114 protein-coding genes, 1 tRNA gene and 1 riboswitch (1 of these 116 cut by a window edge) are annotated in these 109,492 nt (G+C 65.0%); of the genes, 50 read left to right on the top strand and 65 right to left on the bottom strand.

Going from position 1 to position 109,492, the window contains the following annotated elements:
* From ung to tolQ, 5 genes are all read right to left on the bottom strand, one after another.
* Positions 1 to 19: the 5' end (the start) of a uracil-DNA glycosylase gene (gene ung, locus RVU70_RS00575; protein WP_363349164.1), read on the bottom strand. It extends 650 nt beyond the left edge of the window; only the first 19 of its 669 coding nucleotides appear in the window; it begins with the start codon at positions 17 to 19; its stop codon lies off the left edge, out of view.
* Between the two features lie 79 nt (positions 20 to 98).
* Complete coding sequence (gene tolB / locus RVU70_RS00570; protein ID WP_363349163.1) at positions 99 to 1,397, bottom strand: Tol-Pal system beta propeller repeat protein TolB; 1,299 nt, start codon at positions 1,395 to 1,397, stop codon at positions 99 to 101.
* A 42-nt stretch (positions 1,398 to 1,439) separates the two neighbouring features.
* Positions 1,440 to 2,624 (bottom strand): cell envelope biogenesis protein TolA, encoded by a 1,185-nt coding sequence (locus tag RVU70_RS00565; protein WP_363349162.1) that lies wholly within the window; start codon positions 2,622 to 2,624, stop codon positions 1,440 to 1,442.
* Positions 2,625 to 2,634: 10 nt separating this feature from the next.
* Positions 2,635 to 3,084: a biopolymer transporter ExbD gene (locus RVU70_RS00560; protein WP_363349161.1), complete on the bottom strand. Its 450-nt coding sequence runs from the start codon at positions 3,082 to 3,084 to the stop codon at positions 2,635 to 2,637.
* A 3-nt stretch (positions 3,085 to 3,087) separates the two neighbouring features.
* Entirely contained in the window at positions 3,088 to 3,831 is a 744-nt protein-coding gene (gene tolQ / locus RVU70_RS00555; protein ID WP_363349160.1) for a protein TolQ, read from the bottom strand.
* Positions 3,832 to 4,073: 242 nt separating this feature from the next.
* Here tolQ and RVU70_RS00550 point away from each other — a divergent pair, with 242 nt between their 5' ends.
* On the top strand, positions 4,074 to 5,048 hold the full coding sequence (locus RVU70_RS00550; protein WP_363349159.1) for a phosphate ABC transporter substrate-binding protein: 975 nt from the start codon (positions 4,074 to 4,076) through the stop codon (positions 5,046 to 5,048).
* 30 nt (positions 5,049 to 5,078) lie between these two features.
* Here the strand turns inward: RVU70_RS00550 and ybgC are convergent, their stop codons facing one another.
* The 3 genes from ybgC to ruvB form a co-directional block, all read right to left on the bottom strand.
* The gene (ybgC, locus tag RVU70_RS00545; RefSeq protein ID WP_363349158.1) at positions 5,079 to 5,498 is read right to left on the bottom strand and encodes a tol-pal system-associated acyl-CoA thioesterase; all 420 of its coding nucleotides are present in this window, start codon (positions 5,496 to 5,498) and stop codon (positions 5,079 to 5,081) included.
* 144 nt (positions 5,499 to 5,642) lie between these two features.
* Positions 5,643 to 5,930 (bottom strand): hypothetical protein, encoded by a 288-nt coding sequence (locus tag RVU70_RS00540; RefSeq protein WP_363349157.1) that lies wholly within the window; start codon positions 5,928 to 5,930, stop codon positions 5,643 to 5,645.
* A 33-nt stretch (positions 5,931 to 5,963) separates the two neighbouring features.
* Entirely contained in the window at positions 5,964 to 7,004 is a 1,041-nt protein-coding gene (gene ruvB, locus RVU70_RS00535) for a Holliday junction branch migration DNA helicase RuvB (protein ID WP_363349156.1), read from the bottom strand.
* 60 nt (positions 7,005 to 7,064) lie between these two features.
* Here ruvB and RVU70_RS00530 point away from each other — a divergent pair, with 60 nt between their 5' ends.
* Positions 7,065 to 7,649 carry a Uma2 family endonuclease gene (locus RVU70_RS00530; protein ID WP_363349155.1) on the top strand — a complete coding sequence of 195 codons (585 nt, stop codon included), beginning with the start codon at positions 7,065 to 7,067 and terminating at the stop codon, positions 7,647 to 7,649.
* On the opposite strand, the gene RVU70_RS00525 is transcribed toward RVU70_RS00530, so the two are convergent.
* The 4 genes from RVU70_RS00525 to RVU70_RS00510 all read right to left on the bottom strand — a co-directional run bounded on the left by RVU70_RS00525 (position 7,625) and on the right by RVU70_RS00510 (position 9,909).
* Entirely contained in the window at positions 7,625 to 8,218 is a 594-nt protein-coding gene (locus RVU70_RS00525; protein ID WP_363349154.1) for a hypothetical protein, read from the bottom strand. The two genes, RVU70_RS00530 and RVU70_RS00525, sit on opposite strands and share 25 nt — an antisense overlap.
* A gap of 66 nt (positions 8,219 to 8,284) precedes the next feature.
* Entirely contained in the window at positions 8,285 to 8,902 is a 618-nt protein-coding gene (gene ruvA, locus RVU70_RS00520; RefSeq protein WP_363349153.1) for a Holliday junction branch migration protein RuvA, read from the bottom strand.
* The gene (gene ruvC, locus RVU70_RS00515; RefSeq protein ID WP_363349152.1) at positions 8,899 to 9,408 is read right to left on the bottom strand and encodes a crossover junction endodeoxyribonuclease RuvC; all 510 of its coding nucleotides are present in this window, start codon (positions 9,406 to 9,408) and stop codon (positions 8,899 to 8,901) included. Before ruvC ends, ruvA begins: the two co-directional genes overlap by 4 nt.
* A gap of 60 nt (positions 9,409 to 9,468) precedes the next feature.
* A complete protein-coding gene (locus RVU70_RS00510; RefSeq protein WP_363349151.1) occupies positions 9,469 to 9,909 on the bottom strand; it encodes an iron-sulfur cluster assembly scaffold protein in 441 nt (146 codons plus the stop codon).
* Positions 9,910 to 10,164: 255 nt separating this feature from the next.
* Here RVU70_RS00510 and folE point away from each other — a divergent pair, with 255 nt between their 5' ends.
* The 3 genes from folE to RVU70_RS00495 all read left to right on the top strand — a co-directional run bounded on the left by folE (position 10,165) and on the right by RVU70_RS00495 (position 12,512).
* Complete coding sequence (gene folE, locus RVU70_RS00505) at positions 10,165 to 10,863, top strand: GTP cyclohydrolase I FolE (protein WP_363349150.1); 699 nt, start codon at positions 10,165 to 10,167, stop codon at positions 10,861 to 10,863.
* On the top strand, positions 10,863 to 11,246 hold the full coding sequence (gene hisI / locus RVU70_RS00500; protein WP_363349149.1) for a phosphoribosyl-AMP cyclohydrolase: 384 nt from the start codon (positions 10,863 to 10,865) through the stop codon (positions 11,244 to 11,246). Before folE ends, hisI begins: the two co-directional genes overlap by 1 nt.
* Before the next feature lie 207 nt (positions 11,247 to 11,453).
* Positions 11,454 to 12,512 carry a patatin family protein gene (locus tag RVU70_RS00495; RefSeq protein ID WP_363349148.1) on the top strand — a complete coding sequence of 353 codons (1,059 nt, stop codon included), beginning with the start codon at positions 11,454 to 11,456 and terminating at the stop codon, positions 12,510 to 12,512.
* A gap of 54 nt (positions 12,513 to 12,566) precedes the next feature.
* Here the strand turns inward: RVU70_RS00495 and RVU70_RS00490 are convergent, their stop codons facing one another.
* Positions 12,567 to 12,998: a CBS domain-containing protein gene (locus tag RVU70_RS00490; protein ID WP_363349147.1), complete on the bottom strand. Its 432-nt coding sequence runs from the start codon at positions 12,996 to 12,998 to the stop codon at positions 12,567 to 12,569.
* Positions 12,999 to 13,071: 73 nt separating this feature from the next.
* Positions 13,072 to 13,836, bottom strand: a complete 765-nt coding sequence (locus RVU70_RS00485) for a rhomboid family intramembrane serine protease (protein ID WP_363349146.1) — start codon at positions 13,834 to 13,836, stop codon at positions 13,072 to 13,074.
* Between the two features lie 396 nt (positions 13,837 to 14,232).
* Here RVU70_RS00485 and RVU70_RS00480 point away from each other — a divergent pair, with 396 nt between their 5' ends.
* Together RVU70_RS00480 and RVU70_RS00475 are read left to right on the top strand one after the other, a co-directional pair.
* A complete protein-coding gene (locus RVU70_RS00480; protein ID WP_363349145.1) occupies positions 14,233 to 14,805 on the top strand; it encodes a PAS domain-containing protein in 573 nt (190 codons plus the stop codon).
* 90 nt (positions 14,806 to 14,895) lie between these two features.
* Complete coding sequence (locus RVU70_RS00475; protein ID WP_363349144.1) at positions 14,896 to 15,510, top strand: PilZ domain-containing protein; 615 nt, start codon at positions 14,896 to 14,898, stop codon at positions 15,508 to 15,510.
* A gap of 7 nt (positions 15,511 to 15,517) precedes the next feature.
* Here the strand turns inward: RVU70_RS00475 and RVU70_RS00470 are convergent, their stop codons facing one another.
* The 5 genes from RVU70_RS00470 to RVU70_RS00450 form a co-directional block, all read right to left on the bottom strand.
* Entirely contained in the window at positions 15,518 to 15,718 is a 201-nt protein-coding gene (locus RVU70_RS00470) for a hypothetical protein (protein ID WP_363349143.1), read from the bottom strand.
* A gap of 89 nt (positions 15,719 to 15,807) precedes the next feature.
* Positions 15,808 to 16,035, bottom strand: a complete 228-nt coding sequence (locus RVU70_RS00465) for a hypothetical protein (RefSeq protein ID WP_363349142.1) — start codon at positions 16,033 to 16,035, stop codon at positions 15,808 to 15,810.
* A gap of 301 nt (positions 16,036 to 16,336) precedes the next feature.
* Positions 16,337 to 16,624 (bottom strand): PsiF family protein, encoded by a 288-nt coding sequence (locus RVU70_RS00460; protein WP_363349141.1) that lies wholly within the window; start codon positions 16,622 to 16,624, stop codon positions 16,337 to 16,339.
* 218 nt (positions 16,625 to 16,842) lie between these two features.
* Complete coding sequence (locus tag RVU70_RS00455) at positions 16,843 to 17,184, bottom strand: hypothetical protein (protein WP_363349140.1); 342 nt, start codon at positions 17,182 to 17,184, stop codon at positions 16,843 to 16,845.
* A gap of 109 nt (positions 17,185 to 17,293) precedes the next feature.
* On the bottom strand, positions 17,294 to 18,253 hold the full coding sequence (locus RVU70_RS00450) for a histidine kinase dimerization/phosphoacceptor domain -containing protein (RefSeq protein WP_363351154.1): 960 nt from the start codon (positions 18,251 to 18,253) through the stop codon (positions 17,294 to 17,296).
* A 275-nt stretch (positions 18,254 to 18,528) separates the two neighbouring features.
* Here RVU70_RS00450 and RVU70_RS00445 point away from each other — a divergent pair, with 275 nt between their 5' ends.
* The gene (locus RVU70_RS00445; protein ID WP_363349139.1) at positions 18,529 to 18,750 is read left to right on the top strand and encodes a hypothetical protein; all 222 of its coding nucleotides are present in this window, start codon (positions 18,529 to 18,531) and stop codon (positions 18,748 to 18,750) included.
* Here RVU70_RS00445 and RVU70_RS00440 read toward each other — a convergent pair.
* From RVU70_RS00440 to RVU70_RS00430, 3 genes are read right to left on the bottom strand one after another with little or no spacing between them, the layout of a single operon-like run.
* Complete coding sequence (locus RVU70_RS00440; RefSeq protein WP_363349138.1) at positions 18,747 to 19,046, bottom strand: chaperone modulator CbpM; 300 nt, start codon at positions 19,044 to 19,046, stop codon at positions 18,747 to 18,749. The genes RVU70_RS00445 and RVU70_RS00440 overlap by 4 nt on opposite strands.
* A gap of 6 nt (positions 19,047 to 19,052) precedes the next feature.
* Positions 19,053 to 19,946, bottom strand: a complete 894-nt coding sequence (locus RVU70_RS00435) for a J domain-containing protein (RefSeq protein ID WP_363349137.1) — start codon at positions 19,944 to 19,946, stop codon at positions 19,053 to 19,055.
* A gap of 51 nt (positions 19,947 to 19,997) precedes the next feature.
* A complete protein-coding gene (locus RVU70_RS00430) occupies positions 19,998 to 20,168 on the bottom strand; it encodes a hypothetical protein (RefSeq protein WP_363349136.1) in 171 nt (56 codons plus the stop codon).
* Between the two features lie 181 nt (positions 20,169 to 20,349).
* Between RVU70_RS00430 and RVU70_RS00425 the strand changes: the two genes are divergently transcribed.
* Positions 20,350 to 20,997 carry a heme-binding beta-barrel domain-containing protein gene (locus RVU70_RS00425; RefSeq protein ID WP_363349135.1) on the top strand — a complete coding sequence of 216 codons (648 nt, stop codon included), beginning with the start codon at positions 20,350 to 20,352 and terminating at the stop codon, positions 20,995 to 20,997.
* A 58-nt stretch (positions 20,998 to 21,055) separates the two neighbouring features.
* Here the strand turns inward: RVU70_RS00425 and RVU70_RS00420 are convergent, their stop codons facing one another.
* Positions 21,056 to 21,223 carry a hypothetical protein gene (locus RVU70_RS00420; RefSeq protein ID WP_363349134.1) on the bottom strand — a complete coding sequence of 56 codons (168 nt, stop codon included), beginning with the start codon at positions 21,221 to 21,223 and terminating at the stop codon, positions 21,056 to 21,058.
* Positions 21,224 to 21,536: 313 nt separating this feature from the next.
* On the opposite strand from RVU70_RS00420, the gene RVU70_RS00415 reads away from it, so the two are divergent.
* The gene (locus tag RVU70_RS00415; RefSeq protein ID WP_363349133.1) at positions 21,537 to 22,469 is read left to right on the top strand and encodes an outer membrane beta-barrel protein; all 933 of its coding nucleotides are present in this window, start codon (positions 21,537 to 21,539) and stop codon (positions 22,467 to 22,469) included.
* Between the two features lie 187 nt (positions 22,470 to 22,656).
* Here RVU70_RS00415 and RVU70_RS00410 read toward each other — a convergent pair whose 3' ends face one another.
* The 5 genes from RVU70_RS00410 to RVU70_RS00390 all read right to left on the bottom strand — a co-directional run bounded on the left by RVU70_RS00410 (position 22,657) and on the right by RVU70_RS00390 (position 27,983).
* Positions 22,657 to 23,187 carry a cob(I)yrinic acid a,c-diamide adenosyltransferase gene (locus tag RVU70_RS00410; protein WP_363349132.1) on the bottom strand — a complete coding sequence of 177 codons (531 nt, stop codon included), beginning with the start codon at positions 23,185 to 23,187 and terminating at the stop codon, positions 22,657 to 22,659.
* Between the two features lie 65 nt (positions 23,188 to 23,252).
* Complete coding sequence (locus RVU70_RS00405; RefSeq protein WP_363349131.1) at positions 23,253 to 23,807, bottom strand: hypothetical protein; 555 nt, start codon at positions 23,805 to 23,807, stop codon at positions 23,253 to 23,255.
* Positions 23,808 to 23,887: 80 nt separating this feature from the next.
* Complete coding sequence (locus RVU70_RS00400; RefSeq protein WP_363349130.1) at positions 23,888 to 24,469, bottom strand: hypothetical protein; 582 nt, start codon at positions 24,467 to 24,469, stop codon at positions 23,888 to 23,890.
* Positions 24,470 to 24,534: 65 nt separating this feature from the next.
* On the bottom strand, positions 24,535 to 27,108 hold the full coding sequence (locus RVU70_RS00395) for a TonB-dependent siderophore receptor (RefSeq protein WP_363349129.1): 2,574 nt from the start codon (positions 27,106 to 27,108) through the stop codon (positions 24,535 to 24,537).
* 120 nt (positions 27,109 to 27,228) lie between these two features.
* Positions 27,229 to 27,428, bottom strand: a riboswitch (cobalamin riboswitch).
* A gap of 417 nt (positions 27,429 to 27,845) precedes the next feature.
* On the bottom strand, positions 27,846 to 27,983 hold the full coding sequence (locus RVU70_RS00390) for a hypothetical protein (RefSeq protein ID WP_363349128.1): 138 nt from the start codon (positions 27,981 to 27,983) through the stop codon (positions 27,846 to 27,848).
* 299 nt (positions 27,984 to 28,282) lie between these two features.
* Between RVU70_RS00390 and RVU70_RS00385 the strand changes: the two genes are divergently transcribed.
* The 4 genes from RVU70_RS00385 to RVU70_RS00370 are packed head-to-tail and all read left to right on the top strand — an operon-like array spanning position 28,283 to position 34,501.
* A complete protein-coding gene (locus tag RVU70_RS00385) occupies positions 28,283 to 28,684 on the top strand; it encodes a FixH family protein (RefSeq protein ID WP_363349127.1) in 402 nt (133 codons plus the stop codon).
* Complete coding sequence (locus RVU70_RS00380; protein WP_363349126.1) at positions 28,681 to 29,919, top strand: TolC family protein; 1,239 nt, start codon at positions 28,681 to 28,683, stop codon at positions 29,917 to 29,919. Before RVU70_RS00385 ends, RVU70_RS00380 begins: the two co-directional genes overlap by 4 nt.
* Positions 29,916 to 31,310, top strand: coding sequence for an efflux RND transporter periplasmic adaptor subunit (locus tag RVU70_RS00375; protein WP_363349125.1), 1,395 nt, complete (start codon positions 29,916 to 29,918; stop codon positions 31,308 to 31,310). Before RVU70_RS00380 ends, RVU70_RS00375 begins: the two co-directional genes overlap by 4 nt.
* Entirely contained in the window at positions 31,307 to 34,501 is a 3,195-nt protein-coding gene (locus RVU70_RS00370; RefSeq protein WP_363349124.1) for a CusA/CzcA family heavy metal efflux RND transporter, read from the top strand. Before RVU70_RS00375 ends, RVU70_RS00370 begins: the two co-directional genes overlap by 4 nt.
* Here the strand turns inward: RVU70_RS00370 and RVU70_RS00365 are convergent.
* The 3 genes from RVU70_RS00365 to RVU70_RS00355 form a co-directional block, all read right to left on the bottom strand.
* Positions 34,483 to 36,744 (bottom strand): copper-translocating P-type ATPase, encoded by a 2,262-nt coding sequence (locus RVU70_RS00365; RefSeq protein WP_363349123.1) that lies wholly within the window; start codon positions 36,742 to 36,744, stop codon positions 34,483 to 34,485. The two genes, RVU70_RS00370 and RVU70_RS00365, sit on opposite strands and share 19 nt — an antisense overlap.
* A gap of 355 nt (positions 36,745 to 37,099) precedes the next feature.
* Positions 37,100 to 37,177: transfer RNA gene (locus RVU70_RS00360), tRNA-Pro, on the bottom strand.
* 43 nt (positions 37,178 to 37,220) lie between these two features.
* Positions 37,221 to 37,829: a MerR family transcriptional regulator gene (locus tag RVU70_RS00355; RefSeq protein ID WP_363349122.1), complete on the bottom strand. Its 609-nt coding sequence runs from the start codon at positions 37,827 to 37,829 to the stop codon at positions 37,221 to 37,223.
* A 159-nt stretch (positions 37,830 to 37,988) separates the two neighbouring features.
* On the opposite strand from RVU70_RS00355, the gene RVU70_RS00350 reads away from it, so the two are divergent.
* The 4 genes from RVU70_RS00350 to RVU70_RS00335 are packed head-to-tail and all read left to right on the top strand — an operon-like array spanning position 37,989 to position 41,395.
* Positions 37,989 to 39,101, top strand: a complete 1,113-nt coding sequence (locus RVU70_RS00350; RefSeq protein ID WP_363349121.1) for a COX15/CtaA family protein — start codon at positions 37,989 to 37,991, stop codon at positions 39,099 to 39,101.
* An 8-nt stretch (positions 39,102 to 39,109) separates the two neighbouring features.
* Entirely contained in the window at positions 39,110 to 40,027 is a 918-nt protein-coding gene (locus RVU70_RS00345) for a TIGR04222 domain-containing membrane protein (protein ID WP_363349120.1), read from the top strand.
* Positions 40,014 to 40,844, top strand: coding sequence for a DUF692 domain-containing protein (locus RVU70_RS00340; RefSeq protein WP_363349119.1), 831 nt, complete (start codon positions 40,014 to 40,016; stop codon positions 40,842 to 40,844). Before RVU70_RS00345 ends, RVU70_RS00340 begins: the two co-directional genes overlap by 14 nt.
* Entirely contained in the window at positions 40,835 to 41,395 is a 561-nt protein-coding gene (locus RVU70_RS00335; protein ID WP_363349118.1) for a hypothetical protein, read from the top strand. The genes RVU70_RS00340 and RVU70_RS00335 overlap by 10 nt, the downstream gene beginning before the upstream one ends.
* Positions 41,396 to 41,480: 85 nt before the next feature.
* Here the strand turns inward: RVU70_RS00335 and RVU70_RS00330 are convergent, their stop codons facing one another.
* Positions 41,481 to 41,885 carry a flagellar export protein FliJ gene (locus RVU70_RS00330; protein ID WP_363349117.1) on the bottom strand — a complete coding sequence of 135 codons (405 nt, stop codon included), beginning with the start codon at positions 41,883 to 41,885 and terminating at the stop codon, positions 41,481 to 41,483.
* 223 nt (positions 41,886 to 42,108) lie between these two features.
* Here RVU70_RS00330 and RVU70_RS00325 point away from each other — a divergent pair, with 223 nt between their 5' ends.
* Positions 42,109 to 42,957, top strand: a complete 849-nt coding sequence (locus RVU70_RS00325; RefSeq protein ID WP_363349116.1) for a hypothetical protein — start codon at positions 42,109 to 42,111, stop codon at positions 42,955 to 42,957.
* A 2-nt stretch (positions 42,958 to 42,959) separates the two neighbouring features.
* Here the strand turns inward: RVU70_RS00325 and RVU70_RS00320 are convergent, their stop codons facing one another.
* Both RVU70_RS00320 and RVU70_RS00315 read right to left on the bottom strand, forming a co-directional pair.
* Positions 42,960 to 43,301: a septal ring lytic transglycosylase RlpA family protein gene (locus RVU70_RS00320; protein WP_363349115.1), complete on the bottom strand. Its 342-nt coding sequence runs from the start codon at positions 43,299 to 43,301 to the stop codon at positions 42,960 to 42,962.
* Between the two features lie 211 nt (positions 43,302 to 43,512).
* On the bottom strand, positions 43,513 to 44,097 hold the full coding sequence (locus tag RVU70_RS00315; RefSeq protein ID WP_363349114.1) for a hypothetical protein: 585 nt from the start codon (positions 44,095 to 44,097) through the stop codon (positions 43,513 to 43,515).
* Positions 44,098 to 44,290: 193 nt separating this feature from the next.
* On the opposite strand from RVU70_RS00315, the gene RVU70_RS00310 reads away from it, so the two are divergent.
* From RVU70_RS00310 to RVU70_RS00300, 3 genes are all read left to right on the top strand, one after another.
* Positions 44,291 to 45,466: an AAA family ATPase gene (locus tag RVU70_RS00310; protein ID WP_363349113.1), complete on the top strand. Its 1,176-nt coding sequence runs from the start codon at positions 44,291 to 44,293 to the stop codon at positions 45,464 to 45,466.
* A 304-nt stretch (positions 45,467 to 45,770) separates the two neighbouring features.
* Positions 45,771 to 46,070: a GIY-YIG nuclease family protein gene (locus RVU70_RS00305; RefSeq protein ID WP_363349112.1), complete on the top strand. Its 300-nt coding sequence runs from the start codon at positions 45,771 to 45,773 to the stop codon at positions 46,068 to 46,070.
* 427 nt (positions 46,071 to 46,497) lie between these two features.
* Entirely contained in the window at positions 46,498 to 46,797 is a 300-nt protein-coding gene (locus tag RVU70_RS00300; protein WP_363349111.1) for a GIY-YIG nuclease family protein, read from the top strand.
* A 376-nt stretch (positions 46,798 to 47,173) separates the two neighbouring features.
* Here RVU70_RS00300 and RVU70_RS00295 read toward each other — a convergent pair whose 3' ends face one another.
* Together RVU70_RS00295 and RVU70_RS00290 are read right to left on the bottom strand one after the other, a co-directional pair.
* On the bottom strand, positions 47,174 to 50,803 hold the full coding sequence (locus RVU70_RS00295; protein WP_363349110.1) for a vitamin B12-dependent ribonucleotide reductase: 3,630 nt from the start codon (positions 50,801 to 50,803) through the stop codon (positions 47,174 to 47,176).
* A 412-nt stretch (positions 50,804 to 51,215) separates the two neighbouring features.
* Positions 51,216 to 51,773, bottom strand: a complete 558-nt coding sequence (locus RVU70_RS00290; protein WP_363349109.1) for a hypothetical protein — start codon at positions 51,771 to 51,773, stop codon at positions 51,216 to 51,218.
* Positions 51,774 to 51,937: 164 nt separating this feature from the next.
* Between RVU70_RS00290 and RVU70_RS00285 the strand changes: the two genes are divergently transcribed.
* From RVU70_RS00285 to RVU70_RS00265, 5 genes are all read left to right on the top strand, one after another.
* Positions 51,938 to 52,489, top strand: a complete 552-nt coding sequence (locus RVU70_RS00285) for an SRPBCC family protein (RefSeq protein WP_363349108.1) — start codon at positions 51,938 to 51,940, stop codon at positions 52,487 to 52,489.
* 21 nt (positions 52,490 to 52,510) lie between these two features.
* Entirely contained in the window at positions 52,511 to 53,062 is a 552-nt protein-coding gene (locus RVU70_RS00280; protein WP_363349107.1) for an SRPBCC family protein, read from the top strand.
* 248 nt (positions 53,063 to 53,310) lie between these two features.
* Entirely contained in the window at positions 53,311 to 54,228 is a 918-nt protein-coding gene (locus RVU70_RS00275; RefSeq protein ID WP_363349106.1) for a beta-propeller fold lactonase family protein, read from the top strand.
* A gap of 92 nt (positions 54,229 to 54,320) precedes the next feature.
* The gene (locus RVU70_RS00270) at positions 54,321 to 54,728 is read left to right on the top strand and encodes an NADH:ubiquinone oxidoreductase subunit NDUFA12 (RefSeq protein WP_363349105.1); all 408 of its coding nucleotides are present in this window, start codon (positions 54,321 to 54,323) and stop codon (positions 54,726 to 54,728) included.
* Positions 54,729 to 54,823: 95 nt separating this feature from the next.
* Positions 54,824 to 55,624, top strand: a complete 801-nt coding sequence (locus tag RVU70_RS00265) for a DUF2155 domain-containing protein (RefSeq protein ID WP_405044830.1) — start codon at positions 54,824 to 54,826, stop codon at positions 55,622 to 55,624.
* Positions 55,625 to 55,652: 28 nt separating this feature from the next.
* On the opposite strand, the gene aat is transcribed toward RVU70_RS00265, so the two are convergent.
* The 8 genes from aat to lptG all read right to left on the bottom strand — a co-directional run bounded on the left by aat (position 55,653) and on the right by lptG (position 63,831).
* Positions 55,653 to 56,321: a leucyl/phenylalanyl-tRNA--protein transferase gene (gene aat, locus RVU70_RS00260; RefSeq protein WP_363349104.1), complete on the bottom strand. Its 669-nt coding sequence runs from the start codon at positions 56,319 to 56,321 to the stop codon at positions 55,653 to 55,655.
* A gap of 65 nt (positions 56,322 to 56,386) precedes the next feature.
* Positions 56,387 to 56,710, bottom strand: a complete 324-nt coding sequence (locus RVU70_RS00255) for an MliC family protein (protein ID WP_363349103.1) — start codon at positions 56,708 to 56,710, stop codon at positions 56,387 to 56,389.
* A gap of 29 nt (positions 56,711 to 56,739) precedes the next feature.
* The gene (gene accC / locus RVU70_RS00250) at positions 56,740 to 58,098 is read right to left on the bottom strand and encodes an acetyl-CoA carboxylase biotin carboxylase subunit (protein WP_363349102.1); all 1,359 of its coding nucleotides are present in this window, start codon (positions 58,096 to 58,098) and stop codon (positions 56,740 to 56,742) included.
* An 8-nt stretch (positions 58,099 to 58,106) separates the two neighbouring features.
* Positions 58,107 to 58,697 (bottom strand): acetyl-CoA carboxylase biotin carboxyl carrier protein, encoded by a 591-nt coding sequence (accB, locus tag RVU70_RS00245; protein WP_363349101.1) that lies wholly within the window; start codon positions 58,695 to 58,697, stop codon positions 58,107 to 58,109.
* Positions 58,698 to 58,715: 18 nt separating this feature from the next.
* Positions 58,716 to 59,147: a type II 3-dehydroquinate dehydratase gene (aroQ, locus tag RVU70_RS00240; protein ID WP_363349100.1), complete on the bottom strand. Its 432-nt coding sequence runs from the start codon at positions 59,145 to 59,147 to the stop codon at positions 58,716 to 58,718.
* Between the two features lie 135 nt (positions 59,148 to 59,282).
* On the bottom strand, positions 59,283 to 60,074 hold the full coding sequence (locus tag RVU70_RS00235) for a DsbA family protein (protein ID WP_363349099.1): 792 nt from the start codon (positions 60,072 to 60,074) through the stop codon (positions 59,283 to 59,285).
* 95 nt (positions 60,075 to 60,169) lie between these two features.
* Positions 60,170 to 62,746, bottom strand: coding sequence for an LPS assembly protein LptD (locus RVU70_RS00230; protein WP_363349098.1), 2,577 nt, complete (start codon positions 62,744 to 62,746; stop codon positions 60,170 to 60,172).
* On the bottom strand, positions 62,746 to 63,831 hold the full coding sequence (gene lptG / locus RVU70_RS00225; RefSeq protein ID WP_363349097.1) for an LPS export ABC transporter permease LptG: 1,086 nt from the start codon (positions 63,829 to 63,831) through the stop codon (positions 62,746 to 62,748). The genes RVU70_RS00230 and lptG overlap by 1 nt, the downstream gene beginning before the upstream one ends.
* A 354-nt stretch (positions 63,832 to 64,185) precedes the next feature.
* Between lptG and RVU70_RS00220 the strand changes: the two genes are divergently transcribed.
* The 13 genes from RVU70_RS00220 (at position 64,186) to ppx (ending at position 77,349) form a co-directional block, all read left to right on the top strand.
* Positions 64,186 to 65,730 (top strand): leucyl aminopeptidase, encoded by a 1,545-nt coding sequence (locus RVU70_RS00220; RefSeq protein WP_363349096.1) that lies wholly within the window; start codon positions 64,186 to 64,188, stop codon positions 65,728 to 65,730.
* A gap of 205 nt (positions 65,731 to 65,935) precedes the next feature.
* Positions 65,936 to 66,346, top strand: coding sequence for a DUF4383 domain-containing protein (locus RVU70_RS00215; RefSeq protein ID WP_363349095.1), 411 nt, complete (start codon positions 65,936 to 65,938; stop codon positions 66,344 to 66,346).
* 69 nt (positions 66,347 to 66,415) lie between these two features.
* Positions 66,416 to 66,727 (top strand): BON domain-containing protein, encoded by a 312-nt coding sequence (locus tag RVU70_RS00210; protein ID WP_363349094.1) that lies wholly within the window; start codon positions 66,416 to 66,418, stop codon positions 66,725 to 66,727.
* Between the two features lie 71 nt (positions 66,728 to 66,798).
* Complete coding sequence (locus tag RVU70_RS00205; RefSeq protein ID WP_363349093.1) at positions 66,799 to 67,284, top strand: DNA polymerase III subunit chi; 486 nt, start codon at positions 66,799 to 66,801, stop codon at positions 67,282 to 67,284.
* On the top strand, positions 67,281 to 67,985 hold the full coding sequence (locus RVU70_RS00200) for a class I SAM-dependent methyltransferase (RefSeq protein WP_363349092.1): 705 nt from the start codon (positions 67,281 to 67,283) through the stop codon (positions 67,983 to 67,985). The genes RVU70_RS00205 and RVU70_RS00200 overlap by 4 nt, the downstream gene beginning before the upstream one ends.
* Positions 67,982 to 69,031: an ABC transporter ATP-binding protein gene (locus tag RVU70_RS00195; RefSeq protein WP_363349091.1), complete on the top strand. Its 1,050-nt coding sequence runs from the start codon at positions 67,982 to 67,984 to the stop codon at positions 69,029 to 69,031. The genes RVU70_RS00200 and RVU70_RS00195 overlap by 4 nt, the downstream gene beginning before the upstream one ends.
* Positions 69,032 to 69,290: 259 nt before the next feature.
* Positions 69,291 to 70,202: an ABC transporter permease subunit gene (locus RVU70_RS00190; RefSeq protein ID WP_363349089.1), complete on the top strand. Its 912-nt coding sequence runs from the start codon at positions 69,291 to 69,293 to the stop codon at positions 70,200 to 70,202.
* Positions 70,199 to 70,990 (top strand): ABC transporter permease subunit, encoded by a 792-nt coding sequence (locus tag RVU70_RS00185; RefSeq protein ID WP_363349087.1) that lies wholly within the window; start codon positions 70,199 to 70,201, stop codon positions 70,988 to 70,990. Before RVU70_RS00190 ends, RVU70_RS00185 begins: the two co-directional genes overlap by 4 nt.
* A gap of 28 nt (positions 70,991 to 71,018) precedes the next feature.
* Positions 71,019 to 71,567: a CDP-alcohol phosphatidyltransferase family protein gene (locus RVU70_RS00180; RefSeq protein ID WP_363349085.1), complete on the top strand. Its 549-nt coding sequence runs from the start codon at positions 71,019 to 71,021 to the stop codon at positions 71,565 to 71,567.
* Positions 71,568 to 71,570: 3 nt separating this feature from the next.
* Positions 71,571 to 72,812, top strand: a complete 1,242-nt coding sequence (locus RVU70_RS00175; protein ID WP_363349083.1) for an AI-2E family transporter — start codon at positions 71,571 to 71,573, stop codon at positions 72,810 to 72,812.
* A gap of 3 nt (positions 72,813 to 72,815) precedes the next feature.
* Positions 72,816 to 73,520, top strand: a complete 705-nt coding sequence (locus RVU70_RS00170) for a hypothetical protein (RefSeq protein ID WP_363349081.1) — start codon at positions 72,816 to 72,818, stop codon at positions 73,518 to 73,520.
* Positions 73,521 to 73,589: 69 nt separating this feature from the next.
* Positions 73,590 to 75,824, top strand: a complete 2,235-nt coding sequence (locus RVU70_RS00165; RefSeq protein WP_363349079.1) for an RNA degradosome polyphosphate kinase — start codon at positions 73,590 to 73,592, stop codon at positions 75,822 to 75,824.
* The gene (gene ppx, locus RVU70_RS00160; protein ID WP_363349077.1) at positions 75,817 to 77,349 is read left to right on the top strand and encodes an exopolyphosphatase; all 1,533 of its coding nucleotides are present in this window, start codon (positions 75,817 to 75,819) and stop codon (positions 77,347 to 77,349) included. The genes RVU70_RS00165 and ppx overlap by 8 nt, the downstream gene beginning before the upstream one ends.
* A gap of 37 nt (positions 77,350 to 77,386) precedes the next feature.
* On the opposite strand, the gene RVU70_RS00155 is transcribed toward ppx, so the two are convergent.
* The 5 genes from RVU70_RS00155 to RVU70_RS00135 all read right to left on the bottom strand — a co-directional run bounded on the left by RVU70_RS00155 (position 77,387) and on the right by RVU70_RS00135 (position 81,238).
* Complete coding sequence (locus tag RVU70_RS00155; RefSeq protein ID WP_363349075.1) at positions 77,387 to 78,334, bottom strand: 2Fe-2S iron-sulfur cluster binding domain-containing protein; 948 nt, start codon at positions 78,332 to 78,334, stop codon at positions 77,387 to 77,389.
* A complete protein-coding gene (locus RVU70_RS00150; protein ID WP_363349073.1) occupies positions 78,334 to 78,708 on the bottom strand; it encodes a group 1 truncated hemoglobin in 375 nt (124 codons plus the stop codon). The genes RVU70_RS00155 and RVU70_RS00150 overlap by 1 nt, the downstream gene beginning before the upstream one ends.
* A gap of 141 nt (positions 78,709 to 78,849) precedes the next feature.
* The gene (locus tag RVU70_RS00145) at positions 78,850 to 79,227 is read right to left on the bottom strand and encodes a hypothetical protein (RefSeq protein WP_363349071.1); all 378 of its coding nucleotides are present in this window, start codon (positions 79,225 to 79,227) and stop codon (positions 78,850 to 78,852) included.
* 417 nt (positions 79,228 to 79,644) lie between these two features.
* Positions 79,645 to 80,865 (bottom strand): ribonuclease D, encoded by a 1,221-nt coding sequence (gene rnd, locus RVU70_RS00140; RefSeq protein ID WP_363349069.1) that lies wholly within the window; start codon positions 80,863 to 80,865, stop codon positions 79,645 to 79,647.
* A gap of 49 nt (positions 80,866 to 80,914) precedes the next feature.
* On the bottom strand, positions 80,915 to 81,238 hold the full coding sequence (locus RVU70_RS00135) for a YbjQ family protein (RefSeq protein WP_363349067.1): 324 nt from the start codon (positions 81,236 to 81,238) through the stop codon (positions 80,915 to 80,917).
* A gap of 140 nt (positions 81,239 to 81,378) precedes the next feature.
* Between RVU70_RS00135 and RVU70_RS00130 the strand changes: the two genes are divergently transcribed.
* Positions 81,379 to 82,302 carry a tetratricopeptide repeat protein gene (locus RVU70_RS00130; RefSeq protein WP_363349065.1) on the top strand — a complete coding sequence of 308 codons (924 nt, stop codon included), beginning with the start codon at positions 81,379 to 81,381 and terminating at the stop codon, positions 82,300 to 82,302.
* 67 nt (positions 82,303 to 82,369) lie between these two features.
* On the opposite strand, the gene RVU70_RS00125 is transcribed toward RVU70_RS00130, so the two are convergent.
* Positions 82,370 to 82,855 (bottom strand): peroxiredoxin, encoded by a 486-nt coding sequence (locus RVU70_RS00125; RefSeq protein WP_405044889.1) that lies wholly within the window; start codon positions 82,853 to 82,855, stop codon positions 82,370 to 82,372.
* Between the two features lie 256 nt (positions 82,856 to 83,111).
* Here RVU70_RS00125 and RVU70_RS00120 point away from each other — a divergent pair, with 256 nt between their 5' ends.
* Both RVU70_RS00120 and RVU70_RS00115 read left to right on the top strand, forming a co-directional pair.
* Complete coding sequence (locus RVU70_RS00120; protein ID WP_363349063.1) at positions 83,112 to 86,609, top strand: AsmA-like C-terminal region-containing protein; 3,498 nt, start codon at positions 83,112 to 83,114, stop codon at positions 86,607 to 86,609.
* 157 nt (positions 86,610 to 86,766) lie between these two features.
* Positions 86,767 to 88,413 carry a hypothetical protein gene (locus RVU70_RS00115; protein WP_363349061.1) on the top strand — a complete coding sequence of 549 codons (1,647 nt, stop codon included), beginning with the start codon at positions 86,767 to 86,769 and terminating at the stop codon, positions 88,411 to 88,413.
* Positions 88,414 to 88,416: 3 nt separating this feature from the next.
* Here RVU70_RS00115 and tyrS read toward each other — a convergent pair whose 3' ends face one another.
* Positions 88,417 to 89,679, bottom strand: a complete 1,263-nt coding sequence (tyrS, locus tag RVU70_RS00110; RefSeq protein WP_363349059.1) for a tyrosine--tRNA ligase — start codon at positions 89,677 to 89,679, stop codon at positions 88,417 to 88,419.
* Between the two features lie 144 nt (positions 89,680 to 89,823).
* Between tyrS and RVU70_RS00105 the strand changes: the two genes are divergently transcribed.
* Complete coding sequence (locus tag RVU70_RS00105; RefSeq protein WP_363349057.1) at positions 89,824 to 91,347, top strand: MBOAT family O-acyltransferase; 1,524 nt, start codon at positions 89,824 to 89,826, stop codon at positions 91,345 to 91,347.
* Positions 91,348 to 91,349: 2 nt separating this feature from the next.
* Entirely contained in the window at positions 91,350 to 92,594 is a 1,245-nt protein-coding gene (locus RVU70_RS00100) for an alginate O-acetyltransferase AlgX-related protein (protein ID WP_363349055.1), read from the top strand.
* Here RVU70_RS00100 and RVU70_RS00095 read toward each other — a convergent pair.
* Complete coding sequence (locus RVU70_RS00095; protein ID WP_363349053.1) at positions 92,567 to 93,409, bottom strand: EcsC family protein; 843 nt, start codon at positions 93,407 to 93,409, stop codon at positions 92,567 to 92,569. The two genes, RVU70_RS00100 and RVU70_RS00095, sit on opposite strands and share 28 nt — an antisense overlap.
* 283 nt (positions 93,410 to 93,692) lie before the next feature.
* Here RVU70_RS00095 and RVU70_RS00090 point away from each other — a divergent pair, with 283 nt between their 5' ends.
* Positions 93,693 to 94,229, top strand: coding sequence for a DUF992 domain-containing protein (locus RVU70_RS00090; protein ID WP_363349051.1), 537 nt, complete (start codon positions 93,693 to 93,695; stop codon positions 94,227 to 94,229).
* Between the two features lie 33 nt (positions 94,230 to 94,262).
* Here the strand turns inward: RVU70_RS00090 and RVU70_RS00085 are convergent, their stop codons facing one another.
* The 9 genes from RVU70_RS00085 to RVU70_RS00045 form a co-directional block, all read right to left on the bottom strand.
* Entirely contained in the window at positions 94,263 to 94,997 is a 735-nt protein-coding gene (locus tag RVU70_RS00085) for an SDR family NAD(P)-dependent oxidoreductase (protein WP_363349049.1), read from the bottom strand.
* Positions 94,998 to 95,092: 95 nt separating this feature from the next.
* On the bottom strand, positions 95,093 to 95,752 hold the full coding sequence (locus tag RVU70_RS00080) for a DUF2278 family protein (protein ID WP_363349047.1): 660 nt from the start codon (positions 95,750 to 95,752) through the stop codon (positions 95,093 to 95,095).
* Between the two features lie 90 nt (positions 95,753 to 95,842).
* Positions 95,843 to 97,333, bottom strand: a complete 1,491-nt coding sequence (gene purF, locus RVU70_RS00075; RefSeq protein ID WP_363349045.1) for an amidophosphoribosyltransferase — start codon at positions 97,331 to 97,333, stop codon at positions 95,843 to 95,845.
* Between the two features lie 85 nt (positions 97,334 to 97,418).
* On the bottom strand, positions 97,419 to 98,027 hold the full coding sequence (locus RVU70_RS00070; protein ID WP_363349043.1) for a CvpA family protein: 609 nt from the start codon (positions 98,025 to 98,027) through the stop codon (positions 97,419 to 97,421).
* 211 nt (positions 98,028 to 98,238) lie between these two features.
* Complete coding sequence (radA, locus tag RVU70_RS00065; RefSeq protein ID WP_363349041.1) at positions 98,239 to 99,627, bottom strand: DNA repair protein RadA; 1,389 nt, start codon at positions 99,625 to 99,627, stop codon at positions 98,239 to 98,241.
* 58 nt (positions 99,628 to 99,685) lie between these two features.
* Entirely contained in the window at positions 99,686 to 100,150 is a 465-nt protein-coding gene (locus RVU70_RS00060) for an integration host factor subunit alpha (RefSeq protein WP_363349039.1), read from the bottom strand.
* Positions 100,151 to 100,348: 198 nt separating this feature from the next.
* Complete coding sequence (locus tag RVU70_RS00055) at positions 100,349 to 101,338, bottom strand: beta-ketoacyl-ACP synthase III (RefSeq protein ID WP_363349037.1); 990 nt, start codon at positions 101,336 to 101,338, stop codon at positions 100,349 to 100,351.
* The gene (gene plsX / locus RVU70_RS00050; protein WP_363349035.1) at positions 101,335 to 102,408 is read right to left on the bottom strand and encodes a phosphate acyltransferase PlsX; all 1,074 of its coding nucleotides are present in this window, start codon (positions 102,406 to 102,408) and stop codon (positions 101,335 to 101,337) included. The genes RVU70_RS00055 and plsX overlap by 4 nt, the downstream gene beginning before the upstream one ends.
* A 191-nt stretch (positions 102,409 to 102,599) precedes the next feature.
* Positions 102,600 to 103,196 (bottom strand): DUF177 domain-containing protein, encoded by a 597-nt coding sequence (locus tag RVU70_RS00045; RefSeq protein WP_363349033.1) that lies wholly within the window; start codon positions 103,194 to 103,196, stop codon positions 102,600 to 102,602.
* Between the two features lie 191 nt (positions 103,197 to 103,387).
* Between RVU70_RS00045 and RVU70_RS00040 the strand changes: the two genes are divergently transcribed.
* The gene (locus RVU70_RS00040) at positions 103,388 to 103,858 is read left to right on the top strand and encodes an outer membrane protein assembly factor BamE (protein ID WP_363349031.1); all 471 of its coding nucleotides are present in this window, start codon (positions 103,388 to 103,390) and stop codon (positions 103,856 to 103,858) included.
* A 216-nt stretch (positions 103,859 to 104,074) separates the two neighbouring features.
* On the top strand, positions 104,075 to 105,094 hold the full coding sequence (locus RVU70_RS00035) for a transglycosylase SLT domain-containing protein (protein ID WP_363349029.1): 1,020 nt from the start codon (positions 104,075 to 104,077) through the stop codon (positions 105,092 to 105,094).
* A 60-nt stretch (positions 105,095 to 105,154) separates the two neighbouring features.
* On the opposite strand, the gene argC is transcribed toward RVU70_RS00035, so the two are convergent.
* Positions 105,155 to 106,069, bottom strand: coding sequence for an N-acetyl-gamma-glutamyl-phosphate reductase (gene argC / locus RVU70_RS00030; protein ID WP_363349027.1), 915 nt, complete (start codon positions 106,067 to 106,069; stop codon positions 105,155 to 105,157).
* Positions 106,070 to 106,243: 174 nt separating this feature from the next.
* On the opposite strand from argC, the gene RVU70_RS00025 reads away from it, so the two are divergent.
* Positions 106,244 to 106,423, top strand: coding sequence for a hypothetical protein (locus tag RVU70_RS00025; RefSeq protein ID WP_363349025.1), 180 nt, complete (start codon positions 106,244 to 106,246; stop codon positions 106,421 to 106,423).
* A gap of 12 nt (positions 106,424 to 106,435) precedes the next feature.
* Positions 106,436 to 106,903: an NAD(P)H-dependent oxidoreductase gene (locus RVU70_RS00020; protein WP_363349023.1), complete on the top strand. Its 468-nt coding sequence runs from the start codon at positions 106,436 to 106,438 to the stop codon at positions 106,901 to 106,903.
* A gap of 149 nt (positions 106,904 to 107,052) precedes the next feature.
* On the opposite strand, the gene RVU70_RS00015 is transcribed toward RVU70_RS00020, so the two are convergent.
* The 3 genes from RVU70_RS00015 to RVU70_RS00005 are packed head-to-tail and all read right to left on the bottom strand — an operon-like array spanning position 107,053 to position 109,492.
* Complete coding sequence (locus RVU70_RS00015) at positions 107,053 to 108,888, bottom strand: carbamoyltransferase (protein ID WP_363349021.1); 1,836 nt, start codon at positions 108,886 to 108,888, stop codon at positions 107,053 to 107,055.
* A gap of 9 nt (positions 108,889 to 108,897) precedes the next feature.
* Entirely contained in the window at positions 108,898 to 109,050 is a 153-nt protein-coding gene (locus RVU70_RS00010; protein WP_341107192.1) for a DUF5989 family protein, read from the bottom strand.
* 19 nt (positions 109,051 to 109,069) lie between these two features.
* Complete coding sequence (locus RVU70_RS00005) at positions 109,070 to 109,492, bottom strand: SxtJ family membrane protein (RefSeq protein WP_363349018.1); 423 nt, start codon at positions 109,490 to 109,492, stop codon at positions 109,070 to 109,072.

The following is a 109,492-nucleotide window of genomic DNA, read 5'->3' as shown; positions in this document are numbered from 1 at the left end:
TGCGGACGGGCTTGGTCATGCGTGGGTCATTATCACGCGGCAGGAGTGCAGGACAAAGGGTCGCCGTCCGCCCCGGCGCACGCCGGCGCCACGGCCGCTCAATCCTGCAGCGGCCCCCACGCCGGGTCGCTGGCGTAGCCGGGCGTCGGCACCTGCGTCTCCGAGCGGCCGAAGACGTCGACCATGTAAATCTTCGGCCCGCCGCCGCCGCCGCTGTCGCGGAAGAACATCAGGAACAGGCCGTTCGGCGCCCAGGTCGGGCCTTCGTTGTGGAAGCCCTCGGTCAGGATGCGCTCGCCCGAGCCGTCGGTCTTCATCACGCCGATCGAGAAATTGCCGCCGTTCTGCTTGGTGAAGGCGATGTAATCGCCCTTGGGCGACCACACCGGCGTCGAATAGCGGCCGCCGCCGAAAGAAATGCGCTTGGCGTCGCCGCCGTGCGCCCCCATCACATAAATTTGCTGCGAGCCGCCGCGGTCGCTCTCGAAACAGATGCGGGAGCCGTCCGGCGAATAGGAGGGCGCCGTGTCGATGGCGCTGGTGTCGGTCAGGCGCGTCGTCGTGCGCGAGCGCAAGTCCATTGTATAAAGATTTGTCGACGAGCCCTCGGAAAGCGACATGATGATCTTCTGCCCATCCGGCGAAAAGCGCGGCGAGAAGGTCATGCCCGGGAAATTGCCGACGACCTCGCGCTGGCTGTTCTCGATATTCATGAGAAGGACCTTCGGCTCGCCGTCGTCGTTCAAGGCCATGTAGGTGACGTCGAGCGAGGAGGGCGAGAAGCGGGGGGTAACGACCAACTCGTCGCCACGGGTCAGATAGCGCACATTGGCGCCGTCCTGATCCATCATGGCGAGGCGCTTGCGCCGCTTGTCCTTGGAGCCCGTCTCGTCGACGAAGACGATGCGCGTGTCGAAAAAGCCCTTTTCGCCCGTGATGCGGCTGAAAACGGCGTCCGAGAGCAGATGCGCGACGCGGCGCATATTGGCGGACTCGGTGACATATTGCTGCCCCGCGACCTGCTCGCCCGTGGTGACGTCGAAGAGACGGAATTCCGTCTTCAAACGACCGTCGCCCGCCCGCACCGAGCGGCCGGTCAAGACGAATTGCGCATTCGCCGCTTTGTAGGCGGAAAGGTCGGGTTGATCGGGCGAGCCGGCCGCGACGCTCGAATCGACGGGCCGCAGGAAAACCGACCGCTTGAAGTTATTGACGGCGACCGACGTGATGGTGCGCGCGGCGTCGTCGCCGGCGAAAGGCGCCACAGCGATATTGGTCGGCTGAAAGCTTCCTCCCTTGAGATCGATGATGCGGCCGGCGCGGGCAGGCGTGAAAGGCGCCAGAGCGGCGGAGGCGATGAGTCCGGCCGCGGCGCGGCGCGTGATGGGGCGTGTCATTTCAGGCGTCTCGTTGGATGGTCATGTTCAAAACCGACGCCATCAGTTGGCGTCCTGGAAGCGGATCGTCACGTCATGCAGCGCTTCCTCGTAATAAGGCATGAACTCAGGGGGTATGCGCATGGGGCTGCAGCGGCGCACCGCCTGCACGGCCTGTTCGCCGCGCGCTTGCTCCACCGGATTGCTCGAGGGATTGAGCAGGCGCGGTCGCCCCTCAAGGGCGCCCTCGCGGCTCAAATGGAACTCCACGACGGGCGCGAAGGTTGCGCCGCCGAGCGTAAGCGCGGAGGCCCAGCACGGATGATAATGGTCGTGGATATAGGCCGCGATGCGCGCCTCCATCGAGGCGGACATTTTCGGCGCCATGCCCTCGGGGGCGCCGAGCGACGCCGTGCGAAGTTGATCACCGGTCGCCGCGCGCCGCTGCGGCGCCTCCTTGCTCAAAAGCTTGGAGATGCTCGCGGCGTCGAACTTCGACTTCGGCGCGCTCTCGTCGCCTGCCTTCGGCTTCGCGCCCTTGACGCTCTTCTCGGCCGTCTCGCCCTCGCTGTTTTCGGGCTTGGCGGGCTTTTCCTCGGCCTTCTTGCTGTCGAGGAGCTTCGCCACCTCGTCGATCTTGAGGCGCTCCTTCGGCTTTTCGGGCTTTGGCGGCTCCTTCGCCTCTTTCTCCTCGGGCTTTGGGCGCACGGGAGGCTTGGGCTTCACGACCTCGGCCTCTTTCGGCTCCTCCTGCTCCTTCTCCTGCGGCGCGGCGGCCTTCGGCTTGGCGGGCGGCGTCGGGGCGGGCTTCGCCTCGACGGGCTTCGGGGGCTCCGGCTTCTTCTCGGGCTGGGGCCGCGTCGGCGGCTCCGGCGCCGGGGGCAGGGCGGCGATGCGCTTCGGCGGCGTCGGCTCCGGCGTGTCGTCGGCGCCGGGGTCGGGCAGGCGCTTGAGCGGCGGCGGCGGGGTCGGCGTATCCTTCTTCGCCTCAGCGAGCGGCGGCAGCGGCTTGGCTTCGCTTTGCGGCGCGACCTTGTCGACGCGCTGCGAGGGTTTCAGGTCGCGCGCGGTCTTCTCGCCCTTGGCGACCTGATTGAGCCCGTCGTCGGTGACCACCTCGATCGGGATCATCTCCTGCGCATCGTCGAATTTCCGGGCGTCCGAGAACAGGACGAGCGCCGCCAGCAGCAGTCCGGCATGGGCTGCGGAGGAGATGACGACGCCAGGCTCGGAGCGCGAAACCCTCACCGTCGCAGACTCACTTCTTCTCCTGCTCCGTCACCAGAGCGACCTTCTTGTATCCCGCGCTGATGACGAGAGACATGACTTCGGCGATGCGGCCGTAATTGACCGCCTTGGAGCCGCGCACATAGATGCGCTCGTCGAAGCCCTGTTTGACCGTATCCTTCAGCCGGTCGAGAAGCTCGCCGACCTCGACGGGCTGATCCATGAGGAAGATCTGGCCCTTGTCGTCGATCGCGATGGAGACGGGCTTCTGATCGATATTGAGCGGGCCGGCTTTGGTCTGCGGCAGATCGACGGCGACGCCGGTCGCGAGCAAAGGCGCCGCGACCATGAAGATGATCAGCAGCACCAGCATGACGTCGATGAAGGGCGTCATGTTGATTTCCGCCATCGCGCCGTAACGCGGCACCCCGCGCCGGCGTCGGCCGCCCTTGCGTCCGGGCGTGGAGAGCGACGCGCCCATCGCTTAAGCCGCCCGGTCGCGGTTCGAGGCCGCGTGCTGGTCGATCTGGCGCGAGAGAATGGCGGAGAACTCGTCGGCGAAGCTCTCCATGCGCGCCTGCGCCTTGGCGACGTCGCCTTGCATCTTGTTATAGGCGATGAGCGCCGGAATGGCGGCGAAAAGGCCGATGGCGGTGGCGAGCAGCGCCTCGGCGATGCCGGGAGCCACGACCGCGAGCGAGGTGTTCTTGGAGGCGGCGATCGAGCGGAACGACGTCATGATGCCCCAGACCGTGCCGAAGAGGCCGACGAAAGGCCCCGCCGAGGCGACCGTCGCGAGCACGAGGAGATTGGATTCGAGTTTCTCGACCTCGCGGGCGATGGAGACGTCCAGGACCTTCTCGATGCGGGCCTGAAGGCCCATGAAGCTGGCGCTGGCGCCCGTCTGGAAGGAGCGCTTCCACTCCTTCATGGCCGCGACGAAGAGGGTCGCCATGCCCGAGGTCGGACGCTCGGACAGCTTGCTGTAAAGCTCCTCGAGCGAATTGCCGGACCAGAAATTCTCCTCGAACCGATCCATCGAGCGGCGGATGCGCGCGAACAGCAGCGTCTTGTCGATGATGATCGCCCAGCACCAGACGGAGGCCAGCAGCAGGCCGACCATCACGAATTTCACGACGATATGCGCGCCCCAGAACATGCTCCAGATGGTGATGTCGGCGGTGGGGGCGGCGGCGCCGGCGGTCGCGGCGATGTCGGCTGGATTCATGATTTGTCCTTGAAGCGGAATTTGGCGCGCTTTTCCTGAGCAAAAGCGCCGCCCTTATTGCCCGCAATTTCGCCCTTTCTGGGGCTTCGTTGCGCCGCACAAGGATAGCTACCGCCGAAATCTTAACAAGCCGTAAGGGTTAAAAGATCGTGACCCGGCGGCTTAAAGGGGGGCCATGTCATCGGACTGTCAGCTTGTTTCTAGATTATGACAGTCGCAATCCTTTGGCCAAAGAGCCCCTCATGAAACGTATCCTCGCGACAGTCCTCGCCTTTTGCGCGATGACTTTTCCCGCCGCCCTGTCCTTCGATCTGGAGCTTTCTCCCTACAAGCCCGTCCGGGTTCTGTCCGGGAAGCTGAAATCCGTCGGTTCGGACACGCTTTTGCGCGAGATGGAGCTTTGGGCGGAGGGCTTCAAAGCCATTTATCCCGGCGTGGAGATCGAGATCGAAGGCAAAGGGTCCAATACGGCGCCGCCCGCTCTGCTTTCGGGCGAGTCGCAGCTCGCCCCGATGTCGCGTCAGATGACCCCGGACGAGATTGCGGCGTTCGAGGCTAAACGCGGTTATCGGCCGACGGGCGTCCTGGTCGCTGTGGACGCTTTGGCGATCTATGTCCACAAGGACAATCCCGTGCATTGCCTCACGCTGGAGCAGCTCGACCGGATTTTCGCCGAAAACCCCAAGAGCGCGGGCGGCAAGAGCGCGCATGTCTGGGGCGATCTCGGCGCGACGGGCCCGTGGGCGGCGAAACCGATCACGCTTTTCGGCCGCAACACGCTTTCCGGCACCAACAAATTTTTCAAGCAGAACGTGCTCGGCGGCGGCGATTTCAAGGAGGCGGTTCAGCAGCAGGCGGGTTCGGAAGCGGTGGTGAAGGCCGTCGCCGCGGAACAGGGCGCGATCGGCTATTCGGGCATCGGCTACAAGACCGACGGAGTCCGCGCCGTGCCTGTCGCCGCCAGTGCCGGCAAGCCGTGCTACGACACCTCATTCGAGAGCGCCTATACGCGCAAATATCCGCTCGCCCGCGGACTCTACGTCTATTTGCTCAAGGACCCCAAATCGCCGCTCGACACGCTTTCGGGCGAATTCGTGAAATATATTCTGTCCCGCGACGGTCAGACGCAGGCGAAAAAGGGCGGCTATTACCCCATCACCCGAAACATCCGCGAGCATGAATTGACGCGTCTGGGCCTGCTCGCATTCGCGGAGTAGGCGACAGGCGGCCGGGCGCCGCTTCCAGCTTCAGCGATCCGCGCGCAGCGCCTCGAATTTCGCCCGCACCTCGGCCGGCAGGCGTTTGGCGCGTCCATTCTCGACGCAGACCACCTTCACGACCGCCGTCACCAGCGGCTCGTCGCCGCGCATCACGCGCTGATCGAGGCTGAGCGACGCGCCGCCAAGATCCAGCGGTTTCGTTTCGACCGAAAGAAGATCGTCCAGCACCGCCGGTTTGCGAAAATCGAGCTCCATCGCGCGCACGACGAAATAGATCGGGGCGCCGGCCGCGCCGTCGAGGAGCTGACTCTGTTCAAGCCCAAGCGAGCGCAGAAGCTCGGTGCGCCCGCGCTCCATGAAGCGAACATAGGAGGTATGATAGACGAGCCCCGAGGCGTCGGTGTCTTCCCAATAGACGCGGACGGAGAGGCGATGGGGCGACGTCATGTGAAGGGCTCGCGCGTTTTGACATGTCAGGGGCGTCGCCGACGAGCGCCGGCGGCCGGGCCTCCTATACCATGCGCGCGCGACGATCGAGCCGTCGGATTATAGGCCCGGCGCGTCGCCGCAGCCGGGCCAATGCGAGCGCGTCTAGTGGGCGGCTGCGCCCGTATTACCGAGCAGGACCCGGCGAACGCGATTGCCTTCGACCCAGGTGAAGCGGGCGGCGGGATCAGCGCAGGCGATCTCCTGTTCGGCAATGAGCTTGTCGCAGAGCATTTCGCAGATCGCTTCGATCGGCGCGCTCGTGTCATTCTCCTCGGTCATGCGGTCGATCGAGATTTCGCCCGTCTCTTCGCCGTCCTCCCTGCCTATTTTTTGATCATCGATGAATTTGCCCGCGTTCCAGGCAAGGGTGACCGTAGCCGCGCCTTGCATGGCGTTAAGCGCTCGTTTTGTCGCGGGGGAGGCTCAGTCGTTTTCTGCGTCGAAGAGCCCGAATTGTCCGGCCGGCCGCGGCGGCTCCGCAAGGCCCAGATGCCGGAAGGCGTGGGGCGTCAGCAGGCGCCCGCGCGGCGTGCGCTGGAGGAAGCCCTGCTGGAGCAGATAAGGCTCGATAATGTCCTCGATGGCGTCGCGGGGCTCGGAGAGGGCCGCTGCGATGGTCTCGATTCCGACCGGGCCGCCGCCGAAGTTCACGGCCACCATGTCGAGATAGCGCCGGTCCATGACGTCGAGACCGATGGAATCGACGTCGAGCAAGGTGAGCGAGCGGTCGGCCAGCGCCCGCGTGATCGTGGCGGCGCCTTCGACGACGGCGAAATCGCGAACGCGCCGCAGCAGGCGGCCGGCGATGCGGGGCGTGCCGCGCGAGCGCCGCGCGATCTCCCGTGCGCCCGCGTCGTCCATGCCGACGCCAATGACCCGCGCGCCGCGCTTGACGATGAGCTCCAGCTCCTCCGTCGTGTAGAAATTCAGCCGAACCGGGATGCCGAAACGGTCGCGCAGCGGCGTCGTCAGCAGCCCCGCGCGCGTCGTCGCGCCGACAAGGGTGAATTTCGCGAGGTCGATCTTGACCGAGCGCGCCGCCGGCCCCTCGCCGATGATGAGGTCGAGCTGGAAATCCTCCATCGCCGGATAGAGAATTTCCTCCACAGCCGGATTGAGGCGGTGGATTTCGTCGATGAAGAGCACGTCGCGCGGCTCGAGATTGGTGAGCTGGGCCGCGAGATCGCCAGCCTTGGCGATCACGGGCCCGGACGTCGATCGGAAATTGACGCCGAGTTCGCGGGCGACGATCTGCGCCAGCGTCGTCTTGCCGAGGCCCGGGGGCCCGACGAGCAGCACATGGTCGAGCGCGTCGCCGCGCCGCTTCGCAGCCTCGATGAAGACCTTGAGATTGGCGCGCGCCGCCTCCTGGCCTGTGAAGTCGCCGAGCGACAGCGGCCGGAGGCTCTGGTCCGCGTCGTCGTCGCGCTGCTCTGGGCCGACGAGCCGGGCAGGGGTGGTCAAGGATCGCTCCCATGCGCCGGCGCGCGCGCTATGCTAATCTTTGTCAAACGGAGCCGCGCCGTGAATCGCCCGTCCTCGCAATACGAGTATATGTCCCTCGACGATTTCGAGGAACTTCTCGCCGACAAGCCCGCCGACGAAAAGTGGGAGCTGATCGGCGGCCGCGTCGTGCGCATGATGGTCGGCGCGCGGTGGGAGCATAACCGGATCTGCCAAAACGTCGCCACGGCGATGATGACCGATTTCCGGCGCAAAGGCTCCAATTGCCGGCCTTTCGCCGAGACCTTCTGGCTCAAGGAGAGGCTTTTGGACCTCGCCTGTTTCCCGGACGTCATCGTCAAATGTGGGCCGCTGCCGCCTGACGCCACATCCCTCGACGATCCGGTCGTCCTTGTCGAAGTGGTTTCGAAAGGCTCGGCCCAGCGCGACCGCTGGGAGAAGTGGGCGCTGTATCAGCGGCTGCCGTCGCTGCGACATTACGTCCTTATCGAGCGCGATCAGTTGGCGGTCGACGTCTTCGACCGGGTCGAAGGCGGCTTTTTCGAGCGCCCCAGACTCGAGCGGGCAGAAGATTTGCTGCGCCTGCCGGCGATCGGCTTCGAGCTCTCGCTCGCGGAAATCTACCGCGACGTCATTTCCGCCTGAGCGCGCCATCCCAACCAGCGGTTCACGCGGGCGCAATAGGCGCCGAAGGCCTCCGGGTGGCGGGCGCGCAGCGCTTCCTCCTCATGGGGCACGATGAGCCTGTCCATGCCCCAAAAGTGCCCATAAAGTAGCGTCGCCGCGGCCAGCAAAGTCAGAGGACAGAGGCCGGCGCCTCCGAGTCCGAACCCGATCAGCCCGAGCGACCAGGCCAGGCTCTGGAGAAGCGAGACGACGTACACCGGATTGCGGGAGAACGCATAGACCCCGCTCGTCACCAGCGTCTCGGAGCCGATGAACTGCCGCGCGTCGCCGCCGCGCTTTTCGAGATAGACGACGAGGCCGATCTTGAGCACGAGCAGCGACACATAGGCCGCGCCGGCGACGCAAAGAGCGCGCGTGCTTTGCGAAGTCGCGTCGCCCCAGGCGAGCAGCAGCAGCGTTGTCGCGCCATAGGCCGCGGTCGCGGCCAGATCGACGAGAAAGATGCGGGAGAACTGCAGGTCCTGTCGAACGCGCCGGGCCGTCAGCGCCAGAAGGCCCGCGAGGGGCGCCGCGGATGTCACGCTCATGCCGGTCTCCAAACGCGCCGGGCGCCGGCGCGCCTCTTTTATTGTCGACCGAGCTTTAACGTTGCCTTACGCCTTGGCCAACTCCTTCAACCCCTGGCGGATGAGCGCGCCCGTCTCGGCGCTTTCGCCGAGCGCCTTGACGCTGGCGGCGATGGCCGCGGCCGCCTGGGGGCGGCCATAGCCGAGATTGACGAGGGCGGAGACGGCGTCCCGCACTGCGGAAGGGGCGCTTTCATCCGCGTCGCCGGAAAGTTTGGCGACGACTGGATCGACCGAGCCGAAGGCGGGCGCCTTGTCCTTCAGTTCCGCGACGATGCGCGCGGCGAGCTTCGGCCCGACCCCCGAGGCGCGCGCAATCATCCCCTTGTCCTGCGTGGCGATGGCCGAGCCCAGTTCGGAGACGGAAAGAATGGAGAGAATGCCAAGCGCCACTTTGGCGCCGACGCCCTGAACGGTTTGCAGCAGACGGAACCAGTCGCGCTCGGCCTCGCCCTGGAAACCGAAGAGCTTGATTGAATCCTCGCGGACTTGCGTCTCGATGGCGAGCGCCGCCGCTTCGCCAGCGCGGGGCAGTTTTTGCAGCGTTCGCGCCGAACAATGCACGATGTAGCCGACGCCGTTCACGTCCAGAATGACGAAATCCTCGCCGTAGCTGTCAATCAGGCCCTTTAGCTTGCCGATCATGCGAGCGCCGCCTTCAGCGCCCGCGCGCCGCGGTGCTGGGCATGGCAGATCGCGACGGCCAGCGCGTCGGCGGCGTCGGCGCTGGTTGCGGCGCTCGCGGGCAGCAGCACGCGCACCATCATCTGAATCTGCGCCTTTTCAGCGTGTCCCGCGCCAACGACGGTCTTCTTCACGAGATTGGCCGCATATTCGGCGATGACGAGGCCGGCGAGGGCGGGGGCCATCAAGGCGACGCCGCGCGCCTGACCGAGCTTGAGGGTGGATTGCGGATCGCGGTTGACGAAGGTCTCCTCCACCGCCGCCTCATGCGGCGCATAATCGGCGATGACCTGCATCAGCCCTTCGTGGAGTTGCCGCAGCCGGTTGCCCATGTCGAGCGATCCGTCCGACCGCACCCGCCCGCAGGCGATGAAGGAGAGGCGCGAGCCCTGACACTCGATGACCCCCCAGCCGGTGTTTCTCAAGCCGGGGTCGATGCCGAGGATGCGAATCGGGGGGGCGGTCATGGCGCAACATAGCCGGAACGGCGCGTGCGGGGGTAGGGCGGCCGCCACGCCGCGCAAGCGCTACTGCGCTTTCTCCGCCTCCTCCGCCTTCCCCACCGCGTCAACCACCGCGTCGAACGCCAGCATCGTCGACCCATGCCGCGCCTTGTAGTCGCGCACGGGCTCCAGCACGGCGAGGTCGGCCCATTTGCCTTCGGGGGGCGGGCCGTTCTCCTTCAGCATGCGGCGCAACGCCTCACGGGCTTCGCGCAACTCCTGCGGGGTCGAGCCCACCACATTGCGCGCCATGATCGACGCCGAAGCCTGGCCCAGGGCGCAGGCCTTCAACTCATGCGCGTAATCGGAGACTTTCCCGTCCCGAAGGTTGAGATCGACCGTGATCGTCGAGCCGCAAAGCTTGGAATAGGCCTTGGCGGTGGCGTCCGGCTGCGCCAAGCGGCCGATACGCGGGATATTTCCGGCGAGTTCGAGGATTCTGGCGTTGTAGACCTTATCGAGCATGTCACCGCGGTCTCGGCGCGGGGCTTACGTTCGGTCCCGCTCGCCTTTATATAGAGTTTCGAGGGCCGGCGCGAAAGCGGCGGCTCCGGCGCAACGCCGAGGCGCCGCAGCTTCTGCAAGACTCGGGCGAAGTCTCGAATTTCGCGTCGGTTTTATGGTTTCCGAGGGGCGTGATTTGAGGTGATGACCCATGCGTCTTGACCGCATGGAGGCCAGCGTCGCTCGTTGCGGCGCGACAGTTTGAGGAGGCGCCACATGGATGACGTGGTTAAGACCTTTCCCGCCCGCCCCGGTTTCGAAGAAGATCGCACGCCAATGATCGACGCCACGCCTGCGACCGCCGAGCGCCCTGCCGCGTCCGAAGGCGCCGGGAAGAGGCTCGAGCGCCCGTCCCGCGCCGAAGCCGAGGCGGCGGTGCGCACGCTGCTGCGCTGGGCCGGAGACAATCCCGACCGCGAGGGCCTGCGCGAGACGCCCCGCCGCGTGGTGAAGGCGTACGAGGAGTTTTTCAAAGGCTATCAGGAGACCGCGGACGAGGTGCTCTCTCGCGTCTTCGAGGAGGTCGAAGGCTATGACGACCTCGTCCTGGTGCGCGACATCCCCTTCACCTCGCATTGCGAGCACCATGTCGTGCCCTTCGTCGGCAAGGCGCATATCGCCTATTATCCCACAGGCGGCGTCGTCGGCCTCTCGAAGCTTGCGCGTCTCGTCGACGTCTTTGCGCGCCGCCTTCAGACCCAGGAGGCGATGACGGCGCAGATCGCAGGCGAGATCGAGACGCATCTCAATCCGCGCGGCGTCGCCGTGCTGGTCGAGGCGGAGCATATGTGCATGTCCATGCGCGGCGTGCTGAAACAGGGCTCGTCTACGGTAACGGTCCAGTTCTCGGGCGTCTTCCGCGACGATCCGGCCCAGCAGGCGCATTTCTACACGCTGCTGCGCGGCGCCCGTTGATGGACAAGGCGGCGCTGGAGGAGGGGACACAATTTGCGCCCCGTTTCGACGCGAGCGGCCTCATCGTCTGCGTGACGGTGGAGGCCGCGACGCGCGAGATTCTCATGGTCGCCTATATGAACCAGCTGGCGCTGGATAAGACCATCGAGACCGGCGTCGCCCATTACTGGTCCCGCTCGCGTAACGCGCTCTGGCGCAAGGGCGACACTTCCGGACAGGTGCAGCGAGTCGTGTCGCTTTCCGTGGACTGCGACCAGGACGCGCTCATGTTGACGGTCGAAGCCGGCGGCGACGGCAAGGCCTGCCATACCGGCCGCAAGTCGTGTTTCTATCGGCAGGTGACGACTGACGGCGGGCCGCGGCGATTGATTTTTACAGAGTAACGGCGCACGCCGGCTCTTCCTGCATCTGGTCCGCAGCGCCCAAAATAGGCGACGCTTGCTCGAGGCTTGACGGCTCTCGACGGAACCTGCGGCCTGCATAAGGTGTTTGGCCAAAGGTTAACCTCCTGGCCATTTTCGAGGCGCAGCCTCGCTCCCATATAAAATCAAAAAGATTGGCAGAGGGGACGACTGAGCAGGAATTATGTGATGTTATCGCTGCTACGACGCACGGACACTTCGATCACCAGCGAGTCGCGGGAAGTGACGAACGCCACGGAAACACCCGAAAGGGGCGGGCCCCCGGCTGTTTTGGGCGAGGATCGCGACACGCGCACACGGCCCCGCGGCCAGCCGCTGATCGGGCTGGCCCTCGGCGCGGGCGCAGCGCGAGGCTGGTCCCATATCGGCGTGCTGCGCGAACTGTCCGAGCAGGGAATTCATCCAGACATTGTCGCCGGCACGTCCATCGGCGCCGTGGTGGGCGGATGCTATGCCGCCGGCCGGCTGGATCAGATCGAGACCTTCGCGCGTTCGCTCACTCGGCGGCGCGTGTTCACCCTGATGGATCTTTCCTTTTCCGGCGCCAGCCTCATCACCGGCGAGCGGCTGAAGGCGGCGCTGGAGCAGGAGCTCGACTCCCTCAACATCGAGGATTTGCCAATCCCCTTCGCAGCTGTCGCGACGGAAGTCGGGACGGGTCACGAGGTCTGGCTGCAACGCGGCGGGCTGGCCCACGCCATCCGCGCCTCCTACGCGCTCCCCGGCATTTTCGAGCCGGTACGCGTGGGCGACCGCTGGCTTTTCGACGGCGCGCTGGTCAATCCTGTGCCGGTGACCGTCTGTCGCGCCCTCGGCGCGGAATTCGTCATTGCGGTCAACGTCACCGCCGACACGATGTATCGGGCGCGCGTCATTCGCGACGATCCGGCGGCGGCGAAGCGCGCGGCCGAGGCTGGGCCGTTTGGGGACAAGCCAGACATTTCTTTCGTGGATCGCATCCTGCCGCGCTATTTCGAGCGTCAGCCGGGCGATGCGCCGAACGTCGCGACGGCGATGATCGACGCTTTCAACATTATTCAGGACCGCATCCTGCGTTCGCGGCTAGCCGGCGATCCGCCGGACGCCACCATCACCGCGCGGATGGAGGATATTGGCATGTTCGATTTCCACAAGGCCGATCAGCTCATCAATGTCGGACGCTCCGCCGCGAAGCGCGCTTTGCCCAATATTTTCGCGCATATCCCCATTCCGGGCGCGACGGTCTGATTGCTCGACCGATCGCGTCTGCGACGCGATCGGGCCAGGCTTTCAAGTGGGCCTTCAAGCCTGGGCGATGTATTCGCGCATCGAGCGATGTTCTTCTTCGATGACGCGAATACGATATTTCACCACGTCGCCGATCGAGACAAGGCCCGTCAGACGGTCGTCCCGCATGACCGGAAGGTGGCGACGCCGTTCGAGCGTCATGGTCTGCATGGTGGTGTCGACCGTGTCGTTTTCGTGAGCCGTCACCGGCGCCTGCTGCATGTGGTTTGACACCGGCTCCTCGAGCGCCCGCGCCCCGCCGGTTGCAACGGCCGCCACGACGTCTCGTTCCGAGATCAGTCCAACGACCACGCCGCCGCCGTCGACGATAACCAGGGCGCCGATCCCGTGACGCATCAGCTCCTGGGTCACATGATGCAGGGTGACCGTCGGCGCCGCCGTCACGACATGCCGGCCTTTTTCAGAAAGAATCATTGCAACAGTCATCGCTTCCCTCCCTCGATCAGCCCGGCCCCTGCGCGCCGCGGCGGCGGCCCGGCGGCTGTTCAAGCGAAGGGCGCTAGACCTGCCGCCCCCAATGGTCGAAGGCGCCGAAGGTCAGGAGCCCGAAAACGAACCCTCCGAGATGCGCTTCCCAGGCGATCGGCTCGGACGAACCCATCGCCTCGGGGAAGGCGCCGAAGAGGAGGTTCGCGCCGAACCAGACGATCAGAAAAAGCATCGCCTGTCTGTTCTCGCGAAGCTGCGAAAGCGACGCGGTCCGCGCCCTTATCCCGCCAATAGAGTCGTAACCCAGCCGCGCGCCGGGGGTAAATGCAAAACGCACGATCGCCGCCATCGTTCCGGAGATCGCCGCCGAGGCGCCGACGACTGGAGTCGCGTCGAGGGCGTGCAGTAAAAAATGCAGCATCGCGCCAGCGACGGCGCAGGCGCCGAAAAACCAAAGAAAGCGGGCTCCGCCGAGACGGCGCGCGACGGGCGCGCCAAAAGCCGCGAGCGTGAGAGCGTTGATGAGAAGATGCGTCCACCCGCCGTGAAGAAAAGCATAGGTGATGGGCGTGACATAGACGAGCGGGCCGGCCCCGAGAAGGGTGGCGAACTCTTCGCGGCCCTGATCGAGGGGACTCGCGCCGAGCGCGGCAAGAACCCGTTGCGGGGCCAAAAGGAAACTCAGGCGCAAAGGGATGAAAGCGAAGGCGTCGTACAGGGAGTGGACGACGCTTGGCGGCGCGACCGCGACGAAAAGCTGAATGGCCGCCATGACGCCGAGGAGGGCGCTGATCACCCCCGGCAGATTGAGCATCTTCTCCCTGTCGTCGGCCACGTCTCTCTCCAGGCGGTCCCGCGCCAGCGCCCTGCCGCGCCTTGCCGCGACGCCGGCGCTGGAGCAACGCGCGTTGCAGACGCCAAGGAGAGGACAAGGGGAAGCGCCGGAGCAAACGCTCCCCCTCTTATCCGCGTCTTGTCGCTTAAGAAAGATGACTTCCCGAAAACAGTCAGCTTCGTCTTGGTTGAGACCTTCGAAGGAAGCGGAACTTCTCCCTGTCGCCGGCCCACGCGGCAAATCTCCCATAAGGCTAAGGTTTCGGCAAGAAAGAGATTGAGAAAAGGTTAACCCACGCCCATGGCACGCCGACTGCTGAACGTCGCGTAAGACGGGCGCTGTGGGGGCGCCCTGTTTCGATCTGGCGCAAGCCGCCGGTCACCGGGACGGGAAGAGATGAGACACCAGGTCAGCAAGGAGTTGTTCGCATATTGGAACAAGCTGAGAGGCGCGCGCGCCGCTCCCGATCGCGCGCATATCGATCCGGCCATGATACGCAACATCCTCGCTGACGCCTTCATCCTTGAGGTGGACGCGGAGGGCGCCTTTCCCTTCCGGTTTTCCGGGGCGCGCATCGATGCGCTCTGGCAGGCCGAGCAGAGAGGCGAGTCTTTTGTCGACTTGTGGCAGGAAAAGCATCGTCGCAGCGTATCCGCGACGCTGATGACCGCGATGGACGGCGTCACGCCCGTTATCGCCGGCGCGAGAACGAGCGTCGCCGCGGCAGAGCACCAGCTCGAACTCGAGCTGCTGCTACTGCCCTTGCGTCATTTCGGCAAGACCCATGCGCGCATGCTCGGCGCCCTGTCGCCAGCCCATCCGGCGGAGTGGCTCGGGGAAATGCGCGTGGACCCGCTGGAATTCCTTTCGATGCGCGTCCTGTTTCCGGGGTTCCTTCCTGGCGCCGTCCAGGCAGTTCAGCATGGGCAAACTCGGCCGCGTCTCGTTGTATATAATCAAAACAGATAGTATTATAGTCCGTCTTTTCTTCCGTCTGTAAGAATCCTTAAAGACGCTCGTGGTATCGTTCTGTAACTCGAGACGCAGATACGCGAAGACATGGCGGCCACCCAGCTTGAATACAATCAGTCCTGGAAGCTGCATGAAAGTCGACGGTTCCAGCGCGTGCCCGTCACTTTGTTCGGGCGCTGCATGCTGGAGTCACGGCGCGAATATCCCTGTCGGACGCTCGAGATGTCGCCGGGCGACATGACGCTGATGGCGCCGGTCCGGGCGGCCATCGGCGAAAAGGTCATTGTCTATCTCGACCAGATCGGCCGCTTCGCGGGCGTCGCCACCGACCATACGGAGGCGGGCTTTGCGCTGACGATGAATCTGTCGGCCGCGAAGCGCGACCGGCTCGCCGACCAGCTCACCTGGTTCGCCAACCGCCACGCCGTCAATCTTCCGGACGACCGCCGGCACGAGCGCATCGTTCCGATCATGCCGAGGACCCTTCTGCGGCTGCCCGACGGACAGGAGACCATTGTCAGGATCCGCGATCTGTCGCTCTCGGGCGTCGGCCTGGAGACTGAGGCGCGGCCTGATCCTGGCTTGCGCATCGTCGTCGGCGCGACTCCGGCCATTGTGGTGCGCCACTTCGCCGGCGGCATAGGGGCCGAGTTCGAGACGCCCTTCCGTCCCGGCGAGATTGACGAAGGCACGAGACTTTGAGGGCTGGTCAGCCGCCGCCAATGCCCTCGACGATGCGGCCGCTGCCGTCGCAGCGCGGGCATGGCGCGTCGAACCGGGCGCCTGTGTCCGGATCGGTCTTCTTGCCGGTTCCGTGGCATTCTGGGCAGACATCTTCTCCCGTCCCCGGCGCGCCGGGCGCCGGATCGTCCTCGGGAGTGCGTTGCCGGACGGGAGGTTTTGACGACATGGCTCTCGCGCCGTTCGACGGTAGAGCAGGGGAGATAGCGCGTTGTCGGCCCTCGGCGAGCGGCGCGACGTCCGCTCGCCTTCGGCGGGTCAGCGCTGATCGAGCGGCAGGCGCGCGAAGCGGGCGCGCCGCTCCAGGTCGATCAAGCGCGGCGGAAAGCGCCTGCAGACGGAGGGCCCGGGCCAGCCGTTCACTGGGCTGCGCCATGCCGGCGCATCGAAATCATGCCCGGCGTCGGGGCGTTGCGGAAGCGATCCTTCTGCTGTGACGCCGGCGGCCCGGATCGCATCACGGACGGACGACGGACGAAAATCCATGTTTCCCTCCAGACGGTCGTGGTGAAGAAAGCGGCGGCAAAAGCCTCCGACGCAGCGCCTATCTTTGCTCGAATTTTCTGATTATTCAAGGAGCTGATCGAAAACGGAACATCCCCGGGATCGGGGGGCGCAAATGAAAAGCGGCTTGTCCCCGGCTGGCGGAGACAAGCCGCATACCCCTGAAAACTGCCCCTGAAACCTTGCCGAGGCTAGCGCCTGACAAGGCCGTTCGCCAAGCTTGGCGTTTTACAGGAAGCGACATTCCTCTGCCACTGTCGCAGAAGTACAACTGTAGCTCGCACTACTGACTGGCTGGCGGCGAAACCGCGTCTTTGACGCATTTTCTCGTGAAGCTGGTCCGTGCGGCTCCGGCCAATTTCTTCTCGGCGGCGGCGGCCTCGCAGCCGCGGGTCGCGGCGTCACGCTCGCACTTCTTCATGAAGCTGTTGAGCGCGGCGCCAGCGAGCTTCTTCTCGGTCGCCCGGGCCGCACAATCGGGCGCGGCGGGCGCGGTCGTTTGAGCGGAAGCGCTCAAGTTGAAACTCAACGTTCCGACGGCGCATATCAGCGCAAGGGCAAATCTCGGCATTGGCGGTCTCCTTCCGAGCGAGGCCGGCCAACCCGCCAGCCCCAAGTTGTGGAGGCCTTACTTATCCTTGTCTGGCGCGGGAGCCGGACAATTGGACGCGAACGGCGACACGCCGGGCGTCGAGCAGGGTCCTCTGACATGAAAATTGGCGCCGCAGGCGCCGAGAGCGACCGCCAGAGCGACGATAAGCGCAGCTTTCAACATCGCGTTCGGGTGTCTCAGCAGGCCACCTTGACGCGCTGGTATCGGATGAATGTTCCCCAGTCGTCATAGATCGGCTGCCAGGCGGGACACAGACGCGCTCCGCGGCGGGAAGGGGGCGCGGCGTAATAAGGCTCCGCATATTGCTCTTGAGAAGCGACGGCTGCGCCAAGCATCGTCCCCAACGCCAGCCCGCCGATGGCGGCGCCGGCGACCGCGGCCCCGTTATTATACCCGTAGCCCCAGCCCCAGCCTGGACCCCAACCCCATTGGGCCGCGGCCGGCGTGGTTAGGGTGAGGCTCGACGCCAATCCCGCGGCGGCAAGCGAGAGCGAAACAATTTTACGAAGAGACGCCATGACATGACCCCGCTCAAAAAGAAAGCGGATACTATACGACGTTGGTCAAGGCTGAACAGCCCGCCTTACGCCTGGGCGCAAGGTCTGGCGTCTGTGACGCGTTGGTCGCTCACCGCGTCGCAAACTGCACGCTTAAGGACGTGCCGGCGCCGCGCGCCACCTCGAGCGAGCCGCCGAGCTGAGTGGCGAACGCCTCCATGATGCCCATCCCCAGCGAGCCCATCGGGTCGGCGCTCTCGAGCATGCCCGGGCCGTCGTCGCTGATTTGGAGAAGCAGACGCCCGGCGGCGTCCTTTGCGAGAGAGACATTGAAACGCGCGCCGAGCCCCTTTGAGAACACATGTTTCGCCGCGTTCAGGGCGGCCTCGTTCACCAGCAGGCTAATAGCCGTCATCTGATCGATGGAAAGCTCCGGCGCGCCTTTGATGTCGACCGTCGCCTTGACCGGCAGGTCTCGAAAGGCGTTCGCAAGCATTTCCCGCAACAGCGGCTCCAGGCCATTCCCATACGCCGTCCCGTCGTGAAGCCGCCGATGCAATTGCGACATCGCGATGATGCGCTCCTCGGCCTCGTTGAGAGTTTGAGCCGCGAGCACCGGATTGCGCAAATTGCGCTGGGCGTTTCGCAGTAACGCGACAACGAGCTGCAGATTATTGGCGACCCGATGCTGGAGCTCGCTGAACAAAGTTTCCTGCACGGCTTTCGCCAGCTCGACGCGCCGAACGGCCTCGCGCAGCCCCGCCACGAGAGCGACGATGAAGCCGCCAACCAGAAGAAAGCCGATAATCGCTCCAACGGTCGCCTTGTCTTTGAGTTCGAAAGAATCGAACGGTTCTAAGTAGAACCGCCATCCCGTGACGGCCGACAGGGCCAGGACGACCGCGCCCTGCCGCCAGCCGCAGATAAGCGTGGCCAGTGCAATCGCCGGATAGAAGGTGAGAAATTTCATCCCGCTCAGAACAGGGTCGAACAGGACGCGGACGCCGAGGCTCACGGCGAACAGCGCCAGCGCAATCGTCCAGCTAAGGGGCCCTTGCCGCTTGATCGACACCCGGCTGAGCTGATGCATCCAGGGCACTGCTTACCTCGGTTGGGACGAACGCGCGCCAGTCATTGCCTGGCTGCTTCATAACCGGAGAGCGCGCTCGCGAGTTCCAACGCTCAGAAGAAGCCATCCCGAATTGGGCGATTGCTGTGACGAAGCTCGCGGTTTCCCCGCGCATTTTCTCGCAGGAGTTTCAATTTCTTGCCGCGGCTTTCCGGAACGCCGCCGTAATGTAGCGGGTTATCGGCATAACTTAGGGGCGGTTGGCGGCGGCCGCGACCGGAAAAGGAAAAAGCAGCGTGCATACTGTTCGGCCCGACATATTCCATAAGGAAAAGGCGCGGGATCACCTGATCATTCAGCGTCAACTGGGCGCCGCGCTTCGGGAGTGTCTGAACACGATCGTCGCCGAGCCGGTCCCAGAGACCCTGACGCGCCTCATCCAGGCGCTGGATGTCGAAACCCGGCGCCCGGACGCCCAGAGCGGCGCCCTGTGCCGCGCGCCCCAGAAAGACCGCTAGATTGATCTGCGCCTGTCGTCGGGCTTTCCGTCCTCATGCACGGCGCCGAGCAGGTCTTTCATCGCCCGCCGCAGGCCGTGAAGCTGATCGATGAGGTGCAGGATGACGCCGACGCCGGGGTCGTTCACGCCCAAGTCTTTCTGCAGCTCCATAATCAGCCTGGCGCGCGCGAGGTCGATCTCGCTGTAATCGCGCTCGCCGGCGCTCTCCGCCGGGATGAGCCACGCTTCCGCGATCCACATCTTCAGCGTCACATGGTCGAGCGCGGCGTGTTGGAGAAACTCTTGCTCTTTCACGGCGCGTCACTCCATGTCCTGGCGCGGATTGTAGGGCGATGCTGGTTTCCAACTCGAAAGAAACGCCTCCAATTCGGGCTCCGGCTGCGTCGGCGCCATGACTTTGAGTCTGACGAGTTCATCGCCGCGCCGGTCCTTGCGGGCGACGCCCTTGCCCTTGAGACGAAGCACTGTGCCGGTATTCGATCCCTTGGGGATTTTCAACAGTACCTTGCCGCTGGGCGTCGCCGCCTTCACCTCCGCCCCCAACGCCGCCTCGGCGATGGTGATCGGCAAATCGAGCAGGATATCGTCGCCTTCTCTGGAAAAGAAATGGTGCGGACGAACGGCGATCTCGATCAGCGCGTCGCCGGCTTCTCCCTCTCCGGGCGACGGCGCGCCTTTGCCGCGCAGCCGCAGGATCTGTCCTTCTTCGATCCCTGCGGGGATCGTCACGTGCAGCGCGCCGCCCTGCGGCAGGGCGATTTCTTTTTGCGCGCCATTGACCGCGTCGAGAAAGTCGATCTCGAGCCGGTAGTGGAGATCGGGGCCGCGCGCACGTCGTGATTCCTGCGCCCGACGTCTCAACAGCTCGGCGAAGATATCGTCCTCGCTGAAGTCTGAATACGCCGCCTGCGATTCATACGGATGGCCGGAGGCCGCGGCGTAATCCCGATAGTATCTGTGCTGCGGCCGTTCCGCGCCCGTCGCGTCGATTTCGCCGGCGTCGTAACGACGGCGCTTCTCGGCGTCGGAAAGAAAGTCGTTCGCGCTCGAAACTTCTTTGAACCTTTCTTCGGCGTTCTTGTCGCCGGGGTTGAGATCCGGATGGAGCTTCTTTGCGAGCCGCAGATAGGCTTTCTTGATCTCGTCGGGCGAAGCGGTGCGGGCGACGCCCAGCGTCTCATAGGGGTCTTTCATAGTCGACGAGGATAAAGGCCGCCTGCGCGGGGTCAATGTTGGCGGTCGATCCTAAAGCCGCTTGAGCATGTTGTAGCCGAGGAGCCCGCCCAGCGCCGCGCCGGCGACGGCAGTGACGAGACCCGCCATTCCCGCGCCGGCAAGCCCGCCGAGGACCGCGCCGACGCCCGCAAAAATATAGTGGTTCGCTTTCTTCCGAGGGCTTTGGTTTGAATTGCTCATCACGCTCTCCGTCATCAAGCGGGCGCGGATGCGCCGCAACGCGCCCAGAAGAACGTTTTCGTCATGCGAAGGGTTGCAGGCCGCGGCGATTCCTCGCGCCCCGCTGCGCCGCGCGCCGTGACATACGACAGGTCCGAGGTTAGCATCGCGGCTGGACATGCGCCTTTCAAGGAAGTCGGCGATGACGGATATTTATGGCCGCTATCTCGCAGATATTTTTACAGAGCCATCCAACGTCGATCCTGACACGCTCGCCAACCTCGGCCCCTTGCGTCCAATGGCCGGCGCGTGGCGCGGCGAGAAAGGCGTGGACGTCAATCCGAAGGCTGAAGGGCCAGAGACGCAAATCTTCGTCGAGCGCTTGGAGCTGCAGCCGATCGACCCGCAAACCAACGGCCCACAGCTCTTCTACGGGCTGCGTTATCATCAGCATGTCGTAAAGCCCGGAGAGGTCGAGACCTACCACGACCAGATCGGCTACTGGCTGTGGGAGCCGGCGACCGGCGTGATCTTACAAACGCTGGCAATTCCACGCGGACAGATCGCCATGGCGGTCGGCAAGGCGACGCCGGACGCGAGGGAGTTCGAACTTGTCGCGTCGCGGGGTCTCACGACAAGTGGAATTTGCTCCAATCCATTTTTGGAATCGGCCTTTCGGACCGACGAATATCGCATCCGCGTCAAAATCAACGATGACGGGACGTGGAGCTACGATGAAACCACGCGGCTGATGCTCAAGGGCGAAAAGCTCTTCGAACACACGGACAAAAGTATGCTGTTCAAAATCGGCGAACCGACGCCGAACCCGCTGGCCGCGAGGAAATTCTAGGACACTGAAATCCGTGAGGTCGGCGCCGGGGGACCCACGAGCGCCGACCGAAACGATGTCAGAAGAAGAGCCCCAGGCAACCGCCCGCCAATCCCCCCACGACCGCGGCTGCGATGGTGTTCTGCAGGCCGCCAAGCGCCGCAGCCGCGAGGCCACCCATAATTACCGCGCCAACGCCCGCCATAATGTAGGTCGTCGAGGTGATTTCGAGTTCTTTGCTAGCCATTTCGTCATTCCTCTCATGATGCTGCGCCTTGTCCGGCGCTTTGCCCCAAAGGGAGACGCGCGCGTCATATTGACGCAGGCAAAGGCTAGCATGAATCGCGCTTCTGTCCAGCGGATTCCGACGAGCCTGCCTCAGGCTTGGAATAGCGGCCGCATCGTCGGGACGCCCCCCCGCCATTGCAACCTAGTGTGGCGCCCTGAGCACAGCCGTCGGCTATTTCAGAAACGATCGGAAATATCCTTCGATTGTGAAAAATGTCTCTGCCAACTTCTTCTAAGCTGCACTCCTGAAACAACAAAATGAGACTGATCTAATGAGACGAATGTTGATTTCGGCCGCAGTATCGGCGCTTGTCGCCGGCTCGGCTTTCGCCGCCGATCTTCCGTCCCGCAAGGGGCCGCCTGTTCTTCCGCCGCCGCCTCCGCCGCCCCCCATGTGGACCGGGTTCTACGTTGGCTTGAACGCCGGCGGCACTTGGGCCGCCTCAGGCAATATCACCAATACCGCTTTTGGCATCGTTCCCGGGCCAGGCGTCTTCCCCCAGCCTGTCTTGTCCGCGGAAGCGGCGGCGAGCGCTACGAGCTTCGTCAGCGGAAACAACAACGGCGGCTTCATCGGCGGCGGCCAGATCGGCTATAACTTCCAGTTCTACAATAACTTTATCGTAGGTCTCGAAGCCGATATCCAGGGCATCGCGGGGACTTCCGGCTCCAGAAGCTTCATTGCGACGACGCCATCGTCGTTCCCGGCCGGGACAGGCTCCACCTTCACCACGGTCGGACAGTTGCGCGGCAGTCTCGATTATCTCGGGACGGTTCGCGGCCGCCTTGGTTGGCTGTTCACTCCGACCCTGCTGGTCTACGGCACGGGGGGTTTCGCCTATGGCGGCGTGAGCGTGAATAACGCCTTCGTCACCAGCCACAGCTTCGGGGCGTTTTTGCCCTCGCCTCTGACGTCCTTTGGCGCGTCGTCCTTCGCGGACACGCGGACCGGCTGGACCGCCGGCGGCGGCCTCGAGTGGATGTTCTGGCCCAATTGGAGCGCCAAGGTCGAATATCTCTACTATGACCTCGGCAGAATCACCACCACCGCCTACGGCTTCGAGTCGGGCGCTAACACCGGCGGCGTGCAGTTGTGGGGCCTTGGCCTCCAGACCTCGGCGCGGGTCAACGGCAATATCGTCCGCGCCGGCGTGAACTATCACTTCAACTGGGGCGCTCCGGCCCCGGTCGTTGCAAAATACTGAAGCTATGCTGACTAAGCGAAGTTCAGCCTCGCTTCGTTTGGATCGGTAGAAGAAAGCACGGCCGCTGGCCGGCCAGATCAGTGACAAACCCCCGTCATTTTTGGCGGGGGTTTTTTTGGTTGGCGCGGTGGGCGGGGCTCGCGGCTTCTTGCTGCGGCGTCGTCCCGTTCGCGCGCGGCCAGACATCTCATGTCTTGAATGTCGCGTCCGAGCGTCCATGAGAATAATCGGCCTGTCGCGCCAGCACGAATAGCAGATCGCTCAAGCGATTCAGAAAGGTCAGAGATGTTGCTGGCGCAGCCGGCTCAACGAGACCAGCTATCGCGCGTTCGGCCCGGCGCGCAACTGCGCGCGCGAAATGGAGGCGGCAGCTCGCCTCGTCCGCGCCGGGATAAATGAATTCTCGAAGTTCAGGCAGCCTCTCGCTGATGCGGTCGATCTCGTCTTCGAGCGCGATGACCTCGGCGTCGGAGAAGGTCATCTCAATCGGCCGATCCTCTGCGCTGACGATAGCGCTGATCGTATAGAGCGCACGCTGCACTGAACGCAGCAGGTCATTCGCAGACGGATAGGCGAGACGCGCAAGCCCGACGCTCGCCGACAATTCGTCCAGGTCGCCGACGGCGCCAACGCGCGGGTCGAATTTCTCCGCACGACGGCCGGAAAACAGGCTCGTGGCGCCGCCGTCGCCTTTCCTGGTATAGAGCTTTGCAGTCATCGTGTTGCCTTCAATGGGAAAAAGGCTCGGAGCGCCAGCCTTCGCCAGGCGCTCCGCAATGTGCATCAGATGTGACGGGGCGCGAGCGTCGCCGCTCCCTCGGGCCTCGGCGTCAAGCCGGCGACGAGCGTCTTCACCGCGAGAAGACCGCCAAAGGCGCAGGCGTTGATGAGGAAAATCCGGGTCGCGACGGCCGGCGCAAAATCGTCGCCGCCCTCCAAGACGACGAGATCGATCAGGATCAGCGCGCCTTCATAGACGAGGAAAGCTGACAGGAACGCGGCGACGACGCCCAAGGGGCCAGACAACCGCCGATGCGCGAGACCGGCGGCTTCGCATGAGAGCGCAGCGATGACGCCGAGCGCGCCGCCCCAGGCGAAGGTCTCAGCGTCGAGAGGATAATGCATGAAGGCGAAGCCCCACGCCTGATTCGCAAGCCAGACCACGCCGGTCGCCACAAGCGCCTCGCGCCGCCCGAAGCACAGCGCGGCGATCGCCGCAAAGGCCGCGAGCGGAACCGCACAGGCGAAGCCGACGGTGAATAGGACGCTCGCGACCGCGAGCGCCGCGATCCCGATGGCGGGCCGCGAGAGGAAGCAAGGCAAATATCGTGCGCTCATGTCAGTCTCCTTGGTTTTGAGGATGACGATCAGTTGTCCTCGGCGAGGAGGAGCGATTCCGCCGGGTGAAGCGTTCGCGCCTATGCGCCGCGGCGCGCGGACCGGTCGATCGGGTCGGGTTCGGTGAGGCCGAACCATCGCGCCCGAAGCTTGTCCCACAGGGCGAGGCGCGACCAATCCGGCTCCTTGAGAAACCTGTCGGTCTCCGGATGGAGGAAGGGATTGGGCAACAGCACCGTGATCTGCTGCTCATTGGCTCCATTGAAGAGCTGTAAGCCCCAGGACATGGGCACGCAGGAGCGCCCGATCCGGCGATAGATTTCCGCCCGCGCCGTGCGTCTGTGTCGCGCCACCTCCGGCGGCGTCGGACGGCTTCGGGTTCCCTTGTGCTCTCCGATACACAGATGGAAATGCGGGACGCCGAAGGCGACCGTCAGATAGCCGTCAAGCATACCGATCCGCGTCGGCGGCCGATCGGTCTTCATCTCCCAGGCGGCGCCCTGAATGAGGATGCCGAATGTAATCTCTCGCCAATGGTTCTCGAAGAGGTCGCGCAGTAGTTCCTCGAGGCTTGCCGGATCCGTTGGCAGGGAGAACACGTCGAGCGGCGTTCCGTCCGGCTCGACCACTCGTGTTGGAGCATGTTCAGCAACCTCTGACATCACGTCCACCTTCTCTTCCTCTTCTTTGGCGCGCCGCTCACGAGAGGCGTAGCCGCATGTCACATTCAGAACGACGCTTTGATCGAACCGCGAAACGTCCGTGGGGCGCCGATGACGTTAAAATTGTAACCAGGCATGTTCCAACCCACCTGGATTGGATTCGTATAGGGCACGACGTAGCCGCCGGGATGGGCGTCGTCGAAGGCCTGCGGACCCAATCCGCCGGTAACGAAATAGGTCTTGTCGAGGAGATTGCTCACATTGAGCTGCGCGACGATCTTGAATTGGTCGAGGCTGAACTCATAGGCGCCGAACAGACCGACGAGGCCATAGCTTGGCGTCGACTGGCCATAGATATAGCTGGCGTCGTTTGCGGCATGAAAGAAGGGCAGATAGCCGGTGTAATCATAACGCGCCCCCACGCGCAGACCCTTCAGCTGACCTTCCTTGAACTCATAGGCCGAAGCCAGGGAGCCGACATTGCGAGGAACGAAGGGGATCGGCTGTCCGACGACGGGAACGCCGAGGTGCGTCGGATTTGATTTGGTGGTGATGGCGTCGGTGTTGGCGTAGGCGAGATTCAGGCTCCAGCCGGGTAGGATCTCGCCCTGAATGTCGAGTTCCGGTCCCTGCGAACGCCCCTGACCGACGAGCGTCACGTGGTTGAAGTCATAGGGGACGCCGATTGGAATATTGGTCTTGACCAGATGGTAATAGGCCGCCGTCGCCTGAAGCCTGTCGCCAAATAGCGATAACTTCAGTCCGGCTTCCTCTTGCGCGCCGGCGCTCGGCGGGGTCGGGTCGTTCGTGCCGTAGACCAGCTTGCCGTCGTAGTTCGGGCTGTATGATTCTGCATAATTTCCATAAAAACTGAGCCATTCCAGCGATCGCCACAAGACACCGACGCGCGGCGTAACCCTCTGGCTGACAAAGCGCGAGGTGCTGGCCATCGTGGCGACGTTGCACGGGATCGCAACGCCCGAACGCCAGTTCGACGAATACGGCCCGCAGAAATTCATATTGTCGGAGGCTCCGGTTCGGCTGTCGATATACTGCCAGCGGGCGCCGCCGAGCACGTGAAGGCCGAACGGCAGTTTGATCTGGTCCTGCAGATAGACGCCGTAATTGTCGGCGGATTGCCGTGTGGCGTTGTAGGGAACGAGCCCGCCGATGGGGGTCGGGAGATAGGGGGCGCCGAACATGGCGACCGTCCCGGGATACTGCGGGATCATGTTCTGACCGCTGAAGTTGTAACGATAGTAATCGGCTCCGGAAAGCAAAGTATGGCTGGCGTGTTCGCCGGTGTTGAAATGCCCGACGAGATTGATCGCCGTCGCATATTCCGCCTGTCTGTTGTCCGACGGATATGATCCGTAGTTCAGCAGGACATTGTTCGGCGAGTAGGTCTGATAGAAAGGAATGAAGTTGACCGAGGGCAGATAGCAGCTGGCGCTTCCCGGCGTTATGCAGTCTGAGATGGAGGTGGTTCCGCCATTGTTCTGCCAATTGGCATGCAAGAATTGCATGAACAGGGTCTGCTGGATCGACCAATCCTTGCTGAAGTCGTGATGCCAGGTCACCTCGCTGAAGTTTTGCTGCTGGGCGTATGGCGACTGCGGCCCCCAGTTGAAACTGCGCCCGAGCCACAGGGGCAAGAACATCCCGTAATAAGGAACGTAATACCAATCCTGATTCATATTGTTGTGCTGGAACTGCGTCGACGCTCTGATCCAGTTGCTGGCGTCGATGTTCCATCTGACGACCGGATTGACCATCATGTTTCTTGTGTAGTCGAAGCTGCGAAACGACCCGTCGTTCTCATAGGAGAGGATGAAGCGGTAGAGCAGATCCTTGTTGGAGGCGACCGGCCCGGTGGCGTCGACGACCGTGCGATAGGAGGCGTAGCTGCCGATCTGCTGCTGCACGGAGGCGGAAGGCTTCGCGAGCGGCCGCTTTGTGTTGATGTTGACGATGCCGCCGGGCTCCACCGCGCCGTAAAGGATGGCGGCAGGGCCTTTCAGCACCTCGACGCTCTCCACATTGGCCAGCTCGGCGCTGCTCGAGCCGGCGAAGTTGAGGCCGAAACTGTCGACCCGGAAACCGTCGCGGAAGTAGTTCTGCGTCTGAAAGCCGCGAATGATGATCTGTCGGAAGGAATTGCCCAGCGCCGCGTCGCCGCCGCCCGAGGTGGTCACGCCGCTGACGTTCTTCAACGCCTGGTCCAGCGTGATGGCCTGCTGGTCTTCGAGCATGCGCCGCGTGACCATCTTCGTCGTGACTGGCGTATTCATCACCGGCGTGTTGACCTTGGCGCCGAGCGACCCGATCGGCGCGGCATAGGACGCGGGATTGTTGCAGATGCCGTCGGCGCAAATTTCCCCGTTGTCGCCGGGACCGATTTCCGTGCCGCCGCCGTTGGCTTCCGCCTGTTGCCCGTCCGCGGTCGCCCCACTCGAAAAGGCGCTTCCCGCGCGCGTCCCGGTGGGCGTCGGCTTGCCGACTTCGATAACCGGAAGCGTCTCCCGGCCGAGCGCCGGCGAAACGAGGCCCGCGCAAAGGATGTAGGAAAGAAGGGACGGGCGACGGCGCGCGACGCCGTAAATGCCGCCATTGGCGGCGGTCGAGGAGAGAGTATGCATGAGCCGAGACTCGCAGCAACGTGGGCCGTCACTGCGAAAGGTCTTGTACTGCCGAATTAGCGCCTAAGGCGCGTGACGACAGTTTTGGACCGCCTCGGTGCACCCCGCCCGACGCTCTCGCGCGTGACCACGATCGATGGCAGGTCTCCTGGCTCGCGGGTCGCCGCCTTGAGCCGCCTTCCCAGGGTAAGTTCCCCAGTGGCTTTGTGGCTCTAAGGCTCGCCGCTTACAGTTGCGGGGGCAGCCTCGGCATAGCGCCGTCAGGCGCGCACCGAGTTCCCTTTTGATCCCCGAAGGGAACCATCGGCGGCAATAACGAAGCAGACCGAACACCATGTCAAGACATTTGTGGCCGGCCATAAAGGCGCCATCGCCGCGCGGCCATCTGATGCAGAGTCGTCGCCCTGCCGCGCAAACGGCGCCGATCGTCCCGTCCGCCGAGCTAGCAGACTTTCGCTGATTGACTCGAGAAATGTAGGACAGTTCGCGTTAAGTCCGATTTCCATCCCCGCTCGTGCAAGCGCCGGAGATCGGCGAAGCTCGCGCAGGGCATGCTCTGTCAAATATGCAAACGCCTCCTTTGCGCTGATGCGGCGAATTTCATCTCTGCAAAATCCCAGCGCACGCCAGCTTGGCTGGTCTGCACATCCTTTTCGAGACAATGACAAAGACTTTTGACGCAGGACTTGCCGTGCTAATCTGGAGTCCGTCCAGGGGTGTTTATGCAGCGAAGCTGGCTACGCCTTCTCGTCTGTGCCTTCGTCGTCGTCGCGGCTCTCGCGGCGGCGGGGACGAATGCGTTCGCCTCCCCGGACGCCCATCCCTGCGCAGAGATGGCTTTTGGCGACGGCGGGCATAATGGCCACGGCGACCATGGCGCGGTTCCAAGGCGCTGCGACTCGCTCGTCTGCGGCGCTGTTCAGTTAGCGCCTCTCGCCATCATCGGGAAAGCAATCGAGGTCCGCAGCTTCCGTGCGCCACCGCCGCGCGACGACGACGCGCGTCTTGGTTTCACCGGCCCACCCCATCTGCGACCTCCAATCTCCTGAACGCCGAGCAAATAGAGCCTCGGTTTTGAGGGCGCTGACCTGCGCTGCATCGTGCGTGCGCCCGCCTTTGGCGCCGAGATACCGTCCGTCACCGTGCTTCCGCTTGGAAGCAGGAGATCATTCTTATGAGCGCTTCTGTTTTGCGGCGAGTTGCAAGAGCTCTGCTTGGGTTGGGGCTTCTGTCGACTTCAACGCCCACGGTCGCAGACATCAGGGACTACGAGTTCAAGCTTGTCCGAGAGAAGGTCAAGAAGGGCCAAGCCGTCGTTGACGTTCGGCTGATTCATAAGCCCGACGATCGGGCGGTCTCGGATGCGGTTATCTTCGCCATGCGTCTGGATATGGCCCCCGATGACATGGAGCAGATGACGAGCGCGATTGAAGCGGTGAAAAGCCCCGAGCCTGGTCTCTACCGGTTCAAGGTCGATCTGACCGCTGAGGGACGCTGGCGAATCTCACTCGCGGCGAAAGTCCAGGGCGAGACGGAGACCCTGCAAGGCCGTCTGGTTTTACAGGCGACCCCATGACCATGCGCCGCCTCACTTTGCCAATGTTGATCGCCATTGCTACAGCGGCGTCGCCAGCCATCGGCGGCGAGCGCGAGGCGGCGCCCGGCTCTAGCGCAGAGAGCGTCGTGGGTTACGCGAGGCGTCTGAGCCCGGAATTAGCGGCGTCGATACTCGACGCAGACGCCGCGGCTCACCGGGTCGGCGCCGCCGGCGTGCAGCCGGACCCGACCGTCACTCTCCAGGCCTGGGACGTAAACAACAAGGGCGTCGGGCAGGTCTGGGTCGGCGCCGAGCAAACCTTCCGCTTGTGGGGCAAGACCGATCTCGAGAAAGGCATCGCGTCGGCCGACGCGGACGCGGCCCGGCGCCGGAGCGAAGCCATCGAACTCGATCTCGTCGCGCGCGTAAAGGCCGCTTACGCGCAATACAATGCGGCGCATCGCGCCGTCGAGCTTTCGAGGTCTCTCCAGCAAAGGGTCGATCAGCTCGCCGAGATTTTGCGCCTGCGTTACGGCGCAAGCTCGGTCAACCAGCAGGAGCTGATCGAGGCGGAGCTCCAAGCCGCCAACGCCGCAACGGACGTGGTCCGCCGGGAGGGAGAGGAAAAGTCTGCGGCTGCCCGGCTGAACGCTCTCATCGGGCGCAAGGCGCAGGCGCTGCTCGCCTCGCCCAAGGGGTTTGCGACATTGAAGACCAAGATGAGCCTCGCCGGCGTGCAAGAACTCGCGAGATCGCGCAACCCTCAGCTTGCGGCGACGCATGCGCAGGTGCGCTCGGCAACCGGGACGAAGGAACTCACCGACCTCAACTACTATCCGGACATTACCGCCGGCGCAAATTTGGTGCAGCGCCGGGATGGCGACACGAGCGGGATGTTCCTGCTGGGGTTTAAGGTGCCGCTCCAATATGAGGCGAAGGACGCCGAGCAGCGCGCCGCGAGCGCCAGTCTCGGCGCTGCGCAGGCTCGAAACGACGCTTTGGGAATCCGTATCGACGGCGAGGTGGCCGAAGCCTGGTTCCGTCTGGAGGCGATCCGCAAGGCCCTCAAGATCTTCGAGCAGCGCCAGCTGCCGCCGGCCAAGCTTTCTGTCGAGACGGCGCAGAAGGGGTTCGACGCCGGAACAACTGATCTTTCGACGCTGCTCGACTCTGAGCGACGGCTTCGCGCCGTTGAACTGGAGCTTCTCGCGCTCCGGGTCGAGGAGCAAAGCAAATACGCCGACCTCGAACGCCTCGCCGGAGGCCCCCTATGAAACGCGGTCCGCTCGTCTTCACTCTTGTCACGACGCTGCTGGCGCTCGGCGCGGCCGGCTATCTCGTCGCGCGCAGTCCGTGGTTGTGGCGTGGATCAAGCAACACGGCGACGCAGAGAACCGCGGGCGCGGGTCCGATAATCTATTACCGTGACCCAGATCGTCCGTTCTTCTCCGCCACCCCGAAGAAGAACGCCGCGGGCAAGGACTATGTCGGGGTCCGGGCGAGCGAAGACATCAATTTCGACGAAAAGCTCTCGGCCGCTGCGGAGCCTGCGCAGGAGCGATCGTCCGGCCGCCGAGTCCTGTATTACCGCAACCCTATGGGGCTGGCGGATACGTCGCCGGTCCCGAAGAAAGACCCCATGGGCATGGATTACGTGCCCGTCTACGAGGACGAGGCGCAGGATGCGCCGACGGTCGCGATAAGTCCCGGAAAGCTGCAAAGAACGGGTGTTCGCTCCGAGCAGGTCGAACGGCGGCCCATCGCCATCCCTGTGCGTGCGGCGGGGCGCGTCGATTTCGATCCGCGCCGGTCAGCGGTCGTCGCTCTCCGCTTCGAGGGCTTCATCGACTCCGTCCGGAAGGTCGCGGAGGGCGATTATGTTCGCAAGGGCCAATCGCTCATGCGCGTCTACGGGCCGGACCTGTCGAGCGCGGCCGCGGAATATGTTGCGGTGCTCAATTCAGGCCCGGCGGCGCGCGTCGAGGGCGCGCGTCGCCGCCTCGTCAATCTCGGACTAGACGATGCGACGATCGCCTCGATCGCGCGCAGCCGCCGCGTGCCGCGCGTCATCGACTGGCCCGCGCCGCAAGATGGACACGTCATCGAACGTGACGCCTTGAGCGGCATGCGGGCGGCCCCGGGCGAGACTCTGTTCCGGATTGTCGACCATAGTCTCGTCTGGGTTCTGGCGGATGTTCCTGAGCGGGACGTCTCTTCGATCAGGCCGGGGCAGACGGCGAGCATCCGCGTCCGCTCCTACCCGGACCGGCCCTTCAAAGGGCAGGTCGCCCTTGTCTATCCACATCTCAACATGGAAACACGTACGGCGCGCGTGCGTATCGAACTGCCCAATCCGGACGGGCTGCTGCTCGGCGACATGTTTGCCGATGTCGAGATCGAGGCCGCCGGCAAGCAGAAGGTTCTCGCCGTGCCCGAGAGCGCCGTCATCGACGCCGGCAAGAGGCAGGTCGTGATCCTCGACAAGGGTGAGGGGCGCTTCCAGCCGCGAGAGATCAAGATCGGTCGACGCGGGGAGGGCTTCGCCGAGATTACGAGCGGGATAGCGGAAGGCGACCGCGTGGTGACCGCCGCGAACTTCCTCATCGACGCGGAGAGCAATTTGAAGGCCGCCTTGCAGTCGCTCGAGCAAGGAGCCGCCAAATGATCGGGCGCCTCATTGCGTGGTCGGCGCGCAACTTGGTTCTGGTCTTTGTGGGGACGGTCTTCGCCATCGCCGCAGGCGTCTATTCGCTTCGAACTCTGCCGCTCGACGCCATTCCCGACCTCTCCGACGTGCAGGCGATCGTCTATACGGAATATCCGGGCCAGGCGCCGCAGGTGGTCGAGGACCAGGTCACCTATCCGCTCGCGAGCGCCATGCTCACCGTGCCGAGATCGAAGGTGGTGCGTGGCTTCTCCTTCTTCGGCGTCTCCTTCGTCTATGTGATTTTCGAGGACGGCGCCGACGTCTATTGGGCGCGCTCACGCGTCCTCGAATATTTGAGCTCGGCGACGAAGCGCCTGCCCGCCGGCGCGACGCCCGTGCTCGGCCCGGACGCGACGGGCGTGGGCTGGGTCTATCAATATGCGCTCATCGCGAAGGACATGACCCTCGCGGAGCTGCGCTCCTTGCAGGACTGGACCCTGCGCTATGGCCTCGCCAAGGCGGAAGGCGTGGCGGAGGTTGCGAGCGTTGGCGGCTTCGTGCGGCAGTACAACGTCGTCGTCGATCCTAATCGGTTGCGCGCCCTAAATATCCCGCTCTCGCGGATCAGGGAGGTCATCCGCGCCAATAATGCGGACGTCGGCGGGCGCACGGTGGAGCTCTCCGAGTTCGAGTTCATCATCCGCGGGCGGGGCTATCTGAAGGGAATTCCCGATCTCGAAAACATCGTTTTGAAAGCCGGCGGCGGGACGCCGCTCCTGCTGAAGGATGTGGCGCGGGTTGAGCTTGGTCCCGACGAGCGGCGCGGCGTCACCGAGCTGAATGGCGAGGGCGAGGTCGCCAGCGGCGTCGTGCTACAACGCTACGGGGCCAACGCGCTCACGGTCATCGATAACGTCAAGGCCGCTCTGGCGCAGATCGGGCCGAGCCTGCCGAAGGGCGTGGAGATCGTTCCGGTCTATGACCGCTCGGAGCTGATCCATGCGGCGATCGAAACTCTTCGCGAAACCCTCGCCGAAGAGAGCGTCATCGTCGCGCTGGTCTGCGTCGTCTTCCTCCTGCATTTCCGCAGCGCATTGGTCGCGATCATCATGCTGCCGGTCGGCGTGCTCATGGCCTTTGCGGCGATGAAGGCGCTGGGGCTGGGCTCGAACATCATGAGCCTCGGCGGCATCGCCATAGCGATCGGCGCCATGGTCGACGCCGCGATCGTCATGATCGAAAATGCGCACAAGCGGCTCGAGCGGGCGTCGCCATCCGAGTCGCGGATCAACATCCTGATCGACGCCGCGACCGAAGTGGGGCCCGCCCTCTTTTTCAGCCTGCTCATCATTACAGTTTCCTTCCTGCCGATCTTCACGCTCGAGTCTCAGGAGGGACGATTGTTCAGCCCGCTCGCCTTCACCAAGACCTTCGCCATGGCGGCGGCGGCGCTTCTGTCGGTGACGCTGGTTCCGGCGCTGATGGTCATCTTCGTGCGCGGCAAGATCGTCTCCGAAGAGCGCAACCCGATCAACCGGGCGTTGATCTACGTCTATCGCCCGATCATCCGTCTGGTCATGCGCGCCAAGATCCCGACGGTCCTTTTGGCGCTCGCCGTCCTCGGCGTCACCATCCTTCCGGCGCGCCAACTCGGCTCGGAGTTTATGCCGGCCCTGAACGAAGGGGCGCTGCTTTACATGCCAACGACCCTTCCCGGCCTCTCCGTGACGAAGGCCGCTCAACTCCTGCAAACGCAGGATCGGATCATCAAGTCGTTCCCCGAGGTGAAGTCGGCCTACGGCAAGGCGGGGCGCGCCTCGACCGCGACCGACCCTGCGCCGCTCGAAATGTTCGAGACGATCATCGACCTGAAGCCCAAGGATCAATGGCGGCCGGGGATGACGGTCGAGGGTCTTGTCGCAGAAATGGACAAGGCGCTGCAGTTCCCTGGCGTCTCCAACGCCTGGACGATGCCGATCCGAAATCGAATCGACATGCTGGCGACCGGCATCCGAACGCCGGTCGGCGTCAAAGTCATGGGGCGCGATCTGGGGCAGCTCGAAGCGCTCGCGCGTCAAATCGAGAAGGTCGTGAAAGGGGTTCGAGGCGCGTCCTCGGCCTACGCCGAGCGGGTGATGGGCGGTTATTATCTCGACGTCACGCCGGACCGGCCCGCGCTGGCGCGCTATGGCTTGATGATCGACGACGTGCAGGCGACCATTGCGACCGCGCTTGGCGGCGAAGTCGTCACGACGACCGTCGAAGGCCGCGAAAGATATGGCGTCAATGTGCGCTATCCCCGCGATTTCAGGTCGAGCCCGAGAGCGATCGCGAGCGACGTCCTGATCGCGCTACCCGGTGGAGGGACTGTGCCGCTGGGCGAAATCGCAAAGGTTGATCTTGTTCGAGGGCCGACCGCGATCCGGACGGAGAACGGGCAGCTTGCCGTTTACATTTACGTCGACGTCCGCGACCGCGACATCGGCGGTTTCGTGAAGGAGGCCCGCCAGGCTGTCTCAGAGGCGATCGAGTTTCCGCCGGGGGCCTACGCCGTCTGGAGCGGCCAGTTCGAGTATCTCGAACGCGCGGAAGGCCGGATGCGGGTCGTGGTTCCGGTGACGCTCTTCATCATCTTCCTGCTGCTCTACCTCAACTTCCGCACCATCACCGAGACGTTGATCGTCATGCTGTCGCTGCCTTTCGCCCTTGTCGGCGGCGTCTGGCTGATGTGGATGATGAACTTCAACATGTCTGTCGCCGTGGGGGTCGGTTTCATCGCGCTCGCCGGCGTGGCGGCCGAGACCGGCGTGGTCATGCTGATCTATCTCGACGCCGCCATGCGCGACGTTGCCGAAGACTGCGTGAGAGAAGGGAAGCCATTCACGAAGTCGGACCTTCACAAGGCCATCATGCTCGGCGCGGTCGAGCGCGTGAGACCCAAGATGATGACCGTCGTCGCGATCATGGCCGGACTCGTCCCTATTCTATGGAGCACGGGAGCGGGGTCCGAAGTCATGCAACGCATCGCCGTGCCGATGATCGGCGGCATGGCGTCGTCCACGCTCCTGACGCTCGTTGTTATTCCGGCGATTTACGCGCTGGTGAAGGCCGTGGGCTTACCGAGCGCGGCCACTGGCGCCTCGGGCAGTCTCGCAGGCGAAACACATCCTCGACAAGAGCAGGAGCGCACTCAGACGATCCCCGGGTAGGGCGGCATTTCTCGGGGTTTGCGAGGATCGATCTCCGTTCGTCGCAGGCGCAATGAATTTGCAACGACGCTGACCGAGGAGAGCGCCATGGCCGCCGCGGCGATCGTCGGCGAGAGCAGCAGGCCAAAAGCGGGATAAAGCGCCCCCGCGGCGAGCGGCACGCCCGCAGCGTTGTAGATGAATGCGAAGAAGAGGTTCTGGCGGATATTCCTCATCGTGGCGCGCGACAGGCGCCGCCCGCGCACAATGCCGCGAAGGTCGCCCTTGAGCAGCGTGACGCCGGCGCTCTCGATTGCGACATCCGTTCCTGTTCCCATGGCGATTCCGACGTCGGCGGCGGCGAGGGCGGGGGCGTCGTTAACGCCGTCGCCCGCCATGGCGACTATTCGCCCGGCTTGGCGGAGGCGGGTGACGACAGCGCTTTTGTCCTCGGGAAGGATTTCCGCTTCGACCTCTTGGATGCCCAATCGCCTCGCTACGGCGCGCGCCGACGTCCAATTGTCGCCGGTCAGCATGACAACCGATACGCCGTCGGCGAGAAGAGCTTCCAGCGCTTCTGGCGTGGTCCGCTTTATCGGATCTGCAATCGCGATCACGCCCGCCGCGCGCCCGTCGATCGCCACGAAAATCACTGTGGCGCCGTCCTCACGTAAGCGCTCGGCTTCATTGTCGAGCGCGCTTGTCTCGATACCGGTTTCATCCAGAAAGCGGCGATTGCCGATGACAACCGCTTGCGCGCCAACGCGGCCCTTAACGCCCTTGCCGACTGGCGAATCGAAATCCGACGCTTCGACAAGCGCCAGGCCGCGCTCTTTGGCGGTCTCGACGATCGCGTGCGCCAGCGGATGTTCGCTCCCTCGTTCGAGACTCGCGGCGGTCGTCAGAAGCTCGTTCTCGCCCAGCCCTGTAACCGTGTGAATGGCGGTGACGCTGGGCTTGCCCTCGGTCAGCGTGCCGGTCTTGTCGACGACAAGCGTATCGATCTTCTCGAACCGCTCCAGAGCCTCGGCGTTCTTGATCAGCACGCCGCATTGAGCGCCACGGCCGACGCCGACCATGACCGACATCGGCGTCGCAAGGCCGAGCGCGCAGGGACAGGCGATGATGAGAACGGAGACGGCCGCCACGAGTCCATAGCTCATCCTGGGCTCGGGACCCCAAACCGACCAGGCGGCGAAGGCGAGAACGGCGACAAGTATCACAAGCGGCACGAACCATCCGGACACCTGGTCCGCGAGGCGTTGAATTGGGGCGCGGCTACGCTGGGCGGCGGCGACCATGGCCACGATCCTCGACAACATCGTGTCGCTGCCGACTTTCTCCGCAAGCATAACGAAGCTGCCCGTCTGATTGAGCGTGCCGCCAATGACTTTGTCGCCGATATTTTTGGTCACCGGCATCGACTCGCCCGTAACCATTGATTCATCGACTGTGCTCCAGCCTTCGAGGATTGCGCCATCGACAGGCGTCTTCTCGCCGGGGCGGACCCTCAGCCGATCTCCGACATGCACCTGATCCAGCGCGACCTCTTCGTCTGATCCGTCCTCCTTGACCCGCTTCGCCTTGACGGGCGCAAGGTCGAGGAGTGCGCGGATCGCGCCGCCAGTCTGCTCCCTGGCCCTCAACTCCAGGACCTGCCCGAGCAGCACCAGCACGGTAATGACAGCCGCCGCCTCGAAATAGATCGGCGCGGCGCCATTGGCGTTGCGGAAGGCGGGCGGGAAAAGCGAGGGCGCGAAAGTCGCGACAACGCTATAGGCCCAGGCGACGCCGGTTCCCATGGCGATCAGCGTGAACATGTTCAGGTTGCGGGTCAGGAGGGACTGCGCCCCACGCACGAAGAAGGGCCATCCTCCCCACAGCACCACAGGGCTCGCCAGGGCGAATTGCGCCCAGTTGGAGAGCTGCGGCGCGACATAGCGATGGAGACCGAGGAAATGCCCGCCCATCTCCAGGATGAAAACGGGAACAGTCAGGGCCAGACCGATCCAGAAGCGCCTCGACATATCCCTGAGCTCGGCGTTTGGCGGCTCATCCGTCGTTGCGATCAGCGGCTCCAGGCTCATTCCGCAAATCGGGCAATTGCCCGGTCCAAGCTGCTGGATTTGCGGGTGCATGGGGCAGGTGTAGATGACGCCTTCGGCCGATTGTTGAGCCGGCGGCGCGGGGCTTGGCGCAGGGCGATGCCGCCGATGAGTTTCATGCTCGGGATGGTTCGGGTGATGGTCCTGTCTCATCGTCATTTTTCCCGATTAGCGACGAAGGCTCGATGAAAAGTATATTGGCGCTCAGGCGGAGGCGAGGCGGAACGCCATCACGTCGGCAATCACATGCTCGGCGCGTTCAAGAAGCGCTGTCAACGAAAGAGGCGGAGACGGGTTTCGCCGCTTCTGGACGAATAACGGCAGTCGCGGTCGGGCGAGCTGGGTTGAGCCGCGGGCGCCCGACACTCTCTCAATGCACGGGTTTCTGAAGACGCCGAGCCACGTCTCGCCAAATCAGGATCACGACGCAGGATCCCGTCGCCGAGCACAAGGCGCTCGCGGTGATCGAGCGCTAAAAGCAAGCGAATGATTTTTAATGTGTTTCTGAAGCGCATGGTCGGAGTGGCGGGATTCGAACCCACGACCCCTTGTCCCCCAGACAAGTGCGCTAACCGGGCTGCGCTACACTCCGACTGCGCGCCCTTATAGAGACGCGATCGCCCGCTGGCAACGGTCTAACGGCGCGTGACGTTGAGAAGGCGCCTGCATTCCTCGATTTCGGCAAGCGCGCGGCGCAAGAGCTCGGCCTGCTCGGTGTCCTCGAGGCGCGCCACCACGACGGGCGCGTTGAAGACGGGCGCGGGGACGGGCGGCGGATAGGCGGGCGCTTCTTCAGCGGGGAGAAAAAGCTCCGCTGCAGATGGGTCTGGCGGCTGCTCTGGCTGGGGCGGGTCGAGCGTCGACAGGTCGAAAAGCGTGGCCTCGCGAGGCTCGACGCGCGGCGCCTCGGTCGGGGACGGTGGGGCAGGGGCGGGCGCCCCGCCCGTCTGGCGCAGGCGCACGTCGGCGATGACCGCGTCGACTCCCTGTTCTTTGAGGATGCGCTGCACCCCCTTGATCGTATAGCCCTCGCGATAGAGCAGATGGCGAATCGCCTCGACCAGTTCGATGTCGCGCGGCCGGTAGAAGCGGCGGCCGCCGGCGCGCTTGACCGGATCGATTTCCTTGAAGCGGGTCTCCCAAAAGCGCAGCACATGCTGGGGCAGGTCGAGATGCTCCGCCACCTCGCCGATCGTGCGCAGCGCGGCGAAATCTTCCCTTGCTGTCGCGCCCTTGCCGGCCACCTGGCCCTCCGACTCACTCCGCAACGCGAACATTACCCGCAGCGTCAAATCCGTTCAGCCTCAAAAAACGTAAACGACCCGCCGGCTTCCCGCGAGGTGTGGACAAGACTTGCCCGCATCCCTTAAGTGCCGGGGGCAAAAAACACCGGGCGATCAGCTATGGAAGACTGGCTTCTCTTTCCCCATCCCGTGGCGGAGGTGCGGCATCACGCAACGGAGGAAAACGCCGTTGCCGTGCGCAACTGGCTGTGGATCGTCGCGGCTCTGGTCTTTCTCATGGTCCTCGTCGGGGGGGCGACGCGCCTCACCGAATCCGGCCTCTCCATCGTCGAATGGAAGCCCGTCACGGGCGTCATTCCGCCGCTCTCGGAGAAAGAATGGCTGGAGGCCTTCGAGGATTACAAAAAGATCCCGCAATACAAAGAGCTGTTCCCGGACATGGACCTCGCGGGGTTCCAGTACATCTACGCCTGGGAATGGGCGCACCGGCTGCTCGGCCGCCTGATCGGCGTGGTTTTCGCTGTCCCGCTCGTCTGGTTCTGGGCGACGCAGCGGCTTCCCGCTTCGGTGAAGCCCAAGCTCATCGGCATTCTCGCGCTGGGCGCGCTCCAGGGCGGGATCGGCTGGTGGATGGTTTCCTCGGGTCTGGTTCATCGCACCGAGGTCGCGCAGGAGCGGCTGGCGATCCATCTCGTCATCGCGGCGCTCATTTTCGCGTCATGCCTTTGGGTCGCGGGCGGCCTCGGGCCGCGCCGGGCGTCGAGCGCCCATGACGGGGCGGGGCGGCTCAAGGCGACCGGCCTCGCCATTCTGGCGCTGGTCTTCGTGCAGCTCTTCATGGGCGGCATTGTCGCGGGCCTGCGCGCCGGGCTCGTCGAAAACACCTGGCCGCTGATCGCCGGGACGTTCATTCCTTCGGCCGACGTCCTCTGGCCGAAGGACCCCTGGTGGTCCAACATTGTCGATACGCCCCTCACCGCGCAGTTCTTCCACCGGATGATCGCCTATGTGATCTTCGCGGCCGCGGCCTTCCACCTCGTCGATGCGGCGATGAATGCGGCCGGCGCGGCGCGCAAGGGCGCCGTCGTCCTGTTCGGCCATGTCGTGGCGCAGATTGCGCTCGGCGTCGCGACCCTGCTGCTGGTCGAGCCGCCCTTCACGGGAACGCCGCATCTCCTGTTGGCGCTGGCGCATCAGGCGATCGGCATGGCCGTCCTGGCCGTCGCGACGCTGCAGGCGCGCCGCCTCGTCGGCGATCTCGAAACCATTTGAGGCAAAGCGTGGAAAACCTTCCGTTTCTCAATCTGTCCGGCCCGGATTTTCTCAACGTCTTCGGGGTGCTGGTCATCATCGTCCTCGCCGCGGCCTGGCTCGTGATCCATTTTGCGGACCGCACCGACCGCCTCCCGCCGCCGCCTGTTCCCGAGAAGCCCGACGCCATCGAAATCGCCTTTCTTCAGGGTGGGGTGAACCAGGTTGTGCGCACCGTCATCTATGATTTGGTGCAGCGCGGCTACGCCGCCCTTGGCAAGGACGACAGGGTCATTCCGACCAGCAAGACGCCGGAGCCGGGCGAACTCGACCCGATTGAAACGCGCGTGCTGGGCCTGATCCAGGCCAAGCCGAAAGCGCATCAATTATTCGAGAATCGCTCCCAGCGCGACGCGCTGCTGAAGCTTTTGCAGCCCGTGCGGGCGCGGCTCGCCGCGCAGGACCTCCTCAAGCCGGAACCGGTCAAAATCTGGCGGCGGCGCGCGCAGATCGTCGGCACGCTGGCGCTTCTCGGCTTCGCCGGAGCGAAAATCTATGTGGCGGCGACGGCGGGACAGACGAATGTCTCCTACCTCGTCTTCCTGTGCATTGCCGCGATCCTGGCGCTTTTCGCGCTCGCTTATGTGCTCACGCGCAGCCACGCGAGCCGTCGCGGCCGCGCCTATCTCGAAGCGATGGAGCTCGCCTATCGGACGCGTCTCGACCACGCTCTCGTCGAGCTCGGCGCGTCGCGCGGCATGAGAGGCTTCGACGGCGCAGCGCTGTTTCTCATCGGCCTCTACGGATTCTCGGTGCTGAAAGGCACGCCGGACGCGGCCTTCGCCGAGCACTTCAAGCGTGCATCGGGCGACGGCGGCGGAAGCTGCGGGTCGAGCTGCGCCGGGTCTTGCGGCGACGGCAGCGGAGGGAGCTGTGGCGGAAATTGAAGCGCTCGGCTCGGGGCTCGGCTATCGGCCGCAGTTCCGCGCCGACCTTTTCGCCCATCGCTCGCAGGTCGACTTCCTCGAAATCATCGCCGACCATTATTTCGACGCCGCGCCGGAGAAGCTTGCTGAACTCGACCTTCTCCGCGCGCATTTTCCCATTGTCCCGCATGGTCTCGATCTGTCGATCGGGAGCGCGGATGGGATCGATCCGACCTATCTCGACAAATTCGCCGAGCTGATCGCGCGCATCGATCCGCCCTGGTGGAGCGAGCATCTGTGCTTCACGCGCGCGGGCGGCGTCGACATCGGCCATCTCGCCGCCTTGCCCTATACGCAGGAGGCGATCGACGTCGTCGCGCGCAATGTCGAAGCGGTTCGAAGACGCATCGCGGCGCCGCTGCTTCTCGAAAACATCACCACCGTCGTGCGCGCGCCCGGCGGCGAGATGGACGAGCCGGAATTTCTCGCACGCGTCCTCGACCGCACCGGCTGCGGCTGGCTTTGCGACGTCGCCAATCTCTATACGAACGCCGTCAATCAAGGCGTCGACCTCGACGCGACATTCGAACGATGGCCGTGGGATCGGCTGGTGCAACTTCATTACGCGGGCGGACGCTGGCGCAACGGCGTCTTGATCGACAGCCACGACTCGGCGACGAGCGCGGCCGTCTGGGACCTCTACGACCGCATCGTGGCGCGTGCGCCGGTCAAGGGCGTCATTCTCGAACGCGACGAGCGCTTGCCCCCATTCGCGGAGTTGCTCGCAGAAGTTGCGCGGGCGCGCGGCGCGCTCCAAGAGCATGGCCGATGGGGCTGAGCCAGACGCAGGCTTTGCTCGCGCGCCTCTTTACTGACGCGGGGCTACGGCGCGCTTTCTTCGATGCGCCGCAGGAGACCGCGCGCCGCTTCGGGTTGAGCGATCGCGAGGCGGCGTCGATGGCGGCGCTCGATCGGCGCGAGGTCGAGGATTTTGCGCAGAGCCTTCTCGGCAAGCGCGCGCTCGACGCCCGCAAGGCGCTGCCGCTGACGGCGAAGGCGTTGGGCGATGATTTCAACAGGCTGCTCTTCGAGGCTATCGAGGGGCCGCCGGCGCCGCAACGTCACCGCGCCGACGCCGCCGCGCTCACAAAGATCCTCCACGAGCGCCGGGCGGCGTTCGGATGGATCGCGGATCTTGCGCGCTATGAAATGGCCTTTGTCGCCGCCGCGCGGCCGGGCGCTTTCTTCCTGCTTCGCCGCTTCGCTTTTCCGGTCGACGACATTGCGCGTCAACTTGTGGCGGGAGCGCCAGTGGCGGCGACGCCGCGTCCGCGCCTCGGCTTCTGGCTGCGCGCGCCTGGCGGAAGGCTCTTTTGGCGATTGCTGTAGCCTTCGGCCGCGATCGCGCGTCGTAACGGAGCAGCGGCTTTCAGGACCGCCGCTCCCGGCTCGCACTGTCGGCGGACAAGGCGCTTCAGGCGCCCCGGCGATAGGCGTGCGGCATCTCGTGGCGGCGGTCGGCGACGACCTCGATGAGCCGTTCGGCGCCGCGGTCGCGCGCTTCCTGGCTCTGCGCCTTGGCAAGATCCTCGCTGGCGTCCTTGAACTGCGCTTCGGCTTCCTCGAGCTGCGCGCGCAGATCATTGAGGGAGGCGACGATATTGTCCCTTCGCGTGCGCGCGGCGCGGGCATAGGTCGGATAAGCGAAATGAGTGGGGTCGGCGATGTTGGCCCGCTGCTCTTCCGTGGCGATCTCGCGTTCGAGCTCATTGGCCATGCGGGTGAATTCGGCGATCATCGCATTGAGCTGAGCGACGCGCCGACGTTTTTCCTCGGCCTGGAAACGCTTCAGGCGGACCAACGTATCCCGCGATTTCATGTTTTCGACTCCGTTACGCCACACTCATAAAAAACAAACCGTTAATTCCGCGAGACGCGATTAATATGCCCGGAGCTGGTTGCTCTTTGGTTACCGCGCGCAAAATTTGCGCGCAGTGTGGCGCCAGTGCAAGAAAGAGTGCGAATTTCCTCTAAAAACAATTTGAAATACTTGAGCGTGGCCGTTAAAAATAACGCGTTTGCGGCGTTCTCGGCGTGGCGTCATGCGTGTTGCCGGACTGTGTCTCGTTTGTTGTGCGCTCCTCTTCGTCGTGCGACAGGCGCAGGGGGGCGCTTGGCTTTACCCTGCAGGGAAAGGCCAACTCATCACCACGATGGGGTTCGCACGCGCCCATAACGCGTATGACGCGTCGGGGCGGATCGTTTCGACGCAGCCCTATCGTAAGCTTGAGGCGCGCGCCTCTCTCGAACATGGGCTGACGGATTGGCTCACCCTCGTCAGCGAAGGGGACGCCATGAGTTTTCGCGGCGCGCCTGTTCCCTACGACGTGATCGAACTGCTGATCGCCGAGGCGAAGGCCGGACTGCCGCTCTATGCGCCGCCGCTTCAGGCGGTGACATATGAGGGGCTCGGCCTTGGCGCGGCGGGGGCGCGGCTGCGCCTCCTCGAGGCCGGCGATTATGTCCTTTCCGTCGAAGGGCGGTTGCGCGCCGCCTCGCCGCAGGCGCGTCGTTTCCTCGACATGCGCGGCCCCGTCCAGGTCGACGCGCGGCTATTGATGGGGCGGTCGTTCAGCCTCTTCGGCTTTTCGGGCTTTCTCGACGGACAGCTGGGCTTTCGCAGCCAGGGCCAGAACGGAAATGAGATCCGCGTGGATCTTACGGCGGGCCTTCGCCCCTTCGAGAGCCTCTTGCTGCTGGCGCAAAGCTTTACCGCCGTCGCCCCGGGCGCCGGCGCGACGACCGCCCTGTCGCAGCAGAAATTCCAGCTTTCCGCCGTGTATGACGTGTCCTCGTCTTTCTCGGTCCAGCTCGGCGGCGTTGCCGCGCCCGCCGGCGCCAATGCGCCGGTCGAGCGCGGCCTGATCACCGCCGTCTGGTGGCGCTATTGAGGTTAGCGCTCGGCGACCGAGATCGGCTCGATCATGACCTGGGCGAGGCCGGCGGACCGAAAGCCGAGGGCCTCCGCCGCGCTGGTCGAGACGTCGATGACCCGCCCGCCGCGGAAGGGCCCGCGATCATTGATGGTGACGACGACCGAACGGTTGTTGGTCAGATTGGTGACGCGCACCTGAGAGCCGAAGGGCAGGGTGCGATGGGCGGCGGTAAAGGCGCCGACATGAGCGCCGTTCGCGGTGCGCCGGCCAGAGTAATAGGAAGCCTTGCCAACCCAGGCCGCCTCGGCGTTGCAACTCAGCGCAACGAGCGCGGCGGCTCCAAACACAAAACGCTTCAACAGCACGCTCCTTTTGCGCGCACGCGGACTGCGCGCGCTTCCGGCGCTGGAGAGAGCCAGCGCGGCCGGAGCGGTAAGGGGAGGTTTTGGCGAAAGAGTGGCTGAGCGCGAGGATGCCCGCGACAAGCGCGGGCATGACGCTGCGAGCTCTTGAAATCATGGCCGGGCCTGTCCCGGCCATCCACGCTTCGTGCGCATCGGAAGCGCGGGGCTACGCTGCGGCGGCGCTCGCGGTCTGGGCGTGGACGTCGCGGCCGCCGTTCTTTTCCATAATGCTGACGGCGGTTTTTTCCTTGGCTTCGTCCCAGACGCGCGCCCAGAGCAGCAGGCCGCCATGGGACATTTGCGCCTTGACCCAGGTCGCCTCGGCCGAGCCGATCAGCTGGGCGAGGGTCGCGCCGATGACGCCGCCGCCGCCGCCGAGCGCCAGCGCCGCCGCGACCGCCGCGCCGAGCGTGCCGCCCGCCGCCAGGACCATGCCGGCGCCGCCGATGGCGCCGATATAAAAGAGCGCGCCGATCAGCCCCGCCTTGGCTTCGTTGCGCGCTTCTGGGTCGATATAGGCGCCGTGCGGCGCTTTCGGATCGCCATGCAGCTTCTCGGTCGTCACGCTTTCGTCGCCGACCGCCTCGCGAACCACTGTCTGGGGGGCGAGCACGCTGATCGTCGTCTGGTCGAAGCCGTCGGTGAGGAGATCGTCGATCGCCGACTGTAGCCGCTCGAGGTTGTCGAACACGCCGACAACCTCGCGCACCTCGCCGCGCTGCTCGGGGGTGAGAGCTTTTTGCGTTTCCATGTCCGGTGCTCCGCGAGCGCGGCGCGAGCGTAACGCTCCCGACCAACCGCGCTCCCGCTTTGTTAAAGGGAGCGGAGACGGCAGGGTTTCAAGGGGCCGCGGGGCGCACTTGCGGCGACGGCGCGCCGTCCTCATCTGAGGGGCCTGCGCAAAAAAAGCTTAGCCAGGGTCGCCCCAGCGACGGCGCGCAGAAATGAAAGGCGCGCTTATGAATTTGCTCGAGACCGTCTCCTCCGCGCTGGCCGCGAACCAGCTTCTCGCCGGCGGCGTCGGCACGCTGGCCTTTGGCGCGATCATGTATTTGTTGCGCGCGGTCCCGGAGCAGGCGCTCGACGTCATGGGGCGGACGCTCTGGACCAAGGTTTTCGTCGAGAGCCTGTCCAACGAATATCGCGACGTCGACGCCTTCATCGAAGGAAAAAGGCTCAACTTCTTCAGCCGATCGCTCGAGATCAAGGACGGAAGCCTGAAAACCGGCTTCGGCGGCGGCTGGGGGCTCTACGACGGCGTTCTGTTCAAATATTCGAAGACCAAAATCACGCAGGCGGTCGCGCCTTTCGAGACCATCACCGTCTCCTTCTTCACCCGCGACCGCGCCGTGGTCGAGCGCTTCATGCGCGACTGCAAGCCGGAGGAGCACCGCAACTCGATCAGCATTTCCGCCTTTTCCGCGACGGGGAGCGAAGGCGGCCTGCGCCGGCGCAAGCGCGGACTCGACACGGTGTTCGTGGATCAGGCGATAAAAGATCGTCTCGTCGCGCGCCTCAACTGGTTTCAGGGCGCCGAGGCGTGGCATTCGGCGCGCGGCATTCCCTGGAAGCTCGGCGTCGTGCTGCACGGCCCGCCGGGCACCGGCAAGACGAGCCTCATTCACGCGCTCGCCTCGGAATTCGGCTTCGACATAAAATACGTCAAATCCCTGCACGGCCTCGGCGCGGCCTTCAAGACCGGCTCGAAGAGCGACCTCTTCGTCATCGAGGACATCGACACGATGGCCGGCGGCTTGAGCCGCGACGCAGACAAGCCCGCCGAGGGCGCGCGCGGCGCGCCGCTGCATGAGATTTTGAATTCCATGGACGGCATGCAGACGCCGGACGGGCTGAAATTCATCGTGACGACGAACCATCTCGACAGGCTCGACCCGGCGATCGTGCGGCCGGGGCGCATCGACGAGGTGATTGAGGTCGGGCCGCTGTCGATCGAGAGCGCGCGGGCGATGTTCAAGGCGTTTTACGGGCGCGAGGGGATTGCAGACTATGCGCCGCGCACCGGCGCCGAGTTGCAGCAGATGTTTGCGACGATGCGCGCGGAGGAGGCGGAGGCGGAGTTGGCGCGCGCTGTGCGGGGCAGGGCGCGGGAGGCGGCGTGACGAGGCCGGCCCTTCGTCCTTTGAGACGCGTGCTTCGCACGCGCCTCAGGATGAGGGACCTTGTATTGTCAAAGCTTCTTGAATGCAACTTTGACAAGCAATCCTCATCCTGAGGAGCCCGCGGAGCGGGCGTCTCGAAGGGCGAGGGGTCATTGCCAATGCTGCTCGAAACCAGCCATGACAAGCCGTCCTCATCCTGAGGAGCCGCCGCAGGCGGCGCCTCGAAGGACGAGGACTGCGCGCCAGGCGTGATGACTTGCAATAATGCCAAGCTGTCGCCATCCTTGCGGGGGTGAGGAACGACATGCAGATCGACGGCGCGAGCGTTTATATCGTCCTGTGCGCAGATAACGCCTACTATACGGGATTGACGCGCAAGGCCGTTGAGACGCGCGTCAGCGAGCATAATCTCGGGATCAATGCCGAGTACACGACGCGGCGACGGCCCGTACGGCTCGTCTGGTCCGCGCATTTCGAGCGTTTAACCGACGCCATTGCGATGGAGCGGCAAATCAAGGGCTGGAGCCGCGCCAAGAAGGAAGCGCTCATCAAAGGCGATTACGACGCTTTGCCTGTGTTGGCGGCGCGGCGGAAGAAAGGTTGAGGGGGTCACGCTGGACGCCGGCCCCTCGTCCTTCGAGACGCCCGCTCCGCGGGCTCCTCAGGATGAGGGGCCTTGCATTGTCGAAGAGTACTGAAAGCAGTTCTGACAAGCAGTCCTCATCCTGAGGAACCGCCGCAGGCGGGGTCTCGAAGGAGGAAGACTGCCTGCGGTGCCGGAAGTTTGCAGGCGTCATCGAGAGTTCGTGGCCAATCGGGTCGGCCCCTCGTCCTTCGAGACGCCCGCTCCGCGGGCTCCTCAGGATGAGGGGCCTTTCGTTGCAAATGCTGCTCGAAACCAGCCATGACAAGCAGTCCTCATCCTGAGGAGCCGCCGCAGGCGGCGTCTCGAAGGACGAGGACTGCGCGCCAGGCGTAATGACTTGCAATAATGCCAAGCTGTCGCCATCCTTGCAGGGTTGAGGAACGACATGCAGATCGACGGCGCGAGCGTCTATATCGTCCTGTGCGCAGATAACGCCTACTACACGGGATTGACGCGCAAGGCCGTCGAGACGCGCGTCAGCGAGCATAATCTCGGGATCAATGCCGATTACACGACGCGGCGCCGGCCCGTACGGCTCGTCTGGTCCGCGCATTTCGAGCGTTTAACCGACGCCATTGCGATGGAGCGGCAAATCAAGGGCTGGAGCCGCGCCAAGAAGGGAGCGCTCATCAAAGGCGATTACGACGCTTTGCCTGTGTTGGCGGCGCGGCGGAAGAAAGGTTGAGGGGCCACGCTGGACGCCGGCCCCTCGTCCTTCGAGACGCCCGCTCCGCGGGCTCCTCAGGATGAGGGGCCTATCATTGTCGAGAGTACTGAAAGCAGTTCTGACAAGCAGTCCTCATGCTGAGGAGCCGCCGCAGGCGGCGTCTCGAAGGACGAGGACTGCGGCGCCAGCAGGTCGAAGATGTCGCCGAGGGCCTGCGCCAATCGGATCGGCCCCTCGCCCTTCGAGACGCCCGCTATGCGGGCTCCTCAGGATGAGGGGCCTTGCATTGTCGAAGAGCACTGAAAAGCAGTTCTGATAAGCAGTCCTCATCCTGAGGAGCCGCCGCAGGCGGCGTCTCGAAGGACGAGGACTGCGGCGCAAACCGGTCAGCCCCTCACGAACACCCCGTCGTGCTCCCGCACGTCTCACACTTCAAGCACGTCCCATTCCGCACGAGCGTAAAATTCGCGCACTCGGGACAGGCCTCGCCGACATAGCCCTTCATCCGCGCCTCCGCGCGTTTCTCCGCGACGCCCTGCACCGTCTTGGTCGGTTCGGTCCAGCCGAGCGAGGAGAGCGGCTCTTCCTCCACCATGCCCGGCGTTTCGCGCAGCGCGACGGCGCCGCCTTGCACCACCATCAGCCGGTCGGTCTTGGAGCGCAGCAGGCCGCGCGAGACGACTGAATTCGCCTCCGGCGCCTTGCCCTCGTGCTCGCCCTTGCCGAGCACGTCGTGGCCGATGTCGTCGGGCGAGACATGGGCGAGGTCGTTGCGGCCGAGATAGGAGACCGCGAGTTCGCGGAACACATAGTCGAGGATCGACGTCGCGTTCTTGATCGCGTCATTGCCCTGCACGGGACCCGCGGGCTCGAAGCGGGTGAAGGTGAAGGCGTCGACATATTCCTCGAGCGGCACGCCATATTGCAGGCCGAGCGAAATGGCGATGGCGAAATTGTTCATCAAGGAGCGGAACGCCGCGCCTTCCTTGTGCATGTCGATGAAGATTTCGCCCAGACGCCCGTCGGCGTATTCGCCGGTGCGCAGATAGACCTTGTGGCCGCCCACCGCCGCCTTCTGCGTATAGCCCTTGCGGCGATCGGGGAGTTTTTCGCGCTCGCGCACGAGCTGATGAATGACGCGCTCGACGATGCGCTCGGCGACATGGGCGGCGCGCGCCGGCATCGTCGCGGCGACGACTTCCTCCACAGCGTCCATGGCGTCGATGTCGTCGTCGCCCTGGATGAGCTGCGCCGACAGCGGCTGCGACAGTTTGGAGCCGTCGCGATAGAGCGCATTGGCCTTGAGGCCGAGGCGCCAGGACAGGAGATAGGCCTGTTCGCAATCCTCGACGCTCGCCTCATTCGGCATGTTGATGGTCTTGGAGATCGCGCCCGAAATGAAGGGCTGCGCCGCCGCCATCATGCGAATGTGGGAGTCGACGGAGAGATAGCGCTTGCCGGTGCGGCCGCAGGGATTGGCGCAGTCGAAGACGGCGTAATGTTCGCGCTTGAGGAAAGGCGCGCCTTCGAGCGTCATGGCGCCGCAGACATGCACATTCGCGGCCTCGATCTCCTGCCTCGAGAAGCCGAGATGCGCGAGCAGATCGAAGTTCCTGTCGTCCAATTGCTCGGGCGAGACCTTCAACACGCCCGTGAGGAAGTCCGGTCCCAGCGTCCATTTGTTGAAGACGAATTTGATGTCGAAGGCCGAGGGCAGCGCCGCTTCGATCGCCGCGAGCTTTTCGTCCGTGAAGCCCTTGCTGCGCAGCGACGCCGTGTTGACCGCGGGCGCATTGGCGAGCGAAGCGTGGCCGACGGCGTAAGCCTCGATCTCGGCGATCTCGCTTTCGCGATAGCCGAGCGCGCGCAGGCCCTCCGGCACGGCGCGGTTGACGATCTTCAGATAGCCCCCGCCGGCCAGTTTCTTGAATTTGACGAGCGCGAAGTCGGGCTCGATGCCGGTGGTGTCGCAATCCATCACGAGGCCGATCGTGCCCGTCGGCGCGATCACGGTGACCTGCGCGTTGCGATAGCCGTAGAGTTCGCCCTGCGCCAGCGCTTTGTCCCAGGCGGCGCCCGCGCGCTGCATGAGCACGGGATCGGGGCAGGCGGCGTAATCGAGCGGCACGGGCGAGGTGCTCAAGCACTCATAGCCGGCGCGCTCGCCATGGGCGGCGCGGCGGTGATTGCGGATGACGCGCAGCATCGCCTCGCGGTTCTCCAGGAAGCGCGCGAAGGGCCCGCGCTCCTTCGCCATTTCGGCGGAGGTCGCGTAGCAGACGCCCGTCATGATCGCCGACAGCGCGCCGGCGATGGCGCGGCCGGCCTCACTGTCATAGGCGACGCCGGACGACATCAAGAGCCCGCCGACATTGGCGAAGCCGAGGCCCAGCGTGCGGTAATCATAAGAGAGTTGCGCGATTTCCTTTGACGGGAACTGCGCCATCAGCACCGAGATTTCCAGCACGATCGTCCACAGCCGCACGGCGTGCTCGTAGGAATCGACGTCGATGCGCTTCGTCGCCGCGTCGCGGAACTGCAGCAGATTGAGCGACGCGAGGTTACAGGCCGTGTCGTCGAGGAACATATATTCCGAGCACGGATTGGAGGCGCGGATTTCGCCGCCCGCCGGGCAGGTGTGCCAGTCGTTGATCGTCGTGTGGAACTGAATGCCCGGATCGGCCGAAGCCCAGGCCGCATAGCCGATCTTGTCCCACAGCGCGCGGGCCTTCACGGTCTTCGCGACCTTGCCGTCGAGACGCTTAATCAAGCGCCAGTCGCCGTCATTCTCGACGGCGCGCAGGAATTCGTCCGTCACGCGAACGGAATTATTGGAGTTCTGTCCCGAAACGGTGAGATAGGCCTCGCTGTCCCAATCCGTATCATAGGTGTCGAAGGCGATGTCCTTGTAGCCCTGCTTGGCGAATTGGATCACGCGCTTGATGTAATTATCCGGAACCTCGCTTTTGCGCGCGAGCTTGATCTCGCGCTTCAAGGCCGGGTTCTTTTCCGGATTGAAGCAATCATCGCCCGGACCTTCGCAATTCACGCAGGCGCGCAGGATCGCCTTCAAATGCTTCTTGACGATCTTTGAGCCCGTGACGAGCGAGGCGACCTTCTCTTCTTCCTTCACCTTCCAGTCGATGAACTGCTCGATATCCGGATGGTCGATATCGACGACGACCATCTTCGCGGCGCGGCGCGTCGTGCCGCCCGACTTGATCGCGCCCGCGGCGCGGTCGCCGATCTTCAGGAAGGACATCAGGCCGGAGGAGGAGCCGCCGCCCGAAAGCTTTTCCTTCTCGCCACGCAGTTTGGAGAAATTGGTGCCGGTGCCGGAGCCGTATTTGAAGAGCCGCGCCTCGCGCACCCACAAATCCATGATGCCGCCGTCGTTGACGAGATCGTCCTCGATCGACTGGATGAAGCAGGCGTGCGGCTGCGGATGCTCATAAGACGACTTCGACTTCACCATTTTCCCGTTGGCGTAGTCGACATAGAAATGTCCCTGGCTCGGCCCGTCGACGCCATAGGCCCAATGCAGGCCGGTGTTGAACCATTGCGGCGAATTGGGCGCGGCCATTTGAGCGGCGAGCATGTAGCGCAATTCGTCGCTGAAGGCCTGGGCGTCTTCTTCCGTATCGAAATAGCCGCCCTTCCAGCCCCAATAGGTCCAGGCGCCGGCAAGGCGGTCGAAAACCTGCTTGGCGGAAGTTTCGGAACCGTAGCGCTGATCCTTCGGCAGTTGCGCCAGCGCCTCCGTATCTGCAATCGAGCGCCACAGGAAGGCGGGCAGGCTGTTCTCCTCGACGCGCTTCACGCGCGCCGGCACGCCGGCCTTGCGGAAATATTTCTGCGCCAGAACGTCGGCGGCGACCTGGCTCCACTGGGCCGGAACCTCGATATTGTCGAGCGAAAACACCACGGACCCGTCGGGATTGCGGATCTCGCTCTTCGTCGTCTTGAACTCAATAGACGCGTAAGGAGACTCGCCCGACTTGGTGTAGCGCCGCTCGATTTTCATTGTCTTCAATCTCCAAAAGGCGCGGGTCTATCGCCCGCGCGCAGCCGTTCGTCGGCCAAGCGACGGTGAATTTGCCACTCGCAACTCGAAAGAGGCGCGCCCTTCTGCGTGGCTGGAAGGGCCGCGCGGGGGGAAACGCCGAAACGGGATTACGCACAGGTCGACAGGCGCAAAGGCCCAGCTCTCGCTGGGCTCGACGATACGCCGCGTTACACGCCCGCCGCGCCATCTCCTGTGTCTCCAAACTGCGCGAGTCTCAGACAGTCGTCAAGATATTGTGTCGTTTATTAACAGGGAGACAATATGTGGAGAAGATGGTGAATATTGGGGACAAATCCAATAGCGAGCTCCGCCGAGGCTCGGCCAAGCGGCGAGATTCTGCAAGCCGACTTTTCTGCCGCGAGGGTCCTTTTCAGCGGCAGGTCGCCTCGGGCGCGGGTTTGAGCAGAAAGGCCCGATTCTCTGTGTTTTCAGGACTCAGATAGAGAAATGACGCCCCCTCCAGCGGCCCGGTCAGCTCGAGCCGCTCTCGGATGGTCAGAAGCAGGCCGGCGCCTTTCTGGGCGATCTCGAACACGCCGGAATCGTCTGTGGACAGCCGGCAGTTGCGCACGCCGTCCTCCTTTGTTTTGCACCGGCGCGTCTCGGCCGCCGAGAGCGCGGCGTTGCAGACGAGGCCGAGCTTCTCCCAATAGCAGGCGCCGATGGTGCTGAAGGCCATGTCGGCGGTGCGCATCACGAGCTGCGCGTCGGCGAGGATTTTGATCTTCTCGCCCGGCGTCTCTGGAACCGAGGTCTTGGTCACGGCGAGGGTGACCCGGCGGATGATCTGCCCCGGATGCGCCTCGAGCCAGGCGGCCTCGTAGCGACGCTCGTAGCAGCCCGAAAGCGGGATGACCTCCTCGGCCGCGGCGGGCCCCAAAACCATAAGAAACGTCGCCGCCAATAAGCCGCGCGGGCTGACAACCATTCATCGCCTCCTTCGACAATTGGCGCGAAACTAGAGAGCGGAGCCGTCGATGTCATCAGAAAGGCTTGGGAAAGGAGCTCCGCCCTTGACGCCGCCATCTTGGGCGCCCTTATGTGCGGGGCCGCCGCGCTGGCGGTCGTGAGAGAGGTTCAGGAGATTTTCCCATGTCCTTTGTGATTGCGCGCCGCGCTGTCGTCGTAGCGGCCCTGTCGCTTGTTTCCGCTGGGCTCGCCTCGGCGCCGGCCTTCGCGCATGGCCCCTCGCGCCAGAAGGTCGTCGAGAAGATCGAGATCGACGCGCCGGCCGACAAAGTCTGGGCCATCGTCGGCAATTTCCAGGACATGGGCTGGCATCCGGCGATCGCCAAGACCGAAGGGACGGGCGGCAGCGACGTCGGCGCCAAGCGCACGCTGACCCTCAAGGACGGCGGCAAGATCGAGGAATCGGTCACGAAATACGACGCTGCCGGCAAGTCGATCAGCTACAAGATCGACAATGTCGACGTGAAGGTCCTGCCGGTGAATAATTACGCCGCGACCATCACCGTCAAGGACGCAGGCGGCAAGAGCGAAGTCGAGTGGAAGGGCGCCTTCTACCGCGGCTTCATGAACAACGACCCACCGCCGGAGCTCACCGACGAGGCCGCCGTCAAGGCCGTCACCGCCGTCTACACGAGCGGGCTTCAGGCGCTCAAGGCCAAGGCCGAGGGCAAGTAAGAAGGAAACGGGAGAGGGGTCATGGCCGTGCTGGCGCGCCGCGCCTTTCTCCTCTCCGCCTGTGCGGCCCTTGTCGGCCTCCCCAGCGCCGCCAGGGCGGCGCATGCGGCCTCGGTGCTCAAGGTTGTCGAGGAAGGCGCGGTCGACGCGCCGCCTCAAAAAGTCTGGGCGATCCTGGGCGATTTCGCCCATGCCGATTGGCTTCCCGGCGTTTCGCGCGTCGAGGCCGAAGGCGGCAATACGCCCGACAAGGCGGTGCGGCGGCTCTTCATGTCCGACGGCGGCGTCGTCGCGGAACGGCTCACCCGCTGGGAGGCCGAAAAAATGATGATCGGCGTCCATCGCGAGGGCGATGACGTCAAGCGTCTGCCGGCCGTGAATTTCACCCATATTGCGACGCTGCGTCCGGGCGAAGGCGGCAAGACCATCGTCGAGTGGAAGGCGCGCTTCTATCGCGGCTATCCCAATCCCAACCCGCCGCCGGAGCTCAACGACGACGTCGCCATCGCCGCGGTGACGGCGTTGCTCCAAGCCAATCTTGCCGCGCTAAAAGCGAAGGTCGAGGCGCGGTAAGCCGCTTGTTCCGCGGGGGGAGAGGGTCAGGGTGAGGGGCATCAAGAATGCTGGGCCATGATTGCATCCGGACGCCCGCGCGCGCGAGGCTTTCTGGGGAAAATTCAGAGAGACCATGGGGTATTGATCCCTCCCCCTTGCGGGGAGGGTGGCGCGCGCAGCGCGCCGGGTGGGGGTCGTCCGATGGTTTTTCGTCTCGCAATGCAGCGAAGAAGGCCAGGCGGGCGCGTGCCGGATTACGGGCCCTTTTGTTTCTCTTCGCGCTTTCCACGCCAGCCCTGGCGGATGAAGCCTTCATCACCGCCCAGAGCGCGGACGCGGTCAATGTGGTCGATCTCGCCGCGATGAAGACCGTTGCGACGCTGCCGATCGGCGGCAAGCCGGCGGGCGTCGCCGTGACTCGCGATGGATCCCGCGTTTATGTCACGAGCCCCGACGGCCAGTTCATCACGTCGATAGACGCCCGCTCGCGCGCGGTCCTCAACAAGATCCCGCTCAAAGGCGCGCCGCTCGGCGTCGCCGTCTCGCCAGACGGCAAGCGCCTTTATACGACGCTGGCCTATGATCGCCTGCTCCTCGAAATCGATCCCGAGCGCGGCGTTGCCCGCGAGCTGAGCGTCGGGGCCATGGCGTCGGGAGTCGCAGTGACGCCCGACGGCACGACCGTCCTCGTGGCGGATCGCGACGACAACGGCCTGTCCGTCATCGACGCCGCCAGCCTGACGCGGGTTGCGACCATTCCGGTCGGCAGGCATCCGTTCGGCGTAACGATCGACGGGGCTGGCGCCCGCGCCTATACGGCCAATGTCGAATCGGACGACGTCAGCGTGATCGACATCGCCGCCCGCAAGGTCGTCGGCGTCCTCAAGACTGGCAGCCGGCCTTATACGGTGGCGCTGGCGGCGGGGCGGGTTTTCGTCGCGGACCAACATGCCGACGAAGTCAGCGTCTTCGACGCGGCGAGCCTCGCGCCGGCGGGCGCGGTCAAGGTGGGCGAATATCCCGAGGGAATCGCCGCGAGCGCCGACGAGAGCCGAGTTTATGTCGCGAGCTGGTTCTCGAACGAGCTTTGGGCGATCGACGCGCGGACCCTCAAGGTCGCCGGCAAGGCCGAGACGGGGGACGGGCCTCGGGCGTTCGGGGCGTTTGTTGCGACGACGAGATGACTGGACTTCGCGGCGCAGCGACGCCATAAGGGGCGCAAATACGCCGACGGAGCGGCGCGGCGGCGCGCCGCAAGCAAGAGGCCAAATCCGAAATGTCCTACATCGTCCGTTTCTTCACGTGGTGGAACAAAGCGACCCTCTCCACGGGCCTGTGGACGCTGCTCTATGGCGAGAAGGTCGGAACGGACGAGTTCGGCAATGTCTATTACCGCCGGCGCGGCGGCAAGAAGGACAAGGCGCTGGGGATCGAGCGCCGCTGGGTGATCTTCAACGGCTATTGTGAAGGCTCAGCCATTCCGCAGGGCTGGTACGGCTGGCTGCATCACACGGTAGATACGCCGCCCACGCAGGAAAACTATGCGCGCAAGGAGTGGGAGCTGCCGCATCAGCCCAATCTGACCGGCACGCCCTTGGCCTATCGCCCGCCGGGATCGCAGCTCTCGACCGGCGAGCGCACCCCCACGGGCGGCGATTACGTCGCCTGGAAGCCGGAGGGCTGAAAAGAGGCCTTTTGAGCTCCTTGGAAAGGCCTTTCTTCCCTGATTTACATGCGCCAGCCTTTTCCTTTGGCCGCAAAGCGCGGCGCGGTGATCTGATGGTCTCATCCTTGCGTAACGGCCTGGCGCTCGGCGCCTTCGCGGCAGCGATGCTCGGCGTCGCCCAGGCCGATCCGATTCGTCATCCGACGGCGGTCTTCGCCGGTCTCGACAAGACGACGGGCCGCATCATCAATTTCGACGTGGCGATCGACGAGACCGTGCAGTTCGGCTCGCTGAATGTGACGCCGCGCGTCTGCAACACTCGCCCGCAGACCGAAGCGCCGCAGACGACGAGCTTCGTCGAGGTGGACGAGCTTGTTGTGAAACAGGAGCGTCAGGCCAGGGCCGAGCTCAGGGAACAGGGCAAATCCGACGCCAAGCCGCCGGAAACCAAGCAGGAAGCCAAGCGCATTTTCTCCGGCTGGATGTTCGCATCCAGCCCTGGCCTGCACGGCGTCGAGCATCCGGTCTATGACGTGTGGCTGCTGGACTGCAAGGGCGGCAAGGAGATTGTCCCGCCGCCGGCCACGGCCGGCGCCGAGACTCCCGCACAGCCGGGGGCGGACGCCGCCGCGGCTGCGCAGCCCGACGCAGGGGCGCCGCCGCCGGAAGCAGGCAAGAAGAGGAAATCCCGCAAGGTCGAACCAAAGGCGCCGACCCCCGTTGAGAACGCCCCGATCGGCCCGGCCGATTCGGCGCCGCCGCAACCCGCCGTCGACGCCCAGCCGGCCCCTGACGCAGGGGCCGCCGACGCGCCCGCCCAGCCCGGGCCGCGGAAGAAAAAGCGCAAGCCCGCGGCCGTTCCGGCGGCACAGCCGGCCGCGCCGCAGGGCGGGGGCGGGTTTTTCCCGTTCTGACCGACGGTCCTAAAATCGGGATGAGAGGCTAATCCTCGAGCGCCGCCAGCGCCTGACGTCCGCTGACAGGGGCGTCCCGCCCCCATACGTCGTAATTCGCGTGCACGACGAGCGCTTCTTCGAGCGCGCGGTGGTAGGCGTCGCGCGAAATCTCGATCGCGCCGAGCGACGCCAGATGGCTGGTGATGAATTGGGTGTCGAGCAGCTGAAAGCCGCCCGCGCGCAGACGCGCGACCAGATGGGTCAGCGCGACCTTGGACGCGTCGCGCTCGCGGTGGAACATGCTCTCGCCAAAAAAGGCGCCGCGCAGCGCGACGCCGTAAAGCCCGCCAACGAGCTTCCCCTCCCGCCGGCATTCAACCGTATGGGCGAAGCCCATGTCGAACAATTCGCGATACAGGCGACGGATTTCGCCGTTGATCCAGGTCTTTTCGCGGTCGGGCGCCGGGGCGGCGCAAGCGTCGATAACAGCATCGAAATCGCGGTCGACCGTCACCTCGAATTTGTCGGAGCGAACCGTCTTGGCCAGAGAATGAGAGACGATAAAGGTATCGAGCGGAAAGATCGCGCGCTTTTCCGGATCGACCCAGAACAGTTGATCGTCCTCGGCGCTCTCCGCCATGGGGAAGAGGCCGATCGAATAGGCCCGCAGCAAAAGCTGCGGCGTGATGGCGAAAGGCGCGCCGGGTCGTGACATGAGGTCAAGTGTAGCGGCGATTGTGGCAGGCGCCACCCCCCTTTGGCGCAGAGCGCCGTCGCGACCTATTTATCGAGCGCGCATTTCGCCTTTTCGCCGCGCCATTCCAGAACGCCGTCGTCGCCCTTGTTCCAGAACTCGACGCGCTTCGCCGTATAGAGCGCGCCATCGGCTGAAAGGGCGTGTCTCGCGACGACCGTCTCGCCTTTGTAGGTCAGGCGCGCGCGGTCGGCCTGCGCGCCGAGGAAGACGACCGTCAGCTCTGCCGGCTCCTCCGAGACGCAGTCGAAGACAAAGGGGCCGCGAATGGCGCCTTTCGCCGCCGCGGGGCAGGCGGCGCCTGCGACGAGCGTTCCGATAAGCAGAGCAAGGATCGTGCGGCTTTCCACCTGTTCGATCTCCGTAGTCTACAGCGGCGTCAGAATCCCGGCTCGATTCCGCCCGTCGCCAGGAAATGCTCCAGCCAATGGATGTCATAAACGCCGTTTTGCACATCGGAGTTGCGCACGAGCGTGCGGAACAACGGCAGAGTCGTATCGATGCCGTCCACAATGAATTCGTCGAGCGTGCGGCGCAGGCGCATCAGCGCCTCGGTGCGGTTGCGGCCGTGCACGATCAGCTTGCCGATCAGCGAATCGTAATTCGGCGGGATCGAATAGCCCTGGTAGACCGCTGAATCGACCCGCACCCCGACGCCGCCCGGCGGATGGTAATAGGCGATGCGGCCGGGCGAGGGGCGGAAGGTCGTGGGGTGCTCGGCGTTCACCCGGCATTCGATCGCGTGGCCGTAGAAGACGACGTCTTCCTGCTTCATCGAAAGCGGCGAGCCGGCCGCAACTCTGATCTGCTCGCAGACGAGGTCGACGCCGGTGATCGATTCCGTCACCGGATGCTCGACCTGAATGCGCGTGTTCATCTCGATGAAGTAGAACTCGCCGTTCTCGTAGAGGAACTCGATCGTGCCGGCGCCGGCGTATTGCAGCTCGCGCATGGCCTTGGCGCAGACCTCGCCGATCTGGCGGCGCTGCGTATCGTTGAGCGCGGGGGAGGGGCTTTCCTCGAACACTTTCTGGTGGCGACGCTGCAAGGAGCAGTCGCGCTCGCCGAGATGGATCGCCTCGCCCCTGCCGTCGCCGAAAACTTGAATTTCGATATGCCGCGGCTTCTCGAGATATTTCTCGATATAGACCGTGTCGTCGCCGAAGGCGGCCTTCGCCTCGGTGCGCGCAGTGGCCATGGCGACGCCGAGATCATGCGCGTCGCGCGCGACTTTCATGCCGCGCCCGCCGCCGCCAGAGGCGGCCTTCACCAGAACCGGGAAGCCGATTTTCTGCCCAACTTTCAGCGCCTCCTTCTCGCCGAGCACCGGCCCGTCGGAGCCCGGCACGCAGGGAATGCCGAGGCGCCTGGCGGTGGCCTTGGCCTCGATCTTGTCGCCCATCAGTCGAATATGCTCCGACTTGGGGCCGATGAAAGTAATGTTGTGCTCTTCGAGAATCTCCGCGAAGCGCGCGTTTTCCGAAAGGAACCCATAGCCCGGATGCACGGCGTCCGCGCCCGTGATCTCACAGGCCGAGAGCAGGGCGGGGATGTTGAGATAAGACTCGCGCGCCGCCGGCGGTCCGATGCAGACGGACTCGTCGGCGAGCTTCACATGCATCGCGTCGGAGTCCGCAGTGGAATGGACGGCGACGGTCGAAATGCCGAGCTCTTTCGCGGCGCGCAGAATGCGGAGCGCGATTTCGCCGCGGTTGGCGATGAGAATTTTGTCGAACATTCCGACCCTTATTCGATCACGAGGAGCGGTTCGCCATATTCGACCGGCTGTCCGTCCTCGACCATGATGGCGGTCACGACGCCCGCTTTCGGCGCGACGATGTCGTTGAAGGTCTTCATCGCCTCGATCAGCAGCAGCTTGTCGCCAGCCGACACGCGCGCGCCGATCTCGACGAAGGGCTTGGCGTCCGGATTGGGCCGCAGATAGGCGGTGCCGACCATCGGCGACTTCACGGTCCCCGGATGATCGGCGAGCGACTCTTCCGCGGCCGGCGCGGGCGCAGAGGGCTTTGACGCCGGGGCGGGCGCAGGCCCCGGGGCGGCGAGAGGCGCTGGCGCATAGGCCTGGGCGACGGGAGGCGCGGCGATGGTGACGGTCGCGGGGATCGGCGGGGCCGGCGTGCGCGCGGCGCGGATGCGCAGATCGCCCTTTTCCACCTCGAATTCGGTCAGGTCGCTCGACGCCACCAGCTCGGCGATGGTTTGCAGCAGGGCCGGGTCGATCAGCGGCGCGGCGGCGGGGGCCGGACGGTCGGCGGAGCGGGGGGCCGGGGTGCGGCCGCGCGTGGCTTTGGAAGGCGTTTGTGCTTTGCGCGCCATGGGGGTCTCAGGTCTTTCTCAGATGCTTTCGAGAATGGCCTCGAGGGCCAGATCATAAGAGAGCGGGCCGAAGCCCGCGATGACTCCCCGCGCCGCCGGGGAAATGTAGGAATGATGTCGGAAGCTCTCCCGCGCGTGGACGTTGGAGAGATGCACCTCGATCACCGACGCCTGTGCGCCTTTGATCGCGTCATAAAGCGCAATGGACGTATGCGTCAGCGCCCCGGCGTTGAGGATGACGGGCGCGCCCGCCGCGCCCGCCTCCTGAATCCAGGTGACGAGGTCGCCTTCGCTGTTCGACTGTTTGAAGACGAGCGTCACGCCGCGCGCTTTGCAGCGCGCGTCGAGTCTCTCGCGAATATCGTCGAGGGTCGCCGTGCCATAGATGCCGGGTTCGCGCTTGCCGAGGAGGTTGAGATTCGGACCGTTGAGGACGTGTACGGCTGACATTTCGTTCCTGAAACGATCGACAAAAGCTCGAAAGCGCGGGGCGCTGTCTCTCTTAGCCTCATTATTGGCGCAAAGGAAGCCCGCCGCGTGCGGCGCAGCGGGTTCAGCACGAGGTCGAAATTCAGGCGCGCCCGCTCAGCAGGCGGTCTTGCCGCATTTGCGAATATTGTCCACCTTGACCTTGAGCTGCGCATAAGGAACGCCGCCGACGAAGGCCTCGTTGCCAATCACCCAGGAGGGCGTGCCGTCGAATTTGAGCTGTTCTGCGAGCGTCGCCACTTCCTTGAGCGCCGCCTGCGTCTCGGGGCTGTTGGCGTCCTTTTCGAGACGATCCATGTCGGCGCCGACTTCCTTCGCGGCGGCGAGCGCCTGCGCCTTGCCGATATGGCCGCGCGTCGCCAGCAGCTTCTTGTGAAACTCCCAGAACTTGTCGCTCGGGAGCTGCATGCGCGCGGCGGTCGCCACATGCGCGGCCTCGACCGAGTCGGGGCCGAGAATGGCGAAATCCTTGAGGACGACGCGCAGCTTGGGATCGCCCTCGATCAGCTTGGCGACCGACGCCAAGGCCTGTTTGCAGTAGCCGCAGTTGTAGTCGAAGAATTCGACGAGCGTGACGTCGCCGCTGGGATTCCCGACGACCGCCTGGTTCGCGGAGCGGGTGATCTTATCGCTCTGCTCGCCGATGACTTTCTCGCGCATGGCGACTTCCGCGGCGTCCTCTTTCTTCTTCAGCGCGTCGATCGCTTCGCGGATCACCTCTGGATTGGAGATGAGATAGTCATGAATGATCTTCTCGATTCCGGTCTTTTGCGACGCCGTGAAAGCGTCGGCGGCGCGCGACGTCGCGACGCCGGCCAGAGTGACGCCCGCAATGGCGGCGAGCGCAAGAGCGCGCCGGGCTGAAGCCAGGGAGAGGGGAAGGCGCATCTCTTTCTCCTTCGTGCGCAAAACGATTGTCCGGCGCTTCTATCAGACGCCCCCGCGCCTGTCATGGAGGGACGCGCGGCGGGCTCGCTTTGCGATCAGGGCAGGCCGGCGGGGGTCGGGTTGCGGACGCCGTCATTCACGAGCACGGAGCCGAGGCCGTAGTTGAAGCGCGCCTCGCCGAGCGTACGGAATTGCAGAGACACCATCACCGACTGATTGCGCGCGGGCAGGCCCGTATAGGCCTGCGGTTGATAGATCTGCGAATAATTGACCATCAGCGTCGCGCATTCGTCGTGATAGCCGACGCCCGCGCCGAGCGCGGCGACCGAGAAGACCGGCGCCGCGCCGATGAGATTGGTGCCGGTGTAGGTCGTAAAGACCGACGGGAGCGCGGTCAGCCCGTTGTAGAGATAACGGCTCATGTCGAAGGTGACGGTGCCGTTCAGGAAATAGTTCTTGGTCAGGTCGTAGCGGCCGGTCGCCGACATGCCCTGGCGCCGCACGTCGAAACCGATCGCCGGCTGCGACGCGTAATTGGCGTATTGGAGCTGGAAAGTAATCGGATCGAAATTGATCGTCGAGAACAGGTCGATGCGTTTGGCGACGAGGTTGTCCTTGTCGAAGCGCCCTTTGGCGATAAAGGTGACGAAGGAGGCCGGCGCGAAGGCGAAGCGTCCGACAATATCGGAAACGCGCGAGTTGAGCCCCGAGTCCAGGCCGACATTGGCGGCGTCCGCGGTGGCGTAGGAATTGGCCCCGGCGATCTGGCTCGACTGGCCGACCATGGCGTTGACGAAGCCGCCGTTGGCCAGCGACATCGTCGCCTGTCCGCCGTAATTCAGGCGCACGCCGGTCTCGAAGCGGTCGTAGCCGGAGAATTTGCTCCATTCGAACAGGGTCGAGTCGTCGAAGACGAGGCTCTGCGCGTCCATGTTGACGAGCGAGGGGATGGACGTCTGGTTCGGACGCGCCACGAGCTGAACGATCGGCTCGACGACGACGCCGCCGAGCGGGCTGCGCGCGAGCAACGGGTAGCGCCACTCGGCGCCCACGCCCGGCAGGGCCTGGCCACGGAAACGCTGGTCCTGGCCGTCGAAGAAGAAGCCCTGCGCATAATTCGGGATCGGCTGCCAGGAGTTGTTGTAGATCGGGAACAGGCCCTGGCGGTCGTAATCCAGATAGCTGCCGACGAAACGCGCGAAGGCGAAGCTCGTCCAGACGCCGCCGACAGGATCGATGACCTTCCGCTTCCAGGCGCCGCTCAGAGTCGCATGCTCATAATTGCCGCCGACGCCGCGCAGCAGGCACTGGCTGTTCGCGGGGATCGTGCTGCGCTGATAGAGCTGGCAGACGTTGTAGAGGCCGTAGACGGAGTCCAGCGTGCGCGGATTGATCGATTCGTAATTGGCGACATTGGCCGACGTGCTGGTCACATTGGCGTCGATCTCGACCTGACCGCCAATGCCGGCGGTGCGGGCGGGGTCGATGTCGAAGACGCGATTGTAATCGGTGACCGGATGGACCACCGGCTGCTGGGCCTGCACGTCGTTGGGCGACAGCACCTGGAAGTAATAGCCGCGCATGTCGACGAAGCTGCGCGGCCCCTGGCCGGTCAGGAAGATCGTCGACGAGGCTTCGCGGAAGAAATAGTTCTGCAGCAGATAATTGTACTGCTTGTAGTCCTGCAGGAAAAAGCGGTCCGACAGGGCGGTGATGTCCCAGCCGGCGCGCCAGCGGTCGTTGGGGGCGAATTCGCCCCTCGTCTGCAGCGCGCCGCGCCACTGGCGGTCGCCGGCGCCGTAGGGGGCGATCGCGAAGGCGCTCTGATCGCCGACATGCGTGCCTTCGGCGCGGAAGGTGAAGGCGCCGTTCTCGAACCGCTTGCGGAACTCGCCCGTGAGGAACGGCCCCTGCCGCGAGAAAACGGTCGGCGTGATGGTCAGATCGGCGTCCGGCGAAATCGCCCAGAAATAGGGCACCCCGAATCCGGCGCCGAGCTGGGAGCGGTAAGTGATAACCGGCGTGAGGAAGCCCGATTTGCGCTTCACCGTCGGATCGGCGGAGGACCAGAACGGGACATAGGCGACCGGCACGCCGAAGAGCTCGAAGGAGGCGTCCTCGTAGTAGATCGTCTTTTCCGCGTTGTCGTGGATGATCCGCTTTGCTTTGAGCTGCCAGGTGCGCGGCTTCGACGGGTCGTCCTTACACGCCTCGCAGGCCGTGTAAGCCCCCATCTCGAAGGTCGTAACGTCGTCGGCGCGCTCGGCGCGGGGCGAGCTGAAATGGGTGTTGTTGGCCGCGTCGACCTGCAGACTCTCGATGAAGCCGGTCTTGAAGTCGTCCGTCAGGTCGAATCGGTCGGCGCGCGCAATCGTGCCGTCCCGCTCCGTGAGCTGGGCGTGGCCCTCCGCATAGACGCGCGAGGTATTGCGGTCATAGACGACCCGGTCGGCCTCCAGCAGCCGTCCCTTATAAAGGATCTGGACCTTGCCCTCGGCGGTGACGACATTCCGTTTCTCGTCGTAGACCATCTCCTTGGCTTCGACGACCATGCGCGCGCCCGCGTCCTGCGGGGCGGCGGCCGCCGGCGTGGCAAGAACGCCCGCGCCCGTCGCGAGGGCGGCGGCGCTGGACATGAGAGCGGAGAGAGAGCGGAGGCGACGAGCGCGCATCAGCCGTCCTCCGAATAGAGTAAGGTAAGCGTGCCCAACATGCTCCCGACAAGCACCGGCGACCAGGCTGCCACGAGGGGACTGATCATTCCCGCGCCGCCGAGATCCGAAAGAACCTTCGTGACGATGTAGAGCACGAAGCCAGCGGCAACGCCACCGGAAAGGGTTTTTGCAACGCCGCCAAATCGAAAGAACCTTAACGAAAAGCTAGCCGAGACCAGAACCATGGCCACGAGCAGCAGAGGTCGCGCGAGAAGCGTCTGGAATTGCAGCCGGTAGCCGCTGGCGTCAAGCCCCGCTTCAGCCGTCCGGTCGGCGACGCCGGGCAGATCCCAGAACGGGGTGCCCTGTGGCGGCGTCGTGGCGGCGGCCGCCTGTTCGGGGGTGAGGTCGGTCGCGAGCAGATAGGAGCCGGCGAAGCGTTCAGGCTCGCCCGGCGCGCTGACCCTCGCCGATTCGAGCACCCAGACGCCGGGCTCGAGATGTCCCTTCACCGCCTGCACCCGCTCCACGAAACCGCCCGTCGGCGAATAGATGTTGACGCTGACAGCCGTCAGCTCCCGGCCGCCATTCGCGGTCTCCTGGGCGTAAAGCACCGCCGTGCCGTCGACCCCGTGCTGGCGCAGCCAGAGGCCGTGGTCGACTCGCACGCTGCCGGGCCGGCCGAACAGCTCGAACTCCATCTGGTCGGAGTGCTGCTTCATAATAGCGGAGAGCGGGTTGTAGATCGTCACCGAGACGACGCCGATCGTGAGCGCCGTGAGCGCCGGCGGCGTGACGAACTGCCAGACGGACATGCCGGCGGCGCGCGCGACGATCAGTTCGAGCTTGCGGGTTAAGTCGACGAAGGTCGCCATGGAGCCGAAGAGCACCGCGAAAGGAAGAATCATCTCCGCCGCGGCAGGGACCTTCATGGCTGTCATGAGCGCCACCGTGCCCGCCCCGGCGGCGGGATTGTCGCTCGCGCGCCGCAGCATCTCGACGAAGACCACGACGAAGGTCAGGCAAAAAATCGTGAAGAAGATAGCCAGAATCGTGCGCATGAAGCGCAGGGCGAAATAGCGCGTGATCGTCATGCCGATCATGGCCGCGTCCCCGCGACAGGGCCGGCCGGACCGAGCGGCGCGCAGCTTCGCGTCAACGTCCCCATCGGCCCTGGGCTACCCCTTTCCAAAAAAAGTACGGGCGCCGCCCGTTTAGAGATCGTTAAGAACTGGCTAGTCGTTTGCGCGGTCGCAGGCAAGCGCCGACGGCTCCCGGAGCGCGGCTCCAACACATTCATTTTCCAAGCGTTGCTTTTGGGCAACGGCGCATTTAGTCGTCGGATCGCGGCAATTTGGGGGCGCGAATTGACCCGCGCCCTTGGCCGCGATATTGCGCGCCCAATGTTCCTGTAGCGCGGCCACTCCCGACCGACCGCGTCCCCTGCGAGGCTGCTCATGTCGCTCAACGCCAAATTCGAGGTCCTCTCTTTCGACGACGCGGAAGCCGCGCTGCAGGCGCCGGAGGACGCCGGCCGGGCGCGCACCCTCGTCGTCTTCGTGGGAGCGGACCTCGCGCTCGGCGCCCGCGCCAAGGCGCTCGTCAAGGACGCCCAGGGCCAGATCGAGCGCGCCGCCGCCGCCGCCAAGTTCAAGGGCAAGGCTGGCTCCGCGCTGGAGATCTTTGCGCCTGTCGGCGTCTCGGCGAGCCGGCTGCTTTTATTGGGCGTCGGCCCCGGCAATTCCGACGAGTCCGACAAGCCGGCAAAGTTCGAGGGTTTTCTGGCGCTTGGCGGCCAGACGGCGGCCAAGCTCGGGCAGGGGGCCGCGGCGATCGTCCTGCTCGATCTGCCGGAGGCGCCGGCGGAGCCGGCGGAGGCCGCATCGCAATTCGCGCTCGGCGGTTGGCTGCGCGCCTATAAGTTCGACCAGTACAAGACAAAGAAGAAGGACGAGGACAAGGACGGCCCCGTCGAGATCAAGCTCGCCGTCGCCGACGCCGACAGCGCCCGCACGCTCATCGCGGCCGCCGGACAGGCCGCCGAGGCCGTGGTCCTGGCGCGCACGCTGGTCAACGAGCCAGCCAATGTGCTTTCGCCCGCTGAATTCGCCCGCCGCGCTTCTGAACTGATGAAGCTTGGCGTCGAGGTGGAGATCCTCGACGAAAAGGCCATGGCCGAGCTTGGCATGCGCGCGCTGCTCGGGGTCGGGCAGGGCTCGGAGAACGAGAGCCGGCTCGTCGTGCTGCGCTGGAACGGCGGCGCCGCCGACGCCGCCCCGGTCGCTTTCGTCGGCAAAGGCGTGGTCTTCGACACCGGCGGCATCTCCATCAAGCCGGCCGCCTCCATGGAGGATATGAAGGGCGACATGGCCGGGGCCGCCGCCGTCACGGGCGCGCTTTACGCCATCGCCGCGCGCAAGGCCAAGGCCAATGTCGTCGGCGTGCTCGGCCTCGTCGAGAACATGCCGGACGGCAAGGCCCAGCGTCCGGGCGACATCGTGAAGTCGATGTCCGGCCAGACGATCGAGGTCATCAACACGGACGCGGAAGGCCGTCTCGTGCTCGCCGACGCGCTCACCTATGTGATCGAGAAGCACAAGCCGGCGGCGATTGTCGATCTCGCCACGCTGACTGGGGCGATTCTCGTCGCGCTTGGGCAGGAATATGGCGGTCTTTTCTGCAACAACGACGAACTCGCCGAACGTCTGACCAAGGCCGGAACCGCGACCGGCGAGAAGCTCTGGCGCTTCCCGATGGGGCCGGCCTACGACAAGCTCATCGACTCGAAGTTCGCCGACATGAAGAACACCGGCGGGCGCCATGCGGGCTCGATCACCGCCGCGCAATTCCTTCAGCGCTTCGTCGGCAAGACGCCCTGGGCGCATCTCGACATCGCCGGCACGGGGATGGGCTCCCCCTCGAGCGACATCAACCAGAGCTGGGGCTCCGGCTGGGGCGTGCGTCTCCTCGACCGGCTCGTAAAGGATTATTACGAAGGCTGAGGGCGCCCGCGTAAGGCGCGACCCTGGCGACGGTGCGCATGCGGCTCTAGCGGGATGCTTTTCCGCTGGAGCGCGCGCCGCCGATTTTTATTTGAAAACCCTTCGCTCCGTCCCACCTAGGCGTTGTGTGACGCATAGGGAATTCGCGCATTCCCAGGATCGACCCGTGAATCGGGTTCGTGCGAAAGAGCGAAAGGAAACTCCCATGGAACGCAGCTTTGCAGCAAGGAGCTGGACGGCCGACACGGTGGCGAAAACCCTCGGCGTGATCTTCATCATCGTCGGCATCCTGGGCTTCTTCCCCAACCCGCTCGTGTCTTATCGTGGCTTCTTCGAAGTCAACACCTTCCACAACATCGTGCACATTGTGTCGGGCGGCATTCTGCTCGCCAGCCCCTACTACAATATGCCGGTAATGACGCTCCGGGTCTTCGGCGTCATTTATGCGATCGTTACGTTCCTCGGCTTCATTTCGCTCGGCTCGCTCGAGGCGATGGGCATGGCGGCGAACCAGCCGGACAATTGGCTGCATCTCGTTATCGCCCTCGTGCTGCTTTGGACAGGCTTCGCAATGACCGCCGAAGACACGGACCGCGTGACGACGGCGCATCTGTAGCGCGGGCGACAGCAAGCGCGCGCCGCAGTCTTTCGAGGCTGCGGCGCTTTCGTACCCGGGGAGGACGCCATGAGCGCGCTGCCGCGCGACGTCAAGACGGCGATTCAGGAATCCCTTCAGGAGAGCGGCGTCGGCCTGTCGCGGATCGTTATTGAGCTGCATGGCCAGGAAATCGCCGTCAAGGGCGCCGTCAATTCGGAGGAAGAGAAAGCGAAAGCCGAACAGGCGGTGGCGCGGCTCGCACGTCGCGCTCAGATCCGCTGCGATCTCGAAGTCGCGCTGATCTACGAGGCGGAGGAGGATATCGTCTACGAGGCGGGCATTGAATCCTTCCCGGCGAGCGATCCGCCCAGCTGGGCGTCGGGCTTCGGCAAGGCCTAGCGAGAGGGTCTTGCGCGCCGACGGGAGATTGGCCATCAAAGGTCTCGACGCCACCCCGGAGGGGCGCGACCATGGTCGAAATCTCTTTCTTCCATCTCAAGACCCGCCGCGTCGAAGACGCGCTGCCGACGCTACTCGAGCGCTCCCTGTCGCGCGGCTGGCGCGTCGCCGTGCAGGCCGCGAGCGAAGCGCGCATGCGCGCGCTCGACGACCATCTATGGGCTTATAGGCCAGAGAGCTTTCTGCCGCATGGGACGCGCGCCGACGCCTCTCCCGAAACCCAGCCTATTTATCTGACGACGACAGCCGAAAATCCCAACGCCGCCGACGTCCGGATCTTTCTCGAAGGCGTGCGAATCGCGCCCTGCCTGGAGAGCGCGGCGGCGCCTCGCCTGCGGGCGGTTCTGCTGTTCGACGGCGATGCGCCCGACGAATTGGAGAACGCCCGCGATCAGTGGCGCGAGCTGCGCGACGCCGGACAGACGCTCGTCTATCAGCAACAGGACGAGAGCGGCCGTTGGGTCGAGAAGGCGCGCGAACCGAAGGCCGCCTCATGAGCGGCGCCGATTTCGCCGACCGGCGCGCGAAAGCGCGCGCGCGTCTCGACGCCATCGATCCGCACAAGCGCGCCGGCGGCGCCGATGCTGATCCTTATCGACGCGAGTGGTTCGAGGCGGTTTATGAGCTTGCGGGCGATGATCCGGCCGGCGTGCCCTGGGCCGGGCTCGCGCCGCATCCCGCCCTGGCGCAGTGGCTGTCGGGGCGCACGCTTGCAGGTTTCCGCGCGCTCGACGTCGGCTGCGGGCTCGGCGACAACGCGGAAGCGCTCGCCGCAGCGGGCGCGCGGGTCACGGCGTTCGATCTCGCGCCGCGCGCCATCGACTGGGCGAAGCGGCGCTTTCCCGAGAGCAGCGTTGATTATTGCGTCGCCGATCTGTTCGACGCCCCGCCGGCCTGGCGCGGCGCCTTCGACCTCGTCCACGAACTCTACACCTTGCAGGCCTTGCCCTCGGCGCTTCTGCCCGCGGCCGCGCGCGCGCTTGCTTCTTTCGTTGCGCCCGGCGGCGCGTTGCTGGTCATCTCGCGGGCGCGGGACGACGACCAGACGATCGACGGGCCGCCCTGGCCCCTGATCCGCGCCAATATCGAAGCGCTCGCTGTCGACGGCCTGCGGGTGGCGACGCTCGAAGACGTTCCGGCGAGCGAGACCAGCGTCCGCCACTGGCGCGCCTTGTTTCGGCGTGAGGGCGACGGGTGAGCGCCCCGCTTCTCTCTATTGTCGACGTGAAGAAGAACTACGGCGCCGTCGCCGCGCTCGACGGCGTGTCTCTCGACGTCGGCGCCGGCGAGTTTTTCGCGCTGCTGGGGCCGTCCGGATGCGGCAAGACCACGCTCATGCGCTGCATCGCCGGTTTCGAGACGCCCGACAGCGGGCGCCTGACGCTGAAAGGCGAAGATCTCTCCGGCGTGCCGCCCTATCGGCGGCCCGTGAATATGATGTTCCAATCCTATGCGCTCTTTCCGCATCTCGACGTCTTCGAGAACGTCGCCTTCGGCCTGCGTCGCAAGGGCGAGTCGAAAGACGTGCTTCAGGCGCGCGTGAGCGAGCTTCTGGAAATGACGCAGCTCGCCTCTTTCGGCGCGCGGCGCATCAACGAGCTTTCGGGCGGCCAACGGCAGCGCGTTGCGCTGGCGCGGGCGCTCGCGCCGCGCCCGGCGCTGCTGCTGCTGGACGAGCCGCTCGGCGCGCTCGATCGCAAGCTCAGGGAAGAGACGCAATTCCAGCTCAAGGAAATCCAGCGCAAGACGCAAACGAGCTTTGTGATCGTCACCCACGATCAGGACGAGGCGCTCGCGCTCGCCGACCGCATCGCCGTGATGCGCGCCGGCAAAGTGGAGCAGATCGCCGCTCCGGAGGAGATTTACGAGAGACCCGCGACGCGTTTCGTCGCGGGCTTCGTCGGCGAGACGAATTTTATCGAGGGCGTAATTACGCGCGACGGCGCCGCCTTTTTCGAGACGGCGTTCGGCCGCCTCCCGCGCGAGGGATGCGCATTGCCGGACGGCGCGCGCGCCACGCTGAGCGTGCGGCCCGAGCGCATCGGCGTCTCGCGCAATGGCGCGGGCGTCGCCGGCCGAGTCGAGGACTTCGTCTTTCGCGGCGAATATACGCTGTTGCGCGTGCGCGTCGCGCCGGATGTGGCGCTGCGCGTCGGCGCCTATGAGGGCCGCTTCGCCATCGGCGACGAGGTGACGCTCGCCATTGCGCCCGACGCCGGCGTGCTCTTCGCGGAGGCGCGCTGAGCATGTCGCGCGGCAAAACTCCCCTCATCCTGAGGAGGCTGCGCAGCAGCCGTCTCGCCCTCATCCTGAGCAGGCTGCGCAGCAGCCGTCTCGCCCTCATCCTGAGGAGGCTGCGCAGCAGCCGTCTCGCCCTCATCCTGAGGAGGCTGCGCAGCAGCCGTCTCGCCCTCATCCTGAGGAGGCTGCGCAGCAGCCGTCTCGAAGGATCGCTGCGAGCCTCATCGCCGTCGCTTGAGCGTGCGGCTGCGAGGCAGGTGTCATGAAGCGCGGCCGCCTTTCGCTCTACCAGCGGCTGACGCTCGCGATCCCCTACCTCTGGATCGCCGCTTTCTTTCTCGCGCCGATGGCGCTCATCGCGAAAATTTCGCTGTCGCATTCGGCGCTGGCGCGACCGCCCTATGAGCCGCGCTTCCATCTCTCCGATACGGCTGCCGAGTTCTGGGCCAAGGCGCAGACGCTCACGCTCGAAAATTATCGCGCGCTGGTTTCCGACAGCCTCTATTTCGACGCCTATGTAACGTCGCTCTGGATCGCCGCCGTCTCGACCTTTGCGACGCTCCTCGTCGCCTATCCTTTTGCGCTGGCCATGACGCGCAGCCCGCGGGCGTGGCGGCCCTTTCTCATCGGCCTCGCCGCCGCGCCTTTCTGGACGAGCTTTCTCATCCGCGTCTACGCCTGGATCGCCTTGCTGAAGGACGAGGGGCTGATCAACACGGCGCTGATGGCGCTCGGCGTCATCGACGCGCCGCTCGTCATCTTCGCCACCAAAAGCGCCGTGATCATCGGTATTGTCTATTCTTATCTGCCTTTCATGCTGCTGCCGATCTACGCGGCGCTCGAGGGACAGGACCCGAGCCTGCGCGAAGCGGCGGCCGATCTCGGCGCCACGCCGGCGCAGGTCTTTCTGCGCGTGACGCTGCCGCTCTCGCGCGACGGCGTCATCGCCGGGGCGCTGCTCGTCTTCATCCCGGCGGTCGGCGAGTTCGTCATTCCCGATCTGCTCGGCGGCTCGGACACGCTGATGATCGGCCGCACGCTGTGGAACGATTTCTTCGCCAATCATGATTGGCCGGCGGCGTCGGCGGCGGCCGTGGCGCTCGTCGCCATTCTGCTCGTTCCGCTTCTCTTGTGGGAGCGGGCGCGACTGTCGGAAGAGGAGGGGAGAAGGTGACCCGCTCCGCCAATGTCGCGCGCCTCGCGACGCTCGCCCTCGGCTTTGTGTTCCTTTACGCGCCGATCGTCATTCTGGCGGCCATGAGCTTCAACGCCTCGCGGCTCGTCTCGGTCTGGGGCGGCTTCTCGACCAAATGGTACGCGGCGCTTCTCGACAACGACCTGCTGATCGAATCGGCCAAGATCAGCTTCTCGGCGGCTCTCTTGTCGGGCGCGATCGCAACCTTTCTCGGCCTTCTGGCGGCGGTCGCGCTGGCGCGGTTCGGCGGCTTTCGCTCGCGCATGCTGTTTTTCGGGGCCGTGCACGCCCCGCTCGTGCTGCCCGAAGTGGTGCTGGGCCTCGCGCTGCTCTCCTGCTTCGTCGCGCTCGGCGTCGGACGCGGCTTCATGACGCTGGTCATCGGGCATGTGACGCTCACCATGTGCTTCACCACGGTGGCGCTGCTCGCGGCGTTGCGCGGCTGCGATCCGACGCTCGAAGAGGCGGCGATGGATCTCGGCGCCACACCGGCGCAGGCCTTCGTTCTGGTTGCGCTGCCCCAGATCCTCCCGGCGCTGGCGAGCGCCTTTCTGCTGGCGTTTACTCTCTCGCTCGACGACCTCGTCATCGCGAGCTTCGCCACGGGACCCGGGGCGACCACCCTGCCGATGCGCATTTATTCGCAGGTCAGGCTCGGCGTTTCGCCGCAAATCAACGCCATTTCGACCCTATTGCTCGGCGCCGTGGCGCTGGCGTTGGGCGTCTCGGCGCTTGTCATGCAGGCAGGCAGGCGCCGGGGATTGTGATTGGCGCACCGCGCGCCACATAGGGGGCATGGTTTCCCGCTGGTTCGCCTTTCTGCCGAATCTCATCACAATCGCGCGGCTGGTGCTGACGCCGGCGATCATCGCCATGATTACCGAGGCGCGATGGCAGGCCGCCTTTCTGATTTTCCTCGTCGCCGGCGCGTCGGACGCGCTCGACGGCTGGCTCGCCAAGACCTTTAACCTTCAGTCTGAGCTCGGGGCGGTGCTCGATCCGCTTGCGGACAAGGCGCTGCTCATCTCGATGTATGTCACGCTGGCGATCATGGGCCAGGCGCCGGTCTGGCTCGCCATTCTCATCGTCTCGCGCGACGCGCTGATTGTCGGCGGCGTGAGCGTGTCCTGGTTCGTTTCCCGGCCGATCAGGGTGCGGCCGCATATCGCGTCGAAAATCACCACCGCCGTCCAGCTTCTGCTCGCCGCCCTCATCTTGGGCGGCGCGGCCTATGGCTTCCGGCTGGAAGCGTTGGAAACGCTCCTCATCGGCAGCGTCGCCGCATTGACGCTCGCTTCCGCGACCGTCTATCTGTGGGTCTGGGTCCAGCATATGAGGCCTTGAGCCATGGCGAAGCAGGAGCAGGGGGGCGCCGTCCGTCGCCGGGCGGCGCGCAAGCCCATGGATTTGTCGTCGGCGGCGGCGCCCGTTGCGGCGGCTCCAGAAGCCCGGGTCGTGACGGTCAAATGGGCGGGCCTGAGCCTGGAGCGTCAGTTGATGCTCTGGGGCGTGTCGCTCCTGATCCTCGCCGTCATCCTCTACCTGCTCAGCCCGGTCCTGGCGCCTTTCGTGGCCGGCACCGCGCTCGGCTATCTGCTCGATCCGGTCGCCGACAGGCTGCAACGCTGGGGCGCGTCCCGACTCGGCGCGGCGCTGCTGCTGCTCTCGGGTTTCGTCGCCTTCGTCGTCACGGCGGTCGTCGTTCTGTTGCCGATCCTCACCCATCAGCTCGCGGGCTTCCTCACCGCGCTGCCAGGCTATCTGCAGACGCTCCACGGGCTCGTCCTCGACTGGAGCACGCGCTTTTCCAGCCAGTATTTCAAGGACTTTCTCGAAAAATACGGCCTCGGCGGCGCCGGCGCCAATCTCGACGTCGAGAAATATTTCAACGATCTCGTCTCCCAGAGCGCGGTCCTCGTCGGGGATTTCGTCAAGTCGCTGCTTCTGCGCGGCTATGCGCTCATCAATGTGATCTCGCTCATCGTCATCACGCCGGTCGTGGCCTTTTACATGCTGCTCGACTGGGATCACATGGTTCACATCATCGACGATCTCGTGCCGCCCCGCCATCGCGCCGATGTGCGGATGCTGGCGCGCGACATCAACCGCGCGCTCGCCGGCTTCGTGCGCGGCCAGTCGCTGGTGTGCCTTTTTCTCGGCGTCTGGTACGCCGTCGGTCTTTCCGCCATCGGGCTGAACTTCGGCTTTCTCATCGGCGTGATCTCCGGCGTGCTGAGCTTCGTTCCCTATGTCGGCTCGCTCACGGCCTTCGTGCTGTCCATCATCATCGCCATCGTGCAGGCCTGGCCGCAAATCAATTTGCCGATCGAAGCGGTGGCGATCGTCACCACCGGCCTGATCATGGACGGCTATGTGCTCTCGCCGCGCCTCGTCGGGGCCTCGGTCGGCCTGCATCCTGTCTGGATCATGTTCGCTTTGCTCGCGTTCGGCGCGCTGTTCGGCTTCACCGGGCTGATCGTCGCCGTGCCGGCCGCCGCCGCGCTGGGCGCCGTCATGCGCTTCCTTGCCGGACGCTATCGGGCGAGCGCACTCTATCGCGATCCGTCCTACGCCCGCGATCGGGCCTAAGTCATGGGCGAGGGCGGGCGCGGGCCCGCGCAGCTGCCGCTGGAGCTGCCGCTCGCCCCGCGCTTCGGACGATCCGATTTTCTCGCCGCGCCCTCGAATGCGGCGGCGCTCGCCATGGTCGAGCGCTGGCCGGACTGGCCCGATCGCATCTTGACGCTCATCGGGCCGCCAGGAAGCGGCAAGAGCCACCTGCTGGCGATCTTTGGCGACCGGGCGCAGGCGCTTGCGGCCGATCCCGCCAATCTGCCGTCCCTCGCGGCGCTTGCCGACGCCGCTCCCACGGCCATCGTCATCGACAGCCTCGAGAAGGTGCGGGAGGAGACGGCCTTGTTCCATCTGCTCAACTTCGCCGTCGAGCATCGCCTTTTCGTGCTGATGAGCGCGCGGCGGCCGCCGACCGCAGCGGAGATTGGACTGCCGGACCTTCTGTCACGCCTGCGTCGCGCGCCTGTGGTGGAGATCGGCGCGCCGGACGACGACCTGATGCGCGCGGTGCTCGACAAGCTGTTTCGCGACCGCCAACTCATCGTAGAGGCGCCGGCGCTTGCTTATGCGGCGTTGCGTCTGGAGCGGTCCCTGGACGCTGCGCGCGCTTTTGTCGCGGCCCTGGACCGCGAGGCGCTCGCCCGGCGACGACCGGTGACGCGGGCGTTGGCGGCTGAAGTCTTGGCGCGTTTCGCCGTTTCGGAGGGCGGGACCGAGGTTTGAACGAAGGCGCTTTTCCTCCTGCCGGCTTCGACGCCATTGTGGCAATATGGGCAAAACGGGACAGCGGGCATGACAGCCAACGTGAGAGACAATACGGCGCGCAGCGCGACCGAGATCGAGGCTGCCGCCATCGAGGTGATGGACCCTGCCGGCGAAATTCTGGAGCATCCGGAAGAGCTCGCGGTTTCGCCGCGCCGCTTCATCAACCGCGAGCTTTCCTGGCTCGAGTTCAACCGCCGCGTTCTGGAGGAGGCGTCCAACCGACGCCATCCGCTTCTCGAACAGCTCCGCTTCCTGTCGATTTCCGCCAACAACCTCGACGAGTTCTTCATGGTGCGCGTCGCGGGTCTGCGCGGGCAGATTCGCTCGGCGCTGACCGCGGTGTCTCAGGACGGACTGACGCCCACCGAACAACTGGCCAAGATCAATGAGCGCGTCGTGCTGCTCACCAATGAGCAGTTACGGCGCTGGCGCGAACTGCGCCGCGAGATCGAGGAGGTGGGCATCGGCATTGTCGAACCCGCCGACGTCTCCAAGGCGGATCGCGAGTGGCTGGAGGACCACTTCCTCAACCGCATCTTCCCGGTCCTGACGCCGCTCGCCGTCGATCCGGCGCATCCTTTCCCGTTTATCCCCAATCTCGGCTTCACGCTGGCGCTGGAGCTGGTGCGGCCCGGAGACCGCAAGACGCTTCAGGCGCTGGTGCGATTGCCCCCTAAGATCGAACGCTTCGTGCATCTCCCCAATTCCGGCGGCGGGCGCGAGCGCTTCATGCTGCTCGAAACCCTGATCGCGATGAACGCGCAGCGGCTGTTTCCCGGCTATCTCTTACGCGGGCAGGGGCTCTTTCGCGTCATTCGCGACAGCGATCTCGAAGTCGAGGAAGAGGCCGAAGATCTCGTGCTCTTCTTCGAGACCGCCTTGAAGCGGCGCCGCCGCGGCTCGGTCATCCGGCTCGAAGTCGCCGCCGACATGCCGGAATCGCTGCGCGCCCTCGTTGCGGACGAACTGGAAGTCGAGCCGAACGAGACTTTCGAAATCGACGGCATGCTGGCCTTGAACGATCTTTCCGAACTCGTCGCGCTCGATCGGCCGGACCTCAAGTTCAAGCCCTATAATCCGCGCTTCCCCGAGCGCGTGCGCGACAATGGCGGCGACTGTTTCCTCGCCATCAAGCAGAAGGACCTCGCGGTCCATCACCCGTACGAATCCTTCGACGTCGTGATTCAATTTCTGCAGCAGGCGGCGCGCGATCCCAATGTCGTCGCGATCAAGCAGACGCTCTATCGCACCTCCAACAACAGCCCCATCGTGCGCGCGCTGGTCGAGGCCGCCGAGGCCGGCAAATCCGTCACCGCGCTCGTCGAGCTGAAGGCGCGCTTCGACGAGGAGGCCAATATCCGCTGGGCGCGCGATCTCGAGCGCGCCGGCGCGCAGGTCGTGTTCGGCTTCATCGAACTCAAGACGCACGCCAAGCTTTCCATGGTCGTGCGTCGCGAAGGCTCGGGGCTCGCCACCTACTGTCATATCGGCACGGGCAATTATCATCCGGTGACGGCGCGGGTTTATACGGATATCTCGCTCTTTACCGCCGATCCGGCGATCGGCCGCGACGTGTCGCGCATCTTCAACTACATCACCGGCTATGCGGAACCCGCCGGCCTCGAGCGCATGTCGGTGTCGCCGATTTCGCTGAAGAAAAAGCTCCTCGAGCATATCGAGCAGGAGAAAGAATCCGTCAAAGCGGGCAAGCCCGGCGCGATCTGGCTGAAATGCAATGCGCTGGTCGATCCCGAGATCATCGACGCGCTTTATGGCGCGTCGCAGGCCGGCGTCTCCATCGATTGCGTCGTGCGCGGCATTTGCTGTCTGCGGCCGGGCGTGAAGGGACTGTCTGAAAACATCCGCGTCAAGTCGATCGTCGGACGCTTTCTCGAACATGCGCGCGTCTACGCCTTCGGCGGCGGCCATTCGCTGCCGCATCCGCGCGCGCATGTTTATATTTCTTCCGCCGATCTGATGCCGCGCAATCTCGACCGTCGCGTCGAGGTGCTGCTGCCGATCGTCAATCCGACCGTGCATCAGCAATTGCTCGATCAGATCATGCTCGCCAATCTCATGGACAATGAGCAGAGCTATCGCGTCCTGCCCGATGGCTCCTCGCAGCGCATCACGCCGGACGAGGGCGTCGAGCGGTTCAACGCCCATCAATACTTCATGACGCATCCGAGCCTGTCGGGACGCGGCAAATCCTTGAAAGAATCGCGCCCGCGTTCGCTCCTGAAACGAAAGCAAGATGCTTAAGCGTTTCTTGCGTCCGCATCCGGTCGAGCAGCCCGCGCCGAGCGCCGCTCGGCCGGTCGCCATCGTCGACATCGGCTCGAACTCCGTGCGTCTTGTCGCCTATCAGGGGCTCTCGCGCGCGCCGACGCCCATCTTCAACGAAAAGGCCATGTGCGGCCTCGGCAAAGGCGTCGTCACCACGGGCCGCCTGCCCGAGGAGGGCGTCGACAAGGCGCTCAAGGCGCTGCGCCGCTATCGCGCTCTGTGCGACATGATGGGCGTGCTCGACATCGAGGTCATCGCCACGGCGGCGGCGCGCGACGCGCAGAATGGTCCGGCCTTCCTCGACGCGGCACGCAAGGCCATCGGCCGGGAGATCAGCCTGTTGCCCGGCCGGCGCGAGGCGGAGCTCTCCGCCTTCGGCGTCATCTCTTCGATCCATCAGCCCGACGGCGTCGTCGGCGATCTCGGCGGCGGCTCGCTCGAACTCATCGACGTGACGGGCGACGCGCTCGGCAAGGGCGTCACGCTGCCGCTCGGCGGGCTGGCGTTGATGGACGCGTCGCGGCGCTCGCCACGGGAGGCGACGCGCATCGCGCGCAAGGCGATCGCGGACGCCAAGCCGCTCGAACAGCTCAAAGCCCGCACGTTTTACGCCGTCGGCGGGACCTGGCGTTCGCTCGCGAAGCTGCACATGCGCCAGCGTAACTATCCGCTCGGCGTGATGCACAACTACCGCATTCAGACCGGCGAAGCGGCGGATTTCGCCGCGCTCGTCGAACATATCGACAGCGCGGCGATCGAAGACATCGACGTCGTCTCGACCGCGCGTCGGCCGCTGCTCGCCTACGGCGCGATCGTGCTCGATGAAATCATCCGCCGCGCCAAGCCGCGCGAGATTGTCATCTCGGCGGCGGGGGTGCGCGAGGGCCTCCTTTTCGAGCGTCTCTCGGAAAGCGAGCGCAAGATCGATCCGCTGCTCTCCGCGTCGCGCGAACTCGAAGGCATGTTCGCCCGCGCGCCGGGCTATGGCGACGAACTCATCGCCTGGACCGACGCCTTCCTGGGCTCGAGCGACATCGACGAAACGCCGGAAGAAAAGCGCCTGCGGCATGCCGCCTGCCTGCTCTCCGACATCGCCTGGCGCGCCCATCCCGAATATCGCTCCGAGCGGGCGATGAATATCGTTACGCAGGGGCCTTTCGTGTCCGTCGATCATCCCGGCCGCGCATACCTCTCCCTTGCCATCGTGATCCGTCACGAAGGGCCCGACGGGGGCGCGGGGATCGGCATTGTGCGCAGCCTGCTGACGACGCGGCTCTTCGTGCGCGCCCGCATCCTCGGCGCCGCCATGCGCGCCGCCTATCTTTTGTCGGCGTCGATGCCGGGCGTTCTGCCGCGCACGAGTCTGGCGATGCGCAAAGGCGTGTTGGCGCTGACGCTGCCAGCCGATTACGCCGACCTTGCAAGCGACCGCGTTCTCAACAGACTCAAGACGCTCGGCCGATTGCTGGGGTCGGATGCGGTCATTGAGATTGGTTCTTAGGCGAAGTTTCGAAGCGCAAGGGCAGTGTGAACGTCGGTTATCCGCTCGCCGGCGTGAACGCGTCGGAGCGGATCGCCTTCAGGCTGGCGCCGGCCATGAAGAGATCGCGCTTCAGTCTTTTCACCAGATTCTCGCCGCCGCAGAGAAAGAACGCCGTCTCTGCGACGCGCGGCGCTTCGCGTTCGAGCGCAAGAGCGGCGATGTCGCCGCCGGAGTCGAGCGTGGCAGAAACATACTCGACATTGTCCCGCATGCCCGCCAGCGCCTGCAATTCCTCGGTCAGATAGAGCCCCTTGCGTTCGCGCGCGCCGTGATAGAGCCGGATTGGCCCGTGATGGCCCTGGCGCAGCGCGTCGCGCAGCACGCCATAGAGCGGGGCGAGCCCCGTGCCGGCGCCGATCAGCGCCAGCGGCTGCTCCTTGTCGACGCCTTCGTAGAAGCAGGTCCCGCGCGGCCCGGCGACATGCACCCTGTGACCCGGGCGCAGGTCGGCCTTGAGGCGACGGCTCATGCGGCCGTTTGGATGCAGGCGGATATGCAATTCGAGGAACGGATCTTCCTCGGGGTGGCTCGCCAGCGAATAATGCCGCCGCAAGTCTTCCTCGGCGATCAGCTCCAGGAACTGCCCCGGACGATAGGCGAAGCGCTCCGCTTCGATGCGCAAGCGCAGGACGTCGTGCGAGAGGAATTCGAGCGCCCGTACGACGGCCTCGATCCGCGCGCCCGCATCATCTGGCGGCGCAATCGTCAGCGGCTCGCTCGGCCGGCAGATGCAGGCCAGGAAATAGCCCAGCGACTTCTGCGCGGGCGTGAGACCATTCTGCGACTCCGGCGGCGGGACGCCCTCCGTCGCGCGATGCAGGCAGGTCTGGCACTGTCCGGCCCGACAGGAGCAGGGGGCCTCGACGCCCGCGCGCAACAGGGCGTCGAGAACCGTTTCGCCGGGCGCGACGTCAACCGGGCGATCCCGATAGGTGAGGCGCATCAAGCCGCCGAGCGCCCCAACACGTCGGCGCGCACCGAGTCCGCCAGCGCCGCGACTTCCCGGACCTCCTTCTCGGGAACCCCGAGCTGCCGCAGCGTGCTGTTCAAATTCTCGATCACGGCGTCGACGTGGGAGTCGTTGAGACCTTTCTCCACGAGGCGCTTGTGCGCGTTGCGCATGTCGAGGCCGGAGTAGGCGTTGGGCCCGCCGAAGGCCATCGTCAGGAAGGACTTTTGCTTGGCGATCTGCTGGTCCATGTCAACGCCGTCGAAGAACCGCGCGATTCGGCCGTCAGCCAGCACTCTGCGATAAAACAGCTCCACCGCCGCGTCGACCGCCTTCTCTCCGCCGAGACGCTCATAAAGGGTCGTCATGGGCTCCCTCTTGTCTGTCTTTTTGATGACGAGAGGCTAGTGGGCGTCTATTGGGGTCACAATGACCAGCGGCCGAAAAGTAAATAGATCCAGTAACTTTTGGGCAAGGCGGCCACGCGCGCGTGGCCGCCTGAACGATGGCTATCGCGCCGGGGCGAGCGCGACGCGCTCCGTGCGGATGACATTCATCGCTTCGGCGCTGTAGAGGCAGGTGAAGCGCGAGGTCTTGCCGTCGGCGTCGTCGATATAGGCGGCGCGTCCCGGTTCGACGGTAAGCTGGATGCGGGTCGGGGAGGCGCTCTTCGACTCGGGATCGTCGCCTGCGATCATCATGGTCAGGCGGCAGGCGCCCGAGACGGGTAGGAAGTAGCTCACAACATGGGCGCCGCCGGCGTCGAGACTCGTCGCCATCAGCGGCTTCATCATCGACTCGGACCAGGAGTCGGCGGCCGACACGGGGGTCGCCGCCGCCAGGGCAAAGGCGCCGAGCGCCTGCGCGATAAGCCGTGTTTTCATCATTTATTCCTTTCTTCTATCGCTCTGGGGAGGACAGAGCGATCATGCGTCCCATCCGCCACCTCTCAGGCAGCGAACCGAACGCTGAGTAAAGGTATTCTTGCGTTGCAGCATTTCAATGACGCGCTGCAAAAATCCCCGTTTCCGCCATGATCTACCGCGCTGTTTCGATGGTCGCGCCGCCAATCCGGCGCCCATGATGCAGGCGCCGGAAGCCTTTGCTGAAGCGATGGGAAAGGCCCGCCACGACAAGGGCCTGCAAGCGCGGCCGATAGAAATAATCGATCAGAGGGCCTCTTTCCTGAGCGGCGAAAATCTCGCTCAGCGCCTCATTTTCAGGCTATCGGCGGTCTGCTTCTGGCGTGCGCGCGCATCCGCGTCCGATGGTCGCGGACGCGCGTCGGCAGAAGGGCCGCTCGCTCAGTTTGAGGCGGAGGCCTCGGCGGGCGCTTCAGCGGCGGCGTCGCTCGAGCGGGACAGGGATGCGTTTTCGGCGTCCTGCCAGTCGAAGGTGACGACCTTGCCGTTCTCGACGGCGAGCGCCAGCCGCCCGCGCTTCAGCTCGAGCGCTTTTTCGCCGAAGATGGTCCGGCGCCAGCCCTTGAGCGCCGGCACGTCGGCCCGGTCGTCGCTGGCGATGGCCTCCAGGTCCTCGACCGTGGCGATCATCTTCGCGGCGACGCCGGTCTGCTCCGTCACCTGACGCAGCAGGACCTTGAGCAGCTCGACCGTTGCGCCGTTCGAGCCGCGTCTTTCCCGCTCGATGCGCGGAACGCCGCTGGGGTCGCGGGCGAGACCGCGCTCCACGGCGGCCAGAATCTCCGCGCCCGCGCGAGACCGCTCCATGCCCTTGGGGAAGGAGCGAAGATTGGCGAGCGCCTCGGCATTTTTGGGGGCCGACTGCGCAATCTCGATCAAAACGTCGTCTTTGAGCACGCGCGAGCGCGGCACGTCGCGGCTCTGCGCCTCCGCCTCGCGCCAGGCGGCGAGCTCCATCAGCACCGCGAGATCCCGGGGTTTGCGGGCGCGATGGCGCAGCCGTTCCCAGGCGTTTTCGGGATGCTGTTCGTAGGTCGCCGGCGACGTCAGCGTCTCCATCTCGTCGGCCAGCCAGTGCAGCCGGTTGGAGCGCTCCAGCCGCGCCTGGAGCGTGGTGTAGATGTCGCGCAGATAGGTGACGTCGGCGATCGCATAATCGATTTGCGCCGGCGACAAGGGGCGGCGCGACCAGTCGGTGAAGCGCGACGATTTGTCGAGATTGGCCCGGGTGATCGCCTTCACGAGCTCGAGATACGAGGCCTGCTCGCCGAAACCGCAGACCATGGCCGCGACCTGGGTGTCGAAAAGCGGGGCCGGAATGAGTCGGGCGAGGCGCCAGATGATTTCGAGGTCCTGACGGGCGGCGTGGAATACCTTGACGACCGCCTCATTCGCCATCAACGCGAAAAAAGGCGAGAGATCGATGCCGTCGGCGAGCGCGTCGATCGCCACAGCCTCCTGAGGCGAAGCGATCTGAATTACGCAGACTTTCGGCCAAAAGGTTGTTTCGCGCAGGAATTCGGTATCGACGGTCACAAACGGGTGGCGCGCAAACCGGTCGCAAACGGTTGCAAGTTCATCGGTGGTGGTCAACAGGCTCATCGAAATGTAGTTTACCCATTTTCGCCGTGGGGCAGAAGCATTTTTGACATTATGCGGCGCGCTCGACCAGAACGGCCGTGCCATAGGCCAGCACTTCCGTCACGCCGTCCATGATTTCGTTGGCGTCGTAACGCATTCCAATGACGGCGTTCGCGCCCCCTTGCGCGGCGTGCTCGCACATATGGTCGAACGCCTCCTGCCGCGCCGTTTCGGCGAGCTCGACGTAAACCGAGAGCTTGCCGCCGAAAACGCCTTGCAGGCCGCCGACCAGATTGCCGACGACGGATCGCGAACGCACCGTAATGCCCCGCACCAGCCCGAGATGACGCACGACGCGGTAGCCCGCAATCTCGTTGGTGGTCGACACTATCACGGCAAACTCCCGAATCGTCGAAGACAGGCTAAGCCTAACCGGGCCTCGGCCGCGCGCAACCTTGGAAAATTGCATTTGCGCGCCGGCGCCGCGCGAGTAGGATCGCCGCGCCACTCTTTTTTCACGGAGCCTATCCACACATGGTCGCCTCGTTCCGCAACGCCGCCCGGGCGGCGGCACTGATGATTTGCGCCGGCTGCTTTGGAGCGTCGCAGGCCTTGGCCGCTCACGCCGGCGGCGTCAGTCCCGGCTGGAAGCTTTGCCGCTCGACCAATCCGGACGAACGTATTTCCGGCTGCACGCAGGTCATTTCCGAGATTGGCAAGGAATCCAAACACAATCAGCTCGCCGCCTATGTGAACCGCGCCGGCGGTTATCAGGCGAAGGGCGACTATGCTCACGCGATCGAAGATTACGGCAAGGCGCTCGAGGTCGACCCAGGCTCGGCGGTCGTGCTGCTGGCGCGTGGCGCGGCCCAGCACGCCAAAGGCGACCTGGACGCGGCCATCGCGGATTACGATCAGTCGATCGCCAAAGCGAAGAACAATGTCGCAGCGTTGATGGCGCGGGCCTCCGCGTGGCGCGCCAAAGGCGAGGCGGAAAAGGCGCTCGCCGACGTCGAAGCGGCCATCAAGCTCGACCACAATTCGGCCGCGCCCGTCGCCGCGCGGGCAAATTATTACCACGCGAAAGGCGATCACGACCGCGCCATCGCCGACTATTCGGAGGCGCTGAAGCGCAACCAAAAGCTTGCGCCGGCTTTGATCGGTCGCGGCGGCTGCTACTACGCCAAGGGCGATTACGACAAGGCGCTCGCCGACTTCGAGGCGGCCGCAAAGCTCGACCCCAAGAATCCGACGGCGCTGTTGAACCGCGCCAACGCCTGGCGCGCCAAGAAGGACTTCGAGCGCGCCAAAGCGGATTACGCCGCGGCGCTGGCGCTCAAGCCCGATCTCGCTCCCGCCAAGAAGGGCGAAGAGGACGTCTCCAAAATTCTCGCCAAAAAAGCGCAGGGCGGCGGCGCTGCGGCTGACGCCGCCCCGCCGGCGGAGCATGAGCACTGAGGGGGCGTGTCCGTTCTGGCCGCGCGTGTCCCGGCCAGAACGGGGCGTATCGAGCGGGCAAAGGCGCCTACAGCGCCGCCGCGGCGGCCAGCACCTCCTCGGCGTGGCCCGGCACTTTCACCTTGCGCCAGATTTTCGCGATGCGGCCCGTCTCGTCGATGAGAAAGGTCGAGCGTTCGACGCCCATATATTTGCGCCCATACATGCTTTTCTCGACCCAAACGCCGTAGGAGGCGAGCGTTTCCTTGGTTTCGTCGGCGGCGAGCGGCAGGGCGAGTTGATACTTCTCGCGGAACTTGTCGTGGCTCTTTGAAGAGTCAGGCGACATGCCGATGACGACGGTTTTCGCCTTGGCGAATTTGTCGCGCAGGGCGTTGAACTCGATGGCCTCCTTGGTGCAGCCCGAGGTGTCGTCCTTGGGATAGAAGTAAAGGACCACCTTCTTGCCCGCGAGCGCGGCGAGGGCGACGGTCTCGCCGCCGGCGCCCGGAAGCGAGAAAGCGGGGGCCAGGTCTCCTTCTTTCAACAGAGCGACGGGCGCGGGGGGCTCGATCTTCTTCGAGGCTGGCCCTTCCGTCCCCGCCTTGACCTTGACTGCTGAAGAGCCTGCTTTTTTTTCGGCTGGTTTTTCAGGGGACTTGACCGTCGCCGGTTTCTTGCTTGCCGCTTTCGTCGCCATTGCGCCTTCCTTTCGTCGCAACCGCCGCTAAAATTGAGCTGAACAATGCAGGGATGGCGCCGCTGGGGCAAGTGCGCCGCTCGACAGGCAAGCGCCGATTTAGGGCGCCGTGAGCCCGTAGCGAGGATATTTGACAGACCAGTTCGGGCGCGAGGATCGCGGCGATCGGCGGGGCGTCCCGGCGCCGCCGGCGCGGGAGGGTGCGCGCGCGTACGCCGCCGGGTGGCTGCGGATAGCGGCCTTTGGCGGCCTCGTCGCTCTGGCGCTGCTCTGCGTCGCGGTCGGCGTCTTCTTTATTCTGCTGTCGCAGGGGCCGATCAGCCTGACATGGCTGTCGCCGCGCATCGTCGCGTCGTTGGACGAACGCTTCGCCGGACAGTTCGATTTCGAGCTTCGCGGCGCCTCGATCGCGAGCAGCGCCAGCGGGCCGACCTTGTCGATCGACGGTCTGGTCGTGAGGGGAGAGGGCCGCGCCATTCTCGCTGCGCCGCGCGCCGAATTGTCGCTCGACTGGCCCTCGCTGCTGATCGGCCAGATCAAGCCGCGTCGTCTCGAGGCGCTCGATCTGGACCTGAGGCTCTCGGTTCAGGCGGATGGAACGGTCGCCTTTTCAGCCGGCGCGGACCCCGTCACCGCCACGAAAATCGTCCCGCCGTCCCTCGAATCCGCGCCCACGCCCGTCGTCGAGCCGGAGCGCGTCGCGCTGCTCAAGACCGGCGCCGCCGCGCTGCGCAGCCTGATGGACTTCGCGACGAGCCGCAACTCTCCGGTCGGGACGCTCGACCGGCTCGGCCTGATGCAGGGGCGGCTGACGATCGACGATCGCACCATCGACCGCGTGATCGTCTACAAGGACGTCGCCATCAGCCTGACCAAGAGCGAGGGGGCCATGCGCTTCAACCTCGCCGCGACCGGGCCCTCCGGACGCTGGACGGCGACGGCGGCCGCGAAAGGCGCGCCGGGCCAGTCACGCTCCTTCGTGGCGCATGTGCGCGATCTGACCATCGACGAAATCGCCTTGATCGGCGGCTTCCGCACGACAGGCTTCGACACCGACGCGCCGCTCGGCGTCGACATGAGCTTCTCGCTTTCGCCCGACGACATCGTGCTCGACGCCAAGGGCGCTTTCGAGGTCGGCAAGGGCTTTTTCCGCCTCGACGAACCGGACCATGAGCCGGTGATGATCCAGCGCATCGCCGGACAGGCCGCCTGGAGCCGGCGCGAGCGCAAGCTCGTCATCGCCCCCTTTCAGTTCAAGGCGGGCGGGTTCGACATGGCGTTGTCCGGCGAGGCCGCGCCGCCGATCGAACCGCCGCCCGGCGCCGACCCCGGCGCCGACGCCTGGACGATTGCGGTGCGCCTCGTCAGGCCGACGCAGATCACGCCCGAGCGGGCTGGGGAAATGACCTTGGTGGTCAACGACGGCGCGCTCGCAGCCCGGCTCATGAACGGGCAGGGGCGCGTGGTCGTCGACAAATTCGCCTTTGCCGGCCCCGACCTGCGCGTCGCCGCGACCGGCGCGCTGACGTATCGCGGGGCCACGCGCGTCGCTTATACGCTCGATGTCGAGAACACGCAGATTCGCGCGCTGTCGCGTCTTTGGCCGACGCATGTCACGGCCTCCGTGCGGACCTGGTTCGTCGACCATGTGCCGACCGGCGTGATCCGCCGCGCCCATGCGGCAGGGGATTTCGACGAGGCCGCGCTCACGGCCATGCGTTACGAGCGCCCGCCGCAGGATGAATCCGTCGAGGTGACGGGCGAGATTGTCAACGCCAGCGTCACCGACGTCTTGCCGGGCATGGCGGCCTTGACCGGCATCAACGGGCGTCTGCACGTTACCGGCCGAACGTCGTCCTTCGAGGCGTCGTCGGGCGCGCTGGAAACCGCGCCCGGCCGCAAGCTGTCCATCGAACAGGGAAGATTTTCGGTCGCCGACAACGCGCTGCGTCCGACCCCCGCCGTGCTGGACATGAGGGTCGCCGGCAGCGTCGAGGCGGTGGCGGACGTTCTCTCTCTCCCAACGATCAAGCGCCACGCCTCGATCCCCGTCGACCCTGGCGCCATCAAGGGCCAGATCGACGGCGAGCTCAAAATCGACTTCGAAATCGGCGACAAGGCGCGCGAGGAAAAGACGACCTTCGCGATCGACGCGACCGCGAGCAATCTTGTCGTCGATCGGCTGATCGGCAAAGAGCGGCTCGAGGGGGCGACGCTGCGGGTGCTCGCCGATCGCACCGGCCTGCATGTGAGCGGAGGCGGCAAAATCTACGGCGCGGCGGCCACGCTCGACGTACGGCGCGGCTTCGGCGAAACGGGGCCGGCGCAGGCGCAGATGACCTTCACTTTCGACGACGCCGCGCGCCAGCGCGCAGGCTACGCGCTCGCCGGCGTCAGCGGTCCAGTGTCGGCCATCGTCAAGACGCCGCTGCCGGTCGAAGATCTCAACACGCATATCGAGCTCGATCTGACGCGGACCGTGTTCGACAATCCGATCCCCGGTCTGTCCAAGCCCGCGGGGAGGCCGGCGCGGGCGTCCTTCGTCATCGTGAAGCGCGGCGAGGGGATTGCGCTCGACCAATTCAGTTTCGACGCAAGCCCGGCGCAGGCCCAGGGGGTGATCGAACTGACAAAAGAGGGGGCGCTACGCGCCGCGCGCCTGGCGCCGGCGCGGCTCTCGACGGGCGACGACATGCGGCTCGATATTTCCCGCGTCGGAGACGCCATCAAGGTCGTGGCGCGGGGCTCGAATTTCGACGCTCGGCCGATGCTCGGCTCGCTGATCCGCTCGGGCGCCGACAAGCCGGCGGCCGGCGGCGGCAGGGGGGCGGGCGACGATATCGACGTGGAGTTCAAATCGCCGATCGTCACCGGCCATGGCAAACAGATCCTCGCCAATGTGGATTTCCGCCTGTCGAGCCGCGGCGGGCGACCGAAGTCTGTCTCGCTCACGGGGTATTTCGGCCGTGAGCAGTTGGCCGTGTCGCTCGCGCGCGGACAGAACAACAACCCCGCGATCGAGGTCTCGACCAATGACGCGGGCTCGCTTCTGGCTTTCGTCGACATTTATCGGAAGATGGAAAGCGGCGTTCTCAACGCCAGCGTCGAACTCGGCCAGAACGGCGCCGAGGGCATGCTCCGCATCCGCGATTTCTATCTCAAGGGCGAGCCGACGATCCGCCAGCTCATGGCGCAGGGCGGCGTCCAGCGCGCGGACGATCGCGGCAACATGCGCTTCGACCCCGACTCCGTGCGCGTGGGCCGGTTGCAGTCGGGCTTCACCTGGTCGAGCGGGCGCCTCTCGGTGCGCGAGGGCGTGATGTCCGGCCCGGAGATCGGCATGACCTTCGACGGCTATGTCGACTTCCCCCGCGACCGGCTCGATCTCGCGGGCTCCTATGTCCCGGCCTATGCGCTGAACAGCCTGTTCTCGAATATTCCGGTGCTCGGCTTCGTGATCGCCGGCGGCCAGCACGAGGGGATTTTCGCCTTGAGTTACCGGCTCACCGGCTCGCTCTCGTCGCCGGTCGTGAACGTCAATCCGCTCTCGGCCATCGCGCCGGGGATGATCCGCAAAATCATGGGCGTGCTCGACGGCACGACGCGACTGCCGGACGGCAATCGCTAGTAAAGCTTTGGCATAGACTGGACTGATTCAATGGCTCCGCTTTTCAATGAGTGGTCTGTGTGATTTCTTTTTGGTGTTGATCAGATTCTTCACTGTCAAGTCATAAGCCATGAACTTTACTGTTTATCGCGTTGGCGCTGACGCTGTATCCCGTTTCATGCGCGCTCCCGCCGCCTCATTGGAGGCTTTGCGCGCCGCTTCTCCCCATCCCTCCCGCGCTGGCGGCGCGCGTTCGTTGCTCTTTAGCCTCGCCAGCGCCGCGCCACCCGCCCTGCGCGAGCGCCTCGCCGAAAAATGGCTGCGCCGTTCGGAGGCGCCCGGCCCGGCGGCCGAGCATGTCCTGCAACATGCGCTGGGCGCGCGACTCGCGCGGCAGTCCGGCGACGACGAAAAGACCGGCGTCGTGGCGAAAGGAGCCGACAATTTCTACAGCCGCCAATATCGCCAGTTTCTGAATCCGACGATGGGGGTCTTCGCCCAGACGGCGACGATGGCCGTCCTCGGCGTCGGCGGCGCGCCGCGGGGCCGCTTGTGGCGACGGCGACGCCCCGTCGTTATGGCGATGTCTGAGGCGGTCGATCAGGCGGGTCCCATCCTCGTGCTCGACCACCAGACCGCAGCGACGCCGCTTTTCCTGCCCAAGCCCAAAGATGCGCGCGAAGAGGCCAGGCTCGAACGCTGGCTGGCGCGGCGGGCGGCGGCGCCCGTCTCCTTCCGGCGCATGATGGCCGGGGAGAAGATGCGCTGCGACGAACGCGGCGTGCGCGCCACACTCGGCTCGGCGCTCGGCGCCGCGCTCCACGTCACGCAGGCGGCGCTCGAGAGCGGCAAGCTCGCCATTCTCGCGCTTCATCCTTACGATCCGGACGCTATGGGGCTGCATATCACGCTCTTTGGCGTCGAGGCGCTCTCGCCCCATGATCTGGCGCGGGACTATGCGTTGGAGGCGTCGGCCCTCGAGCCCTGGCGCCAGGCCGCCGAGCGGAAGAACGCTGTTCTCTATTTCCTGGTGGGGGGCGTCGAGGAAGCCTTCACGCAATGCTCCCAAAACCTCTTCGTCAAGCGTCCGGCGCCTGCGACCACGAAACGCGCCGCTTGGCCAAACGCTTGGTCGCCCAGCCTTCCCTTGGATTTGCTGCTCGGCGCACAGTTCGAGATTTTCCAGGCGACGGTCTCTGCCTCTGGTCTGCCCGGCGTTTCGCCTCGGAACGGCGATATTGGCCTCGCCGGCTTCGTGGCGCATCGCGGCGAACGGACATTTGTGCTCGTCCCTTACTTTACCGGCAACGCAGTGCATGGCCATGCGGCGAAGATCTGGTCCAATCCCTTTTCTGCGCTGCTGATCTGGGACGATCACACGACGCGCTCGGCGACGACGCTCTGTGGGCCGGCGCAAGTCGTCTCTCATCTTTGGGTGGAAAAACGCTTTCCGCTGATCGCGGCGCGCATTGCCGATCGCAGGCGCCGAAACGGCGCTTCAGCAGAATCGCCGGAGTACTGGTTCGCTCAAAGAGTAACGGATATTCACGTACAGGATGAGCCTGTGCGTTTGAACCTTCTCGATCCCGCGCGTCCGACTTGCTCCATTCATGCGGCCGGCGCCGCCCATCACGGCAAGAAGCCCGCCTATTTCGCGGCGGAGTCTCAAGCGCCCTATGACATGGTCTGGCAGCATGAGCGGGAGGCGGAGGGGCGCCCGCGCGACCCGTCCGGGGTATCGCGCCGCTTTTGGGAATGGGAGTCGGCGCCGGCGCTGGAGGCGCGCCGCGCGCATCTCCAACGGCTCGCCGCCCCCTTTGGTTGACGTCTAGGTTCGCTCCAGCAGAACGTGCTTCTTCTTGCCGAGCGACAGTTTGGCGACGCCGTCGGTCTCGAAATCCTTCTCCGAGAGCGTGCCGCGCTCGTCGCTGACCAGAACGTCGTTGACGCGCAGACCGCCGCCCTTGATCTGGCGGCGCGCTTCGCCGGTCGAGGCCACGAGCCCGGCCTTCACAAAAGCGGATAGCACGCCGAGACCGGCGGCGATCTCGTCGGCCGTGACGGCGACCTTGGGCAAGGAAAGGGCAAGGGCGCCCTCTTCAAAGGTGGCCCGCGCCGTCTCGGCGGCCTGTTCGGCCGCGTCGCGGCCATGGACCAGCGCCGTCGCCTCGGTCGCGAGCGTCTTCTTCGCCTCGTTGATTTCGGCGCCCTGAAGCGCGGACAGCCGCGCGATCTCGTCCATCGGCAGGAAGGTGAAGAGCTTCAGGAAGCGCGCGACATCCGCGTCCTCGCTGTTGCGCCAATATTGCCAGTAGTCATAAGGCGACAGCATGTCGGCGTTGAGCCAGACCGCGCCGGCCGCCGTCTTGCCCATCTTCGCGCCGGAAGCGGTGGTGAGCAGCGGCGACGTCAGCGCGTAGAGCTGCGGCGTTCCCATACGACGGCCGAGATCGAGGCCGGTGACGATATTGCCCCATTGGTCCGAGCCGCCCATCTGCAGCAACGCGCCGTGACGGCGGTTGATTTCGACGAAATCATAAGCCTGCAGGCACATATAATTGAACTCGATGAAGGAAAGCTCGTGCTCGCGCTCGAGCCGGAGCTTCACCGAATCCATGGTGAGCATGCGGTTGACCGAGAAATGCCGGCCGACGTCGCGCAGGAACTCGATGTAATTGAGCCCCGCGAGCCAGTCGGCGTTATCGAGCATCAGCGCGTCGGTCGGCCCGTCGCCAAAGGTCAGAAAGCGTTCGAAGACGCGCCGGATCGAGGCCTTGTTCGAGTCGATCTGCTCGACAGTCAGCAGCTTGCGGCTTTCGTCCTTGCCCGACGGATCGCCGACGCGCGTGGTGCCGCCGCCCATCAGCGGCAGCGGCTTGCCGCCGGTGCGCTGCAGCCAGGCGAGCAACATGATCGGCAGCAGCGAGCCGACGTGCAGCGAGGGGGCGGTGCAGTCGAAGCCGATATAGGCGGAGAGCCCGCCCGCGGCGGCCTTTTCGTCCAGCCCGGAAAAGTCCGAGCACTGGTGGACGAAGCCGCGCTCGATGAGCACGCGCAGGAAGTCGGATTTGGGGGAAAAGTCGTCGGCCATGGGGCAGGGTGATACGGGCTGGCAGGCCGGCGCGCAAGACGGCCGCCTGAAGCGTTGCAGGATGAGGGTTCCGCTCCCTCCCTCATTTTGCTAGAAGCCTGACGCCGGCCGGCGGCTGTGTCAGGCGCAACTTTAGGGTCATGAATGCTCTTCTACGAACCGCTGTTCCTGTTCGTATTCGGGCCGGCGGTTTATCTCCTCTACCTCCTCCTCGGCGCGCGGCGGGGGCCGCGCGCATTGCTGCTGCTTGTCGCCAGCATTGTTTTCTACGGCTGGCGCGAGCCGACCTTTATCTTCGTGGTCTTCGCCTCCGTCGCAATGGATCTCTACGTCGCGCGGCGGATCTGGGCGCACAGGAGGCGCGACGCGGCGCCGGCCGTCGCGGGGGCGGCGCCAGCGCACTTTGGCGACGACGGCGATCTCGCGGTTCTCGAAGCCCCGCCTGAACGCGAGAGCCTTTTCGGAGAGGAGGCGGCGCGTCGTTGGCTCGCCGTCGGCGTGATCGGCAATCTGGCGATCCTCGTCTACTACAAATATACGGGCTTCCTGGCGCTCAATCTCGACGCGCTGCTGCGCGCGCTGACTCTGCCGGGCCTGCATCTTCCATCGATTGCGCTCCCGATCGGCGTCAGCTTCATCGTCTTCGAGAAGATCACCTATCTCGTGGACGTCTATCGCGGCGTGACGGCGCCGGCGCGCGGCCCGCTGCTTTACGGGCTTTACGTGTTTTTCTTCCCCAAGCTGCTGGCGGGGCCGATCATCAAATATCACGATATCGTGGGCCAGTTTCAAAGCTGCCCGCATGCGACGATCGACGACTTCGTCAACGGCTTTTCGCGCTTCATGCTCGGGGTTACAAAGAAGGTCCTCATCGCCGACGTGATGGCGAGCGGCGCCGACGCGATTTTCTCGCGCGATCCCACAGCGCTCGGCTTCGGCGGCGCGTGGATGGGCGTGGCTTTCTTTACGCTGCAAATCTATTTCGATTTCTCGAGCTATTCGGATATGGCGATCGGGCTCGCGCGCATGTTCGGCTTTCGCCTGCTCGAGAATTTCAACATGCCCTACGTCGCGACGAGCGTCACCGACTTCTGGCGGCGCTGGCACATGTCGCTGACGAGCTGGATTCGCGAATATCTGTATTTTCCTCTGGGCGGAAACCGCAAAGGCGAGGCGCGCACCTATCTCAATCTGTGGATCTGCTTTCTGGCGTCGGGCGTCTGGCACGGCGCGGCCTGGCCGTATATTTTTTGGGGCGTCTATAACGGCGTCTTTCTCGTGCTGGACCGGCTGTTCCTGGTCGAGCGCCTCAAGCGCTTGCCGGACTGGCTCGCCAATATCGCCACGATGGTCATCGTCATGATTGGCTGGACGGTGTTTCGCGCCGTCTCTCTGGGGCAGGCGGGCGCGTTCCTCTCCGTCATGGCGCGGCCCTGGGCGACGGGCGACGAGGCGCCGGCGGCGCGACCGGAAATCATGGCCGTCGCTCTCGTCGCCGCCAGCGTCTGCGTCCTTCAGCGGATCGGCGTGCAACTCGGGATCGACTGGCTGGCGCTCGCGCGCCGCCACGCCTTCGCAGCGAACAGCGCCCTTGCGCTGCTCTTCCTCGCGGCGTTGGCGAAGGGGTTGGCCGAACCTTTCAAGCCCTTCATCTATTTCCGGTTCTGAGCATGACGCGCGCGCGCCTTCTCCTCCTCCAGCGGCTGCCGATTTTCGCCTGCGCGGCCGCGCTCCTCGCGCTGCTCCTCGTCAATATCTGGAACTTCCTCGTTTCCACGGATTGGCCGAAGCTGCGGATCAGAAGTTCCGAGCCCCTATGGGGCGTCGCGCCGCCGAAGCCCGCGCCCTGGAGCGTCGAGGCCTTCCTGTCTGGCGAGACCCAGAAGGCCGTCTCGTCCAATGTCGGGCAATTGCAGCCGGTCTTTCCCTTGGCGGTCAGAGTCAGAAACCAGTTTCTCTATTCAGCGCTCGGCGTCTCAGGCGCGCCTGGCATCACGATCGGGCGAGAGCGGCGCCTGTTCGAGACCTATTACATCGATGAGTTCTGCGCGCGCGGCGCCGCGCCCGATCCAGGGGCCGTCGACGCCTGGGCGGCGCGGCTGCGCGAGACGCAGGACGCGGTCAGGGCGAGCGGCAAGGGTTTTGTCTATCTGATTTCCCCGTCGAAGGCGGCGGCGTATCGTCGTTACCTGCCCGACACCTTCGTTTGTCCTTCGCTCTTGCGCGGCACGACGGACAAGCTCGCACCATACCGCGCCGCGCTCGCGGCGCACGGAGTCGCTTATGTCGACGGCGTGGCGCTTCTTGCGGCGGCGGCGCCGGATTATGCGATCGAACTCTTCCCGCCCGGCGGCACGCATTGGAATGTGCTCGGCGCGGCGATCGCGACGCGGGAGCTGACGCGGCGTTTGAACGACGGAGAAACCGCCGCGCTTCCTGCCTATGACTTCGCGTGGGGAACGCGCCAGGAGCCCGTCGGAGCCGACATCGATCTGCTCCGGCTGCTCAATCTGCTCTGGTGGGACTGGCGCTATCCGTCGGCGTCCGTCGTGGGCCGAAGCGCGGGGGTCTGCGAAAAGCCGCCGCAGATCTTCGCGGTGGGCGGCAGCTTTCTCATCGAGGTCCTTGCAAATCTGACCGAGGCGTCCTGTGCGGCGCGTGTCGATTACTGGCATTACATGAAGGGAGCGCGGCCAGGAGAGTCGCGGCGCTGGAGGCGGCTTGCGGCGCACGCCGACGATTTCAGCCGCCCAATGGGCGAAGCCGTCGAGACCGACGAGGCGTTCAGGCGGGGTTTGGCGTGGGGGGACGTCGTTCTCCTGGAAGAGAACGAGGCGGTCATCGGCGAAATGGGGCAGGTTCCCGATCTTCTGGCCGCCGCGAAAACTCAGGCGCCCGCCGGCGCCTCCCAATAGCCCTCCTCACGGGCGATGCGGGCATATTCGGCGCGCACCATCGCCGGATCATAGAGCCGCTCCAGCCGGCGCATGGTGAAATGTCCGCGCGCCAGCGTCTGGAAATGTTCGGTGAAGGCGAGATTGATCGCCGCGCCGCTGATCGCGCCGAGGACCGGAGCCGCCTGAGCCGCCGCCTTCTGGGAGACGACCACGCCGAAGCGCGAGGAGACCTGGCTCAGAAGCCGCACCAGCGCGGGCGCGCTGTCGTGAACCATGCCGCGCGCGGCGACATAACGCGCCGCATCGCTGACCGATTTCGCGAGCAGCCCGCGGATCGCGAGATAGCCCCCCTCGAGAATGTTCTCGTCCTCTTGTCCGCCAAGCGCGAAGACTTCGAGACAGGCGAGACCCGTCTCAGGCTCCCGCAGATTCTCGCCTTCGTTGCGGGCGATGTCGGCGATCGAGCGCAACATGATCGTCGTGGACAGCGGAAGCTCGATCGGCAGGCCGGCAAGTCCGACGGCGCCGCCGACGCCGCCGGCGAAGGCTGCGAGACGGCGGTGGAAACGAGTCGTGTCGCCCCTCGGCGCGCCCTCCAGACTCGAGAGCGCCACATTGAGCGCAACAGTGAGGGCGCGCTGCGCGGCGTTCAGCGCCGCCTGATGAACTTCCGGCGGCAGCGACTGGCCGACGATCCCGACCTTTCGTCCCGCGAGCCGCGCAATTCGGCCGGCAAAGCTCTGGCGCTCGAGCGCGGCGACGGCGGTCCTGAGCGATTCCATATCCGAGCCCGAGAGGCCCGGCTGATACAACACCGGAAGCTTCGCGCTCATTCGTTTCATTTCTCCCGCGTCAAGGCGTCGCATCAAATGCGAGCCGCCCTCACAAGATCGGTTATTGGCGGCCGCTCTGCAAGGTCGCGGAAATAGCGAAGCCGCCGAGCTTTGCACAGGGCCGCGTGCGCTGCCGCACGCCCTCGCCGTTCGCTGGGCGCTACCTACTGTAGCGACCGCGTTTGATGCTTTATAAGCGTGTCCTGTGCGGCGCGTCTCTCGCAGATTGCGATCGCTCTAAGGGGCTTTCGCGCCCCAAAGGAAGAAAGAGGAGGAGTTTTCAATGTCCACCCGTTTCAAGCTGGGACGCCTATTGGGCGGCGCCGTCGTCTTGGCGCTCATGGTCCCTGCGTCCGCGTTCGCCGGCGACCGGATCGGCACGCTGCAGTGCCGGCTGCTCGGCAACGGCCTGAGCGTTCTCGTGGAGAATCAGCAGATCGACTGCAACTATAGCGATGACGCCGAAGGCGCCACGCCGGCCCATTACACCGGCACGCTGACCAAGGTCGGCCCCAATATCTCGATCAACGGCCAGGGCGAACTGGCCTGGGGCGTCATCGCCGCGACGGGCCAGGTCGGCCCCGGCGCCCTCGCGGGCAATTACATGGGTCCGGGCGTCTCGGCGAAGATCGGCGTGGGCGGCGGCGGCGCCATTCTGGTTGGCGGCTCTAACAACACCATCTCGCTGCAGCCGTTCAATATCGAGGCGGGCGCGGGCCTTGGCTGGAACGCCGGCGTCGAGAGCCTGACGCTGACTTATGTTCCGCCGCCGCCCCCGCCGCCGCCGGTCGTCAAGAAGCACCGCCGCCATCATCACTAACGGGTTCCCGCGCGGGGCTCGCCCCCGCGCCGGTTACGCCGGCTGATGAAAATCCATCAGCCGGTCGTTGGGGAAATCATAAAGCCTTCCACTCTCGCGCCACTCCGGCTTGAGCAGCGGAAGGCATTTCTTTGCAAAGTCCTCGGGCGCCGGCACGGTGGCCGGATTCTCGCCCGGCATGGCCTGGGCGCGCATGCGGGTGCGCATCCGCCCCGGATTGGCGATCATGACCGTGACGCCCGTGTCGCGCGTCTCCGCCGCATAAGTGCGCGCCATCGCCTCCAGCGCCGCCTTCGAGGCCGCGTACGTTCCCCAATAGGGCTGCGCCTTATAGGCGGCGCTCGACGTAACGAAGACGACGCGCCCGGCGCCCGAGGCGCGCAGCAGCGGATCGAGCGAGCGGATGAGCCGCCAATTGGCGGTGACATTGACCGCCATCACGCGGTTCCAGTCTTTCACGTCGACATGGGCGAGGGGCGACAACGGCCCGAGCACGCCAGCGTTGCCGACGAAGACGTCGAGCTTGCCCCAGCGCTGGAAGATCGCCGCGCCGAGCCGGTCGAGGGCGTCGAAATCGGCGACGTCGCAGGGCACGAGCGTCGCCTCCGCGCCGAGCGCCCTGATCTCGTCGTCGAGCTCCTCCAGCGCCCCTTGCGTGCGCGCCAGCGCGACGACATGGACGCCGTCGCGCGCAAGTTCGAGGGCTATGGCGCGGCCAATGCCGCGCGAAGCGCCTGTGACGAGGGCGATGCGGTCGGCTGAGGACATGTTCGAAAGCCTGCGGGTCTCAATTGCGTTGTTAAGCGACGTCATAACGCGCCGGGGGGCGTCGCGTCACCAACAACGTCGACCAAATAGGATGACTACGCCGGGCGCCCCTGGTCATCGGTCTTGAAAGACTGCGTCTTGAACTTGTTCAGAAAGGCGAAAAACTCGCCCTCCGCCGTCTCGACGACCGTTCCGCCGTCTTGCCAGATGGCGTTCTCCTTGTCGTGGCCGCCGCCGATCGGATCGCCCTGGTTTTGATGGATGTTGTGGACGCCGAGGCCCACGTTGAAAGGTTCGCCGAAAATGTAGAAGCGCACGCCTTTCGCGATGACGCTTTCAAGGTCGGTCAGGGCCTGGACGCCAGTGCCATTGTTCCAGGGCGGATTCCAGCGGATGAACTCCAGAAAGCGGGACAGCCAGCTGTCGTAGCGGACGTTCCAGATGAGGATGGGCGGATGCAGGACGCTCGACCTGATGTAATCCAGCGCGCCTGACGTCGCCGTCGAGGGAACGAGGCGCCAGCCATTTGTCAGCGCCTTGATCGGGGCGAAGTCAGCGGGCCTTATTTTGACGATTCGCCATTGAATGCCGTCTGGCATCATCTTGGGGTCGACGTCGATGGCGCAATGGTAATCGCCCGCCGGCGCGCTGATGACGAGATTGCCATGATAGTAGCGCCCGAAGTTGTCGGGCGGGTCGCGATAATAATTCTTCTTGGCGCCGATCAGGAGCCCATAGCCTTTCTTCAGCGCCATCGTTTCCTCAAAAGCAAAAGCGGGAAAAATCTATCTGAAAAAGTCAGGGAAGTGCGCGAAGCATGCGCGACACCCCGTTAGAAACGCCGATCAGCTCGCCTCCGCCAGCAACGAAAGCTGCGCGCGGTTCTCTTCCACGAGGTCGGTGAGCGAGGTCGGATAGTCGCCGGTGAAGCAGTGGTCGGTGAATTGCGGGCGGGCGTTGTCGCGTCCAGGATAGCCCATCGCGCGATAGATGCCGTCGACAGAGAGGAAGGCGAGCGAATCGCAGCCGATATAGGCGCGCATCTCCTCGAGCGAATGGGTCGCGGCGAGGAGCTTCTCCTTCTGCGGCGTGTCGATGCCGTAATAGTCCGGATGCGTGATGGGCGGCGAGGAGATGAGGAAGTGAACCTCCGTCGCGCCGGCGTCGCGCATCATCTGCACGATCTTGACCGAAGTCGTCCCGCGCACGATCGAGTCGTCGATCAGAATGACGCGCTTGCCTTCCACGACGCAGCGGTTGGCGCTGTGCTTCATGCGCACGCCGACCTCGCGCACCGACTGCGTCGGCTGGATGAAGGTGCGGCCGACATAATGGTTGCGGATGATGCCGAGTTCGAAAGGAACGCCCGACTGCTGCGAATAGCCGAGCGCCGCCGGCACGCCGGAATCCGGCACCGGCACGACGACGTCGGCGGCGATCGCCTGTTCGCGCGCAAGTTCGCGCCCCATGGCTTTGCGCACCTCATAAACCGGGCGGCCGTGCACGACGGAATCCGGCCGGGCGAAGTAAATATATTCGAAGATGCAGGGGCGCATCGGCTGCGGCGGGAAGGGCTCGAGGCTTTCGAGCCCGGTGTCGGAAATGACGACGATCTCGCCGTTCTTCACGTCGCGGACGAAGCGCGCGCCAATGATGTCGAGCGCGCAGGTCTCCGAGGCGAGGATGAATTTGCCGTCGAGTTCGCCGATGACGAGAGGGCGAATGCCGAGCGGGTCGCGCGCGCCAATCAGCTTTTTGTTGGTGAGCGCAACCAGCGAATAGGCGCCCTCGATGCAGCGCAGCGCCTCGATGAAGCGGTCGATGAGCTGCGGCTTGCGGCTTCGCGCCACGAGATGGAGAAGGACCTCCGTGTCGGATGTCGACTGGAAGATCGCGCCCTCCTTGATGAGGTCGCGGCGCAGCGCCTGGGCGTTGGTGAGATTGCCGTTATGGGCGACGGCGAAGCCGCCGGTGTTCAATTCGGCGAAGAGCGGCTGCACGTTACGCAGCATGGTCTCGCCGGTCGTCGCATAGCGCACATGGCCGATCGCCGCCGAACCGGGCAGGCGCTTGATGGTGCTTTCCTTGGAGAAGTGATCGCCGACGAGGCCGATCCGGCGCTCGCCATGGAAGCGCCCGGCGTCGAAGCTGACAATGCCCGCGGCCTCCTGGCCGCGATGCTGAAGCGCGTGCAGGCCGAGCGCCGTGATCGCGGCGGCGTCCGGCAGGTCGAAGACGCCGAACACGCCGCAATATTCGCGCAGCGTGTCGCCGTCGAGGTCGTCGGTGGTCTCCAACCGGCTGGGAAGGGGTTGATGATGCGTCGATTCGGTCATCCGTCGTCTCCCATGCCTGGCGGTCGCCCTAAGCGTCAACTTTGCCTCTGGTCCCGGCCAATCGCAAGCGGCCGCCGCGTCGCGCTTACTGCTTTTCCCCCGCCGGCTCCTTGTCGGCCGGAGCGTCCGCTTTCTCCGGCTCGGCCTCCGAGGGCGGCGTTTCCTCGGCCGGCTGATGGCCGCCCTTCTTGGCCTTGATCTTGGCGATGATGGCGTCGACGTCGTCGGGCAGCATCTCGCGCAGCTTGTCGCCGCCGGCGGCGAGGATCGGCTTGGCGCGGGCGTTGCGCACCCATTCGGGTTGATTGGCGTCGGGCACGAGCCAGGCGTAGAACACGAAGGCGACCACCGCGAGCAGCAGACCCCGCACCGCCCCGAAGACGAAGCCCAGCGAGCGGTCGAGCGCGCCGATCTTCGAATCGAGGATGACGTCCGAGAGCTTCACCGTGAACAGCGAGACGACGACCAGCGCGATGAAGAACACCACCGCGACCGAGGCCGCGAGCGCGATCTCGTCTTTGGAGATGTATGGCTTCAAATAGGGGAGGGCCATGGGGTGGAGATAGTAGGCCGCAGCTGCCGCCGCCACCCAGGACAGGATCGCCAGCACTTCGCGCGTGAAGCCGCGCAGCAGGGCGAGCATGCCCGAGACCAGCACGATCGTAATAACTGCCAGATCAAGGTATGACGGCATTGCAGTCCTCTTCTTTGTCGCCGTGACGCTCGGAATAATGGGAAACGCCTGAAAGCCGGCGCACGAGACGCGCGCCCATCGCAGCATTCTCCAAACGAAAAGCGCCGTCGCCTCCGAACTTCAAAGCGGCGGGGCGTCCCCCGGCGGTTGCGACGGGATGCTTCTAGCGCAACTCAGCCGCCTGCGGAAAGCACAAAAGGTTAAAATCGCCTCATTCCTGGCCGCGCGTTCGGGGCGCGGTCTGGGCGATCGCCGCCACGAGCTGAGCGACGTCGCCACAGGGGCGCAGCGTGAGTCCGGCGCGCCGGTCGTCCTCGTTGATCTGCTGCGCTTGCGCGAGCACGGCCTGGTGAAAGCCGAGCTTCGCCGCCTCGCGCAGACGCATGCCGGCGTGGATGACGGGCCGGATGGCGCCGGAAAGCCCAATCTCGCCAAAAAACGCCTGATCGGCCGGCAACACGGCCCCCGTGAGAGACGAGACCAGCGCGGCGGCGGCGGCGAGGTCGCCCGCCGGTTCGTCGGCGCGCAGGCCGCCCGCGACATTGAGATAAACGTCGTGCATGCCGAGCTTCAGCCCGCCATGGGCCTCGAGAACGGCGAGGATCATCGATAGCCGGTTCTGGTCGAAACCGACGACGGCGCGGCGCGGCGTGCCGAGCGAGGTCGGCGCGACCAGCGCCTGAATCTCGATCAGCATCGGCCGCTGGCCCTCCATGCCGGCGAAGACCGCGGCGCCCGGCGCCGAGGCGTCGCGGCCGGCGAGGAAGAGGGCGGAGGGATTGGCGACCTCGGCGAGGCCGCCGCCGGTCATTTCGAAAACCCCGATCTCGCCAGTGGCGCCGAAGCGGTTCTTGGAGGCCCGAAGCATGCGGAAGTGATGGGCGGCGTCGCCCTCGAAGGACAAAACCGCGTCGACCATGTGTTCGACGACGCGCGGTCCCGCGACCTGACCGTCCTTCGTCACATGGCCGACGAGAATGATCGTCGAGCCGCTCGTCTTGGCGTGCCGCAGCAGGGCCTGGGCGCTCGCCCGCACCTGCGTCACCGTGCCCGGCGCCGACGGGGCGACCTCGGTATGCATGGTCTGGATGGAGTCGATGACGATCAGCGTCGCGCGCTTGCCTGTGGCGCAGGTGGCGAGAATGTCTTCGACCTGGGTCGCGGAGGCGAGCTCCACGGGCGCGTCGGCGAGATCGAGGCGGCCGGCGCGCAGCCGCACCTGCGCCACTGCCTCCTCGCCGGAAATATAGATCACCCGCGCGCCGCGCCGCGCCAGCGCCGCGCAGGCCTGAATGAGCAGCGTCGACTTGCCGATGCCGGGCTCGCCGCCGAGCAAGAGCACGGACCCGGGCACGAAGCCGCCGCCGGTGACGCGGTCGAATTCGTCGATGCCGGTGACGATCCGCGCCGCCGGCCGGTCCGATCCCGCAAGCCCCTCGAGTTCGAAGGGCCTGCCGCGCGTGGCCCGGATCGCTGTCGGGCCGGGATCGCTCTCCTCGACGATGCTGTTCCACTCGCCACAGGCTTCGCAGCGACCCTGCCAGCGCGACGCGACCGCGCCGCAGTTCTGGCAGACGAAAGTGGAGCGGGATTTTGCCATGCGCGCTTGGCGCATCGCTGCGTTGCCTTGTCAAGAGGCGGCGCAGGGCGCTAGGCGGTCAACGCGCTACGCTCGCATTGGCGCGCGCCGTCTCCTCGCCGCGCGCCGTCCCATAGGCCGGCAGACCCGGCGCTTCGCCGTCGCCGACGTTGACTCCGTCGTTCCCCTGGGCGTCGTCCGCGCCGTTGTTGACCCGGGCGCGCAGGACATTGGAGGGTCTGAAGGTCACGACCAGGCGGGCGGTGATTTTGGCTTCCTCGCCGGTCTTGGGATTGCGTCCCTGCCGCTCGCGCTTGGCGCGAACGTGAAATGCGCCGAAGGAGGAGAGCTTGACGTCGTCGCGGGAGACGATGGCCTCGAAAATCTCGTCCAACACCATCTCCACCAATTTTGCGGCCTCTCCGCGAGCGACGCCGGTCCGACGATGGAGCGCCTCGGCGAGATCGGCGCGCGTCAACGTCCGGACGTCATCCTCTTGGATTGCTTCGGGGGGAATGGGAGAATGGGATGCAGCCTCTGCCATGGTCAGCCCTGTTATAATCAGAGAAACAATATTGAGGACGCCGCGGAAACCACCTCCCCCTCCCGGGACGTCCTAAGGCAGATTTTTTCAGAATCCGCCCAATTGCAAGCTTGGCAATAAGAAAAAATGGAGAGCAACCGCTGCAAAATCAGTCGGTTGACGTGAAATTCCGAGGCTAGAGCGACAAAATGCCCAAGCTCACCAACGGATTAGAGCCGAGCCCCAGGTAAAGCCGCCACCCACGGCCTCGAGCATCACAAGGTCGCCTTTCTTGATGCGGCCGTCTGCGACCGCCACGGAGAGGGCGAGAGGAACGCTCGCCGCGGAGGTATTGCCGTGGAGATGAACGGTGGCGACCACTTTCTCGGGGGCGATGCCCAGCTTTTGCGCCGACATGTCGATGATGCGGCGATTGGCCTGATGCGGCACGAACCAGTTGAGCTGCTCGGGCGTGATCCCGGTCGCCGCGAAGGCGTCGGCGACGACGTCCGTCACCTTGCCGACGGCGAATTTGAAAACCTCTTTGCCCTCCATGCGGAGATGCCCGACGGTCTGGGTCGCCGACGGGCCGCCGTCGACATGAAGCTTGGCCCGATGACGCCCGTCCGAGCGCAGATGCGTGGTGAGGACGCCCCGCTCGTCCATGGCGCCCATGGAGGGACGCGCCTCCAGCACCATGGCCCCGGCGCCGTCGCCGAACAACACGCAAGTCGTGCGGTCCTCCCAGTCGATGATGCGCGAGAAGGTCTCCGCGCCGATGACCAGCGCCCGCTTATGCGACCCCGAGCGCAGGAACTTGTCGGCCGTCGCCACAGCGAACACGAAGCCGGAGCAGACGGCCTGAAGATCGAAAGCGACTCCATGGGTCACGCCGAGAGCGGCCTGTATCTGCGTCGCGGTCGAGGGGAAGGTCCAGTCGGGCGTCGAGGTGCCGACGATAATGAGATCGATGTCTTCCGGCGCGAGGCCGGCGTTCTCGAGCGCGGCGCGCGCGGCCTTCTCGCCGAGCATGGACGTCGTCTCGCCGGGCGCGGCGATGTGGCGTTCCCTGATTCCCGTGCGCTGAAAGATCCATTCGTCGCTGGTGTCGACCATCCTGGCGAGGTCGTCATTGGTCAGCGTCTTGGCAGGGAGATAGGAGCCCACGCCGCGAACGACGGAGCGCAAGAGGGATTGTTCCGTCGTCACTGGGCGGCTTCCTGCGGGGGAGTGTCTGTGGGCGCCGAACCGCTCTCGAAGCGATGGGCGAGGGCGACTGTGTCGCGAATGCGGTTCATGAGATCGCTCTTGGCCATGTCGTGGCCGATCTCCACGGCGCGGGCGAAGCCGACGTGGTCGGTCCCGCCGTGGCTCTTGATCACGAGGCCTTCGAGGCCGAGGAACACCCCGCCATTGATCGAGCGCGTGTCCATCTTGCCCTTGAGTTCGGCGAAGGCGCCTCTGGCGAGGAGGTAGCCGAGCTTCGCGAGCAGCGAGCCGCCCATGACCTCGCGCAGATAAGCGGCGATCTGTTTGGCGGTGCCTTCGGCGGTCTTCAGCGTGATGTTGCCGGTGAAGCCTTCCGTCACGACCACGTCCACGGCGCCCATGCCGATCCCGTCGCCCTCGACGAAGCCCGCATAGTCGAGGCCGGGAAGATTCGACTCGCGCAGCGTGGCGGCGGCGCCCTTCACCTCCTCGACGCCCTTGATTTCCTCGGTGCCGACGTTGAGCAGGCCGACCGTGGGGCGCTCCAGCCCGAGAACGACGCGCGCCATGGCCGATCCCATGATGGCGAGATCGACGAGATGGCTGGCGTTGGCGCCGATCGAGGCGCCGACGTCGAGGACGATGGAATAACCCCGCAGCGTCGGCCAGAGACAGGCGAGCGCCGGCCGGTCGACGCCCAGCATGGTGCGCAGGCAGATTTTCGACATCGCCATCAGCGCGCCGGTATTGCCGGCGGAGACGGCGACGTCGGCCTCGCCCTTTTTCACCGCCTCGATCGCCATCCACATGGACGAGACCCGCCGCCCATAGCGAAGGGCCTGGCTCGGCTTGTCGTCCATGCGGATCGAGACGTCCGAATGGCGGACCTCGGAGGCCGCCGCGAGACGGGGATGGCGCGCAAGTTCGGCGCGAATCGTCTTCTCCTCGCCAACGAGAACAAAGCGCGCGCCCGGTTTGCGCTCGAGGGCGAGAGCGCAGCCGGGGATCGTTACCGACGGGCCATAATCACCGCCCATCGCGTCGACCGCGATCCGAACATTCTCCGCCATTTCCGAGCCGTCTCCCCAACGCCGCCGCTTTTTCCCCACGGCCGTCGAGGCGGGGGCGGGCCTGTCATTTTTAAAGAGATGCGCGCGTCGGCCGGTTGCGCTGGCCGGGCGCTGCGCCAAGGCGCCTGTTCCGCGGGCGTGATTGCCATTTGCGGCGCTTGGGCGCAAGTGCCAAGCCGATTCGAGGAGGATCAACCGCCGGCCGGAGGCTCCTCCCGCCTGCGCCGCAACTGGGCGAAAGGCGACACGACAGGCGAGGCGTCCTCCGGGGCGGGCTCCGCGAACGCCGCTCCCGGCTTGTGCGGATAGGGGTCGAGCGCCAGGGTCAGGAATTCCGAGACGACGCCGCCGAGATCCACCACGCCGCCAATGAGCGTATCCGGCGGATCCTCGCCAAGGGCGTCATGGTCGAGCGACTCCGGCTCCGCCTCATGGCGTCGCGAGCGGGGTCGCGGGGCCTCGCGCGGCGGGGCGAAACGAAGCTCGATCGGTTCGACAATGTCGGCGTCGAATTCCTCGAGGGTCAGGACGCAGGTCTGGCGCACCCGCGCGCGCAGCTCTCCCAGGACTTCGAGACCGTCGCCGCGCCAGCGCCGCACGCGCAGCGTGGCCGAGAGACCGAGGACAGCGGCGAGGGCGTTGAGCCTTGCGAGCGCGTCGCGTTCTTCTCCGGAAGCGACAATGTCGACGTCGAGCCCCTCCGGCGGGACCTCCGCCGCCGCGAGTGGACGAGAGAGCGGCGATGCGTCGGAGGCTGCTCTGTCGCCGCCGTGCCTGTTGTCTGTCATTTTTCTCCTCCCCCGGCGTTCAAACGATTTAGATACGTGCAACGCCGCCCGCGCGCCAGACTTCGCGCCCGACTTGCGGCCGCCGGCGACGAGCGGCTTGCTTTCGCGCGGATCGGAGGCTAGGCAGACCCCATCGCTTCAGACGGACGCGCGAGCCCTCGGGCGTTGCGCGATAGAGCTTGGAGAACACTATGGCGAGGCAGGCCTTGGGCATTCTTTCCGTAAGCGCTTCGAGCGCGGCGGTTGTAAGGGCCGCAGCGGCTTTCGCCCTCGCGGCGTCGCTTGCTGGCTGCATCGGCTATGACGGCGTCGTCAATCGTGGCGCGGTGATCGACACGCGCAGAGCCGAGCAGGTGAAGCCCGGCATGACGGCGCCGCAGGTGATGCAGGCGCTCGGCACGCCCTCTACGACCTCCACCATCGGCGGCGACGCCTGGTATTACGTGAGCCAGCGCGTCGAACGCTCTCTCGCCTTCATGCCGCAGAAGATCACCGACCAGCGCGTCATGGCGGTCTATTTCGACAAGTCGCGCAAGGTGACGCGCATCGCCGACTATGGGCTGGAGGACGGCAAGCCCGTCGACTTCCTGTCACGCACGACGCCGGTCGCGGGGCCAGATTATCACCTGATTCAAAGCCTTCTCTCGAAAATCTCGTTGTGACGCGGGGACGCGCTCGCGTCGTGGCGTAATTGTGGCCGAGGCGGGACCGCCTCGGCTGTTAATTTAAAATTTACCATATTTTCAATTACTTATCATCAGCTTGGCTGTTAGCCAATGTGGCGCGGGCGTGGCCATCAGCGTCGCGCTTTCGCCGTTACTCACACGTAAGCTCTTGATTGAGCCGCAGTTCGCGGAGCCAGGGAGCTTATGTGGGGTATGACGGATCTGACGCATCCCGCCAATGAGTCCGCGCGTCGAATGAGTTTGGGCGACCGTTGGGCGCTGATGCGCGCCAGCCGTTCGTTCTATCTTCTTCTCCGGACCATTTGCGTTGGCGCCGTTCTGTCGACGCTCGCGGCCCTGAGCCTCACCATCCAGCGCAGCGACGCGCCCTATTACGAGAAGCTCAGCCGGGTTCCGAAACAACGCCCGATCGGAAGTCCCCTCGTGGATGTCGCGCGCGACGACGAGTCGGCGCTCGACAGCGATTTCTCGCTCGAGCAAGCGGCGTTGACCTGGGCGCACCGACTGTTCGGCAAGGACGACGGGAGCGCCGACGCGGCCGGCGTCATGCGCTTCGGTCCGGTCAAAGTGCATCAGACGATCGTCGAGCGCGTTGTAGAGGCCGCGAACCGGACGGAAATGGACCCGGCGCTGCTGATGGCCATCGCCGACAAGGAATCGAATTTCCACACCACGGCCAAGGCGCGGACCTCTTCCGCCAGCGGCCTGTTCCAGTTCGTCGAGAAAACCTGGATGAAGGCGCTGCGGGACTTCGGCCATCGCTATGGCCGCGCCGAAGAAGCCAAGGCCATCGCAGAGGAAGCGGCCCCCCGACAGCAGCGCGCAAAAATCCTCAACCTGCGCAACGATCCCTATCTCTCGGCCGCGCTCGCCGCCGAAATGCTGAAAAAAGACAGCGCCAAGATCGCCGAGAAAATCGGCCGTCCGCTGACGGCCGGCGAGACCTATCTCATTCACTTCCTCGGGCCGGAGGACACCGAGCGCTTCATGAAGGCGATGGTCGAGTCGCCGGCAATGTCCGCGGCCGCGCTTTTGCCGAAGCCCGCCCGCGCCAACAAGCCGATTTTCTACGAGCAGCAGGGTCGGCGGCTGAAGGACCGCACCGTCAGCGAGGTCCACGAGGCCTTCGAGGCGATGATGGATCAGCGCACAAGCCGGTACGGCGACGTCGCCGCCAAATTGCCGGCGGGGGTGACGGCCTATACGGATTAGGTCCCCGCAAGGCCCTTCTCCCGCAAGGGGAGAAGGGAAGTCCGCGCCGGATGAGGGGGCTCAAGCCCCGATCATCAGATCCAAATTTTGAACCGCGGCGCCCGACGCGCCCTTGCCGAGATTGTCGAGCCGAGCCACCAGCACGGTGTGGCGGCGCGCCTCATTGGCGACGACGAACAGCTCCATGTCGTCCGAGCCATTCAGCGCAAGGGCGTCGATGCGGCCGCCCGAGGGCGGCTCCATGACGCGCACATGCGGCGCGCCGGCGTAATGGCGGCGATAGGCGGCGTCCAGATCGGCGGCCCTGGGCTTGCCGGGCAGAGCGTCGAGGTGGAGCGGGATCGAGACCAGCATGCCTTGCCGGAAATTGCCGACCGAGGGCACGAACAGCGGCCGCGTGGCGAGCCTGGCATAGGCCGTGATTTCCGGCAGATGCTTGTGGTCGAGCCCCAAAGCGTAAAGCTCGAAGGCAGGGGCCGCGCCTTTCTCATAGGCCTCGATCATCTGCCGGCCGCCGCCCGAATAGCCGGAGACGGCGTTGATGGCGAGGGCTTGGTCGGGGGCGATCAGCCCGGCGTCGACGAGCGGGCGCAGCAGGGCGATCGCGCCTGTGGCGTAGCAGCCGACATTGGCGACGCGGGGGGCTTTGGCGATCGCCACCGCCTGGCCGGCGCAGAGCTCCGGAAAGCCGTAGACCCAGCCGGGCGCGACGCGATGCGCAGTCGAAGCGTCGAGGATGCGTGGGGCTTTAGGCCCGAGGGCGTCGCACAGCGCGACCGTCTCTTTTGCGGCGTCGTCCGGCAGGCAGAGGATGGCGACGTCCACGGTCGCCAGCAGCGCGCGCTTGGCCTCGACATCCTTGCGCTTTTCCGCAGGGATAGCGACGATCTCGATGTCAGCGCGGCTGGCGAGGCGCTCGCGAATTTCGAGGCCCGTCGTGCCCGCGTCGCCGTCGATGAAGATCCTGCTCGCCATGGAACTGTCCTGAATGGAAGGGGTTGCGCGCGGCTTGGATGATGGCTGCGTCGGCCCTTGTCAATAAAAAGCGCGCTGCCGAGCCTGGCCGGGGCTGGCGCCTTTCCGGGCGCGCGGTAGCTTTTCTTAAAGAAAGCGCTTTTGCGCCCCATTGCAAAAAGCCGAGGCGTCGCCATGATCGAACAGCCTGTCAGGGACACGTTCAAAACCTATGGAACTCTGCTTGCCGACTCCGTCTGGAAAGCGTCGGTCTATTCCGTTCTGGCTTTCAGCCTGTTGCTGCTTTTGCTTCTTGTCGTCAGCGCGGCGGTCTGGGCCGGCGCCGTCAGCGTGCCGGAGTTTCATCCCAGGTAGGATACGCATTCGGTGAGCCGCAAGCGCCTTCTCATCATTGCGCATGCGCCCTCGCCAAATACGTCAGCGATGCGCGACGCGCTGCTCGACGGCGCGCGCTCGCCCGAGATCGAGGGGGTCGACGCGCGCGCGCTGAGCCCCTTCGCGACCGCGCCGGAGGACGTCGTCGCGGCCGACGGCGTCCTTCTGCTGACGCCGGAAAATCTCGGTTACATGAGCGGCGCGCTGAAAGACTTCTTCGACCGTTGCTACTATCCTTGCTTCGAGCGCACGCAGGGTCTGCCCTATGCGCTCTGCATTCGCGCCGGAAGCGACGGAACCGGCACGCGGCGCGGCGTCGAGACGATCGCGACCGGTCTTCGCTGGCGCGCCGTACAGGAGCCCCTGATCTGCCGCGGGGCGTGGCGGGCGGAATTTCTCGACCAATGCCGGGAGCTTGGGACGCTGATGGCGGCCGGGCTGGAGGCAGGGGTGTTTTAGCTATCTCAGTAACGCGCGGGCGGCCGCATTCCTCAAAATTCTCGTTTCGAGGAAACCTCGTGAGCAACGCCCGAGCGGCCGGCTGGTAGATGGGCTCGGCGCTTCGGCAATGCAACGCCGCCTCTGGCGCGTTCCTCTCTTGAAGGTCGTCAATCCAGCTCGAACGCGTTCTTGTAGTCGAGCGCCAGCGACGGGTCCTGATCGGCTTTGCGCAGGATGCAATTGCCGACGGTAAGGAACTCGATGTCCGAACCCATGAAACAGCGGAAGGCGTCTTCGGGCGTCGACACGATCGGCTCGCCGCGCACGTTGAAGCTCGTATTGATCAGCACCGGGCAACCGGTCAGCTGTTCGAAACGCGTCAGCAATTGGTGATAACGCGGGTTCGTGTCGGCGTGGACCGTCTGGATGCGCGCGGAATAATCGACATGCGTCACCGCCGGAATGTCGGAGCGCGGCACATTGAGCTTGTCGATGCCAAAGAGCGACTGCTCCTCGGCCGACATGGCGCGGCAGTGGTCGGCCTTAACATTGGCGACGAGCAGCATATAGGGCGAGTCGCAGTCGATCTCGAACCAGTCCGAGACCCGTTCGCGCAGCACGGACGGCGCGAAGGGACGGAAGCTCTCGCGGAATTTGACCTTGAGATTGAGCGCTTTCTGCATGGTCGGCGAGCGCGGGTCGCCCAAGATCGAGCGGCCGCCGAGCGCACGCGGACCAAATTCCATGCGGCCCTGATGCCAGCCCACGGCCTGTCCGGCGATGAGCGCCTGCGCGGTCTCTTCAATCACGCCGGCGTCGTCGACGACGGTGAAGCGGGCGCCAACCGAGCGCAGGCGATTCTCAATGTCTGATTGTGCGTATGACGGACCGAGATAGGAGCCCTTCATCGCGTCCTTGCCGGGCGTGACGCGGCGCGGCTGCTCCTTCTGGTGATAATGGGCCGCGAGCGCGGCGCCGAGCGCGCCGCCGGCGTCGCCAGCGGCGGGCTGAATGAAAATATCGTCGAAGGCGTTGTCGCGCAGCACTTTGCCATTAGCCACGCAATTGAGCGCGACGCCGCCGGCGAGGCAGAGGTTCTTCTCGCCCGTTTCCTCGGCAAGCGCGCGCGTCAGGCGCAGCACGACGTCTTCTGTCACCGCCTGCACGGAGGCGGCGAGATCCATGTGGCGCTGCTCGAGCCGCTCGTCGGGCTTGCGCGCCGGCGCGCCGAAGAGCTGGTCGAACTTGTCGTTCGTCATCTTCAACGCGGTGCAGTAGTCGAAATAATCGAGGTTGAGGCGGAACGAGCCGTCCGCCTTCACGTCGATCAATTCGTGGAGCATCAATTTGGCGTATTTGGGCTCGCCATAGGGCGCGAGGCCCATCACTTTATATTCGCCGGAGTTGACCTTGAACCCTGTGTAATAGGTCAGCGCCGAATAAAGCAGCCCGAGCGAATGCGGGAAGTGGATTTCCTTGACGATTTCCAGATTTGCGCCATTGCCGAGCGCGACCGAGGTCGTTGTCCATTCGCCGACGCCGTCCATGGTGAGAACAAGGGCGCGGTCGAAGGGCGAAGGATAAAAAGCGGACGCCGCATGCGAGAAGTGATGCTCCGAAAAGAGCAGCTTGTCGGCCTGCGCGAGCGCCGGATCGACGCGGCCGAACGCTTCCAGCAGAATATCCTTTTGAAAGATTTTTTCGCCGATCCACAGCGGCATCGCCTTGCGAAAAGACTCGAAGCCTTTTGGCGCAAAGGCGAGATAGGTTTCCAGAAGCCGTTCGAATTTCACGAAGGGCTTCTCGTAGAAGACGACGTGATCGACGTCGGCGCCGCTCGCGCCCGCCGCCTCGAGGCAGTAGCGAACGGCGTTCTCCGGAAAGGCGGAGTCGTGTTTGACGCGCGTAAAGCGCTCCTCCTGCGCCGCAGCGACGATCTCGCCATCGCGCAAAAGCGCGGCGGCGCTATCATGATAGAAGGCCGAGACGCCGAGGATGAGCATGATGCGCCCTTAGAACAGCGTGTAGATGAAGGGCGCGACGACGGAGCCCTGTCCAAGGAAGAACAGCGCGCCAAACAGCAGGAACAGCACGAACAGCGGCACCAGCCAGAACTTCTTGCGCGTGCGCAGATAGGCCAGGAATTCCTTCAAGAACGACGACATGTCTGCCTCCAGGGAGAATTTAGAATTGCTGGCCCATCGAATTTTTCGCCGGGCCCGGCGGGGTGCGCTCGAGCCAGTAGCTTTTCTCGTCGCTGCGGGAGAGCCGCAGAATGTCCTTGCCCGAAAGGCGCAGCACGAAAGCGACCGGCGTGACGGCGCCGTAGAACAAGAGCCCCATGACCAGCGGCGCGACGACCGAATGGAGCAGGAGCCCAAAACGGAACCAGAGCTTGTTGAGCGGCGTCAGCAGATGGTCGGCAAAGAGCGCCAGGCCGAGGAAAACGGCCGAGAGGCCCAACGCCCAAAGCCGGATGCTTTCGCCATGGCGAATCAGCGGCCAAAACGCCAGAAAGGCAAAAACGCCGGAAAAGACGAGGCCGAAATTCCTGTTCGACCCCAATTCGACTTTGCGGTTGGATTTGAGAGTCTCGTGACCGGCCAT

Source organism: Methylocystis echinoides, assembly GCF_040687965.1.
GTDB classification, from domain to species: Bacteria; Pseudomonadota; Alphaproteobacteria; order Rhizobiales; family Beijerinckiaceae; genus Methylocystis; species Methylocystis echinoides_A.
The sequence above is the reverse complement of the archived record's forward strand: the minus strand, read 5'-3'. Positions and strand labels throughout refer to the sequence as shown.

Excerpts from the sequence above, each read along its gene's own strand:
- tolB (WP_363349163.1), bottom strand. The coding sequence starts at position 1,397 with ATGACACGCCCCATCACGCGCCGCGCCGCGGCCGGACTCATCGCCTCC.
- RVU70_RS00560 (WP_363349161.1), bottom strand. The coding sequence starts at position 3,084 with ATGGGCGCGTCGCTCTCCACGCCCGGACGCAAGGGCGGCCGACGCCGG.
- tolQ (WP_363349160.1), bottom strand. The coding sequence starts at position 3,831 with ATGAATCCAGCCGACATCGCCGCGACCGCCGGCGCCGCCGCCCCCACC.
- RVU70_RS00550 (WP_363349159.1), top strand. The coding sequence starts at position 4,074 with ATGAAACGTATCCTCGCGACAGTCCTCGCCTTTTGCGCGATGACTTTT.
- ybgC (WP_363349158.1), bottom strand. The coding sequence starts at position 5,498 with ATGACGTCGCCCCATCGCCTCTCCGTCCGCGTCTATTGGGAAGACACC.
- RVU70_RS00540 (WP_363349157.1), bottom strand. The coding sequence starts at position 5,930 with ATGCAAGGCGCGGCTACGGTCACCCTTGCCTGGAACGCGGGCAAATTC.
- RVU70_RS00525 (WP_363349154.1), bottom strand. The coding sequence starts at position 8,218 with ATGAGCGTGACATCCGCGGCGCCCCTCGCGGGCCTTCTGGCGCTGACG.
- ruvA (WP_363349153.1), bottom strand. The coding sequence starts at position 8,902 with ATGATCGGCAAGCTAAAGGGCCTGATTGACAGCTACGGCGAGGATTTC.
- ruvC (WP_363349152.1), bottom strand. The coding sequence starts at position 9,408 with ATGACCGCCCCCCCGATTCGCATCCTCGGCATCGACCCCGGCTTGAGA.
- RVU70_RS00510 (WP_363349151.1), bottom strand. The coding sequence starts at position 9,909 with ATGCTCGATAAGGTCTACAACGCCAGAATCCTCGAACTCGCCGGAAAT.
- folE (WP_363349150.1), top strand. The coding sequence starts at position 10,165 with ATGGATGACGTGGTTAAGACCTTTCCCGCCCGCCCCGGTTTCGAAGAA.
- hisI (WP_363349149.1), top strand. The coding sequence starts at position 10,863 with ATGGACAAGGCGGCGCTGGAGGAGGGGACACAATTTGCGCCCCGTTTC.
- RVU70_RS00495 (WP_363349148.1), top strand. The coding sequence starts at position 11,454 with ATGTTATCGCTGCTACGACGCACGGACACTTCGATCACCAGCGAGTCG.
- RVU70_RS00490 (WP_363349147.1), bottom strand. The coding sequence starts at position 12,998 with ATGACTGTTGCAATGATTCTTTCTGAAAAAGGCCGGCATGTCGTGACG.
- RVU70_RS00480 (WP_363349145.1), top strand. The coding sequence starts at position 14,233 with ATGAGACACCAGGTCAGCAAGGAGTTGTTCGCATATTGGAACAAGCTG.
- RVU70_RS00475 (WP_363349144.1), top strand. The coding sequence starts at position 14,896 with ATGGCGGCCACCCAGCTTGAATACAATCAGTCCTGGAAGCTGCATGAA.
- RVU70_RS00470 (WP_363349143.1), bottom strand. The coding sequence starts at position 15,718 with ATGTCGTCAAAACCTCCCGTCCGGCAACGCACTCCCGAGGACGATCCG.
- RVU70_RS00465 (WP_363349142.1), bottom strand. The coding sequence starts at position 16,035 with ATGGATTTTCGTCCGTCGTCCGTCCGTGATGCGATCCGGGCCGCCGGC.
- RVU70_RS00460 (WP_363349141.1), bottom strand. The coding sequence starts at position 16,624 with ATGCCGAGATTTGCCCTTGCGCTGATATGCGCCGTCGGAACGTTGAGT.
- RVU70_RS00455 (WP_363349140.1), bottom strand. The coding sequence starts at position 17,184 with ATGGCGTCTCTTCGTAAAATTGTTTCGCTCTCGCTTGCCGCCGCGGGA.
- RVU70_RS00450 (WP_363351154.1), bottom strand. The coding sequence starts at position 18,253 with ATGCATCAGCTCAGCCGGGTGTCGATCAAGCGGCAAGGGCCCCTTAGC.
- RVU70_RS00435 (WP_363349137.1), bottom strand. The coding sequence starts at position 19,946 with ATGAAAGACCCCTATGAGACGCTGGGCGTCGCCCGCACCGCTTCGCCC.
- RVU70_RS00430 (WP_363349136.1), bottom strand. The coding sequence starts at position 20,168 with ATGAGCAATTCAAACCAAAGCCCTCGGAAGAAAGCGAACCACTATATT.
- RVU70_RS00425 (WP_363349135.1), top strand. The coding sequence starts at position 20,350 with ATGACGGATATTTATGGCCGCTATCTCGCAGATATTTTTACAGAGCCA.
- RVU70_RS00420 (WP_363349134.1), bottom strand. The coding sequence starts at position 21,223 with ATGGCTAGCAAAGAACTCGAAATCACCTCGACGACCTACATTATGGCG.
- RVU70_RS00415 (WP_363349133.1), top strand. The coding sequence starts at position 21,537 with ATGAGACGAATGTTGATTTCGGCCGCAGTATCGGCGCTTGTCGCCGGC.
- RVU70_RS00410 (WP_363349132.1), bottom strand. The coding sequence starts at position 23,187 with ATGACTGCAAAGCTCTATACCAGGAAAGGCGACGGCGGCGCCACGAGC.
- RVU70_RS00405 (WP_363349131.1), bottom strand. The coding sequence starts at position 23,807 with ATGAGCGCACGATATTTGCCTTGCTTCCTCTCGCGGCCCGCCATCGGG.
- RVU70_RS00400 (WP_363349130.1), bottom strand. The coding sequence starts at position 24,469 with ATGTCAGAGGTTGCTGAACATGCTCCAACACGAGTGGTCGAGCCGGAC.
- RVU70_RS00395 (WP_363349129.1), bottom strand. The coding sequence starts at position 27,108 with ATGCATACTCTCTCCTCGACCGCCGCCAATGGCGGCATTTACGGCGTC.
- RVU70_RS00390 (WP_363349128.1), bottom strand. The coding sequence starts at position 27,983 with ATGGTCGCCGTGGCCATTATGCCCGCCGTCGCCAAAAGCCATCTCTGC.
- RVU70_RS00385 (WP_363349127.1), top strand. The coding sequence starts at position 28,283 with ATGAGCGCTTCTGTTTTGCGGCGAGTTGCAAGAGCTCTGCTTGGGTTG.
- RVU70_RS00380 (WP_363349126.1), top strand. The coding sequence starts at position 28,681 with ATGACCATGCGCCGCCTCACTTTGCCAATGTTGATCGCCATTGCTACA.
- RVU70_RS00375 (WP_363349125.1), top strand. The coding sequence starts at position 29,916 with ATGAAACGCGGTCCGCTCGTCTTCACTCTTGTCACGACGCTGCTGGCG.
- RVU70_RS00370 (WP_363349124.1), top strand. The coding sequence starts at position 31,307 with ATGATCGGGCGCCTCATTGCGTGGTCGGCGCGCAACTTGGTTCTGGTC.
- RVU70_RS00365 (WP_363349123.1), bottom strand. The coding sequence starts at position 36,744 with ATGACGATGAGACAGGACCATCACCCGAACCATCCCGAGCATGAAACT.
- RVU70_RS00350 (WP_363349121.1), top strand. The coding sequence starts at position 37,989 with ATGGAAGACTGGCTTCTCTTTCCCCATCCCGTGGCGGAGGTGCGGCAT.
- RVU70_RS00335 (WP_363349118.1), top strand. The coding sequence starts at position 40,835 with ATGGGGCTGAGCCAGACGCAGGCTTTGCTCGCGCGCCTCTTTACTGAC.
- RVU70_RS00330 (WP_363349117.1), bottom strand. The coding sequence starts at position 41,885 with ATGAAATCGCGGGATACGTTGGTCCGCCTGAAGCGTTTCCAGGCCGAG.
- RVU70_RS00325 (WP_363349116.1), top strand. The coding sequence starts at position 42,109 with ATGCGTGTTGCCGGACTGTGTCTCGTTTGTTGTGCGCTCCTCTTCGTC.
- RVU70_RS00315 (WP_363349114.1), bottom strand. The coding sequence starts at position 44,097 with ATGGAAACGCAAAAAGCTCTCACCCCCGAGCAGCGCGGCGAGGTGCGC.
- RVU70_RS00310 (WP_363349113.1), top strand. The coding sequence starts at position 44,291 with ATGAAAGGCGCGCTTATGAATTTGCTCGAGACCGTCTCCTCCGCGCTG.
- RVU70_RS00305 (WP_363349112.1), top strand. The coding sequence starts at position 45,771 with ATGCAGATCGACGGCGCGAGCGTTTATATCGTCCTGTGCGCAGATAAC.
- RVU70_RS00300 (WP_363349111.1), top strand. The coding sequence starts at position 46,498 with ATGCAGATCGACGGCGCGAGCGTCTATATCGTCCTGTGCGCAGATAAC.
- RVU70_RS00295 (WP_363349110.1), bottom strand. The coding sequence starts at position 50,803 with ATGAAAATCGAGCGGCGCTACACCAAGTCGGGCGAGTCTCCTTACGCG.
- RVU70_RS00290 (WP_363349109.1), bottom strand. The coding sequence starts at position 51,773 with ATGGTTGTCAGCCCGCGCGGCTTATTGGCGGCGACGTTTCTTATGGTT.
- RVU70_RS00285 (WP_363349108.1), top strand. The coding sequence starts at position 51,938 with ATGTCCTTTGTGATTGCGCGCCGCGCTGTCGTCGTAGCGGCCCTGTCG.
- RVU70_RS00280 (WP_363349107.1), top strand. The coding sequence starts at position 52,511 with ATGGCCGTGCTGGCGCGCCGCGCCTTTCTCCTCTCCGCCTGTGCGGCC.
- RVU70_RS00270 (WP_363349105.1), top strand. The coding sequence starts at position 54,321 with ATGTCCTACATCGTCCGTTTCTTCACGTGGTGGAACAAAGCGACCCTC.
- RVU70_RS00265 (WP_405044830.1), top strand. The coding sequence starts at position 54,824 with ATGGTCTCATCCTTGCGTAACGGCCTGGCGCTCGGCGCCTTCGCGGCA.
- aat (WP_363349104.1), bottom strand. The coding sequence starts at position 56,321 with ATGTCACGACCCGGCGCGCCTTTCGCCATCACGCCGCAGCTTTTGCTG.
- accC (WP_363349102.1), bottom strand. The coding sequence starts at position 58,098 with ATGTTCGACAAAATTCTCATCGCCAACCGCGGCGAAATCGCGCTCCGC.
- accB (WP_363349101.1), bottom strand. The coding sequence starts at position 58,697 with ATGGCGCGCAAAGCACAAACGCCTTCCAAAGCCACGCGCGGCCGCACC.
- aroQ (WP_363349100.1), bottom strand. The coding sequence starts at position 59,147 with ATGTCAGCCGTACACGTCCTCAACGGTCCGAATCTCAACCTCCTCGGC.
- RVU70_RS00235 (WP_363349099.1), bottom strand. The coding sequence starts at position 60,074 with ATGCGCCTTCCCCTCTCCCTGGCTTCAGCCCGGCGCGCTCTTGCGCTC.
- RVU70_RS00230 (WP_363349098.1), bottom strand. The coding sequence starts at position 62,746 with ATGCGCGCTCGTCGCCTCCGCTCTCTCTCCGCTCTCATGTCCAGCGCC.
- lptG (WP_363349097.1), bottom strand. The coding sequence starts at position 63,831 with ATGATCGGCATGACGATCACGCGCTATTTCGCCCTGCGCTTCATGCGC.
- RVU70_RS00220 (WP_363349096.1), top strand. The coding sequence starts at position 64,186 with ATGTCGCTCAACGCCAAATTCGAGGTCCTCTCTTTCGACGACGCGGAA.
- RVU70_RS00215 (WP_363349095.1), top strand. The coding sequence starts at position 65,936 with ATGGAACGCAGCTTTGCAGCAAGGAGCTGGACGGCCGACACGGTGGCG.
- RVU70_RS00210 (WP_363349094.1), top strand. The coding sequence starts at position 66,416 with ATGAGCGCGCTGCCGCGCGACGTCAAGACGGCGATTCAGGAATCCCTT.
- RVU70_RS00205 (WP_363349093.1), top strand. The coding sequence starts at position 66,799 with ATGGTCGAAATCTCTTTCTTCCATCTCAAGACCCGCCGCGTCGAAGAC.
- RVU70_RS00200 (WP_363349092.1), top strand. The coding sequence starts at position 67,281 with ATGAGCGGCGCCGATTTCGCCGACCGGCGCGCGAAAGCGCGCGCGCGT.
- RVU70_RS00190 (WP_363349089.1), top strand. The coding sequence starts at position 69,291 with ATGAAGCGCGGCCGCCTTTCGCTCTACCAGCGGCTGACGCTCGCGATC.
- RVU70_RS00180 (WP_363349085.1), top strand. The coding sequence starts at position 71,019 with ATGGTTTCCCGCTGGTTCGCCTTTCTGCCGAATCTCATCACAATCGCG.
- RVU70_RS00175 (WP_363349083.1), top strand. The coding sequence starts at position 71,571 with ATGGCGAAGCAGGAGCAGGGGGGCGCCGTCCGTCGCCGGGCGGCGCGC.
- RVU70_RS00170 (WP_363349081.1), top strand. The coding sequence starts at position 72,816 with ATGGGCGAGGGCGGGCGCGGGCCCGCGCAGCTGCCGCTGGAGCTGCCG.
- RVU70_RS00165 (WP_363349079.1), top strand. The coding sequence starts at position 73,590 with ATGACAGCCAACGTGAGAGACAATACGGCGCGCAGCGCGACCGAGATC.
- ppx (WP_363349077.1), top strand. The coding sequence starts at position 75,817 with ATGCTTAAGCGTTTCTTGCGTCCGCATCCGGTCGAGCAGCCCGCGCCG.
- RVU70_RS00155 (WP_363349075.1), bottom strand. The coding sequence starts at position 78,334 with ATGCGCCTCACCTATCGGGATCGCCCGGTTGACGTCGCGCCCGGCGAA.
- RVU70_RS00150 (WP_363349073.1), bottom strand. The coding sequence starts at position 78,708 with ATGACGACCCTTTATGAGCGTCTCGGCGGAGAGAAGGCGGTCGACGCG.
- RVU70_RS00145 (WP_363349071.1), bottom strand. The coding sequence starts at position 79,227 with ATGATGAAAACACGGCTTATCGCGCAGGCGCTCGGCGCCTTTGCCCTG.
- rnd (WP_363349069.1), bottom strand. The coding sequence starts at position 80,865 with ATGAGCCTGTTGACCACCACCGATGAACTTGCAACCGTTTGCGACCGG.
- RVU70_RS00130 (WP_363349065.1), top strand. The coding sequence starts at position 81,379 with ATGGTCGCCTCGTTCCGCAACGCCGCCCGGGCGGCGGCACTGATGATT.
- RVU70_RS00115 (WP_363349061.1), top strand. The coding sequence starts at position 86,767 with ATGCGCGCTCCCGCCGCCTCATTGGAGGCTTTGCGCGCCGCTTCTCCC.
- tyrS (WP_363349059.1), bottom strand. The coding sequence starts at position 89,679 with ATGGCCGACGACTTTTCCCCCAAATCCGACTTCCTGCGCGTGCTCATC.
- RVU70_RS00105 (WP_363349057.1), top strand. The coding sequence starts at position 89,824 with ATGCTCTTCTACGAACCGCTGTTCCTGTTCGTATTCGGGCCGGCGGTT.
- RVU70_RS00100 (WP_363349055.1), top strand. The coding sequence starts at position 91,350 with ATGACGCGCGCGCGCCTTCTCCTCCTCCAGCGGCTGCCGATTTTCGCC.
- RVU70_RS00095 (WP_363349053.1), bottom strand. The coding sequence starts at position 93,409 with ATGAGCGCGAAGCTTCCGGTGTTGTATCAGCCGGGCCTCTCGGGCTCG.
- RVU70_RS00090 (WP_363349051.1), top strand. The coding sequence starts at position 93,693 with ATGTCCACCCGTTTCAAGCTGGGACGCCTATTGGGCGGCGCCGTCGTC.
- RVU70_RS00085 (WP_363349049.1), bottom strand. The coding sequence starts at position 94,997 with ATGTCCTCAGCCGACCGCATCGCCCTCGTCACAGGCGCTTCGCGCGGC.
- RVU70_RS00080 (WP_363349047.1), bottom strand. The coding sequence starts at position 95,752 with ATGGCGCTGAAGAAAGGCTATGGGCTCCTGATCGGCGCCAAGAAGAAT.
- purF (WP_363349045.1), bottom strand. The coding sequence starts at position 97,333 with ATGACCGAATCGACGCATCATCAACCCCTTCCCAGCCGGTTGGAGACC.
- RVU70_RS00070 (WP_363349043.1), bottom strand. The coding sequence starts at position 98,027 with ATGCCGTCATACCTTGATCTGGCAGTTATTACGATCGTGCTGGTCTCG.
- radA (WP_363349041.1), bottom strand. The coding sequence starts at position 99,627 with ATGGCAAAATCCCGCTCCACTTTCGTCTGCCAGAACTGCGGCGCGGTC.
- RVU70_RS00060 (WP_363349039.1), bottom strand. The coding sequence starts at position 100,150 with ATGGCAGAGGCTGCATCCCATTCTCCCATTCCCCCCGAAGCAATCCAA.
- plsX (WP_363349035.1), bottom strand. The coding sequence starts at position 102,408 with ATGGCGGAGAATGTTCGGATCGCGGTCGACGCGATGGGCGGTGATTAT.
- RVU70_RS00045 (WP_363349033.1), bottom strand. The coding sequence starts at position 103,196 with ATGACAGACAACAGGCACGGCGGCGACAGAGCAGCCTCCGACGCATCG.
- RVU70_RS00040 (WP_363349031.1), top strand. The coding sequence starts at position 103,388 with ATGGCGAGGCAGGCCTTGGGCATTCTTTCCGTAAGCGCTTCGAGCGCG.
- RVU70_RS00035 (WP_363349029.1), top strand. The coding sequence starts at position 104,075 with ATGACGGATCTGACGCATCCCGCCAATGAGTCCGCGCGTCGAATGAGT.
- argC (WP_363349027.1), bottom strand. The coding sequence starts at position 106,069 with ATGGCGAGCAGGATCTTCATCGACGGCGACGCGGGCACGACGGGCCTC.
- RVU70_RS00025 (WP_363349025.1), top strand. The coding sequence starts at position 106,244 with ATGATCGAACAGCCTGTCAGGGACACGTTCAAAACCTATGGAACTCTG.
- RVU70_RS00015 (WP_363349021.1), bottom strand. The coding sequence starts at position 108,888 with ATGCTCATCCTCGGCGTCTCGGCCTTCTATCATGATAGCGCCGCCGCG.
- RVU70_RS00010 (WP_341107192.1), bottom strand. The coding sequence starts at position 109,050 with ATGTCGTCGTTCTTGAAGGAATTCCTGGCCTATCTGCGCACGCGCAAG.
- RVU70_RS00005 (WP_363349018.1), bottom strand. The coding sequence starts at position 109,492 with ATGGCCGGTCACGAGACTCTCAAATCCAACCGCAAAGTCGAATTGGGG.